A 113671-nucleotide genomic window follows, 5' to 3' on the forward strand; every position below is an offset into this window, starting at 1 on the left:
GCCGGTGTGGGCCTGGCCCGTCTGGAGTTCATCATCAACCGCATGATCGGTGTGCATCCTAAAGCACTGCTGAACTACGACGGTCTGCCGTCGGAAATCAAGGAAAGCGTCGACAAGCGCATCGCCGGTTACAACGATCCGGTTGGTTTCTACGTCGAAAAACTGGTCGAGGGCATCAGCACCCTGGCCGCCGCGTTCTGGCCGAAAAAGGTCATCGTGCGTCTTTCGGACTTCAAGTCCAACGAATACGCCAACCTGATCGGCGGCAAGCTCTACGAGCCGGAAGAAGAAAACCCGATGCTGGGCTTCCGTGGCGCTTCGCGTTATATCAGCGAGACGTTCCGTGACTGCTTCGAACTCGAATGCCGCGCGCTGAAACGCGTACGCAACGAGATGGGCCTGACCAACGTCGAAATCATGGTGCCGTTCGTCCGTACCCTGGGCGAAGCCAGTCAGGTCGTGGACCTGTTGGCCGAGAACGGCCTGGCGCGTGGCGAAAACGGTCTGCGCGTCATCATGATGTGTGAACTGCCGTCCAACGCGATCCTCGCTGAAGAGTTCCTCGAGTTCTTCGATGGTTTCTCCATCGGCTCCAACGACCTGACCCAGCTGACTCTGGGCCTGGACCGTGACTCGGGGATCATCGCGCACCTGTTCGACGAGCGTAATCCGGCGGTCAAGAAATTGCTGTCCAACGCGATTCAGGCCTGTAACAAGGCTGGCAAATACATCGGTATTTGCGGTCAGGGGCCTTCCGATCACCCGGACCTGGCCAAGTGGCTGATGGAACAGGGTATCGAAAGCGTTTCGTTGAACCCGGATTCCGTACTGGAAACCTGGTTCTTCCTGGCTGAAGGTCAGGCTGCGGTCTGATGTGTTGAGTGAAGGGGCTGATCGATGATCGGCTCCTTTAGGATTCAAGTAGGGCGGCATCCAGATGGACCCCGCCCTTTTTTGTGCAAGAGCATTATGCAAAGCAGCAGCAACCTGTTTCCTGTCGCCTTGATCAGCGCCGAGCGTCGCGGCGATCTGAGCGAGGACGTCTATCGCTTGAAACCCGGCAACAGCCCGGATGGCACCGTCGAGCTGGCGGTTACCCGCCTGGGCATGGCCGATGAACCCACCGTGCGTGGCGTTCCGGTGATTTTGCTGCACGGCAGTTTTTCCAACCGGCGTTTCTGGTTTTCCCCCAAAGGCCTTGGTCTGGGCGCCTACCTGGCGCGCGCTGGTTTTGATGTGTGGATCCCGGAAATGCGCGGTCACGGCTTGTCTCAGCGCAATCAGAACTATCGAAAGAACCGCGTTGCCGACTACGCCCGTTACGATCTGCCGGCGATTGCCGCGTTCGTTCGCGAGCAAAGCGGACAGGTTCCGCACTGGATTGGTCATTCACTGGGCGGTATCACCCTCGCGGCAGCGCTGGGTGGTCAGTACCTGGGTGAGCCAGCCGTGGCTTCCGCTGCGTTCTTTGGTACACAGGTCAGTCGCACCTATTGGCCGCTGAAATTTCCGCCGGTGGAGTGGAGCGGGCGGTTCATCCTGAAGCGTTTCGCGCAGATTTCGGGCTCTCGCCTCAAGCGTGGTCCAGAGGACGAGCCGATAGGCCTGGCCCTGGAAGGCATGCGCTGGTACGGCTTGTTCGGACGCTTTGGCGATGCCGAAAAAGACTGGTGGGCGGGGCTGGCCGAGGTTCAGGTGCCGGTCTTGGGTGTCAGTGCGACCAGCGATCATCAGGACCCTGATTGGGCGTGTCGCAAGCTGTTCGATCAGATCGGTTCCGAGCACAAACAGTTCATCTGTCTGGGGCGCGAGCAGGGCTTTTCGGACAATTTTGGGCATGTTGAAATGCTGGTCAGCAAAGCCGCACAGGCCGAAGTCTGGCCGTTGGTGCAGCGCTGGCTGACTGATCAGCAGACGCCATTACTGGCTGACAAGCCGGATTTGGCTACAGCAGTCTGAGTACGAATGCTCTGACAAGAGCGTTTCGTTCCGATCAGCTAACGGCTAAGATATGACGCATTGAGCTGTTCTGGTCACAATCGGTTGCTGAGTCAGCCTTATGTTCGTGCCACTTGAGCGTCTGGTCAATCTGGATGAAGGTTATCGGCGGACGTTCCAGGTCGAAGGGCGTAGCCTGCTGTTGTTGGTGCTGGATAATCAGCCGTTGTTGCTGATAGACAGCTGCCCACATAAAGGTGCGTCGTTGAGCGTCGCGACACTCTCGGGAAATATCCTGCGTTGTCAGCGCCATGGCATTGAGTTTCAGTTGCCCAGCGGCATTCCGGTACAGGCACCATGCCCTGGCTTGAGCCTGTTGAAGGTGGCTTACGAGGGTGATTGCATCGGGATCGATGTTTAAATCTCTTTGCGACTACTCGTTTCAGTACTACAACCCCGGCGATTTTCGACAGCCCACAATCGTGTTCTTTCTCTTACAGGAGTTTCTCGATGAACCATTACCTCACTCCCGACCTGTGTGATGCCTACCCGGAACTGGTGCAGGTGCTGGAACCGATGTTCAGCAATTTTGGCGGCCGTGATTCCTTCGGCGGCGAAATCGTTACCATCAAGTGCTTCGAAGACAACTCGCGGGTCAAGGAGCAGGTCGAGCTCAAAGGGAATGGCAAGGTGCTGGTGGTCGATGGCGGTGGTTCGCTGCGCCGCGCCCTGCTGGGCGACATGATCGCCGAGAAAGCCGCGAAAAACGGTTGGGAAGGGCTGGTGATCTACGGCTGCATCCGTGACGTCGACGTTATTGCGCAAACCGATCTGGGCGTGCAGGCGCTGGCCAGCCATCCGATGAAAACCGACAGGCGTGGCCTCGGTGACCTGAACGTTGCGGTAACCTTCGCTGGCGTGACTTTCCGTCCGGGTGAATACATCTATGCGGACAACAATGGCGTGATCATTTCGCCAAGTCCGTTGAAAATGCCAGAATAAATAACTGATTCAAGCCAGGGGTGAGGATGTTCGAGGAAGAAAACGCGCAGTGGGGGCTGGTGCATGCCCTGGTGCTGGATGGTAAAGGCGGTGCGCGTTGGCTTGCCCGGACTGAACTTGATGACCTGCAACTGCAATCCCATGAAAGCCTCTGGCTGCACTGGGACCGTAGTCACCCGCAAACTCAGACCTGGTTGCGTAAATCCAGCGGTTTGAATGAGTTCAGCTGCGATCTGTTGCTCGAAGAAAACACCCGGCCGCGCCTGTTGGCGCTACCGGACTCCGAGCTGTTGCTGTTTTTGCGTGGAATCAACCTCAATCCGGGTGCCGAGCCTGAAGACATGGTCTCGGTGCGGATCTTCGCCTCTGCTCAGCGGGTCATTTCCCTGCGTTTGCGACCGTTGCGCGCCACCGATGAGTTGCTGGTGCAACTGAGCGAGGGCAAGGGGCCGAAAACCACCTCCGAACTGATCCTGTATATGGCTCAGTACCTCACCCATAAAGTGCAGGATCTGGTCAGCGATCTCTCCGAAATCGTCGATGACGAAGAAGAAAAGCTGGATGCCGACGAACGGTATACTCCGGAACATGGCGCTGTTTTGCAGATCCGTCGGCGAGCGGCAGGACTGAAGCGTTTCCTTGCTCCGCAGCGGGATATCTTCGGTCAATTGACCAAGATAAAACTGCCCTGGTTTGTCGACGATGATGGCGACTACTGGAACGAATTGAACAACAGCCTGACGCGCTATCTGGAAGAGCTGGAATTGACCCGGGAGCGCGTGGGGCTGGTGCTGGAGAGCGAAGACCGGCGTTTGAACGTACGCATGAATCGCATCATGTACCGTTTCGGGATCATCACCGGGATCTTCTTGCCGATGAGTTTTCTGACCGGTTTACTCGGTATAAACGTCGGCGGAGTTCCATTTTCCGGAAACCCTTATGGCTTCGTGATTGCCTGCCTGATGATGGTGACAGTAGGGGTGGGGCAGTGGTGGTTATTCCGGCGTTTGCGCTGGGTATGAGGGAGAGCCATGTGACCCGGAGAATGTTGATCGCGTCTTTCACAGATATCACGAGAGGTGCGTATGCACGATCCGTTTGAACAGTCCTTGCGCGACATGCTCAAGGCATCACCGTCCACCCGTGACGACGATGCCTGTCTGGGGCGTGTACTGAAAACCGCCAACCGCCAGGTCGGCGCCGGTGACCTGTTCAGCCTGCTGGGCCGCTGGCTGCCCGCGCTGATGATCGCCCTGAATAACGGATCGGCCCATGTCTCGCCGGTTTCCCGTCGTAAACCTACTGCTCGCACTGCTGATAAGGCTGATTGAATATGGAACTTGATCTCTGGACTCAGAGCCTCGTCACGGCAATGACAGCGTTGTGGACCAAGGTAGCGAACTTCATTCCGAACCTGTTCGGCGCACTGGTAGTGCTTTTGCTGGGTTTTGTCGTGGCCAAGCTGCTCGACACCCTGCTCTCCAAATTACTCGCAAAACTGGGCCTGGATCGCTTGATGGGCGGTACCGGTTTGACCAAGCTGCTGGCTCGCGCAGGCCTGCAGGTGCCGATTTCGACCCTGATCGGCAAGATCGTTTATTGGTTCGTTTTGCTGATTTTTCTGGTTTCTGCTGCAGAATCCCTTGGCTTGGAGCGAGTTTCGGCTACGCTCGATATGTTGGCGTTGTATGTGCCGAAAGTATTCGGCGCCGCGCTGGTGTTGCTGGTGGGCGTGCTGCTCGCGCAATTGGCCAATGGGCTGGTGCGCGGCGCCGCAGAAGGTGTAGGGCTGGATTACGCATCGGGCCTGGGGCGTATCGCTCAAGGCTTGGTGATCATCATCAGTATTTCGGTCGCGATCAGTCAGTTGGAGGTCAAAACCGACCTGCTGAACCATGTGATCGTGATTGTTTTGATTACCGTTGGTCTGGCAGTTGCCTTGGCCATGGGGTTGGGAAGCCGGGAAATTGCCGGCCAGATTCTTGCGGGAATCTATGTGCGTGAGTTGTATCAGGTTGGGCAACAAGTGCGTGTTGGTGAGGTCGAAGGCCAGATCGAAGAGATCGGCACGGTTAAAACTACATTGCTGACCGACGAGGGTGAGCTAGTCTCACTTTCCAATCGGATCCTCCTGGAACAGCATGTTAGTAGCCGCTAACCCGGCAAACCCTGCTAATGTATGCCGCCGCTAAATACCCGATACCCTGGGTTGCGGCGGACATTGACCTGACTGTCGGCCCGACTTGTTTTGAATAAAGCCCAATCGCTATCCATGCGCTACGACCCCCGCGAGCTCTCTGATGAGGAGTTGGTCGCGCGCTCGCACACGGAGCTGTTTCACGTGACGCGCGCCTACGAAGAGCTGATGCGGCGTTATCAGAGAACATTATTTAACGTTTGTGCACGGTATCTTGGGAACGATCGTGACGCAGATGATGTCTGTCAGGAAGTGATGTTGAAGGTGTTGTACGGTTTGAAGAACTTCGAGGGCAAATCGAAGTTCAAAACCTGGCTCTACAGCATCACGTACAACGAATGCATCACACAGTATCGGAAGGAACGGCGTAAGCGTCGCTTGATGGACGCTTTGAGTCTGGACCCCCTTGAGGAAGCGTCTGAAGAGAAGACGCCGAAACCTGAGGAAAAGGGTGGACTTGATCGCTGGTTAGTGTATGTGAACCCGATTGACCGAGAAATTCTAGTGCTACGATTTGTCGCAGAGTTGGAGTTTCAGGAGATCGCAGACATCATGCACATGGGTTTGAGTGCAACGAAAATGCGGTACAAACGCGCTCTTGACAAATTGCGTGAGAAATTTGCAGGCATCGCTGAAACTTAGTTCGGCGCAAATATCTCTTACGTGTAGGCAAGTTCTGATAGACTTGCCGCCGAGTTGTCCCCCGGTTTGCGGGACTGCTTTACAATCACCAGATGGGGATTTAACGGATGAAACTGAAAAACACCTTGGGCTTGGCCATTGGTTCTCTTATTGCCGCTACTTCGTTCGGCGCTCTGGCACAAGGCCAAGGCGCGGTCGAAGGTGAGGCGTTCTGGGGTAAAACCTGGAACCACAGCGTCGATTCCTACCAGAACGGCCGCACTCCTGGCGTCTCGATCGGCTACTTCCTGACCGACGACGTTTCGATCAATGCGACCTACCGCAAAGACGAATACACCCGTTCGGACGAAGACACTGGCAACCAGCGGATCAAAGGCGATCACTTCGGCCTGAAATCCCAGTACCACTTCGGTACCGTTGGCGACGCTATCCGTCCTTACGTTGAAGGCGGTGTATCTCACGGCAGCATGACCAACGTCGCTGCTGACGGTCACACTGGTCGTGACAAGTCCACCTACCTGACCACTGGTGCTGGCGCCAAGTGGTACATCACCGACAACTTGTACGCTCGTGCCGGCCTTGAAGCCGACTACAAGCTGGACAACGGTCGTTGGGACTACCAGGCTCTAGTTGGCTTGGGCGTTAACTTCGGCGGCACTGGCGGCAAAGTTGCTCCAGCTCCAGTAGCTGCAGCACCGGCTCCAGAGCCAGAGCCAGAAGCTCCAGTTGCTGAAGTTGTTCGCGTTCAACTGGACGTGAAATTCGACTTCAACAAGGCTGTTGTCAAGCCAAACAGCTACGGCGACGTGAAGAACCTGGCTGACTTCATGAAGCAGTACCCGAACACCACCACCGTTGTGGAAGGTCACACCGATAGCGTCGGTCCTGACGCTTACAACCAGAGGCTGTCCCAGAAACGTGCTGACGCTGTGAAACAAGTTCTGGTCAAGGATGGTGTTGAAGCTAACCGCATTCACTCGGTTGGTTACGGCAAGTCCCGCCCAATTGCTGACAACGCAACTGAAGCTGGCCGCACTGCAAACCGTCGCGTAGAAGCGCAGGTTGAAGCTACTGCTAAGTAATTAGCGTGTAGTTTGGAAAAGCCCGGCTTAGGCCGGGCTTTTCTTTGCCTGCGATTTGGTCTTGAGCGAAAAGTTGTAATGGCGTTTACGCCAGATTGACGTTCCAGCGTTCCTCCGTAGGAGCTGCCGCAGGCTGCGATCTTTTAGCATTGTCACAGGCAGCCACCGCACCGATCACCAGGATAGCCGGGCTTTTCAACTGGAAGCTGTGGGCGTCTTCCTGCATCGCTGTGAGGTTGCTCCGACATTCCCTCTGGTGCGGCAATGAAGCATTTTCAATCATCGCCACCGGCGTATCAGTCGCCATCCCGCCGGCCAGCAACTGCTCGCCAATTGAGCTCAATTTCGCCACGCCCATGTAAATCACCAGCGTCGTACCGCTTTGGGCCAAGGCTCGCCAATTGAGCTCGCTGTCGTCCTGCGTATGCGCTGTCACCAGGGTTACGCCGCGGGCGATGCCGCGCAGGGTCAGGGAAATATCGCATTGCGTTGCGCCGGCCAGGCCTGCGGTGATGCCATTGACCAGCTCGACCTTAATTTCACGTTCGCGCAACCACTGTGCCTCTTCACCGCCGCGTCCGAAAATGCACGGATCGCCACCTTTGAGCCGCACCACACACTTGCCTTGGCGGGCATAACGCAGCATCAAGCGATGAATGAACGCCTGCGGAGTAGAGCGGCAGCCCCCGCGTTTGCCGACCGCAATGATTCGCGCCTGCGGGCAATGCACCAGCACTGCTTCGTTGACCAGGTCGTCGATCAGCACCACATCGGCTTCGTTCAGCGCTCGTACGGCTTTGAGGGTCAGCAATTCAGGGTCGCCGGGACCTGCACCCACCAACCAGACTTTTGCGCTCATGTTCTATTCCTCACGACGTGATTGCGATGGGCTGCACGTTGGCCGCCAACAGACGCTTGATTTCCGGGACACAGGAGCCGCATTGCGTGCCGCAACCGAGTTGTTGTTTCAGGCCCTGCAAGTCCAGCCCGCTGCGAATACCGGCGCACACCGCGCCTTCGCTGACGTTCTTGCAGTTGCACAGGGTTTTGTTGGCGCTGACGGATGCACCTGCACTGCCGGGTGGCGTGCTCAACGGCGCCAAGAGCCAGCGCCGCAGTTGTTCGTCGGCACGACCTTCCAGCCAGAGGTTTTGCAGCCAGTGCTGTGCAAGGGTTTCACCTGCCAGGCGAATGGCGGTAATCCGGCCCTGCTCGATGCGCACTCGTTTGCCAATGGCGCGCCGTGGATCGTCGTAAGCCAAAACTGGGCCGTCGTTGAGCCCCAGTTGTTGATCGATGTCATGCAGCCGTTGTGGGTCGGGCGCCTGGGCGCTGGCTGCGCGTATCAGCAGCGCTGGGCGTTCACGGCCGGCCAGGCTGAGGCTTACGTAGGAAAAGTCCTCGCATAGCGGTCGCAAGGTCTCGAAATGCTGCTGAACATCGCCCTCAACCAGTGCGAACAAATGCCATGGCAGCTTTACCGGTTCGATACGCACGCCGCTGTGCTTGAGTTCGGGTTGTTTCGACAGGGGATCGAACGCCGGCTGGGTGACGGCATTCACGCCGCCCTTGAGGAAACGGTCCCCCCAGTGCATCGGCAGAAATGCCTGACCCGGGCGCACGCTGTCATCACTGCCGACGGCGACGATCAGGCTGCCTCGACGGCTTTTGAGGCTGACCAGATCAGCGTTTTTCAGCCGATACCGACGCAGTTCATCAGGGTGCAGGCTCAACAGGGCTTCGCTGACGTGGCCGAACAATTGCGCTGAAGTGCCGGTGCGGCTCATGCCATGCCATTGATCGCGCAGACGTCCGGTGATCAGGGTCAGCGGGAAGCGTGCATCGCGTTGCTCCTTGGCGGCGCGATAAGGGTCGGCGACAAACTGTGCACGGCCACTCTCGGTAGGGAAAATCCCGTCTACATAAAGTCGTGGCGTTCCGCTCAAGGCGCCGTCCGGGAACGGCCATTGCTGTGGGCCGAGGCGGTCGAGCAGCGCATGGCTGATCCCGCAGAGGTCCAGATCCCGTCCGCGCGTCAGTTGTTTGTATTCATCAAAGACCTGCGCCGGTTGTTCGAAGGCAAACAGGCTGGGCTGTCCTGGACGCAGACGTCGTTCCAGGCGCTGTGCGAAATCCACGGTGATCGCCCAGTCCGGGCGTGCTTCAGCCGGTGCGCTGATGGCGCGGCGAACGTGGGAAATCCGCCGTTCAGAGTTAGTCACCGTGCCTTCCTTCTCGCCCCAACTGGCGGCAGGCAGCAGCAGGTCGGCGAAGGGCGCGGTTTCGGTGGTACGAAAGGCTTCTTGCAGCACCACGAACGGGCAAGCCTGCAACGCCGCACGCACGGTTTGCTGATCTGGCAGCGACTGCGCCGGGTTGGTACAGGCGATCCACAATGCCTTGATCTTGCCGCTTTGTACTTGTTCGAACAATTCGATGGCCGTTAACCCGGTCGTGTCAGGTAGTTTTTCGACACCCCAGTAAGCCGCCACTTCAGCGCGATGTTCCGCTTTGGCCGCTTCGCGATGACCTGGCAGCAAGTTCGACAAGCTGCCGGTTTCGCGTCCTCCCATGGCATTCGGCTGACCGGTGAGGGAGAAGGGGCCTGCACCTGGGCGGCCGATTTGCCCGGTGGCCAGGTGCAGATTGATCAGTGCGCTGTTTTTTGCGCTGCCGGCGGTGGACTGATTCAGCCCCATGCACCACAGCGAAAGAAAACTCGGCGAGGTGCCGACCCACTCGGCGCATTGCTGCAGTTGTTCAGCGCTGATCCCGCAGAGTTGCGCGACCATTTGCGGGGTGTAGTCGCGGACCAGGTTTTTCAGCTCGGCCAAGCCTTCGGTGTGAGCGTTGATGAACTCCCGGTCGACCCAGTCTTCCCACAGCAGCAGATGCAATATCCCATGGAACAGCGCGACATCGGTGCCGGGCAGAATGGCCAGATGCAGGTCGGCGAGATCGCAGGTGTCCGTGCGTCGAGGGTCGATGACGATGACTTTCATCTGTGGTCGGCGGGATTTGGCTTCTTCCAGTCGACGAAACAGCACGGGATGGGCGTAGGCCATGTTACTGCCGACAATCATCACGCAATCGCTCAGCTCAAGGTCTTCATAGCTGCACGGCGGGGCGTCGGCGCCGAGGCTGCGCTTGTAGCCGACCACCGCCGAGGACATGCAAAGTCGCGAATTACTGTCGATGTTGTTGGTGCCGACCAGCGCTCGGGCCAACTTGTTGAAGGCGTAGTAGTCCTCGGTCAGCAGTTGCCCGGAGATATAGAACGCCACGCTGTCCGGGCCGTGCTCGGCGATGGTGTCGGCGAAAACGCTGGCGGCGTGATCGAGGGCGGTGTCCCAATCGGTACGGCTGCGGGCCATACCTTTGCCGAGGCGCAGTTCCGGGTACAGCGCCCGAGCCGCGAGGTCGCCGGTGAGGTGCAGCGTCGAGCCTTTGCTACACAGTTTGCCGAAGTTGGCCGGGTGCGTCGGGTCGCCGCTGACGCCGAGGATCTGCTCGCCGTCATGCTCGATCAGCACGCCGCAACCCACCCCGCAGTAACAGCAGGTCGAGGCGGTCGTCTGGCGGCTCATCAGCCTGCGTCCCGCAGAGCCAGCATGACCCGACCGTTCTCCACCCGCGCCGAATGGTGATGGGCGCAGCCAATGTCCGGCGCCAGGGCCTGACCGGACTCCAGTTCGATCTGCCAGTTGTGCAGCGGACAGGCAACCCGTTTGCCATAAATCAGACCTTGGGACAGCGGCCCACCCTTGTGCGGGCAGCGGTCGTCGAGGGCGAAAACCTCGTCGTCGCTGGTGCGAAAAATCGCGATGTCACCTTTTGGTCCGCTGACGATGCGCGAACCCAAGGCGTTGATTTCTTCCAGTGCGCAGATATCCAGCCAGTTCATGCCGGCACCTCCAGGTTTTTCACGGGGATGACATCGAACTCCTTCTTCAGCAGCGGCTGCTCAAGGCGTTCTTTCCACGGGTCCTGCTCGAACGACAGGGAGAATTGCAGGCGCTCATTGAGCGCTTTGCGGCGCTCCGGGTCTTCCAGCACGGCTTTCTTGATGTGTTCCATGCCGACCCGCTGCAGGTAGTGCACGGTGCGTTCGAGGTAGAAGGCCTCTTCGCGGTACAGCTGCAGGAAGGCGCCGTTGTACTCACGCACTTCTTCGGCGGTTTTCAGTTTGACGAAGAACTCCGCGACCTCGGTTTTGATCCCGCCGTTGCCGCCGATGTACATCTCCCAGCCAGAGTCGACGCCGATGATTCCTACGTCCTTGATCCCGGCTTCCGAGCAGTTGCGCGGGCAACCGGAGACCGCCAGCTTGACCTTGTGCGGCGACCACATGTTGAACAGGTCATGCTCCAGCTCGATGCCCAGTTGGGTGGAGTTTTGCGTGCCGAAGCGGCAGAACTCGCTACCGACGCAGGTTTTGACTGTGCGAATCGATTTGCCGTAGGCATGCCCGGAAGGCATGTCCAGGTCCTTCCAGACACCGGGCAGATCCTGCTTCTTGATCCCCAGCAAGTCGATACGCTGGCCGCCCGTGACCTTGACCATGGGCACGTTGTACTTGTCGGCCACATCGGCAATGCGCCGCAGCTCTGAAGGATTGGTCACACCGCCCCACATCCGAGGGACTACCGAGTACGTGCCGTCTTTCTGAATGTTGGCGTGGGCCCGTTCGTTGATCAGTCGCGATTGCGGATCGTCCTTGGCCTCGCCCGGCCAAGTGGAAATCAGGTAGTAGTTGAGCGCCGGACGGCAGGTGGCGCAGCCATTCGGGGTGCGCCAGTTCAGGTAGCTCATGGTCCCGGTGATGGTCAGCAGATGCTCTTCGCGGATCGCTTGGCGGATCTGTCCGTGGTTCAGGTCGCTGCAACCGCAAATGGCTTTTTCGCTTTTCGGTTTGACGTCCGCCGCACCGCCGACGGTATTGATCAGGATCTGCTCGACCAAACCGGCACACGAGCCGCAGGAGCTGGCCGCTTTGGTGTGCTTCTTGACCTCGTCGACGCTGAACAGCCCGTGTTCCTGAATCGCCTTGACGATAGTGCCCTTGCAGACGCCATTGCAACCGCAGACTTCGGCGTTGTCAGCCATGCTCATGGCTTTGTCCTGGCCTTGGTGGCCTACATCGCCTAATGCCTGCTCCATAGACGAAGAGCCGCCGAACATCAGGTGATCGCGGATTTCGCCGATGGCGTGATTCTCACGAATCTGCCGGAAATACCAGCCGCCATCCGCTGTGTCGCCGTACAGACAGGCGCCGACCAGCACGTCATCCTTGATCACCAGTTTTTTGTAGACCCCGCCGATAGGGTCGGAAAGGGTGATGGTCTCGGTGCCTTCGCCGCCCATGAAGTCGCCGGCGGAGAACAGGTCGATGCCGGTGACTTTCAATTTGGTCGAGGTCACCGAGCCCGAATAGCGGGCAAACCCCAGTTGCGCCAGGTGGTTGGCGCAGACCTTGGCTTGCTCGAACAGCGGCGCCACCAGGCCGTAGGCGATGCCGCGGTGGCTGGCGCATTCGCCGATCGCATAGATGCGCGGGTCATAGGTTTGCAGGGTGTCGTTGACCAGAATCCCGCGGTTGCACGGGATGCCGGATTTTTCCGCGAGTTCGGTGTTGGGGCGAATGCCGGCCGCCATCACCACCAGGTCGGCAGGAATAATGTCGCCGTTCTTGAACTGCACCGAGCCGACCCGGCCATTACCGGCGTTGTGCAGGGCTTGGGTCTGTTCGCACAGGCGAAAGTGCAGGCCGCGACCTTCCAGGGCGGTTTGCAGCAACTGGCCGCTGGTTTTGTCCAGTTGCCGTTCCAGCAGCCACTCGCCGAGGTGCACCACGGTCACGTGCATGCCGCGCAGCATCAGCCCATTGGCCGCTTCAAGGCCCAGCAGGCCGCCGCCGATGACCACCGCGTGCTTGTGGGTTTTGGCGGTGTCGATCATGGCCTGGGTGTCGGCAATGTCGCGGTAACCGATGACGCCTTCCAGGGTATTGCCAGGAATCGGCAGGATGAATGGCGTCGAACCGGTGGCGATCAGCAGACGGTCGTATTCGGCTTCGCTGCCGTCTTCGGCGATGACCCGGCGTTTGACCCGGTCGATCTCCACCACTTTGCGGTTGAGCAACAGTTTGATGTTGTTGTCCAGGTACCAATCAAGATCGTTGAGCACGATTTCGTCGAAGGTCTGCTCACCCGCCAGCACCGGTGAAAGAAGAATGCGGTTGTAGTTGGTATGGGGCTCGGCGCCGAAGACGGTGATGTCGTACAGCTCGCTGCTCAGCTTGAGCAATTCTTCCAGGGTGCGAACCCCGGCCATGCCGTTGCCGATCATCACCAGTTTTAGTTTTTTCATCAGGTTCTCCGGGGAGCTCAGACTTGCCTCATCAGGGCGCTCAGGCTGGCTCGAGGTATTTTGCGCAAACAAAAAAAGGCGTCCCGCTAGTTACCTAGCGAGGACGCCTTTGTCCTGGTCCCGTTCTCTCGGGAAGCACACCCTTCGTCGTTGAAGGCCGGGCTTTATGTATGGTGAAAAAGGTAATGCAGTGGTCGTGCCAAATCGGGGGAGGGTGCGGTTTTGTTGGGCGCGAGCGCTGTTAGTCAGTGGATGTCTTGAGTTCTGTGCACCGATTCAAGGCGTGCTGCCCACAATTGGCGCGACCCAATCTCTGTAGCAGCTGGCGAAGCCTGCGTTCGGCGGCGCAGCCGTCGTAAAATCTCAACACGCGGTTCGACAGGTGGACCGAGCGAACCGGATTACGACGGCTTCGCCGCCGAACGCAGGCTGCGCCAGCTGCTACGTAAAGCGTGTCGTCAGCTGTGAAGTAGTAAAAACACCAGCACCACATTGATCAGCAACGACACCAGCGCCAAGGTCCGCCAGACCTTCAACGGTTCACGCTCCAGCAACGGCCTGGGTCGCACACTCAAACTGCGCCGTTCACCTTGCTCCAGCACCAGCAACCATTCTTCTGCCGTCTCATAACGTTGCGCCGGGTCGGCGCATACCGCACGTTCCAGGCTTTGCCCGAGCCAGTCCGGCAAATCCGGCCGATAACGATTGGCGTTGATTGGCAGGCCAAAGCGCGGCCGTTGAAAGGCTTCGATTTCCCCGTAGGGATAATGCCCGGTAGCCAGGTAATAGAGCGTTACGCCGACCGCGTACAGATCCTGTTGCGGTGTCGGTGAAATCCCGTTGAACGCTTCCGGGGCAATGTAGCTCGGGGTGCCCGGCAGCGCGTTTGATTGGTCTTCGGATAAACCGGTGCAGTACGCCAGACCGAAATCCAGCAGCCGTAACTCACCGTCTTCAGCCAACAGCAGATTTTCCGGTTTGATGTCGCGATGGAAGATCTGCCGCCGATGCAGCATGCCCACGGCTCGCAGCAAACGCTCGGCCAGTTGTTGCCATTGGGGCAGCGGCAACGGGCCGTTTTGCGCGAACAGTTCGGCCAAGGTCACCCCCGGATACTCGCGCATCACGTAATACAGGTGCTGACGTTGCGCCGCCGGGTGAATTTCCGGAAAGCTGCGACCGGCGACACGCTTGAGAAACCACTCCTCGGAGAGCAGTGCCTGTGCGGCCGCGGTATCGTTGTTCAACGGCAAAGGGAGTGTTTTCAGAAGCCAGGGCTGTTGCTGCCCATCACATACACGGTAAATCAGCGATTGCTGGCTCTGCCCAAGCAGCCTCTCGACATGCCAGCCCTCGAAGATTTGGCCGGGTCTGAGCGGCGGCGGCAATGGCCATTGCTGCAATTGGATCAGCGCATCGCCGATGCTCGTTTCGCCGAGGGTGTCGACCCGCACCAGTAGCGCGCTGGCGTTGTCCTGGCTGCCGGCAAGGTGGGCCGCGTTGACCAGGGTTTGTGCGGCGCTGTCGAGGTCGGGCTGATCGCGCAGAATGGCCGCGATGGCCGTGTCGCCCAGCGTCGCCCAAACGCCATCGCTCAGCAGGACGAAACTCTCGCCGGTGCGAAGCTCGCCGTCGAGAAAGTCCAGCACCAGATGCTGATCCAGTCCCAATGCGCGCTTGAGCACATGCTGCATGCCCGGTTGTTCCCAGACGTGGTCCTCGCTGATGCGCTGCAACTGGTCGGCGTGCCAGCGATACACCCGACAATCGCCGACATGCGCCAAGGTGAAGCGTCGACCGCGCAGCACCAGCGCGCTGACGGTGGTGAGCAACGGCTGACCACCGCCATTGGCCTGCAGCCAGCGATTCTGCGCCAGCAGCAGGCGGTCCAGCGCTTGCGCCACCGCCCAGGTCTGCGGCGTGGCGTAGTAGTCGAGCGCCAAGGCCTGCAAGGTAGTCCGGGCTGCGAGCCCTCCATCGGCGCATTGACTGACGCCGTCGGCGATGGCGAACAGAAACCCCTTGCTCGCCGCCAGTTCGGCGGCGGGCGTGACCAGGCGCAGGGCGTCCTGATTCTCGTCTCGTGGGCCGATGGCGCTGGCCTCGGCGAAGCTCAATTGCAGGCTCATTGACGCATCATACCCGCGCGGCGGTCACGGCGGCCGAACCCCATGTGGTTCTCCAGCGGCGCTTGACCCCGTGCAAGCCGAACCAGGCCAGAACACCGAGGCTGGCGAACAACCACAAGGCCAGCTGATAGCTGCCGGTGCTCTGCTTGATCGCCCCCATGCCTGCCGCGAGGGCGAAGCCGCCGATGCCGCCCGCCATGCCGATCAGCCCGGTCATCACGCCGATTTCGCGCCGAAAGCGCTGCGGTACCAACTGGAACACCGCGCCATTGCCCGCGCCAAGGCCGAGCATGGTGCAGACGAACAGCACCAGAGCAGCGTAGGAACTCGGCAGGTTGAAACCCACGGCAGAAATGCAGATCGCCGCGACGGTATACATGATCAACAAGGTGCGAATACCACCGAAGCGATCTGCCAGTGCGCCGCCGAGAGGTCGCATCAAACTGCCGCCGAACACGCAGGCCGCAGTGTAGTAACCGGCGGTGACCGGGCTCAGGCCGTATTGGTCGTTGAAGTAGCCGGGCAGGGCGCTGGCCAGGCCGATGAAACCACCGAAGGTCACGCTGTAGAAAAACATGAACCACCAACTGTCGCGGTCACCGAGAGCCTTGAAGTAGTCGCTCATGGACTTGGCTTTCGGCCGTTCCGGTGCATTTTTCGCCAGCCAGGCGAAGATGATCAGCGTCAGGATCAGCGGGATCAGCGCGAAGCCGAAGACGTTGCTCCAGCCAAATGAGGCAGCCAATATCGGGGCGATCAGCGCGGCGAACACGGTGCCTGAGTTGCCCGCGCCGGCGATGCCCATGGCTTTACCTTGATGCTGCGGCGGATACCACTGCGAAGCCAGGGGCAGGGCTACGGCGAACGAAGCACCGGCCATGCCGAGGAACAGGCCCAGCAGCAGCGCTTGTTCGTAGCTGTGGATGCCGAGTTTCCAGGCGCCGAACAGCGCGCAGATCACAATCACTTGGCCGATCAACCCTGCAGTTTTCGGCGACAGGCGATCCGCCAGCAAGCCCATCACGAAGCGCAAGAAGGCCCCGGCCAGAATCGGCGTGGCTACCACGAGTCCGCGTTGCTGGGTCGTCAGGTGCAGGTCAGCGGCGATTTGCACCGCCAGCGGGCCGAGCAGGTACCAGACCATGAAGCTCAGGTCGAAATACAGAAAGGCCGAGAAGAGTGTCGGGGTATGGCCGGATTTCCAGAAGCTTGAATTCATCGCGCACCTCAGCTGTGAAGAGTCTCGAAGGGAGTCATGAGCTTTGCGGTGGGGCGCCGCGACGGCCGCACCACCGGCCCCGGGCTGTGGGGCCAAAACGAAAAAACGCCGCAACCCGCTGCGCTTGCGCGAAAGGGGTGTGCGACGTCTTTGTCGTAGGTGGGGCAACCGCCGTTGGTTACCTGTGTGGTTTACGTAGCGAGATCTGTGCCAACAGCGCAGACCGTGGTGCGGCCAATCGCGAGCAAGCTCGCTCCCACAGTTGATTTGTGTACGACGCAATTCCCCTGTGGGAGCGAGCTTGCTCGCGATGGCGTCTTCGCAGGCACCGCAAGGGCTTCAGCCCAACAACTCACTCATGGCAATGATCTGCTCGGCCACCTGGATCAGCTTCTGCTGGCGGCTCATGGCCTGGCGGCGCATCAGGGTGTAGGCCTGCTCTTCATTGCAGTCCTTCATTTTCATCAGCAAGCCCTTGGCCAGCTCGATCCGCTTGCGCTCGGCCAGTTGCTGGTCGCGGGCCTGAAGTTGGGCGCGCAGGGCCTGATCGCTTTCGAAGCGCGCCATGGCCACGTCGAGGATCGGTTGCAGGCGTGCGGCATGAATGCCTTCGACGATGTAGGCGCTGACGCCGGACTTGATCGCCTGACGCATCACGCCGGGGTCGTGCTCGTCGGTAAACATCACGATCGGCCGAGGCTGGTCGCGGCTGACCAGTACGACTTGCTCCAGTACATCGCGGCTCGGTGACTCGGTATCGATCAGGATCACGTCCGGACGCACCGTTTCGACGCGCGCAGGCAGGTCGATGGTCAAGCCCGACTCGTCGATCACCTCAAACCCGGCCTCAGTCAGTGCCGCTTTGAGTCGCCCGACCTTTTTCGCCGTGTCGTTGATCAGCAGGATACGCAGCATGTTTGCAGGCTCCTGTCAGCGGCGGGCGAGAAGGGTGGAGGTGTCGGCCATCGCGTGCAGCCTGAAACTGCGGGCATACGCCGCCGGGTCCGAACCATTCCATATTTTACCGTCGATCAACTGGCTGCTACGCATTTCGTGACCCTGGGCCGCGACGCCCAGCGCACTGGCTGCGTCGCGGTAGACGTCGAGTTGCTGAACCTGACGCGCCACTTGCAGGTAGTCCGGGTCTTCGCGCAGCAAGCCCCAGCGGCGGAATTGGGTCATGAACCACATACCGTCGGAAAGGTACGGCAAGTTGACGTCGCCGCCAGCGTGAAAGCGCAGCGCGTGAGGATCCTGCCAGCGATTGCCGAGGCCGTCGGCATAGTCGCCCAGCAAGCGCGGTTCGATGCAGTCCAGCGGCGCGTCGAGGTATTCGGCAGCGCTCAACAGCTGCGCAGTGCTGCGGCGATTTTCCACGCTTTGTTCGATGAAGCGGCTGGCCTCCAGAATTGCCATGACCAGCGCCCGAGCGGTGTTCGGGTATTGCTCGACGAAGGCGCGGGTGCAGCCGAGGACTTTTTCCGGGTGGTCGGGCCAGATGGTTTGGGTCGTCGCCAGCGTGAAACCGAGGTTCTGCTTCACCGCACTGGCGCTCCAGGGTTCGCCGACGCAGAAACCGTCGATCCGTCCGGCCTGCAAGTGCGCGACCATTTGTGGCGGTGGCACCACGACGCTGTCGACATCCAGCAACGGATGGATGCCCTGGCTCGCCAGCCAGTAATACAACCACATGGCGTGGGTGCCGGTGGGGAAGGTCTGGGCGAAGGTAAGTTTTGGGCGACTTTGGTGCACGTGGCGGTCCAACGCTTCAGGACTGGTCACGCCCAGCCCTTGCAGGCCATGAGAGAGGTTGATGCTCTGGCCATTCTGGTTCAGCCCCATGAGCACGGCCATGTCCGTTGCCGCAACGCCGCCGATACCCAGGTGCACCGCATAGATCAAGCCATACAAGCTGTGGGCGGCATCGAGTTCACCGCTGACCAGTTTGTCCCGCAGGTTGGCCCAGGACGATTGGCGCTTGAGGTTCAGGGTCAACCCGTAGGGTTGGGCGAAGCCCTGAGTCGCGGCAACCACCACTGACGCACAGTCGCTCAGGGCCATGAAGCCAAGGTTGATCGCGGTTTTTTCCGGGGCATCGCTGCCGTTGACCCAGGCCAGCGGTCCTGCTTCAGGTTCAGTCATCAAATAAGCACCTTGCATGAAAAAGCGCCGTACCCAGGCCCGTGTGCACACCAGGCCAAGTGACGACGCCGTTGTCCTTTCCAATCGCAACCTGGCACTCATCCCGCCATTGGCATGGGTGCTGGTAAGAAGGTTGGTGCAAGGCATATGCCACTGACAGCTGATTTAATCGTGCGCCTCGCTTGCGCCCCCGATGCACGGCTATAATCGCCGCCTTATTTCGCCGCCAACCGAGTCAAACCCGCCCATGTATACCCTGGCCCGCCAACTGCTGTTCAAACTCTCCCCGGAAACCTCCCACGATCTGTCCCTGGACCTGATCGGCGCAGGTGGGCGTTTGGGTCTCAATGGCTTGCTGTGCAAGGCGCCAGCGCAGATGCCGGTGAATGTCATGGGCCTGGACTTCCCGAACCCGGTGGGTCTGGCGGCCGGCCTGGACAAGAACGGTGCGGCCATCGACGGGTTTGCCCAATTGGGTTTCGGCTTCGTCGAAATCGGCACCATTACCCCGCGTCCGCAACCGGGCAATCCAAAGCCACGGATTTTCCGCTTGCCGCAGGCCGAAGCGATCATCAACCGCATGGGGTTCAACAACCTCGGCGTCGATCATTTGCTGGCGCGTGTGGCGGCCGCCAAATACAAGGGCGTGCTGGGGATCAACATCGGCAAGAACTTCGACACGCCGGTAGAACGTGCGGTCGACGACTACCTGATCTGCCTGGACAAGGTCTATGCCCACGCCAGTTACGTGACGGTCAACGTCAGCTCGCCGAACACCCCGGGCCTGCGCAGCCTGCAATTTGGTGATTCGCTCAAGCAATTGCTCGCGGACCTGGCTCAGCGCCGGGAAGAACTGGCGCTACGCCACGGCAAGCGTGTACCGCTGGCGATCAAGATCGCTCCGGACATGACCGACGAAGAAACCGCTCAGGTGGCGCAGGCACTGATCGAAACCGGCATGGACGCGGTGATCGCGACCAACACCACCCTGAGCCGCGTAGGCGTCGAAGGCATGGAGCACGGTGACGAGGCGGGTGGTTTGTCTGGTGCACCGGTGCGCGACAAGAGCACTCACACAGTCAAGGTGCTGGCGGCCGAGCTGGCCGGGCGTTTGCCGATCATCGCGGTCGGCGGCATTACCGAAGGCAAGCACGCGGCTGAGAAAATCGCTGCGGGCGCCAGTCTGGTGCAGTTGTATTCGGGCTTCATCTATAAGGGCCCGGCGCTCATCCGCGAATCGGTGGATGCTATCGCGGCCTTGCGCTGATCCCTGTGGGAGTGAGCTTGCTCGCGATAGCGGTTTAACATTCAACAATGATGTTGGCTGAAAGTCCGTCATCGCGAGCAAGCTCGCTCCCACAGGTATGTTTGCAGCTCAAGTTTGGGGTTTTGAAGGCATAAAAAAGGGCTCCTCGAAGGAGCCCCTGGGCCGAAGCCCGCCGTCCGGAGAGGACGTGCGTGGTTAAGTCGTTACATAATCAGATTGTCGTGTCGGAGTGTGTGCCCTGTTTAGCCGACGGCGTGAAGTTCGTTGAGTCTATGGATTCCCGCAGTGCCGGTCATACCGTCCCAGTTGTCGCCGCGTCCTTCTCGCCAGCCGTTGATCCAGGCTTGACGTACCGACGGTAGAGTAAAGGGGCAAAGCTCACGGGATTTTCCACCAACGCCATATTGATATCCGCGCAAAAATGCTCTTTCCAACGGATCACGCTTAAGTCTTCTCATAGGGTGTTTCCCTCACTTGTTGACTGTATTTGTCGCGTCGACCTCTATCGAGGTCAGGCAGAAAAATTTCTGCCGTTGGTGGCTCGCTGCCGGCGTCACGAGCCAAGGTGTTGACGTCGTTGCGGCGTCAACCTGTATTGAGTTCTAACCAATGCGTCACATCGAGGGAATGATCGTTTTGTCATAAGGACGTAACGATAATGATGCTAAGGCCATAAGTAACACGATGTAATTCCCGTGTTCATTGACCAAAGCTCGCTATGATCAGCCTTTCACTGGATGATGAGGCTAATCCTTTAGTGAGAATGTCCACCCGTTGCACTCGGGTACTATTCGACGAAGGGTCGAGTTATGACATTTTGTTGCATAGAATTTCTTATCTGCCCGGGCATCTAAGCTCATTCAACCGGTTGGTTGGCTGTGCGGCCAGGGTGGGACGGCACACTTTCGTGCCACGCGAGCGCTCTTCAAGAAAAGCGCTTGATTGAAAAACGAGCGGTCAATGCGTTGCCCGTTCACTTATTGCTAAAGGCCCTGGAACTCCCATGTCGGATCGTTACGAACTCTTCCTCACTTGCCCAAAAGGCCTCGAAGGTCTGCTTATCGAGGAAGCCGTCGGGCTTGGCCTTGAGGAAGCGCGCGAGCACACTTCTGCCGTGCGCGGCATGGCCGACATGGAAACGGCTTATCGCCTGTGCCTGTGGTCACGTCTGGCTAACCGGGTGTTGCTGGTGCTCAAGCGTTTCCCGATGAAGGATGCCGAAGACCTGTACCACGGCGTACTGGATATCGAGTGGCAGGACCACATGCTCAATGACGGCACCCTGGCCGTTGAATTCAGCGGTCACGGCTCGGGCATCGACAACACCCACTTCGGCGCCCTGAAAGTGAAGGACGCCATCGTCGACAAGCTGCGCACCCCGTCGGGCGAGCGTCCGTCCATCGACAAGCTCAACCCGGACCTGCGCATTCACCTGCGTCTGGACCGTGGCGAAGCAATCCTCTCCCTCGACTTGTCTGGCCACAGCCTGCACCAGCGCGGCTATCGCCTGCAGCAAGGTGCGGCGCCGCTGAAGGAAAACCTCGCGGCGGCGATTCTGATTCGTTCCGGCTGGCCACGGATTGCGGCTGAAGGCGGCGCTCTGGCTGACCCGATGTGCGGTGTCGGTACGTTCCTCGTCGAAGCGGCGATGATCGCCGCCGACATGGCGCCGAACCTGCGCCGTGAGCAGTGGGGCTTCACCGCCTGGCTCGGTCACGTGCCGGCGTTGTGGAAAAAACTTCACGAAGAAGCCACCGCCCGCGCCGCTGCCGGCCTGGCCAAGCCGCCGCTGTGGATTCGCGGTTACGAAGCTGACCCACGGCTGATTCAACCGGGCCGCAACAACGTCGAGCGCGCAGGCCTGAGCGAGTGGATCAAGATCTACCAGGGCGAAGTCGCAACCTTCGAGCCGCGTCCGGACCAGAACCAGAAAGGCCTGGTGATCTGCAACCCTCCGTACGGCGAGCGTCTGGGCGACGAGGCAAGCTTGCTCTATCTCTACCAGAACCTCGGCGAGCGTCTGCGTCAGGCTTGCCTGAACTGGGAAGCAGCGGTGTTCACCGGCGCGCCGGATCTGGGCAAGCGCATGGGGATTCGCAGCCACAAACAGTATTCGTTCTGGAACGGCGCCTTGCCGTGCAAATTGCTGCTGATCAAAGTGCTGCCGGATCAGTTCGTCACCGGTGAGCGTCGTACCCCGGAACAGCGTCAGGCTGAGCGTGAACAGGCTGCCTACGATCAGTCTCCGGTCGAGCCGCAAGAGCGTCAGTACAACAAAAACGGCAATCCGATCAAACCTGTACCGGCGCCGGCTCCTGTTGTTGAACAGGCGCGCCTGAGCGAAGGCGGGCAGATGTTTGCCAACCGCCTGCAAAAGAACCTCAAGGCCATGGGCAAGTGGATCAAGCGCGAGGGTATCGACTGCTACCGTGTCTACGATGCCGACATGCCGGAATACTCCATGGCCATCGACCTCTATCACGACTGGGTCCATGTTCAGGAATACGCGGCACCGAAGTCGATCGATCCGGAAAAAGCCTCGGCGCGTATGTTCGACGCGCTGGCAGCCATTCCGCAGGCCTTGAACATCGACAAGAGCCGCGTGGTCGTCAAGCGTCGCGAGCGTCAGAGCGGCACCAAGCAGTACGAACGCCAGAGCGCGCAGGGCAAGTTCACCGAGGTGAACGAAGGTGGCGTGAAGTTGCTGGTCAACCTGACCGACTACCTCGACACCGGCCTGTTTCTGGACCACCGTCCAATGCGTCTGCGGATTCAGAAAGAGGCGGCCGGCAAGCGCTTCCTCAATCTGTATTGCTACACCGCAACCGCCAGCGTCCATGCGGCCAAGGGCGGTGCGCGCAGCACCACCAGCGTCGACCTGTCGAAAACCTATCTGGATTGGGCACGCCGCAACCTGTCGCTGAACGGTTTCTCTGACAAGAACCGCCTGGAGCAGGGCGATGTGATGGCCTGGCTGGAAGCCAATCGTGACGAGTTCGATATGATCTTTATCGATCCACCGACCTTCTCCAACTCCAAGCGCATGGAAGGGATTTTCGACGTCCAGCGTGACCACGTGCAGTTGCTGGACCTGGCCATGGCCCGTCTGGCGCCGGGTGGCGTGTTGTATTTCTCCAACAACTTCCGCAAGTTCCAGCTCGAAGAAAACCTCACGGCGCGCTATGCCGTCGAGGAGATCACCGCACAAACCATCGACCCGGACTTTGCCCGTAACGGCAAGATCCATCGCGCCTGGAAAATCATGGCGCGCTGAGGTCTGATTGGATCCATAGAGCCTTGATTTTTCGAGGCTCTGTGGTCTTTTGGCGCTGGCTAATCTAGTGGCTAATAGCTATAACTTCACTCAAAGCCAAGGTGACACCAAAGCACGCCGGCGTTTTGAGTTTTGCTTATGCCGTTGCACGCCGTACGACCCAAGATCCTGGGCTTCATCAGCGAAGAGGTTTCGGCCTCGCTAGTTGCGCTGCTGGTTCTACTGGCTGGCGGCGTGCTGACGGGGCTGCTCGCCTGGGCCAGCCTCAATGCGCACCATCAACAGATGGCGCAGAACTTTCAATTGCTGGTCAACGAGCGCAAAAGCCGGATTACCGAGCGTTTCGACGATCAGGAACAGCGCCTCGATAGCTTGCGGCGATTCTTCGTCAACTCCGAATCGGTTTCCCGTAAAGAGTTCGACGGTTTTACCAAAGCACTGTTGCAAAGAACTCAGGCCTACGCCTGGGCGCCGTCGGTTGCCCGCAGTGAGCGTGCCGCGTTCGAACTGCGGGTGCGTGAGCAGGGTAAAACAGGGTTTTCCATCCGCGACCTGACGCCTTCCGCAGAGTTGCAACCTGCCACCGAACGGGATGAATACGTTCCGGTGTTGTACAGCCAGACGCAAAGCTCAAAAGGCGCGCCGCTGGGTTTTGATTTGCTCTCGGAACCGCTACGTCGCGCAACCCTGCAAAGGGCCCGCAACCTGAACGCGATGGCGGTGTCCGAGCCCACGCACCTGCTGGGTGTCGATCCTGAATACGCCCGTGGCGTGCTGCTGGTCGAGCCGGTTTTGCGCAATGCCACAGCGTCTGCTCATGATGCCGTGCCCCTTGGTTACGTGTTGGCAGTGATCAGCATGCGTCAGTTGGTGGCCGATGGTTTTCCGATGCCAGGTCAGGACAACCTTGTGGTGCAGATTCGCGGTCAGGCGCAGGGCGGTCAGGCAGAAGCGCTCTACGAATCCACTAACCCAGTGGCGAATCAACCGTTGCATTACAGCTCGATGTTGCGCCTGGGCGATCATGTCTACGATCTCGACATCCGCACCAGCGCGGTGTTTGAGCGTGCCAATCATTCGGCGGTTACCAGCCTGATCGTGATGGGGGCACTGTTGAGCGTGCTGCTTAGTGCCTTGCTCTACATTCTGGTCAGTCAACGGCAACGAGCGCTGGCGCTGGTTGAGCAGCGTACCCGCGAGTTGCGCCTGCGTGAGCAGGAGTTGAACAGCGCTCATGGGCAGTTACGCGGAGTGCTGGACGCTGCGACCCAGGTGGCGGTGATTGCCACTAACCTGCACGGTGTGATCACGACCTTCAATGCCGGTGCCGAGCACATGCTCGGTTATCGCAGCGGCGATGCACTGGGGCATATGACTCTGGAAAGCCTGCACCTGCCCCTTGAACTGGAGGCGCGAGCGGTGGAGCTCAGTCAGCGTTACGGCAAGCCGGTGCCGAACTGTCAGGCGATGCTGGTGGAAGGAGGCGATGCGGGTGGGCACGAAGCGCGTGAATGGACCTTGGTGCGTCAGGACGGCAGCCATCTGACGGTGAACATGCTCGCCACCGCCGTGCTTGATGAACAGGGGCTTTGGGTCGGGCATCTGGCGATCTGCATCGACATCACCGAGCGCAAGCGCGTGCATGAAGCGTTGGCGGCGCGCGATTTGTTGCTCAAGAAACTCAGCGCGCATGTGCCGGGCGGTATTTATCAGTTCAAGATGGCGGCGGACGGGCGCTTCAGTGTGATCTACGCCAGTGACGGCATCCGTGATATTTACGAGATCGATCCAGACGTGCTGCAACAGAATGCCGAGGCTATTTTCGAGCGAATTTATCCGCAGGATGTGGCTCGGGTGCGCGCCTCGATCCGGATCTCTTCGCAAAAGCTCAGCCCGTGGCGCGAAGAATACCGTGTGCAGTTACCCGTACGTGGCCTGCGTTGGGTGCGCGGTGAGGCAACGCCGGAAGAACTGCCCGGCGGTGGAGTACTGTGGCATGGCTATATTTCGGATATCTCCGACCTCAAGCGGGTCGAGGAAGAGCTGCGCGCATTGTCGGTGACCGACGCGCTGACCGGGATTCACAATCGGCGCTATTTCCAGGAGCGGCTGACCACGGAAATGGCTCGGGTCGAGCGCGGTACCGGGGAATTGGCGGTGATCATGCTCGATATCGATCACTTCAAGCGCATCAATGATGTGTACGGCCACGCGGCGGGCGATCGGGTATTGCAGGCAATCTGTCAGCGCATCCGCCACCGCTTGCGGCGTACCGATGTGTTCTGTCGCCTGGGGGGCGAGGAGTTTATGGTGCTGTGTCCTGACACCGACGGGCAGCACGCCCATACGTTGGCCGTCGAGCTATGGCAGAGCTTACGCAATACGCCGATCGACGGGCTGGGGACGGTGACTGCGAGTTTCGGTATCGCCAGCTGGCGCTCCGGAGAAGGTGCCGATGCCTTGCTGTTGCGCGCTGACTCGGGGGTTTATGCGGCGAAGCAGGCCGGGCGGGATCGGGTTGAGATGGAGTTGGCGTAAGCCGTTTGCACACAAGCTTTTGTGGGAGCGAGCCTGCTCGCGATGAACGATGACACGGTCATTCTGATACACCGCGTTGCCCGCATCGCGAGCAAGCTCGCTCCCACACTGGATCTGTGGCGTTTGATGGATCGGCTTAAAGCGCCGACTCGGCTGTCGCCAGTTTCGGCTGGCGGTACAGATCCAGCAGCACCTGATCAAGCACCGTATGCGCGCCAAATGGCGCGGGATCGTTGAGGATCGCGACCACCGCCCAGGTGTTGCCGTTGCTGTCGCGGCTGAACCCGGCAATAGCGCGCACGGTGTTCAGGGTGCCGGTCTTGACGTGTGCTTCACCCCTCATCGCGGTGGTCTTGAGGCGTTTGCGCATGGTGCCGTCCATGCCGCTGATCGGCAGCGAACTGACGAACTCGGCCGAGTACGGGCTTCTCCAGGCGGCTTGCAGCATGCTCGCCATCTCACGAGCGCTGACCCGTTCTGCACGCGACAGACCGGAACCGTTCTCCATCACCAGGTGCGGCGCGGTGATGCCTTTCTTCGCCAGCCACTGCCGGACTACACGTTGTGCGGCTTTTGCATCGTCAGGATCAGCGTCGGTGCGGTATTTCGCGCCCAGGCTGAGGAACAGCTGCTGAGCCATGGTGTTGTTACTGTATTTGTTGATGTCGCGGATGATTTCCGCCAGGTCCGGCGAGAACGCCCGGGCCAGTACCTTGGCATCTTTCGGCACGGCGGCCAGACGATCCTTGCCCTGAATGCTGCCACCCAGTTCCTGCCAGATCGCGCGTACGGCGCCAGCGGTGTAGGTTGCGTGGTCGAGCAGCGAAAGGTACGTCTGCGAGCTGCAACCGTCGGCCAACTGGCCCGCGACCGTCACGGACACGCTGCCGTCGGCCTGAGTCACCGGGTTGTAGCGCACGCCACCCGAGCACTGTTTGCCGCTGAGCGCTTTGACCTGGTTGTCGATGCGAATGCTGGCGATCGGAGGCTCGACTGATACCAATACCTTGCCCGAATCGTTACGAGCTACGAAGCGCAAGGCCTTGAGGTTGACCATCAGCGCGTCGGGCTTGACCAGGAACGGCTTGTTCTCGTCTTTACCATCGTCATTGAATTCAGGAAGTTGCGGCTGGACGAAGAAGCTGCGATCCAGCACCAGGTCACCGGTGACTTGCTGCACGCCATTGGCCCGCAGGTCACGCATCAGCAACCAGAGTTTTTCCATGTTCAGCTTCGGATCGCCGCCGCCCTTGAGGTACAGGTTGCCGTGCAGGATGCCGCCACTGAGGGTGCCATCGGTGTAGAACTCGGTTTTCCACTGGTGATTCGGGCCAAGCATTTCCAGCGCGGCGTAGGTGGTCACAAGCTTCATGGTCGAGGCCGGATTGACCGAAACGTCAGCGTTGAAAACGGTCGCTGTGCCGGGGCCATTGAGTGGAATCATCACCAGCGACAGGGCGCTGTCCTTCAACTTGCTGGCTCTGAGAGCCTTTTCAACATTGGGTGACAGGGCTGTGTTGGTCGGGGCAGCGGAAACCGGGAAGGCCAGAGGCACAAGCAGGCTGGCGAGAAGCAATGGACGCAAAGATTTGATCATCTGAAGTAAAACCCTACAGCCGAGGGGAAAAAAGATGAGGGCATGAAGATAAATTCCCTCAGTGGTCACGAAAGTGTCGGCATTATGCCCCAAGGTATGGCGCCTTGTGCCGTACACAGAGGGCTGAATCCGCTATTTTTTTTACCGGCGGTAGGCACAAGTTCCCAGAGAGTCGGGCAAACAGCGGCTTAAACTGCTAAAGTGCCGCCCGTTATTACTTTTGAGGATTGTTCCAATGGCGACTAACCGTTCCCAGCGTCTGCGCAAAAAACTCTGCGTCGATGAATTTCAAGAGCTGGGTTTCGAACTGAACCTGGATTTCAAAGAAGATCTGGCTGATGAGGCTGTTGACGCTTTCCTCGACGCGTTTCTGAAAGAAGCCATGGAAGCTAACGGCCTCGGCTACGTTGGCGGCGACGACTACGGTCTGGTTTGCCTGCAGAAACGTGGCTCGGTCAGCGCAGAACAACGCGCCGCCGTTGAAGCCTGGCTGAAAGCCCGCACCGAGCTGACCAGCGTAGAAGTCAGCCCGTTGCTGGACGTTTGGTACCCGGAAAAGCCGATCAATCCGGTAGCTTGATGTTCTGAACCAGCGATCCGTTCGGGTCGCTGGTTTGCTGTCCCTGTACAGTGTTTCGATTTTCCCCTTTCATTGAATGATGCCTCGGTGTTGTTGGCCGGGATTTTTTGCGTCTATCAGAATGCTATCGCGAGCAAGCTCGCTCCCACAGTGATTTTGTGAACGACACAAATCAAATGTGGGAGCGAGCTTGCTCGCGATGCTTTTAGGCCTTGCGCCAATTCAGAATCATCAGTGTCACCACCCCCGCCACAATCCCCCAGAATGCCGAACCGATGGAAAACAGCGTCAACCCCGACGCAGTGACCATAAAGGTGATCAATGCCGCTTCACGTTCTTTCACTTCGCTCATGGCGATGCTCAGACCATTGATGATCGAACCAAACAGCGCTAGCGCGGCAATCGACAGCACCAGCTCTTTCGGCAGGGCGGCAAACAATGCGGCCAGGGTTGCACCAAAGACCCCGGCAATCCCGTAGAAAATCCCGCACCAGACGGCCGCGGTGTAACGCTTGTTGCGGTCTTCATGGGCATGCGGCCCGGTGCAGATTGCTGCGCTGATGGCTGCCAGGTTGATCCCGTGGGAGCCAAATGGCGCCAGCAACAGCGAGGCGATGCCGGTGGTGGTGATCAGCGGCGAGGCCGGCACGTTGTAGCCGTCGGCACGCAATACGGCGATGCCGGGCATGTTCTGCGAAGTCATGGCGACCACGAACAGTGGAATGCCGATGCTGATGGTTGCCGCGAGGGAAAAGTGCGGAGTGGTCCAGACCGGGGTCGCCACTTCGAGGTGGAAACCGCTGAAGTCCAGCAGGCCCATGAAGCCGGACAGTACCGTGCCGATCAGCAGCGCTGCCAGCACCGCATAACGCGGCGACAGGCGTTTGACCACCAGATAGGTGAAAAACATCCCCAGCACCAGGCCGGTGCGATGCTGGGCGGCGACGAAGATTTCGCTGCCGATTTTGAACAGGATCCCCGCCAGTAACGCGGCCGCCAGGGATGCCGGAATGCGTTTGACCAGACGTTCGAAGCTGCCTGTCATACCGCAAAGGGTGACGAGCACGGCGCAGGTGATGTAGGCGCCAATCGCCTCGCCGTAGGTCACGCCCGACAGGCTGGTGATCAGCAACGCCGCACCGGGCGTCGACCAGGCGATGGTGATCGGTGTGCGATAGCGCAAGGACAAACCGATCGAGCACACCGCCATGCCAATCGAAATCGCCCAGATCCATGACGAAATCTGCCCGCTGGTCAGGCCCGCCGCCTGGCCAGCCTGGAACATCAGCACCAGCGAGCTGGTGTAGCCGGTCATCATGGCGATGAACCCGGCGACGATGGCCGAAGGTGAAGTGTCGGCCAGTGGGCGAAGTTGCGCGTGAGTGGCGTCGGTCATGGCGCGGTGTTTCCTTGTTCTGTTGAAAATCCCGCCCCCTGCATATGCCACGGGGTTGGTGTTCAAGCCTAAACTCAAACGTGACGGGGCGTTGCAATACAGCCGGGAGCGTATATGGCCGTACAGTCGTGTTGCCACCACCGGTTGTGTACAATGTGCTGTGTTTTTTACGCAATACTTGCCAGCGACCCACTGTGCCGTATTACAGTCACAGTTAATTCGCCGCAGTTCTCCCGACTCGAGTGCCCATGAACGAACAGTTGCAGCCCCTCAAGAAACAACCGCGAGCAGGTAAAGCCGGCCGCAGCGGAACCCAGGACGATATCGTCTATGCGCATATCTTCGAGGCCATCCTCGAACAGCGACTGGCGCCCGGTACAAAATTGAGCGAAGAGGCGCTGGGAGAGATTTTCGGGGTCAGCCGCACCATCATTCGTCGTGCGCTGTCACGTCTGGCCCACGAAGGGGTGGTGCTGTTGCGTCCCAACCGTGGCGCCGTGGTTGCCAGCCCGAGTGTTGAAGAGGCTCGTCAGGTATTCATGGCACGGCGTCTGGTTGAGAAGGCGATCACCGAACTGGCAGTCGTACACGCGACCGCCGAACAAATTGCCGAGCTGCGGCAGATGGTCAACGACGAGCGCGACAGCTTCTCCCGTGGCGACCGCGGTGCCGGTATCCGTCTGTCTGGCGAGTTCCACCTGAAACTGGCCGAGGCGGCGAAGAACGCCCCGCTGATCAGCTTCCAGCGCAGCCTGGTGTCGCAGACTTCCTTGATCATCGCCCAGTACGAAAGCGGTAACCGCTCGCACTGTTCCTACGATGAACACACGCAGTTGATCGATGCCATCGAGGCCCGCGACGCCGAACTGGCGGTGAACCTGATGATGCATCACATGGATCACATCGACAGCAAGCTCAACCTCGACGAAGAAAGCGCCTCGGACGATTTACACGCGGTGTTCTCGCACCTGTTGCAGACCAAGAAGCCAGGGCGGTCGACCGCCAAGCTTTGAGTTGAATCAACGCCACCGAGTCGCGCCTATCGCGAGCAAGCTCGCTCCCACAGGGTTTTGTGCTGAATGCAAATTCTGTAACCACTGAAGATCAACTGTGGGAGCGAGCTTGCTCGCGATAGCGGTCTGACAGGCGATAAAAAAATCCCCCGCAACCAACGATTGCGGGGGATTTTTTATGTCCGCGAAACCTAGCGCTGGTGAACGAGATTCCCCGCCGCATAAGTCTGCAGAACAGTCCGGTCATCCCCCAATGTCATCAGCACAAACAACGTCTCGGCGATGGTATTGGCTTGTTTCAGGCGATAGCTGAGCAGCGGTGTGGCGTTGTAGTCCAGCACCAGGAAGTCGGCGTCGGTGCCCGGGTGCAGGGTGCCGATCTTGTCTTCCAGACGCAGTGCGCGGGCGCCGCCGAGGGTCGCCAGGTACAGCGATTTGAACGGGCTCAGGCGTGCGCCTTGCAACTGCATGACTTTGTAGGCTTCGTTCAGGGTTTGCAGCAGCGAGAAGCTGGTGCCGCCGCCGACGTCAGTGCCCAGGCCCACGTTCAGGTTGTGCTTCTCGGCCATCGGCAGGTTGAACAGACCGCTGCCGAGGAAGAAGTTCGAGGTCGGGCAGAAAGCGATGGCCGAGCCGGTTTCAGCCAGGCGTGCGCACTCGTCGTCGCACAGGTGCACGCCGTGCGCGAATACCGAGCGCTTGCCGAGCAATTTGTAGTGGTCGTAGACGTCCAGGTAACCCTTGCGCTCCGGGAACAGCTCCTTGACCCATTCGACTTCCTGCAGGTTTTCACTGATGTGAGTCTGCATGTACAGGTCGGGGTATTCGCTGAGCAACTGGCCGGCGAGGGTCAACTGTTCCGGGGTGCTGGTCGGTGCAAAACGTGGCGTCACCGCATAGTGCAGGCGGCTCTTGCCGTGCCAGCGTTCGATCAGTGCCTTGCTTTCGACGTAGCTGGATTCAGCGGTGTCGGTCAGGTAGTCCGGCGCGTTGCGGTCCATCATCACCTTGCCGGCGATCATCCGCAGGTCGAGCTTTTCGGCGGCTTCGAAGAACGAGTCCACCGATTGCGGGTGCACGCTGCCAAACACCAGTGCGGTGGTGGTGCCGTTGCGCAGCAGTTCCTTGATGAAAATGCCGGCGACTTCTTCGGCGTGGGCCTTATCGGCGAACTGGCTTTCGCACGGGAACGTGTAGGTGTTGAGCCAGTCCAGCAGTTGTTCGCCGTACGCGCCGACCATGCCGGTTTGCGGCAGGTGAATGTGCGTGTCGATGAAGCCAGGAGTGATCAGAGCGTCCTGATAATGAGTGATTTGAATGTCGGCGGGCAGACTGGCAAGCAGTTCGCTGGCGTGGCCGATGGCACTGATCTGGCCGTTTTCAGTCACCAGCAGGCCATCTTCGAAATACTCGTAAGAGGCTTCGATGCCAACCACGGCTGGGTCGGCGATGCTGTGCAGAATGGCGGCGCGGTAGGCTTTGCGAGTCAAAGGCATTGTTGTTCTCGGTTCGTGGCTTTTTAGTTCGAAGCGTGGCTGCGGCGTGAGGCGGGCAGCAGTTTGGCAATAGGTTCGGCTTTCGCGGTGTGCTGGCCGAAATTCGCGTTATAGGTGGCGATGATTTCACCGGCGATGGAAATGGCGATTTCCACCGGCAATTTACCTTTGACCTCGCCCAGCCCCATCGGGCAGCGCATGCGTTGCAGCACGGCGTTGTCGAAGCCGCGCTCGCGCAGGCGGTGTTCGAACTTCACCCGTTTGGTCTTCGAGCCGATCAGGCCGAAGTAGGCGAAGTCGTTGCGCTTGAGGATCGCCGCGGTCAGTTCCAGGTCGAGCTGGTGATTGTGGGTCATGACGATGCAGTAACTGCCAGCGGGCAGGTCGTCGATTTCGTCCACCGGTTCTTCGGCGACGATTTTACGCACGCCATGGGGGATCTGTTCGGGGAACTCCGCTTCCCGCGAATCGATCCAGCGCACGCGGCAGGGCAGGCTGGCCAGCAACGGCACCAGCGCCCGACCGACGTGGCCGGCGCCGAATACGGCGATCTGCGCTTGCACCTGGCCCATGGGTTCGAACAGCAACACGGTGACGCCGCCGCAGCATTGACCCAGGCTGGCGCCGAGGGTGAAACGCTCCAGATGGGTGTCCTGTTTGCCGCTGGCAAGCATCTCCCGTGCGACCTGCATCGCCTTGTATTCCAGATGCCCGCCACCAATGGTATCGAACGCCTGCGTGGCGCTGATGACCATCTTCGAACCGGCATTGCGCGGCGTTGAGCCGAGCTCTTCGATGATGGTCACCAACACGCAGGGTTCACCCTGGGTTTGCAGGTCGGCGAGGGCGTCGATCCAGTTGTACATGTTTTCACCCCTACAACATTGTTGTCTGTTCGGGCCTCATCGCGAGCAAGCTCGCTCCCACATTAGATCTGCGTCGTGCATAGATCTCCTGTGGGAGCGAGCTTGCTCGCGATGGCCGCGACGCGGTCGTTACAGCGAAGCGAGCTCAGCCTCGGCTGCTACGGCTTTCGAAGCCTTCAACTGGCGCATTTGCTCACACCCCCACAACACCCGCTCCGGTGTGGCGGGTGCGTCGATTTTTGGTTGATGTTTGTAATCGCCCAGGCTGGCCACCGCATCCTTGATCGCACACCAGGCGGCGATGCCGAGCATGAACGGCGGTTCGCCCACGGCCTTGGAATGGAACACCGTGTCTTCCGGGTTCTTGCGGTTTTCCACCAGCTTCACGCGCAAATCCAGCGGCATGTCGGCGACTGCCGGGATCTTGTAGCTGGCCGGGCCGTTGGTCATCAGTTTGCCTTTGGCGTTCCACACCAGCTCTTCCATGGTCAGCCAGCCCATGCCCTGGATGAAGCCTCCCTCGACCTGACCCATGTCGATGGCCGGGTTCAGCGAGGCGCCGACGTCATGCAGGATGTCGGTACGGAGCATTTTGTATTCGCCGGTCAGGGTGTCGACAATCACCTCGGCGCAGGCTGCGCCAAAAGCGAAGTAGTAGAACGGCCGACCGCGTGCCTGGCTACGGTCGTAGTAGATTTTCGGGGTCTTGTAGAAGCCGGTGCTGGACAGCGACACCTGAGCGAAATAGGCCTGCTGGATCAGCTCTTCGAAGGTCAGGATGTGATCGCGAACCCGCACGTGGCCGTTGTGAAATTCCACGTCTTCTTCGCTGACCGCAAACTTGCGCGCGGCAAATTCCACCAGGCGTTGCTTGATGATTTCAGCGGCATTTTGCGCAGCCTTGCCGTTCAGGTCGGCACCGCTGGACGCGGCGGTCGGCGAGGTGTTCGGGACCTTGTCGGTGTTGGTCGCGGTGATCTGAACGCGGTCGATTTCAACCTGGAACACTTCGGCCACGACTTGTGCGACTTTGACGTTCAAACCCTGGCCCATTTCGGTGCCGCCGTGGTTCAGGTGGATGCTGCCGTCGGTGTAGACGTGAATCAGCGCACCGGCCTGGTTGAGGAAGCTGGCGGTGAAGGAAATACCGAATTTCACCGGGGTCAGCGCCAGGCCTTTTTTCAGGATCGGGCTGTTGGCGTTGTAGCGCCGGATTGCTTCGCGGCGTTCGGCGTACTGGCTGCTTTCTTCCAGCTCGGCGGTTATTTCCTCGAGCATGTTGTGCTCGACGGTCTGGTAGTAATGGGTGACGTTGCGCTCGGTCTTGCCGTAGTAGTTGGCCTTGCGCACGGCCAGTGGATCAAGGGCCAGATGACGGGCGATGGCGTCCATCACTTCTTCGATGGCGACCATCCCTTGTGGGCCGCCAAAGCCGCGATAGGCGGTGTTCGACGCGGTGTTGGTCTTGCAGCGGTGACCGTTGATGGTTGCGTCGCCCAGGTAGTACGAGTTGTCCGAGTGGAACATCGCCCGGTCAACGATCGACGCCGACAGGTCGGGTGAACAACCGCAGTTGCCCGCCAGTTCCAGCTGAATGCCGTGCAGGCGCCCGGTGTTGTCGAAGCCCACATCGTATTCAATGTAGAACGGGTGACGTTTGCCGGTCATCAGCATGTCTTCGACCCGTGGCAGACGCATTTTGGTCGGCTGCCCGGTCAGGTGCGCGATCACTGCACAGAGACAGGCGGGGCTCGCGGCCTGGGTTTCCTTGCCGCCGAAACCACCGCCCATGCGACGCATGTCGACGACGATTTTGTTCATCGACACGTCGAGCACTTCCGCCACCAGTTTCTGCACTTCGGTGGGGTTCTGGGTCGAGCAGTAGACGATCATGCCGCCGTCTTCGGTCGGCATCACCGAAGAGATCTGGGTTTCGAGATAGAAGTGTTCCTGGCCGCCGATGTGCAGCGTGCCTTGAATCCGGTGCTCTGCGGTCGCCAGCGCAGTGGCCGAATCGCCGCGTTTGTGGGTGTGGCTATCCAGCACGAAGTGGCGTTTGCGCAGGGCTTCGACCACGTCGAGCACCGGCTCCAGATCTTCGTATTCGATGATCGCCGCCATGGCTGCTTTGCGTGCGGTTTCCAGGTCTTTTGCGGCCACCGCGAGCACCGGTTGACCGACGAATTGCACATCATCGATGGCCAGCAACGGATCGCCCGGCAACAACGGGCCGATGTCTTTCAGGCCCGGCACATCTTCGTGGGTAATGGCGATGCGCACGCCTTCAAAGGCGTAGCAGGGCTGGGTGTCGATGCTGATGATTTTCGCGTGGGCACGGTCCGAAAGCCGCGCGTAAACGTGCAACTGATTGGGGAATTCCAGTCGATCGTCGATGTACTGCGCTTCACCAGACACATGCTTGTCGGCGCTGTCGTGCTTGACGCTGCGACCGACACCGGTGGTCAGGTCTTTGGCAAACAACTCGGCCAGTTCGGCTTGGGTCTTTTCGACTTTGTGATGGTTAGACATAAGCGGTCACCCGAGTTTCGATGTGCGGTGTTTGCAGTTCGATGAAGTATTTACGCAGCAGGTTCTGCGCGCTGAGCAGGCGGTATTCCTTGCTTGCGCGGAAGTCCGAGAGTGGCGTGAAATCTTCTGCCAGGGCTGCGCAGGCGCGTTCCACTGTGGCGTTGCTCCACTGCGCGCCGAGCAGCGCGGCTTCGCAGCTCTTGGCGCGTTTTGGCGTCGCCGCCATGCCGCCGAAGGCAACGCGGGCGTCGGCGATCACGCCGTTTTCGATGCGCAGATTGAACGCCGCGCAGACCGCGGAAATGTCATCGTCCAGACGCTTGGACACCTTGTAGGCGCGGAACAGTTGTTCGGCGCTGGCACGCGGCACGATGATTTTCTCGATGAACTCGCTTTCCTGACGTGCGGTGACCCGGTAATCGATGAAATAGTCTTCCAGCGCCAGGGTGCGACGGGTCTCGCCTTTGCACAGAACGATCTGTGCGCCCAGAGCGATCAGCAGCGGTGGCGAGTCACCAATCGGCGAGGCGTTGCCAATGTTGCCGCCAAGGGTGCCCTGATTACGGATTTGCAAGGAGGCGAAACGTTGCAGCAACTCGCCGAAGTCCGGGTACTCGGCCTCGAGGGCGTCGTAGCAGTCGGAGAGGGCGGTGGCGGCGCCGATTTCCAGGCGGTCGTCAAAGCGCTCGATGCGCTTCATTTCTGCAACGTTGCCAACGTAGATCATCACCGGCAGCGTGCGGTGGAATTGGGTGACTTCCAGTGCCAGGTCGGTGCCGCCGGCCAACAGCCTGGCTTGCGGATAGGCGTCATAGAGATCAGCGAGATCGGCGACGGTCAGCGGCACCAGGCAGCGTTTGTCACCGCTGTTCAGTTCACCGGTGTCGGTCGGCGCGATGGCTTTCAGGCGAGCGATGGTTTCGGCTTCGCGGGCATCGAACTGGTCTGGCTGTTTGGCGCAGCACACTTGTTCGGCGGCGGCGAGGATCGGGCGGTAGCCGGTGCAGCGGCAGAGGTTGCCGGCGAGGGCTTCGTGGGCCTTATGGGAATCGGCGTGATCGCTGTTTTTCTGCAAGGCGAACAGCGACATGACGAAGCCCGGAGTGCAGAAGCCGCACTGCGAGCCGTGGCACTCGACCATGGCTTTTTGCACGCTGTGCAGCTCGCCCTGGTGTTTGAGGTCTTCGACGCTGATCAGCTGTTTGCCGTGCAGCGACGAAACAAACGTCAGGCACGAGTTGAGGCTGCGATAGCGAATGTGTTCGCGTCCGGTGTTGTCGGTCTGCAATTCGCCGACCACCACCGTGCACGCGCCACAGTCACCGCTGGCGCAACCTTCTTTGGTACCGGGTTTGCCCAAATGCTCGCGCAGATAGTTCAGCACGGTCAGATTCGGGTCCAGGACGTGCTCGCTACGGAGTTCCTGGTTAAGTAAAAACTGGATCACGGAAGGCCTCGCAGACTCATTATTGTTGTTAACCGACTTGAACCTGAATTTATCAGGTCTGACTTTTCGGTCAATGATTTTTTGACTTAAGGGTCAGGAAAATCGCTTTTGCCGATCAACAGTAGCTTCTTTCATTATTGACCCTCTCGGGATACCTCGCTTTTTGCTTGAATCGTGCCAAATTCCGCTGGCTGGGCCCTGCGCCATCACCCATCAAGTGCGCTACACTGCGCCGCTTGTGCAGATCGAAGAGTTTGAAGGAAAACCATGACGTTCAAGGCGCCGGATAGCCTCGCCGAGCAAATCGCTCACCACCTCGCCGAACGCATCATTCGCGGCGACCTCAAGCCGGGAGAGCGCATCCAGGAACAGAAGGTCACGCTGGCCCTCAATGTCAGCCGCGGCTCGGTTCGCGAAGCCTTGCTGATCCTTGAACGCCGGCACCTGATCGCCATCCTGCCGCGTCGTGGCGCCCACGTGACCGAACTCACCGCGCACAAGGTGCAGAGCCTGTGTACGCTGATGAGTGAGCTTTACATTCTGCTCGGCAATTCGGTGGCCAATGGCTGGTCGGTTCAGGCCGACATGGCGCCGTTCCTGCAAATCCAGCAGCGCTTGAGCGCCAGTTACGAGCGTCAGGACATCCGCGCCTTTGTCGAGGACAGCTTCAACGTGATGCGGGCGGCGTATCCATTCGCCAATAACCCGTACTTGCAGGAAACCGTCGAGAACCTGCAGCCAGCCATGAGCCGCGCGTATTTTCTTGCTCTGGAACAGCGCAAGGCCGAAATGAGCGAGTTCCTCGAACTGTTCGAGCGCTTGCTCGCGGCCGTGCTGGCCCGTGATCTGCCAGAGATTCGTATCGTGCTCTCGGCCTATGCCCGGCGCAGTTGCGATCTGGTGCTGTCTGCCTTGCCGGCGGCCTGAGCATGCGGCTCAAGTGCATCAAACTGGCGGGGTTCAAATCCTTCGTCGACCCGACCACGGTGAACTTCCCCAGTAACATGGCGGCGGTGGTCGGGCCCAATGGTTGCGGCAAGTCGAATATCATTGACGCCGTACGTTGGGTGATGGGCGAGAGCTCGGCAAAGAACTTGCGCGGCGAGTCGATGACCGACGTCATCTTCAACGGTTCCACCAGCCGCAAGCCGGTGAGCCAGGCGAGCATCGAGCTGGTGTTCGACAACTCCGATGGCACGCTGATTGGTGAGTACGCGGCCTACGCGGAAATCTCCATTCGCCGCAAAGTCACCCGCGACAGCCAGACCACTTATTACCTCAACGGCACCAAATGCCGTCGCCGCGATATCACCGACATTTTTCTCGGTACCGGCCTGGGCCCGCGCAGCTACTCGATCATCGAACAGGGGATGATCTCCAAGCTGATCGAGTCCAAGCCCGAAGACCTGCGCAACTTCATCGAAGAAGCGGCGGGGATCTCCAAGTACAAGGAGCGCCGGCGCGAGACCGAAAACCGCATTCGTCGCACCCATGAAAACCTCGCGCGCCTGACCGACCTGCGTGATGAGCTGGAACGTCAGCTCGAACGCTTGCATCGTCAGGCCCAGGCCGCCGAGAAGTATCAGGAATACAAAGCTGAAGAGCGTCAGCTCAAGGCTCAGCTGTCGGCGTTGCGCTGGCAGGCATTGAACGAACAGGTTGGTCAGCGCGAAGCGATCATCGGCAACCAGGAGATCAGTTTCGAAGCCCTGGTCGCTGAACAGCGTAACGCCGATGCGAGCATCGAACGGCTGCGTGACGGTCATCACGATCTGTCCGAACGCTTCAATCTGGTGCAGGGGCGTTTCTATTCGGTCGGCGGCGACATCGCCCGGGTCGAGCAGAGCATCCAGCACGGCCAGCAGCGTTTGCGTCAGTTGCAGGACGATCTCAAGGAAGCCGAGCGTTCGCGCCTGGAAACCGAGTCGCACCTGGGCCACGACCGCACCTTGTTGGCGACCCTCGGCGAAGAGCTGGACATGCTCACCCCCGAGCAGGAAGTCACCAGCGCCGCCGCTGAAGAAGCCGCCGCCGCGCTGGAAGAATCCGAAACCACCATGCACGGCTGGCAGGAGCAGTGGGACAGTTTCAACCTGCGCTCGGCCGAGCCACGGCGTCAGGCCGAAGTCCAGCAGTCGCGCATCCAGCAGCTGGAAACCAGCATGGAGCGCCTGGCCGAACGTCAACGTCGCTTGGCCGAAGAGCGCGACCTGCTCTCGGCTGACCCGGAAGACGCAGCGATCCTGGATCTCAACGAACAACTCGCCGCCAGTGAAGCGACCCTCGAAGATTTGCAGGCCAGCGAAGAAGCGCAGGTCGAGCGGCTTGAGCAGTTGCGTCAAGAGCTGCAACTGGCCCTGCAAAACCAGCAGCAGGCGCAGGGCGACTTGCAACGACTCAACGGACGCTTGGCCTCGCTGGAGGCGTTGCAGCAAGCGGCGCTCGACCCGGGCACCGGCGCCGCCGAGTGGTTGCGCGAGCAGCATCTGGCCGAGCGTCCACGTCTGGCCGAAGGTTTGAAGGTTGAAGCGGGTTGGGAGCTGGCGGTGGAAACCGTGCTCGGCGCCGACCTGCAAGCGGTGCTGGTCGACGACTTCGCGGGCTTCGATCTGTCCGGGTTTGCCCAGGGCGATTTGCGCTTGCTCAGCCCGGCCAGCGACGGTGTGCGGATCCCTGGCAGTCTGCTCGACAAGGTCGAGGCGCAGATCGATCTGTCGCCGTGGCTGGGGCAGGTCAAACCGGTGGAAAGTCTCGAACAGGCGTTAACGCTGCGTGGCCAGTTGTCGGTCGGCGAAAGCCTGATCAGCCGTGACGGCTACTGGGTCGGGCGGCACTTTTTGCGGGTGCGCCGCGCGAGTGAAGCCGAGAGCGGCATGTTGGCGCGTGGCCAGGAAATCCAGCGTCTGGGGCTGGAGCGTGAAGAGCGTGAAGCGACCGTAGAGACGTTGGAAACCACCTTGCAAAACCTGCGCGCCCAACAGCGTCAGCAAGAGAATGGCCGCGAACACCTGCGCCGTTTGCTGCAAGACGAGGCGCGCCAGCAGGGCGAATTGAAAGCTCAGCTGTCCGCCGGTAAAGCCAAGGCCGAGCAACTGACGTTGCGTCGTACACGTCTCGATGAAGAACTTGGCGAGTTGAGTGAACAGCGCGCGCTGGAACACGAACAGGTTGGCGAGTCGCGCCTGCAATTGCAGGAAGCTCTCGACAGCATGGCGATCGACACCGAGCAGCGCGAGTTACTGCTGGCTCAGCGCGACAGCTTGCGCGAGCGCCTTGATCGAGTGCGGCAGGAAGCCCGTCAGCATAAAGACCACGCGCACCAGTTGGCGGTGCGTCTGGGCTCGCTCAAGGCGCAACACGATTCAACCCGTCAGGCGCTGGAACGGCTGGAATTGCAGTCCGAGCGTCTGACTGAAAAGCGCGAACAGCTCAGCCTCAATCTGGAGGAGGGCGAAGCGCCGCTGGAAGAGTTGCGGCTCAAGCTTGAAGAATTGCTCGACAAGCGCATGAGTGTCGACGAAGAGCTGAGAACCGCGCAGATTGCCCTGGAGGATGCCGACCGCGAACTGCGTGACGCCGAGAAGCGCCGCAGTCAGGCCGAGCAGCAATCACAGTTGATCCGTGGTCAACTGGAACAACAGCGCATGGAATGGCAGGCGCTGACCGTGCGCCGCAAAACCTTGCAGGATCAATTGCTCGAAGACGGCTATGACCTGCACGGGGTGCTCGCCACGCTGGTGGCTGAGGCTAACGAAAAGGAAGCCGAAGAAGAACTCGAACGCATTGCCGCACGAATTCAGCGACTGGGTGCGATCAACCTCGCGGCCATCGACGAGTATCAGCAGCAGTCTGAGCGCAAGCGTTATCTGGATGCTCAGGACGCTGACCTGGTGGAAGCGCTCGATACCCTGGAAAACGTCATTCGCAAGATCGACAAGGAAACCCGCAATCGCTTCAAAGATACCTTTGATCAGATTAACGGTGGATTGCAGGCGCTTTTCCCAAAAGTTTTCGGTGGCGGCAGCGCTTATTTGGAACTGACGGGCGAAGATCTACTCGATACAGGGGTAACGATCATGGCGCGTCCGCCCGGGAAGAAGAACAGCACCATCCATTTGCTGTCGGGCGGTGAAAAAGCCCTGACGGCACTGGCGCTGGTTTTTGCGATCTTCAAGCTCAACCCGGCGCCGTTTTGCATGCTCGACGAAGTTGACGCGCCGCTGGATGACGCTAACGTTGGACGCTACGCCCGATTGGTGAAAGAGATGTCACAAACGGTGCAGTTCATCTATATCACCCACAACAAGATCGCCATGGAAATGGCCGAGCAATTGATGGGGGTTACGATGCACGAGCCCGGTTGTTCACGTCTGGTAGCCGTGGATGTCGAGGAGGCGATGGCAATGGTGGACGCCTGAGTCATGGCGTGCAGGCCATATGTTTGCGGGAATCAGGGATTTTTACCCGCGCAGATTGCTGGCCAATCGACATAATGGCTGAAGCCATCGCGACTGACGGTGTAAAGTTATCTTTGGTCGTGCTAGTTTAATGTCAATTTTTCGTATGCGTGGGCAAAACGCCATTCAGAACAGAGAGTTGGCGCCACGTTTTAAAGCGGTTTGCAGGTTGTAAACCCCTTATTTTTCAGCATTTTTTATAGAGGCACGGGATTACATGGAAATCGGTCTGCGCGAGTGGCTGATCGTCATCGGCATTATTGTCATTGCCGGTATTCTTTTTGATGGCTGGCGGCGTATGCGCGGCGGCAAGGGCAAGCTGAAGTTTCGCCTCGACCGCAGCCTGTCCAACCTGCCGGACGAGGACAGCGGCGCTGAACTGCTGGGCCCGCCGCGTGTGCTGGATACGCATAAAGAGCCGCAACTCGACGAGCATGACTTGCCGTCGGTGAGCATGCCTGCCCGTGAGCCGCGTGAATCGGGTTCCAAGCGCGGCAAGCGTGGCAGCGAGCCGTCCCAGGGCGACCTGAATTTGAATCTGGATCTGGACGGCGGCCCGAGCTTCAGCAGTCGTGACGGTGATTTTCCGGACGAAACCAAATCGTCGAGTGCTGTGGCCGATAAAGAACAGCCGCAGGCAGAAGAAGTACTGGTCATCAGCGTGATCTGCCGTGACCCGGGCGGTTTCAAAGGCCCGGCTCTGTTGCAGAATATTCTGGAAAGTGGTCTGCGCTTTGGCGAGATGGATATCTTCCATCGTCACGAAAGCATGGCCGGCAACGGCGAAGTGCTGTTCTCCATGGCTAACGCGGTCAAGCCTGGCGTGTTCGATCTGGACGATATCGACCTGTTCAGCACCCCGGCCGTCAGCTTCTTCCTCGGCTTGCCAGGCCCGCGTCACCCAAAACAGGCCTTCGACGTGATGGTCGCTGCCGCTCGCAAACTGTCCCAGGAGCTCAACGGCGAACTGAAAGACGACCAGCGCAGCGTGCTGACCGCTCAGACCATCGAGCACTACCGTCAGCGTATCGTCGAGTTCGAGCGCCGCGCCCTGACCCAGAAGCGCTGATATCGACCCGAAGACTGCGAACGCTTGGTGATCTTGAAATTGTTGAGAGCAAGATCAAAAGATCGCAGGCTTCGCCGGCTCCTACAGAGGTCACGGCATCACGTAGGAGCTGCCGCAGGCTGCGATCTTTTAACGTAGCCCACGAATTGCATTCAGATTGAGCAGCCTCGGCTGCTCTTTTGCTTTATGAGAGAACACCCATGACCGCCGCTGAAAATCGCATTCTAGAGCTGCGCGCTGAGCTGGATCAGCACAACTACCGTTACCACGTCCTCGACGAGCCGAGCATTCCGGACGCCGAGTACGATCGACTGTTCCACGAGCTCAAGGCGTTGGAAGCGGCAAACCCCGAGCTGATCACCAGCGACTCGCCGACTCAGCGGGTTGGCAGTGCGGCGCTCTCGGCGTTCACTCAAGTGCGGCACGAAGTGCCGATGCTGAGTCTGGGCAATGCCTTCGAAGAAAACGACATGCGCGAGTTCGATCGGCGGGTCACCGAAGGTCTGGATTTGCCGTCCGGCGATTTGTTCGGCGGTGGCGCCGAGGTTGAATACAGCTGCGAGCCGAAGCTCGATGGTCTGGCCGTCAGTTTGTTGTATCAGGACGGTGTGCTGGTGCGTGGTGCTACTCGCGGAGACGGCACCACCGGTGAAGACATCAGTGTCAACGTGCGCACCGTGCGCAACATTCCGCTCAAGCTGCAAGGCAGTGGCTGGCCGGCGACTCTGGAAGTGCGCGGCGAAGTGTATATGTCCAAGGCCGGTTTCGAGCGCCTTAACGCCACGCAACTGGAAATCGGCGGCAAGACCTTCGCCAACCCGCGCAACGCCGCGGCGGGCAGCCTGCGCCAGCTGGACTCGAAGATCACCGCCAGTCGTCCGCTGGAGTTTTGCTGCTATGGTCTCGGCCAGGTCTCGGCCGAGATTGCCGACACGCACATCGGCAATTTGCAGCAGCTTAAAGATTGGGGCATGCCGGTCAGCCGCGAGCTGAAACTGGCCAAGGGCATCGACGAATGCCTGGATTATTACCGCGACATCGGCGAGCGCCGTAACGCGCTGGCCTATGAAATCGATGGCGTGGTGTTCAAAGTCAACAGCATTACCTCGCAGCGTGAGTTGGGCTTTCGCGCTCGCGAGCCGCGTTGGGCGATTGCCCACAAGTTTCCGGCGATGGAAGAACTCACCGAGCTGCTCGACGTGGAGTTCCAGGTCGGCCGAACCGGTGCGGTCACTCCGGTTGCACGTTTGAAACCGGTGAAAGTGGCCGGCGTGACCGTGTCCAACGCGACGTTGCACAACATGGATGAAGTGGCGCGTCTGGGCTTGATGATCGGCGATACGGTCATCATCCGCCGCGCCGGTGACGTGATCCCGCAAGTGGTGCAAGTGGTCACCGAGCGTCGTCCGGAAAACGCCCGCCCGGTGCAGATTCCCGAGTGCTGCCCGGTCTGTGGTTCGCATGTCGAGCGCACTCAGCTGGTCAAGCGCAGCAAGGGCCGCGAAACCGTCAGCGAAGGTGCGGTGTATCGTTGCGTCGGCCGTCTGGCCTGCGGTGCGCAGCTCAAGCAGGCGATCATCCATTTCGTTTCGCGCCGGGCCATGGACATCGAAGGCCTGGGCGAGAAGAGCGTCGAGCAGTTGGTGGACGAAGGTCTGGTCAGCTCGCCGGCGGATTTGTACGCCTTGAGCTTTGAACAGATCGTCGACCTGGAAGGTTTCGCCGAGCTGTCGAGCAAGAACCTGCTCAGCGCCATTGCCGACAGCAAGAAACCGGGGTTGGCGCGTTTCATCTATGCCCTCGGTATTCCGGATGTCGGCGAAGAGACGGCCAAGGTTCTGGCGCGCTCGCTGGCGTCGCTGGCGCGGGTTCAGCAGGCGTTGCCGCAAGTGCTGACGTACTTGCCGGATGTCGGGCTGGAAGTCGCCTACGAGATTCACAGCTTCTTCGAAGATGCGCACAACCGGAAGGTGATCGAGGAACTGCTCAAGCATGGTCTGGAGATTCAGGATCAGGGCGAGTTGGGTGCCGAATTCGCCGCCAGCACCACGCTGGGCGGGATGATCGACAAGCTCGACATTCCCTCGGTCGGACCGGGCGGGGCGCAGAAGCTGGCCGATAAGTTCGGTTCGCTGGAAGCGATCATCAGCGCCGACTGGCTGGACATGCGTCAAGCGCTGCCGGAGAAGCAGGCCAACGCCGTGCGGGAGTTCTTTGCCATCGAACAGAACCGTCAGCTGGCGCTGGATGCCGAAAAGCAATTGCGCGACTTCGGCATGCACTGGCAAAGTGAGAAGAAAGTCGTCGAAGGCTTGCCGTTGGCAGGCCAGACCTGGGTGCTCACCGGCTCCCTGGAGCTGATCAGCCGCGACGTCGCCAAGGACAAGCTCGAAAGCCTCGGCGCCAAGGTGGCGGGTTCGGTGTCGGCCAAGACCTACTGCGTGGTCGCAGGGCCTGGTGCTGGCTCCAAACTGGTCAAGGCCAATGAGCTGGGGTTGAAGGTGCTGGACGAAGAAGCGTTCGTGGCGTTTTTGGCCGGGCACGGCATTACTGTCTAAAACCGTCAAGATCGCAGCCTGCGGTATACATCGCCCCTCGTAGGAGCTGCCGCAGGCTGCGATCCTTTGATTTTGTCTGCACGGAGCGTGGGAACGATCTCGGCGCAGGAATGATCTAGTCTTGGCAGGCCCCAGGGAGAGATCGCCATGTACCGCTTTTTCGAGCAGCTCAGCTCACGTATCGCCGCACCCTTCATTGGCGAAAGCTCGCGTAACAGCAAGGTCTGGCATTGCCGTTGCGGGCAGTCACTGTTCTTTCGCAACAGTCAGTGCCTGGCCTGCTCGGCAGCCTTGGGTTATCAGCCTGAGCAGAGTCGTTTGTCATCGCTCGCGCCGGGGTTCGACGTCGATACCTGGCAACTCGATGCGGAGCCCGAGGCGGGGCTGTTTCGCCGTTGCGCCAATCTGGATACGCCGGCCGCCTGTAACTGGCTGCTCCCGGCTCATGGTTGGGGCGTGCACTGCATTGCCTGTGCTCTGAACCGAACCATTCCCGACCTGTCGATCCCTGAAAACCATGACCATTGGCGCAAGGTGGAAATCGCCAAGCGTCGTCTGGTCGCGCAACTGGTGAGCCTGGGCTTGCAGGTGATCCCCAAGTCAATCGATGAGGAGTGTGGCCTGGCGTTTGATTTTGTCGGCGTCGACCTTGAGGGCAAGTCGCCGACCACTGGCCATGCCAATGGCCTGATTACCCTCGATATCAAAGAGGCCGACGATGCTCACCGCGAGCGCGTCCGCGTGCAGATGCGCGAGCCGTATCGAACCTTGATCGGGCATTTTCGTCATGAAGTCGGGCATTACTATTGGGATCGCCTGATCGCCAATGGCCCTTGGCTGGAAGCGTTTCGCGGACTATTTGGCGATGAGCGTGTCAGTTACGCCGAGGCGCTGGAACGGCATTACCAGCAGGGCGCTCCACTGGACTGGCAGCAAAGTCATGTCAGCGCTTACGCCACCATGCACCCGTGGGAAGACTGGGCGGAAACCTGGGCGCACTACCTGCACACGCGCGGCATGGGCCAACCGGACTTCTACCCCTTCGTCCTGTCGCCTGCGGTCATCGCCAAGTTGCATTTCGTTCACCTGGTGATCCAGCAGGAGGGCGGCAGGGCGGATGAAGTTTTACGAACCCAGTAAGGTGGATCTCGTAGCAGCTGGCGAAGCCTGCGTTCGGCTGCGCAGCAGTCGTAAAGTCAGGCAACGCGGTTTTTCAGATAAGCCGTGTGCAACGGATTCACGACTGCTGCGCAGCCGAACGCAGCCTCCGGCAGCTGCTACGGGTTGCGATCTTTCCGGGTCTGCGCATGTCCTTGACCTGACTCATATTTTTTAATCCGCACCAACGGTTGTAACTTCGTCTCAGATAGGTACAATGGCGCGGCTCGCCGTCAGGTGAGCGTCGTTATGGTGACCCCATCGGTCCCTCCGCAACGATTACCCGTGAACCTGGTCAGATCCGGAAGGAAGCAGCCACAGCGGGAACATTGTGTGCCGGGGTGTGGCTGGTGGGGTCGCCACCTTAACGCCAGGCCTTCATTCGCAAGGTTTGGATCTTCTCCAAAAAACCAGATTCTTAAGTCATTGATCATTTCCGATCGATGTTTTGCTGCGCCTGAGAAAACACCGCCATTGCGAGCGCGTAAGTCTGTCGGTGCCGATGTCCGTCAGGATTCAGCGCAAATGAAAAGAGCAGGCATGCCTATCAATCCGATACGCATGCCTGCTCTTTTTTTGTTTCTGGCTCTAAGGCTTGGACAAGGCCTGGTCTACCGCCGCGATCAGCTTTCCCAGATCCTTCGGGGTGGCTTTGTGTATGACACCGAACAAATACGCTCGCTGTTCGTCTTCGTCGCCAAGATCGGCAAAAAACGCTTTGAGCTTCACTCCCAGCACATCGGCAAGCATGAACAGGGCTTCCACGCTGGGGGTATAGGTGCCGGTTTCGAAGCGGCTGATGGTTTTGGGGTCAAAACCGGTTTTTTCACCGAGTTCAGCCTGAGTAAGCCCCGCCACCTTGCGATAGCGTCTTATGGCTGGACCCAAACTTGAAATTTGCATCGCTCAATTCCCATTTAGAATCAAGAACTTAACGATAGATTTTTGCATTAGACAACTGCATGATCCATCACCTTGCTTTGCAAAATGTGATGTATTTCGTAGAATCTCCGTTTCGTACGGGCATTTGGTGACCTGGCTTCATAAGTCCAGGCAATGTGAGACAGCCAGCATTGCGTTACCTCACGGGGTGTGCAGAGACGCCGCTGACGACGCGAAATGCCGTTCAATATTACCAGAGTCGGTGTTTTTGACGTGCCTGTACGAGGCCTCTGAGCCTAGTTGATCTTCGTCTGTTCGGGGGCCATCAAATGCTGTCCATGGAGTTTTAACGTGCATCTGAATTTGCCGGCCCGCTCTTTTACAAGGATGTTGCCCCGACAGCATCACGTTCTGCGATCCCCAACGCAGTGCAAGACCTTTCAAAACATCTCTTCCGGGCGTTGTGCGCTGGTCGAGCGGTACAACCGCTAGCCACAGTGGGCCAGACTCATGGATGAGAAGTACCGTAGGGCCGTAGATGCAGCCGCCATTTTCTCCGAGACTGACCTGGCGGGGCGCATTACTTACGTCAACGATTTGTTTTGCGAGGTGTCTGGTTATAGCCGCGAGGAATTGCTGGGGGCCAATCACCGCATCCTCAACTCAGGCCTGCATTCTGACGATTTCTTCGCAACGATGTGGCGCACCATTGCTCTGGGCAAGGTCTGGAAGGGCGAAATTTGCAACCGGGCCAAGGACGGTAGCCTCTACTGGGTCGATAGCACCATGGTGCCGGTGCTGGACGAGTCGACCGGGCGGGTCCATCGCTATCTGTCGATTCGCTTTGATATCAGTGAAAAGCGTCAGTTGCTGCACTCTCTGCAATGGCGGGTCGGCCATGACGTGCTGACCGGACTGCCCAATCGGGCGTATCTCTCCGACTTGCTCGAGCAAGCCCTGGATTATTCCCGTGTCGAGAACGTGCCGTTGGCGGTGTGCATGCTCGACCTCGACGGCTTCAAGGCAGTGAATGACGGCTATGGACATGCCAGCGGCGACTTGTTGCTGGTTGAGGTGGCCAAGCGCCTGCGCACCATCGTTCGTGGCGAAGATGTGGTGGCGCGGCTGGCCGGGGACGAGTTCGTGCTGATTTTGCGTTTTGTGCGCGATATGCCGGAATTGCGCGCGGCGTTGCATCGAGTGCTGGGGGCGATCTCTGCGCCGTATTCGATTCTGGGCAAGGACATCAATGTCTTTGCCAGCATCGGCGTCACGCTGTTCCCGGTCGACAGCGAAGACGCGGAAACCCTGCTGCGTCATGCCGATCAGGCGATGTACGTGGCCAAGCAGAGCGGGCGTAACCGTTTTCACCTGTTCGATGTGGTGCGCGACCAAGAGGTCAAGGCGACTCATCAGACAGTCGCGCGGGTTCGTCAGGCATTGCTCAACGATGAGCTATGTCTGCATTTTCAACCCAAGGTCAATATGCGTTGCGGTGCGGTGGTGGGCTTTGAAGCGCTACTGCGCTGGGAGCACCCACAGAACGGTCTGGTGCCACCCAGAGAGTTTCTGCCGTTTGTGGAGGAGACTGATCTGATCGTCGATATTGGCGAGTGGGTGATGGAGCAGGTTCTGGCGCAGTTGTCCCAATGGCAAAAGGACGGTCAACGGTGGCCGGTCAGCGTCAACATCGCTGCTCGGCATTTTCAACGGGCGGACTTTTTTGATCGACTCAAGAACGTGCTCGAACGGCACGCCTGGGTCGCTCCCCAGTTGCTTGATCTGGAGATTGTCGAGTCGGTGGCGATCGAGAATATTCAGCACGTCAGTACCTGCCTGCAAGCCTGTCAGGCGCTGGGCGTGAGGTTCTCTCTGGGAGATTTTGGCACCGGCTATTCGTCGCTGAGTTACCTCAAGCGCCTGCACACGCAAACCATCAAGATCGATAAGTCATTTGTGCGCGACATACTGCATGATCGCGACGATCTGGCGCTGACTACCGCGGTGATCGGCCTTGCCCGGGCCTTTGGGCGAGAGGTGATCGCCGAGGGCCTGGAGAGCATAGAGCATGGCCAGTTGCTGTTGCGCCTGGGCTGCGAGGTGGCGCAGGGCTATTTCATTGCGCGGCCGATGCCAGCGAGTGAAGTGCCGGGTTGGGTCGAGGCCTTTGTCGCGCCGACCCAGTGGCAGGCGCTGGACCAGGCGGTCTGAGGCTTATTGATCGACCTGGGTCGGTTCGTTGGTTCCGGTGTAGAGCCTGATGATGTCGTCGATTTCCCCGGACATTTTCATCTTGAGCAGCGTTTGCAGAATCCGCTGGACCGGCAGTTTTGGGTCGTTACGTACATAACAACCGACGTTTTGCTCCTGCAACACCGCGACTGCCCGCAATGGTCGGTCGGGCATCAATTGCTGATTGAACCAGTCCAGGGCCCATTGATTGCTGACGGCGTAGCGATTACGGCCGGCCGCCAGTTTTTTCAGCACCTGTTCCTGATTGCGCGCATCGTCGCGTTTGAGCTGGCCGCGATCGAAGAGTGGTTGCAGGGTCGGATAGCTGTAGCCGAGCACGGTGCCGATCGGTTGCACGGCAAGGTTTGCGGGGACGACCGAGGCAGGAGCGCTTTGCGTGCCGATCAGCAGGTCGCGCTGAAACCACAGCGGAACGCTCCAGAGGTAGTCCCCGGATGGGTTCGGCAGCCAGGATTTCGCCGCATAGCAGCGGATGTCGATTTCCCCGTGTTCCATGGCGCTTTGCACGCGTGCGCGGGCCAGCATATGGAATTCGGCCGGCAGACCCACCTGCGTGGCCAGGCTGAGCATCACATCGTACAAAATGCCTTGGGTTGGCCGACCGTGCTCGATTTGCACCATGGGCATCGCCCAGCTGTCGATGATTGAAAAGCGCAAGGGCGCTGGCGCGGCAATAGCGCTGACGCTGATCAACAGCAAAGCCCCCAAGGCTGAACGCATAAACTCTCCAGCAAAAGACCGGCAGGAGCCGATAAAAACGCCTCCAAAGACCAGCTTAGCCAGATTAGCCGAGCGCACCGGATGCAATTTTGCCCTTGCTCCGCTAGCATTACCCGCTTCCGCTTCCCAGTTGCGACGGTTTTCGATGAGTTATCAGGTTCTTGCACGTAAATGGCGTCCGCGCTCGTTCCGCGAAATGGTCGGCCAGACCCATGTGCTCAAGGCTCTGATCAATGCCTTGGACAGCCAGCGGCTGCACCACGCCTATCTTTTTACCGGCACCCGCGGTGTGGGCAAGACCACCATCGCGCGGATCATTGCCAAATGCCTGAACTGTGAAACAGGTATCACTTCGACGCCGTGTGGCGAGTGCTCGGTGTGCCGCGAAATTGATGAGGGGCGCTTTGTCGACCTGATCGAGATCGACGCCGCGAGCCGGACCAAGGTCGAGGACACCCGTGAGCTGCTCGACAACGTGCAGTACGCGCCGAGCCGTGGGCGCTTCAAGGTCTACCTGATCGACGAAGTGCACATGCTCTCCAGCCATTCCTTCAATGCGCTGTTGAAAACCCTCGAAGAGCCACCGCCCTACGTCAAGTTCATCCTGGCGACTACCGATCCGCAGAAACTTCCCGCAACGATTCTGTCGCGGTGCCTGCAGTTCTCGCTGAAAAACATGACGCCGGAGCGTGTGGTCGAGCATTTGACCCATGTGCTCGGCGTCGAGAATGTGCCGTTCGAAGACGACGCACTGTGGCTGTTGGGCCGTGCTGCCGACGGTTCGATGCGCGATGCGATGAGCCTCACCGACCAGGCCATTGCCTTTGGTGAAGGCAAGGTCATGGCGGCTGATGTGCGGGCGATGCTCGGCACACTCGATCACGGCCAGGTCTACGACGTCCTGCACGCGCTGCTCGATGGCGACGCCAGGGCGTTGCTGGAAGCGGTGCGGCATCTGGCCGAGCAGGGTCCGGACTGGAATGGCGTGCTGTCGGAAATTCTTAACGTGCTGCACCGCGTCGCGATTGCCCAGGCCCTGCCTGAAGGCGTCGATAACGGTCATGGCGACCGTGATCGGGTGCTGGCGCTGGCCCAGGCCTTGCCGGCCGAAGACGTGCAGTTCTATTACCAGATGGGCCTGATCGGACGCCGCGATTTGCCGCTGGCACCCGACCCGCGCGGTGGTTTCGAAATGGTCTTGCTGCGAATGCTCGCGTTCCGACCGGCAGACACCGCGGATGCACCGAGGCAGCCGCTAAAGCCAGTGGGGATCAGCCAGGCCACAGTTGATTCCGCAAACTCAGTGGCTGGCGCACCGCGTGTTGCGCCGGTAGTTGCTTCTGCTCCCGTTGCTGCTGCGCCTGTCGCCGCGGCGCCGGTTCAACCGGTTGCCGAGGTGGTTGCACCCGTGTCGGCACCTGAGCCGGTTGTTCCAGTGGTCGTGCCTACGCCTGTGGTCGAGGTAGTGGCTGAGCCTGTGGCCATCGTCGAAGAAGTCGTCGACCTGCCCTGGAACGACCCGGTAGAGCCTGAGATCGTGCAGCAACCGGCCATCGAGCCAGTGCTGGAGACGACCTCTGAGCAGCCTGACCTGACGCCCATGCCGACGCCGACTCCGGACAGCGTTGTACCCGATGCGCCGGAGTGGGCTGCCGCGCCGATTCCCGAGCCGTCGGTGGCTGAAGTCGACGCCGCCACGCCGGGCATGGATCTGGATGACGAACCGCCGCTGGACGAGGACTACATCGAGCCGGACATGGATTCGGCCTATAGTTATCTCGATGAGCTGGCCAGTGAGCACGCCGCAGAACCAGCGCCTGAACCCGAACCTGAACCGGCCGCGATGCCGGCCACAGGGCTGGCATTGCAATGGCTGGAGCTGTTCCCGAAATTGCCGATTTCCGGCATGACCGGCAGCATCGCCGCCAACTGCACGTTGATCGCAGTCGATGGCGATCATTGGCTGCTGCACCTGGACCCGGCCCACAGCGCGCTGTTCAACGCGACTCAACAACGCCGGCTGAACGATGCGCTGAACCAGTATCACCAGCGCACCCTGACGGTGAGCATCGAGCTGATCAAGCCCGAGCAGGAAACCCCGGCGCAGGCGGCTTCGCGTCGACGTGTCGACCGCCAGCGCGAAGCTGAGAATTCGATTCACGGTGATCCGTTCATCCAGCAAATGATGCAACAGTTCGGCGCGGTGATCCGTAACGATACTATTGAACCTGTCGAGGCTCTGGCCAGCCAGGGCTAATAACTGAAGGCGTTCGGCCCACTGGGCCGGGCGCTGTTTTGATCCAAGTACTTTTGAGGTGATTCCCATGATGAAAGGTGGCATGGCCGGCCTGATGAAGCAGGCGCAGCAAATGCAGGAAAAAATGGCCAAGATGCAGGAAGAGCTGGCCAACGCCGAAGTCACCGGTAAAGCCGGTGGCGATATGGTCACCGTGGTGATGACCGGTCGTCACGACGTCAAGCGCGTGACCATCGATCCAAGCCTGGTGGAAGGCCTGAGCGAAGACGACAAGGAAATGCTGGAGGCCGTGTTCGCCGCCGCCGTCAACGACGCCGTGCGCAAGATCGAAGCCAACAGCCAGGACAAAATGTCCGGCATGACCGCAGGCATGCAACTGCCGCCGGGCATGAAACTGCCATTCTGATTCGCTAACGCGTCGGATGGACTACAAAAATGCCAGGCACTCAGCCTGGCATTTTTGTTTTTGACGGGAAAGCATACGGCGTCTGTTGAGCCGCCTTCGCGAGCAAGCTCGCTCCCACATTGGATTGGGGGACATTCGCGATAGATGTCACACTGTAAATCCCTTGTGGGAGCGGGCTTGCCCGCGATGAAGTCGACTCGGTAACGCTGAAGAAGCTTCGAACGTGGCACCGTGATGAGCATTTGACGCTGGCCAGAGGCGCAGGTATAAACCGCGTCTCGTTGTTTTGTCGGACCTTTTCCCCATGAGCTTCAGCCCTTTGATTCGCCAACTGATCGACGCCTTGCGCACTTTGCCGGGTGTCGGTCAGAAAACCGCCCAGCGCATGGCGTTGCAATTGCTCGAGCGTGATCGCAGCGGAGGCTCACGGCTGGCGTTGGCCTTGAGCCAGGCCATGGAAGGGGTCGGCCATTGTCGTCTGTGCCGCACGCTGACCGAAGACGATCTGTGCCCGCAATGCGCGGACCCTCGCCGCGACGACACGCTGTTGTGTGTGGTCGAGGGGCCGATGGATGTCTATGCCGTGGAGCAGACCGGGTTTCGCGGTCGCTACTTCGTGCTCAAGGGGCATTTGTCACCACTCGACGGTCTGGGGCCGGAAGCCATTGGCATTCCGCAGTTGCTGGCGCGGATTGAAGAGGCGGGCACTTTCACTGAAGTCATCCTGGCGACCAACCCGACGGTTGAAGGTGAAGCGACGGCGCACTACATCGCCCAGTTGCTCAGCAATAAAGGCCTGATCGCCTCGCGCATCGCCCATGGCGTGCCGTTGGGTGGCGAGCTGGAGCTGGTGGATGGTGGCACTCTGGCCCATTCGTTTGCCGGGCGTAAGCCGATCGTTCTGTAGCGGGTGAACTGATGTCATCGCGAGCAAGCTCGCTCCCACATTGGACCGCATTCGACAGGACAATTCGGTCAACTGTGGGAGCGAGCTTGCTCGCGATACAGGCGCCGTGGTCTTCCTGGTTCACATAATTCTATTGAAAACCAAGCAAGCGCTCGGTAAGTTCGCTGAACCTTCAGTGGAGCTCGCCGATGCCTGCCTTTCAGGAATACTTCGACCCCGGCCATCAGTTGGTCCGCGACAGCGTGCGACGTTTCGTCGAACGCGAGATTCTTCCGGACATCGATCAGTGGGAGGAGGCCGAGAGTTTTCCTCGTGAGCTCTACTTCAAGGCCGGCGCCGCGGGGATTCTCGGCATTGGTTATCCCGAAGCGCTGGGTGGCAGCCACGAAGGAGACCTGTTCGCCAAGATCGCCGCCAGTGAAGAGCTGATGCGCTGTGGTTCCGGCGGGCTGGTGGCGGGATTGGGCTCGCTGGATATCGGCCTGCCACCGATCCTCAAGTGGGCCAGACCCGAGGTGCGCGACCGGGTGGTGCCGCTGGTTCTTTCTGGTGAAAAAATCAGTGCGTTGGCGATCACCGAGCCCAGCGGCGGCTCAGACGTAGCCAACCTGCAAACCCGCGCCGTGCGTGACGGGGATTACTACCGGGTCAGTGGCAGCAAAACCTTTATCACCAGCGGTGTTCGTGCGGATTTCCATACCGTCGCGGTGCGTACCGGTGAGCCGGGTTTTGGCGGTATCAGCCTGCTGTTGATCGAGAAGGGCACGCCGGGATTCACCGTCGGTCGTCAGCTGAAAAAAATGGGCTGGTGGGCATCGGACACCGCCGAGCTGTTTTTCGATGATTGCCGCGTACCGGTGGGCAACCTGATAGGCGTCGAGAACATGGGCTTTGCCTGCATCATGGGCAACTTTCAAAGCGAGCGTCTGGCGCTGGCGCTGATGGCCAATATGACCGCGCAACTGGCACTGGAAGAAAGCCTGAAATGGGCCCGGCAGCGCGAAGCGTTCGGCAAGCCGATTGGCAAGTTTCAGGTGCTCAAGCATCGCTTGGCGGAAATGGCCACGGCGCTGGAAGTCTCCCGAGAGTTCACCTATCGCCAGGCAGCGAAAATGGCCGCCGGGCAGAGCGTGATCAAGGAAATTTCCATGGCCAAGAATTTTGCCACCGACACGGCCGACCGCATCACCACCGATGCGGTGCAGATCCTCGGCGGGCTAGGTTACATGCGTGAAAGTCTGGTGGAGCGGCTGTACCGCGACAACCGGATCCTGTCCATTGGCGGCGGTACGCGTGAAGTGATGAATGAAATCATAAGCAAGCAGATGGGGCTTTGAATCAGGCGGTGCTGCGGCTGACGCTATCGCGAGCAAGCTCGCTCCCATATTGGATCTTCGGTGTTTACAAAACCCCTGTGGGAGCGAGCTTGCTCGCGATGACGTCGGTGAAGACGCCGACTTATCTTTCGGTCAACGCAAACTGTGTCAGGCAGAACGTCGGAATGCCCATATCTTCCAGGCGCTGGGAGCCGCCCAGTTCCGGCAGGTCGATAATGGCTGCTGCTTCGAAAATCCGTGCGCCCATGCGTCGAACCAGATTGGCCGCAGCGATCAGCGTGCCGCCGGTGGCGATCAGGTCATCGAACATCAGCACCGAGTCGCCTTCACAGAGGCTGTCGGCGTGGACTTCAAGGTAGGCTTCGCCGTACTCGGTCTGGTAACCCTCGGACAGTACGTCAGCCGGCAGCTTGCCTTGCTTGCGGAACAACACCAGCGGTTTGTTCAGTTGATAAGCGAGGATTGAGCCGATCAGGAAACCGCGAGCGTCCATGGCGCCGATGTGCGTGAAGTCGGCCTCGACATAGCGGTGCGCAAAGCTGTCCATCACCAGGCGCAAGGCCTTGGGGGACTGGAACAGTGGAGTGATATCGCGAAAGATCACGCCCGGCTTTGGAAAATCGATCACGGGGCGGATCAGGGATTTGATGTCGAAGGAGTCGATGACCATCGTCGAAGTGTCCTGGCGGGCTACAAACGCCGAAGTATAACGGCGGCCGAGCAGGTTCGCTCAGCCGCATGTGCAACATCAGCCTTCGATCGAGCCGCCGGCCAGCGCGCAGAGTTGAATCGGGTCGAGGATGTGTACTTCCTTGCCTTCGGCGGCGATCAGCTCGTTCTGCTGGAAGCGCGTGAACACCCGGGACACGGTTTCCACTGCGAGGCCCAGGTAGTTGCCGATTTCATTGCGCGACATGCTCAGGCGGAACTGGTTGGCCGAGAATCCGCGTGCGCGGAAACGTGCCGACAGGTTGACCAGGAACGTGGCGATACGCTCGTCAGCGGTTTTTTTCGAGAGCAACAGCATCATCTGCTGATCGTCACGAATCTCGCGGCTCATCACCCGCATCAATTGACGGCGCAACTGCGGCAGTTGCAAGGCCAGTTCATCGAGGCGTTCGAAAGGGATTTCGCATACCGAGGTGGTTTCCAGCGCTTGGGCTGAAACCGGGTGGCGTTCGGTGTCCATGCCGGACAGGCCGACCAGCTCGCTCGGCAGATGAAAGCCGGTGATCTGCTCTTCGCCGCCATCGCTCAGGCTGAAGGTTTTCAACGCGCCGGAGCGTACTGCATAAACGGAATCGAACTGGTCGCTCTGGCGGAACAGGAACTCGCCTTTTTTCAGCGGGCGACCACGTTTGACGATCTCGTCCAGCGCTTCCATGTCTTCCAGATTCAGAGAAAGTGGCAGGCAGAGAGGGGCCAGGCTGCAATCCTTGCAATGTGCCTGGCTATGAGCGCGCAGTTTAACTGGCTCGGACATTTCTTAGATCCTTGTGGGAAAACACACATAAGATGTAAGGGTAACTCACGCAATGACCTCGAGGCCAGCTTGTGGTGTCTTAAATCACCCGAGAGAAACGCTGGCGATTCTGTTGTTCCAGGTAGGTATCGAAGACCATGCACACCGAACGGACCAGCAGCCGTCCGGCTGGCAGGACGACGATTTTTTCGCTGTCGAGTTCGATCAGGCCATCCTCGGCCATGGCGTGCAACTGTGGCCAGAGCTCGCTGAAGTAGCCGCGAAAATCGATATTGAAGGCCTGTTCTATCTGCGCGAATGCCAGGCTGAACGTGCAGATCAACTGCTGAATCACTGCCCGCCGCAGGCGGTCGTCCTGGTTACACAGCAAACCACGGCTGGTACCCAGTTGTGCGCTGGCCAGAGCATTTTGGTACTGATTCAAATCGCTGCTGTTCTGACAATACAGATCACCGATCTGGCTGATGGCCGACACGCCAAGACCGATCAGGTCGCAATGACCGTGGGTGGTGTAACCCTGGAAGTTGCGTTGCAGTGTCGACTCTTCCTGGGCGATGGCCAGCTCGTCATCCGGCAAGGCAAAATGGTCCATGCCGATGTAGCGATAACCGGCGGCGGTCAGTTGCTCGATGGTGCCTTGGAGCATGTTCAGTTTTTCGGCGGGGGCCGGCAGGTCGCTGCTATTGATTCGCCGCTGCGGCATGAAGCGCTCGGGCAGGTGCGCGTAGTTGAACACCGAGAGCCGATCCGGTTGCAGGTTGATGACTTCGTCCACGGTGCGGGCGAAGCTCTCGGCGGTTTGCTTGGGCAGGCCGTAGATCAAATCGATGTTGATCGAGCGGAACTGCAAGGTGCGCGCCGCCTCGATCACCGCTCGGGTTTCCTCCAGGCTTTGCAGGCGATTGACCGCGCGTTGCACCGCAGGGTCGAGGTCTTGCACGCCAATGCTGACCCGGTTGAAACCCAGCTCGCGCAGCAGGCCCATGGTTGACCAGTCGGCTTCTCGTGGGTCGATCTCGATGCCGTAATCGCCGGAGTCATCGTCCAGCAGGTTGAAATGCTTGCGCAGTTGCGCCATCAACTGGCGCAGTTCGTCGTGACTGAGATAGGTCGGGGTGCCGCCGCCGAAGTGCAATTGTTCGACTTTCTGGTTCGGGTCCAGATGACAGGCAATCAGCTGGATCTCCTGTTCCAGCCGTTGCAAGTAAGGCTGGGCGCGGCCGCGGTCCTTGGTGATGACTTTGTTGCAGGCGCAGTAGTAGCAGATGTTCGCGCAGAACGGCACGTGCACATACAGCGACAATGGCCGCTGGGCCTTGCGGCTATCGCGCAGGGCGTGCAGCAGGTCGAAGGTGCCGACCTGGCTGTTGAATTGCACCGCGGTCGGGTACGAGGTGTAGCGAGGTCCCGCCAGGTCATAACGGCGGATCAGATCTGTGTCCCAACGAATGGCGTCGAGCATGCGGGCATTCCCCCGGATAGGCTGGCAGTGTTGGCGAGTCTAGGGGGTGCGGCGTTGGGGCATCTTGATTTGCATCAAGGGGGCATTCGGTCGGGATCTGTGTTGTCGGTGATGGCCTCATCGCGAGCAAGCTCGCTCCCACAGGGATTTTGTGAACACCGAAGATCCAATGTGGGAGCGAGCTTGCTCGCGATGGGCGCGCCGCCGATCTAATGCCCCATCAACCAATGCTGATGCGGTCCGGGCAAGGTCCAGAGACCAAACAGGATCACCAACAAACCACCGGTCATGCGCACGCTGCGTTTACGCAGCAACGCGGTGACTCGCTCGGCGGCAAGCCCGGTGGCCAACAAAACCGGCCAGGTGCCAAGGCCGAAGGCGAGCATCAACAATGCACTATCGATGGCGTTGCCCTGGCTGGCGGACCACAGCAGCGTGCTGTAGACCAAACCGCACGGCAACCAGCCCCAAAGCGCGCCGAGCAGCAACGCGCGCGGCAGGCTCGACACCGGCAGCAAACGGTTGGCAACCGGCTGTATGTAGCGCCACAGGCCGCGCCCCAGGCTTTCGATGCGGGTCAGGCCGCTCCACCAGCCGGCCAGGTACAGGCCCATGGCGATCAGCAGCAAGCCGGCGAGGATCCGCATGAACATCGCCGCCGGGCTGTTGGCCACGGCCCATCCCGCCAGGCCGATCAGCAGGCCGGCGGTGGCGTAGCTGAGAATCCGCCCGAGGTTGTACGCCAACAGCAGACGAAAACGCCGGCTGCGTTGCTCCTTGGGAATCGCCAGGGTCAGCGCGCCCATCAGCCCGCCGCACATGCCCAGGCAATGCCCACCACCGAGCAGGCCGAGGATCACCGCAGAAACCAGCAGAGGCGCCAACTCAAGCATGAGGCGGGGCCTTGTTGGTCGGCTTGGCCGGATCAGTCGGTGGTTGACCGCTGGCTTCGTCGACTGCCGCCTGATGGTTCGGGTCCTGATCGTCGAACAGGATGCTGTGAGCCGGGCCGTCGAGGTCGTCGTACTGACCGCTGTCGACGGCCCAGAAGAAGATGTAAATGGCGATGGCGACGATCAGCAGCGCCGCCGGGATCATCACGTAAAGAGCTGGCATCTGGACTCCATGCTCGTGCGGCTCAGGCCGGCAACGGGCGGGTTTCTGGCGTGGTGCGCAATGGCGGCGTGCTCGGCATGCGAGTCAGGCGGAGCGCATTCAGTACCACAGTCAACGAGCTGATGGACATGCCGACCGCGGCCCACACCGGAGTGATCCAGCCGAGGGCGGCGAACGGCAACATGAGGCCATTGTACAGCCCGGCCCACAGCAGGTTCTCGATGATTACCCGGCGGGTGCGTCGGGCCAGGCTGAAGGCTTGCACCAGCGCGTCGAGACGATTGGACAACAGCACCGCGTCGGCGCTGGTTTTCGCCAGGTCGGTGGCCGAACCCATGGCCACGCTGATGTCGGCGGCGGCCAGCACTGGCACGTCATTGACCCCATCGCCGAGCATCAATACCTTGCGACCTTCCTGGTGCAGTTGCTTGAGCACCTGCAACTTGTCATCCGGGCGTAAACTGCCTCGGGCTTCGTCGATACCCAATTGCGCGGCGACACTCGCGACCATCGGCGAGCTGTCGCCGGACAGCAGCAACGTGCGCCAACCGCGAGCCTTACACGCCGCGAGCAGCGCGGGCGCGTCGCTGCGCAGACGATCATCAAGGACGAACCAGGCCAGCGCGCCGAGGCTATCGCCGAGCAACAGCCATTGGCCGGCTTCATCCGGGATTGCCGGCACAGCACAGCCGCTGAGTTCGCAGACAAACGCCGGTTGACCGATGCGCAAGCGCTGTTCGCCGACCAATCCTTCGAGTCCCAGTCCTGGCGTGCTCAGGACTTCTTCGGCGGCCAGCGGCGCCCGCCCAAAGGCGCGGGCGATCGGGTGCTCGGAGCGGTTTTCCAGAGCGGCAGCGAGGCCCAGGCACTGGTCGCTGTCGAGTGCGCCCAGTGGTCGAATCGAACGCAAGGCCAGGCGACCTTCGGTGAGGGTGCCGGTCTTGTCGAAAATCACCGTGTCGATCTGATTCAGGCCTTCCAGCACGTGGCCACGGGTCAGCAGCAGGCCGAGTTTGTGCAAGGTGCCGGTGGCGGCGGTGAGCGCGGTCGGCGTGGCCAGCGACAAGGCGCACGGGCAGGTCGCGACCAGCATCGCCAGCACGATCCAGAACGCGCGGGACGCATCCAGTTCCCACCAGAGCAAACCAATGGCAGCGGCGGCAATCAGTGACAGCAGCAGGAACCACTGTGCGGCGCGGTCGGCAATTTCTGCCAGGCGTGGTTTCTCGGCCTGAGCGCGATCCAGCAGGCGGACGATGGCCGAGAGGCGAGTGTCCTGACCCAGCGCGAGCACTTCGACGGTCAGCGCACCCTCGACGTTCAAGGTGCCGGCGGTGACTGCATCGCCCAGCGTGCGAGGTTGCGGCAGGTACTCGCCGGTCAGCAGCGACTCATCGATGCTCGACTGGCCGTCGAGGATTTTCCCGTCGGCCGGGAGGATGGCGCCGGGATGCACCAATACCTGGTCACCGAGACGCAACTCGCTGAGCAGGATGCGCTCGCTCTGGCCATCCGCGCTCAGGCGCAGGCACGAGGCGGGCAACAGGTTCACCAACTGCGCGGTGGCGGCGGCGGTGCGTTCGCGGGCACGGCGTTCCAGATAGCGACCAGCCAGTAGAAACAGCGCGAACATCCCGACCGCGTCGAAATACAGCTCGCCGACTCCAGTGATCGAGGTCCAGATTCCGGCGAGGTAGGCGCCGCCGATGGCCAGCGAAACGGAAACATCCATGGTCAGGTGACGGGTGCGCAGGTCGCGCATCGCACCTTTGAAAAACGGCGCGCAGCTGTAGAACACAATCGGCGTGGTCAGGAACAGTGCGACCCAGCGCAGGATGGTGTGCAGCTCGGGGCTGAGGTCGATGTTGAATTCCGGCCAGGTGGCCATGGTCGCCATCATTGCCTGAAACCACAGCAAACCGGCGACGCCCAGTTGGCGCAAGGCCAGGCGGTTTTCGCTGGCCAGTTGTTCGCTGGCGCGGTCGGCCTGATACGGGTGGGCGGCGTAACCGATGTGGCGTAATTCGCTGAGCACCTGGCTCAACGGCAACTGGCTGTCGGCCCAGCGCACGTGCAGGCGATGGTTGGACAGGTTCAGCCGCGCCTCGGCCACGGCCGGCAGGCTGCGCAGGTGTTTCTCGATCAACCAGCCGCACGCCGCGCAGCTGATACCTTCCATCAGTAAGGTGGTTTCAGCCAGATCGCCTTCGTGGCGAACAAAAGGTTGTTGCACGTCGGCGCGGTCATACAGCGCCAGTTCGTCCACCAGTTGCACCGGCAAGGCTTGCGGGTTGGCCGAAGCCTCGCTGCGGTGGCTGTAATAATGTTCCAGCCCGCCTGCGACAATCGCCTCGGCCACGGCCTGGCAGCCCGGACAGCAGAGCTCGCGGGTTTCGCCGAGGATGACGGCGGTAAACCGGCTGCCAGATGGGACGGGCAGGGCGCAGTGGTAGCAGGGGGTTGGGGTGGTCATCAGGTATTCACTGGTACCGCTGAATCTGTGTCGTCTGATAGGGCCTCATCGCGAGCAAGCTCGCTCCCACATTTGATCGGTGTCGTGCACAAAGTTTGTGTACGCCGAGATCCAGTGTGGGAGCGAGCTTGCTCGCGATGCGCGAAGCGCAGGGTTTTGCGTCTACTGATCTTCCGCGCCTTGCAGCGGTTCGTCTCCCAGCAGCAAATCCTTGTCATGGCTGATCTGTTCTTCTTCGAACATGCGCCACACATGCTCGTCCTGGCTGCCCAGCAATTCGACGAAGCGTCGGCCGTCGATCTTGTCGGTCAGCTGGCCGATATAACGCCCCTGTTCGGTCTCGCTGCGGGTCAGGATGATCTTGCGATCCTTTTCCGGTTGGGTCGGCGAGATCAGGTTCAGTTCCAGGGTTGCAGGCGTGCTGTTACCGGTCAGGCGCAAGTCGACCTCACCGGTCACGTCATCCAGGCGCACGCGGGCATGCATCAGCAGGCTCTGGGCCAGTAACTCGCGGTCCAGCGAGCGGTTGATGCCTTTACCGGCTTCGTAGTAATTGTCGTTGACCAGGTTGTCCGGGTTGTTCACCGCGATGGTCACCATGGACAGGGTCAGCGTCACCGAGCAGGCCAGGATACCGATGATGATCCATGGCCAGAGATGTTTGTACCAAGGGCTGGTGGCAGTTGCTGCGGGCATGATGACTTCTCTCAACGAATTTGTGGGCCGATGAACCGGCTCTTGGCTTCAACGTGGACGCTGTTGTCGTCGGCATCCTTGAGGGTGAATTTCACCTCGTTGGTGCTCGACGGCAGTTGTTCCGGCGCGCTCGACAACTCGACCGGCATGCTGAAAATTTCCCCGGCGGCGACCTTGATCTCGCGCTTGCCTTGCAGCTTGAGATCCGGCAGGCCGGAGGCTTCCAGCACATAAGTGTGGTCGCGCTGGTCCTTGTTCATGACTTTGAGGCTGTAGACGTTCTCGATCCGGCCTTCGGCGTTCTCGCGATACAGCACACGGTCCTTGCTGACATCGAAACCGACCAGCGAACGCATGAAGAACGCGGTGATCAGCAAGCTGATCATGGCCAGCAACACCAGTGCGTAGCCGATCAGGCGCGGACGCAGTTTATGGGTTTTTTGCCCGGACAGGTTGTGCTCGGTGGTGTAGCTGATCAGCCCGCGCGGGTACTCCATCTTGTCCATGATGCTGTCGCAGGCGTCGATGCAGGCGGCGCAACCGATGCATTCGATCTGCAAGCCGTCACGGATGTCGATTCCGGTCGGGCACACCTGAACGCACATGGTGCAGTCGATGCAGTCACCCAGGCCCTGGGCTTTGTAGTCGATGCCTTTCTTGCGTGGACCACGGGTTTCGCCACGACGTGGGTCGTAGGAAACGATCAGTGTGTCCTTGTCGAACATCACACTCTGGAAGCGCGCGTAAGGGCACATGTAGATGCACACTTGCTCGCGCAGCCAGCCGGCGTTGCCGTAGGTGGCGAGGGTGAAGAAGCCGACCCAGAAATACGACCAGCCATCGGCCTGACCCAAGAAGAAGTCGATGGTCAGTTCACGAATCGGCGAAAAGTAGCCGACGAAGGTCATGCCGGTGATGAAACCGATCAACAGCCACATCGTGTGTTTGCTGAGTTTGCGCAGGAACTTGTTGGCGCTCATTGGCGCCTTGTCGAGCTTGATGCGCTGGTTGCGGTCGCCTTCGGTGACCTTCTCGCACCACATGAAAATCCAGGTCCAGACGCTCTGCGGGCAGGTATAGCCGCACCAGACACGCCCGGCGTACACGGTAATGAAGAACAGGCCGAAGGCGCTGATGATCAACAAGCCGGACAGCAGAATGAAGTCCTGCGGCCAGAAGGTTGCACCGAAGATGAAGAATTTACGCTCCGGCAGGTTCCACCAGACGGCTTGGTGGCCACCCCAGTTGAGCCAGACCGTGCCGAAATACAGCAGAAACAACGCGGCACCGCCGGTCATTCGCAGATTACGGAACAGGCCGGTGAAGGCGCGGGTGTAGATTTTTTCCCGAGAGGCGTAGAGGTCGACGCTGTTGTTTGCGTTCTTGGCAGGCGGGGTAACGTCGTGTACCGGAATCTGGTTGCTCATCTATTGCATCCCACGGCAGTGGAAAAATGCCCCGGTCAGTACGTGCCGACCGTGGTCAAAAAGAGGTGTTGCAGTGGCGCAATGATACGCCTGTAGCTCTAGCGCAAGGGTGCGACCTTTGGTCGCGTTGGGTAAAAATCGTGGATGGTGTAACAGATGTAACAAAACGTGATGCAGATCAATTGACTTGCTGAGTATAGCTGTCTGGTTGTTGGTCATTGATGCCAGCGGGATCGCCCGCTGGCGTCGCTCTGCTCTCTACTTGACCGGGGTGGTGTGTGTGGCGACGGGATTACGCCAGTCGTTGCCGGCGATGACGTTGACCGTCAGTTGCTTTCTGTCGGGAGAGACACTGGCATACAACCAGGTTTGCTGGGTCGCTGAGCCACTCATAAACAAGGGTATGTCGCCGTAGATGTAATTGCTGGACTCGTACTTCCCGCTTTGCTTGTATGCATTGGCGGAAAACACGGCGGTCACGCCGTAATCATCAATAAGTTTTTTGAATCGCATGATTTCGGTTTCCTTGGCCGGCCAGTGAAATGGCTGATGCAAGTTCAGCAGAATGATTTTGCCTTGAGCGCGTGCTCGCTGTAGATCTCGCTCCAGCCAGTTAAGCGATGAGGTGATTTCATAGGCTGTCGTATTGATAAAGGAATGAGTGGAAAAATTGACTGCATAGGTAGGCTCGTTATGCAGTTGCACAAGGTGAACATCACCAAAGTCTTTGGAGTAGGCCAGGCTTCCGTACCAGGTTTTCGTCAGGCCGGACGCTCTGGCGGCGAGGTCCATGTTCTCGACTTTCCCCCAATAACGATCCTTGAGGTCGTTGATGCTTCCAGCTGCGCAACGGGTGCAGCTGGCGACGTTGAAATCATAGTCATGATTGCCCAGGCCATAGTCATAGAGGTTGCTCAGTTTGTTCTGCAAAACCGCCTTGATGTAAGAACGTTCGCTGTCTTGCCCTGACGCTGTCATGTTGCCATTGATCATGACGGGTACTGAGGATGCTCCACCTGATTGTTTCCGGAAGTCAGCGATGCTGCTGTACTGCGCATCGATCAGCCACCTTGAGCGGTCTTCTTTGTCAGCGGCGGATTCAACTTCTCGATTGACGGATTTTTCACTTGAGGGGAACTTCGGGTCCGAAGCAAACACGATATGACTCGGGGAGAGATCAGCGGCAACCGAGTACATCGCGGTCACGCCGCTGGTCAGTATCAGTAAGGTCAGAAACTTAAAATAACTTGAAGGTTTCATAGAAATCCATTTCCAGTTGTGAAGTGCATTTGTTTGACGGTTCGGCGGATGCCCTTGTGGTCGAATGTATTTTAGTGTTTTTGTCAGTGCAAAGAATTGTTTGAAAGTATTGATAAGGAATATTTCGAGCGGTGGACATGTTTTCTGTTGGTTTGCTTGCGTTAATTGTTTGTCGTTTTTCAGATGCCCCTATACTTTGCGAGGGAGGGTTTTCGCTGTTGCGGAGTGGTTATTAATATTAAAGAAATGGATTTCTATGAAGTTATATAAAAAAAGTAAGCTGTTGGCGTGTCTTGCATTACTGCTGGTTATTCCCGTGGTCAACGGGGCTTCGTCAATTGATACACCGCGCCACATGGTGTTTGTTTCGGATCCACAGTATCCCTGGACAGACAAGACTGATGCCAGGGAGCCTGAGTCAAATTCGCAAGCGCAGAAACGTTCTCAATGGCTGATAGAAACACAATATGACAGCATTGCAGAGTTCAGGCGTAATTCTGGCGGAGCCTCTGCGGTGCCGGTGATGATCAACGGCGATTTGACGGCTTTCGGCCATGGTGATCAGCGTTCGTATATCAAGTCGACGCTCGATGCAAAACTCAACGGGCTCTATGACTATGGCTTGGGCAATCATGACTATCAGAACAATGTTGATGATTGTTATCTGAATAGTTGTGCGGCAGGAAGTATCGACGACCTGAAGAACCGTTATTGGGGGAAAGTCGGGAATATGGATCTGGCGGCGAGGTCTTCCTGGCCGAGCACAATCTATTACGGAAGTCTGGCCTACTCAAAGGACTTCGGCGATGTGCATCTTGTTCAGTTACATAACGAGCCTACCTACGAGGTGACATTTTCCTCCGGGGTATTTCTTAGTCCTACAGTCTATGAAATCACTCCGGCTCTCGATTGGCTGGAGCGTGATCTGAAACGGGCGCGTGCTCAAGGAAAGATTATTCTCTTGAATCTGCATAAGCCCGCGGAATGGCAAGGTAGTAACGAGCAGATTTCAAGGTTCAGGACAATGATCGAAGAGTATGGGGTGACTGCAGTGTTCGCAGGGCATGAGCATGGGCATGCCGGGTGGCGCGGGTGGTGGGGCAGGGAGGAAATCTACGGCGACGTCCCGGTATTTCTGAGTGGTGCTGCTTCTCAACAAACCTGGTTGTTTGCCAGCTTGTCTGAAGATAGTAAGGAACTGGCGATCAGTGTGGTCGCTGATAATGACTGGCGTAATCCCCGGGAGGTAGAGGTTATCCCCGTTAAGTAACCGATTGATCGAGACTCAATAAAAAACGGCCCCGCCAGTATTATTGGCGGGGCCGTTTGGTGTTGCGCTCAGGCGTTTGCCTTACTGGGCGTCAGCCGCTTTCTCACCGTGAGACAGGCTGTAAACATAAGCGGCCAGCAGGTGAACCTTGTCGTTACCTTGCAGTTGCGCTTGCGCAGGCATCTGGCCCTGACGGCCGTAACGGATGGTCTGCTGCAGTTGAGCGAAGCTCGAGCCGTAGATGAACGCTGCCGGGTGAGTCAGGTTAGGTGCGCCCATGGCTGGGGTACCTTTACCTTCCGGACCGTGGCAAGCCACGCAGTTGGCGGCGAAAATCTTCTGGCCGGCAACCGGGTCAGCCTTGCTGCCTTCCGGCAGCTTGCGGCCATCGAGGTTGGTCAGCACGAACGAGGCGACGTCGCTGACGCCTTGCTCGCCGATAACTTCACCCCAGGCCGGCATCACCGCGTGACGGCCGCCCATGATGGTGGTCTTGATGGTTTCCGGCTCGCCGCCCCAACGCCAGTCTTCGTCGGTCAGGTTAGGGAAGCCGTAAGCGCCTTTGGCGTCGGAACCGTGGCAAACCGAGCAGTTGGAGGCGAACAGACGGCCACCCATCTTCAGGGCTTGCGGGTCCTTGGCAACTTCTTCAATCGGCATGGCCGCGAATTTGGCAAAGATCGGACCAAACTTGGCGTCCGATTTGGCCATTTCCTTTTCCCACTCGTGAACACCGGTCCAGCCGGACTGGCCGTTGGCGAACGGGGTTTGCTTCTCGTTGTCGAGGTAGCCGTAACCTGGCAGCAGGCCTTTCCAGTTGCCCAGGCCCGGGTACAGCGCCAGGTAGCCCAGTGCGAAGATGATGGTGCCGACAAACAGCATGAACCACCATTTCGGCAGCGGGTTGTCGTACTCTTCGATCCCGTCGAAGGCGTGGCCAACCGTCTCGTCTGTCTGTTCGGCGCGCTGGCCCTTGCGGGTCGACAGCAGCAGCCAGGTCAGGGCGAAGATGGTACCCAGACTGAGGACTGTGACGTACAGACTCCAGAACGTAGTCATTCTTTGTTACTCCTAGAAGCTTGCTCGACGTGCTTGATGGCTTCGGGATCATCCGCGAAAGGCAGCAAGGTCGCGTCTTCAAACTCCGACTTGCGTTTGGGGCTGAATACCCACAACGCCAGACCGATAAAGGCAACCATCACGACGACGGTGCCCAGGCCACGAATCATCCCGATATCCATCCAGATCACCGTTTGCTTTTGATGATGGTGCCCAGGCCTTGCAGATAGGCCACCAGCGCGTCCATTTCGGTTTTGCCCTTCACGGCATCTTTTGCACCGGCGATGTCTTCGTCGGTGTAAGGAACGCCGAGCGTGCGCAAGACTTCCATTTTCTTCGCGGTGTCTTTGCCGTCGAGCTTGTTTTCCACGAGGAACGGGTAAGCCGGCATTTTCGACTCAGGCACCACGTTGCGCGGGTTGTACAAGTGCGCACGCTGCCAGTCATCGGAGTAACGACCACCGACACGGGCCAGGTCCGGACCGGTACGCTTGGAACCCCACAGGAACGGGTGGTCCCAAACGCTTTCACCGGCTACCGAGTAGTGGCCATAACGTTCGGTTTCAGCACGGAACGGACGGATCATCTGCGAGTGGCAGCCGACACAACCGTTGGCGATGAAAATGTCACGGCCTTCAAGTTCCAGCGCCGGGCGTGGCTTCATGCCTTCAACCGGTTTGTTGGTCACGTCCTGAAAAAACAGGGGGACGATCTGGGTCAAGCCGCCGACGCTGACGGCGATAACCATGAAGAAGGCCAGCAGGCCAATATTCTTCTCGACTGCTTCATGCTTCATCAGTGAGCTCCAACTACAGCGATCTGAGCGGCGGCTTCGGCTTCAGCCGGGTTCGAGGCGCGTACGGTACGGAATACGTTGTAGGCCATGAACAGCATGCCGCTGGCAAAGAACGCACCACCCAGGGCGCGAACGATGAAACCAGGGTGGCTGGCTTGCAGCGCTTCGACGAAGGAGTAGGTGAGGGTGCCGTCATCGTTGATAGCACGCCACATCAGACCCTGGGTGATGCCGTTGACCCACATCGAGGCGATGTAGAGCACGGTACCGATGGTCGCGAGCCAGAAGTGCGTGTTGATCAGGCCGATGCTGTGCATCTGCGGACGACCGAAGATTTTCGGGATCATGTGGTACAGCGCACCGATCGAAATCATCGCCACCCAGCCCAAGGCACCGGCGTGTACGTGGCCGATGGTCCAGTCCGTGTAGTGCGATAGCGAGTTGACGGTCTTGATGGCCATCATCGGGCCTTCGAAGGTCGACATGCCGTAGAACGCCAGGGACACGACCAGGAAACGCAGGATCGGGTCGGTCCGCAGCTTATGCCAGGCACCCGACAGGGTCATCATGCCGTTGATCATGCCGCCCCAGCTTGGCGCCAGCAGAATGATCGACATCGCCATGCCCAGCGACTGAGCCCAGTCCGGCAGTGCGGTGTAGTGCAGGTGGTGCGGGCCAGCCCAGATGTACAGGGTGATCAGTGCCCAGAAGTGCACGATCGACAGGCGATACGAGTAGATCGGACGCTCGGCCTGTTTCGGCACGAAGTAGTACATCATCCCCAGGAACCCGGTGGTCAGGAAGAAACCTACCGCGTTGTGGCCGTACCACCACTGGATCATGGCGTCAGTCGCACCGGCGTACGCCGAGTAGGACTTGAAGAAGCTGACCGGCAAGGAGGCGTGGTTGACGATGTGCAGCATCGCCGTCACGACGATGAAGGCACCGTAGAACCAGTTACCGACATAGATGTGCTTGGTCTTGCGCTTGACGATGGTGCCGAAGAACACCAGACCGTAGGTGACCCAGACGATAGCCAGCAGGATAGCCAGAGGCCATTCCAGTTCCGCGTATTCCTTGGTGGTGGTGTAACCCAGCGGCAAGGTAACGATCGCGCCAACGATTACAGCCTGCCATCCCCAGAAGTGGAAGGCAGCGAGGCTGTCGGAAATCAGTCGCGTTTGGCAGGTTCGCTGCACGACGTAATAAGAAGTGGCAAACAGTGCACAACCACCGAAGGCGAAAATCACCAGGTTGGTGTGCAGCGGGCGTAGGCGTCCAAAAGTCGTCCACGGCAGGCCAAAGTTAAGTTCTGGCCATACGAGCTGTGAGGCGATGAAGACACCGAGCCCCATGCCAAGGATCCCCCAGACCACCGTCATGATGGCGAACTGGCGGACTACCTTATAGTTATAAGCAGTCGGACTGATTGCTGTGCTCATTCTAAGGTTCCACGGTTTGGGTGTTTTATTAGGAGTAAAAATCGGTCGCAAGTATGGAGAAAACAGGGGGTCATTGCAACGCGCCATGACCTGCGTCAATGCTTCCAAAAGCTGATTCTGCGGCCTTTCCATGTGCCGCGTAGGGACAAAATTGCCCATGGGCAAAATGTCCCGGCGGACGAAAAAGGCGAGGGGGTCTGGTCAGTTGTAACTGGGTGTGTTCAAACGAGGCGGGCAGGTGACAGACGGCAACTTGCGCGACAGCCGGTATCTACCAGCCTTTGCGGCCTGTCATCGAACAGATTCGTCGAACGCATCGTGTACGGTTGACCCTTGACCGGCTGTTGCCAGTCCGCTTCGGAGCAAGCTTAGACGTGAATTCGCCGAACCGAAAGGCGGACCTTTGGAGGGTGCGACAATGCGTCGCAAAGGGGCAGGGAACTGCCGCATCCGGGTGAATGCGGCAGTAGAGCTGTCAATATTTACTGGCTTTTGCTTGCAGCCTGCAAACCCTCGGCGCGGGTGGCGTGAGACAAGCTGTACACATACGCGGCCAGCAGTTGCACCTTGTCGTTGCCGAGCAGTTCGTTCTGCGCCGGCATGTGACCCTGGCGACCATGGCGGATGGTCTGTTGCAGCTGCGTCAGGCTGGTGCCGTAAATGAAACCTGCCGGTTGCGTCAGGTTTGGCGCCCCCATCAGTTCCGTACCCTGACCGTTTACGCCGTGACAGGCTACGCAGGTGGTGCTGAATGTTTGCTGTCCGGCGTGCAGGTCAGCGCCGCTGTCGGCCGGCAGTGGCAGGCCGGCGAGTTCGTGACGCACATAGGCCGCGACGTTTTTCACCCCGGTCTCACCCAGTACTTCGCCCCAGGCCGGCATGGCCGCCATGCGTCCACCCATGATGGTGGTCTTGATGGTGTCGGGACTGCCACCCCAACGCCAGATACTGTCGGCGAGGTTAGGGAAGCCGAAGGCGCCCTTGGCATCCGAGCCGTGGCAGACCGCGCAGTTGGAGGCAAACAGGCGTCCGCCCATTTTCAGCGCTTGCGGGTCTTTGGCGACTTCTTCCACGGGCATGGCTGCGAATTTGGCGAAGATCGGTCCGAATTTGCTGTCGGCCTTGGCCATTTCCTTTTCCCATTCCTTGGTCTGGGTCCAGCCGTCTTCATAGCCTGGCAATACGCCTTTCCAGTTGCCCAGGCCCGGATAAAGGATCAGGTAACCGACGGCAAACACCAGGGTCCCGGCGAACAGCATGAACCACCACTGCGGCAGCGGATTGTCGTACTCCTCGATGCCGTCGAAGCTGTGGCCCATGGTCTGGTCGACGCTGCCCTTGGTTTCGCCCTTGCGGGTGCCGATCAGCAGCCAGGTCAGGCCGATCAGGCTGCCAATGGTCAGTACGCAGATCCACGTACTCCAGAAGGTGGTCATGGCCGGGTACTCCTTGTTGCGGATTCTTTGATGTCGGTGTCGTCGGGTTGCGGTTCATCGGCAAAGGGCAGCAGGCGCGCTTCGGCGAATCCCGGGCTGCGTTTGCTGTTGAAAACCCACAATGTCAGGCCGACGAAGGCTACGAAGACGACGACGGTGCCCAGGCCGCGGATCATTCCAGTACTTATTTCAAAGGGCATGGCTCACCTCTTGCTCTTGATCGCAGTGCCGAGCACTTGCAGGTAGGCGACGAGCGCGTCCATTTCGGTCTTGCCCTTGAGCGTTTCGACGCTGCCTGCAATGTCTTCGTCGGTGTACGGAACGCCGAGGGTGCGCATGACTCGCAACTTGGTTTCGGTGTGGCTGCTGTCGAGCGGGTTGGCCACCAGCCATGGGTAGGCGGGCATCTTCGACTCCGGCACGACGTTGCGCGGGTTGTACAAGTGCGCGCGGTGCCAGTCTTCCGAGTAGCGGCCGCCGACCCGGGCCAGGTCCGGCCCGGTGCGTTTGGAGCCCCAAAGAAACGGGTGATCCCAGACGCTTTCACCGGCCACCGAATAGTGGCCGTAGCGCTCGGTCTCGGCGCGGAACGGACGAATCATCTGCGAGTGACATTGCACACAGCCTTCACGGATGTAGATGTCGCGCCCTTCGAGTTGCAGCGCGGTGTAAGGCTTCATGCCTTCGACCGGCTTGTTGGTGACGTCCTGGAAGAACAGCGGGACGATCTGGGTCAGACCACCGATGCTCACCGCGAAGACCATCAGCAGCAACAGCAGGCCGACGTTTTTCTCAATCGTTTCGTGTTTCATGGCGGACTCCTCAGGCCATCTGCGCCGCGGCGGCGACTTCGGCTGGCTGTGCGGCACGCACGGTGCGCCAGGTGTTGTAAGCCATCAGCAACATGCCGCTGAAGAAGATCGCGCCGCCCACCAGTCGCACGACGTAGCCCGGGTGACTGGCCACCAGGGTTTCGACGAAGGAGTAGGTCAGCGTGCCGTCTTCGTTGACGGCGCGCCACATCAGGCCCTGGGCGATGCCGTTGACCCACATCGAGGCGATGTAGAGCACGGTGCCGATGGTCGCGAGCCAGAAATGCGCGTTGATCAGGCCGAGGCTGTGCATCTGCGTGCGGCCGAAGATTTTCGGGATCATGTGGTACAGCGCGCCGATCGAGATCATCGCCACCCAGCCGAGTGCGCCGGCGTGTACGTGGCCGATGGTCCAGTCGGTGTAGTGAGACAGCGCGTTGACGGTTTTGATGGCCATCATCGGCCCTTCGAAGGTCGACATGCCGTAGAACGCCAGGGACACCACGAGGAAGCGCAGGATCGGGTCGCTGCGCAACTTATGCCAGGCGCCCGAGAGGGTCATCATGCCGTTGATCATGCCGCCCCAACTTGGTGCCAGCAGCACCAGCGACATCACCATGCCCAGCGACTGCGCCCAGTCCGGCAGCGCGGTGTAGTGCAAGTGGTGCGGGCCGGCCCAGATGTACAGGGTGATCAGTGCCCAGAAGTGCACGATGGACAGGCGATAGGAGTACACCGGACGCTCGGCCTGTTTCGGCACGAAGTAATACATCATCCCGAGGAAGCCGGCGGTGAGGAAGAAACCTACCGCGTTATGCCCGTACCACCACTGCACCATGGCATCGGTCGCACCACCGTATGCCGAGTAGGACTTGACGAAGCTCACCGGCAGGGACGCGTGGTTGACGATGTGCAGGATGGCTACGGTGATGATGAACGCACCGAAAAACCAGTTACCGACGTAGATGTGCTTGGTTTTGCGCTTCATCACCGTGCCGAAGAACACGACGCCGTAGGCCACCCAGACAATGGCGATGAGAATGGCGATCGGCCATTCCAGCTCGGCGTATTCCTTGGAGGTGGTGTAGCCCAGCGGCAAACTGATTGCGGCCAGCACGATCACCAACTGCCAGCCCCAGAAGCAGAACTGCGCGAGTTTCGGCGCGAACAGCTGGGTCTGGCAGGTGCGCTGCACCGAGTAGAAAGAGCTGGCAAACAGTGCGCAACCGCCAAAGGCGAAGATCACCGCGTTGGTGTGCAGTGGGCGCAAGCGGCCGAAGCTGGTCCAGGGCAAATTGAAGTTGAGTTCGGGCCAGACCAATTGAGCCGCGAGAAAAACCCCGAGCCCCATGCCGACGATGCCCCACACCACCGTCATAATGGCGAATTGGCGGACCACCTTGTAGTTATAGGCGGTACTTAAAGAAGTGTTCATGGTTCCCCATCCACGGTTCAGCCGAAGTGAAGACGTCTGCGCAAGGCGATGACGCTCCCTTCGCCTGGAGTTATAGGCAGATTAAAAGCGAGGCAAGCATGGACAAACAGCACAAAGCCAGTATTGACGGGGATCAATGGGCGCAGTGCGTGCAGGATCATGGATGGTTGTGGGATGCCGCTTCAGTGCCGGCATCGGCAACGCTGATTCTCGCGCATGGCGCCGGCGCACCGATGGACAGTGACTGGATGAACGACATCGCCGCACGCCTTGCCGCGCAGGGCGTCAACGTGTTGCGCTTCGAGTTTCCCTATATGGCGCAACGACGTCTTGATGGCGGCAAGCGCCCGCCGAATCCGGCGCCGAAATTGCTCGAATGCTGGCGTGAGGTCTATGCGCTGGTGCGACGCCATGTCGCTGGGCGTCTGGCCATTGGCGGCAAGTCCATGGGCGGACGCATGGCCAGTTTGCTGGCCGATGAGTTGGGGGCGGATAGGTTGGTGTGTCTGGGGTATCCGTTTTATGCGGTGGGTAAACCGGAAAAGCCTCGGGTCGAGCATTTGGCCGGGCTCAAGACGCCGACGCTGATTGTGCAGGGGGAGAGGGATGCGCTGGGGAATCGTGAGGCGGTCGAGGGTTATACGTTAGCGCCGAGCATCGAGGTGTTTTGGCTGGTGGCTGGCGATCATGATTTGAAGCCGTTGAAGGCCTCGGGGTTTACTCACGACCAGCATCTGGCAGCTGCGGCCAGCAAGGTAGCTGAATTTATCCGGTGAGATTTTCTGTGACAGTCAGGGCCTCATCGCGAGCAAGCTCGCTCCCACAGGGATCAGTGCATCAACCACAATCCATTGTGGGAGCGAGCTTGCTCGCGATGGCTGCCTCACAGGCGACAACGCTTTCACGCCAGCCATAAAAAACCCGGAAGTATCACCTCCCGGGTTTTTGTATTTGCCAGCAACGATCAGCGGTTAAACCGCTCCACCAACGAATACTGGGTATTCGCCGTTCGCGTCAGCTCTTCACTCAGCAACGCCGAGTTCTGTGCCTGTTCCGAGGTCTGGTCGGCCAGTTGCGCGATGGTGCTGATGTTGCGGCTGATCTCTTCAGCCACTGCGCTTTGCTCTTCGGTAGCGGCAGCGATTTGCGTGGTCATGTCGGTGATGTTGGCCACCGCTTCGCTGATGCCCACCAGTGCCTGGTCAGCTTCCAGAACCCGCGCCACGCCTTCTTCGGCCTGGCGATGTCCCGCTTCCATGGTTTGCACCGCCGTGCTGGCGGTCTGTTGGAGCTTGGCGATCAGGCTGTGGATCTGCCCGGTCGATTCGCTGGTGCGTTGCGCCAGTTGCCGTACTTCGTCAGCCACCACCGCAAAACCACGACCCATCTCACCGGCGCGAGCCGCTTCGATGGCGGCGTTCAAGGCCAGCAGGTTGGTCTGGTCGGCGATGCCTTTGATCACGTCGACCACGCCACCGATTTCGTCGCTGTCCTTGGCCAGTTGGGTCACCGTCAGACCGGTTTCACCGACCACCACTGACAGGCGCTGGATAGCTTCACGGGTTTCGCCAGCGATATCCCGACCACGACCGGTCAGGCGATTGGCTTCCTGGGTGGCGTCAGCGGTGCGTTGCACGTGGCTGGCGACTTCCTGGGTAGTGGCGGCCATCTGGTTGACGGCCGTTGCCACTTGCTCGGTCTCGACGCGCTGACGTTCCAGACCGGTCGAGCTTTTGTGCGCCAGGGTGTCGGACTGTCGAGCCTGTTCGGTCAGGTGCTCGGCGGTGTCTTGCAGGCGAGTCAGGCAGGTCTTCAGACGGGCTTCCTGGCTGAGGATCGACATTTCCAGACGCGCTTGAGCGCCGCGGCTGTCGGTGTACATCTGCGCAATCAGCGGGTCGGAAGTGGTCTGCTCGGCCAGGCGCAGCAAGCGCTTGAGGCCACGCTGTTGCCAGCTCAAACCGAGCAGGCCGAGCGGCACCGAAAGTCCGGCAGCCAAGGCAAAACCCCACTGCGAGTTGAGCGTGGCGCCAATCATGAAGCTCAGCTGGCTGACCAGAATGAACGGCAACCAGTCCTGTAGCACCGGCAGCCATTTGTCTGTTTGAGGAATCGCCGACTTGCCCTGATTGATGCGTTGGTAGAGCGCTTCGGCGCGGCGGATCTGTTCGGCGGTGGGCTTGACCCGCACCGACTCGTAACCGACCACCTGCTTGCCGTCGAATACCGGTGTGACATAGGCGTTAACCCAGTAGTGGTCACCGGTCTTGCAGCGATTCTTGACAATGCCCATCCATGGCAAGCCTTGTTTCAGTGTGTCCCACATGTGCGCGAAGACCGCAGCCGGGACGTCGGGGTGACGAACCAGGTTGTGCGGTGCACGGATCAGCTCTTCACGAGAAAACCCGCTGATTTCGACGAAAGCGTCGTTGCAGTAGGTGATCACGCCTTTGGCATCGGTCGTGGAAATCAACCGTTGCTGAGCCGGGAAGGTCCGTTCGCGTTGTGTAATGGGCTGGTTATTACGCATGGCTTTTTCAATCCGCAAGGCTTTGACAGGGTGTCGGCAGCGCCAGGAATAAATTGAAATTATTTTTCAATATTCAGCGGTGCCGCACATTGTTTGATTTCAACCGGCCAGCATCGGGTAGGTGAAGAGGCCAAAGTGCAACAGATTCAAACCAAAGTGCGTGGCGATGGCGGCCCCCAGTCCACCGAAACGGTACGCCAGACCGTAACCAACCCCGGCAAGGCTCGCCAGCAGCACCCATTGCCAGCCGGCGCCCAGGTGCGCCAGGCCGAACAACAGCGCGGTGCCGAGCAAGGCGAGGTGTTCGCCGTAGCGCAGGTGTTGCAGGCAGCGACTCAAACCACCCTGAATGTAACCGCGAAACAGCGCCTCCTCGACCAGCGTCACCAGCAGCAGGTTGTTCAGCACCCAGAGCCAGGATTGATCGGGCCACTTCGGCGCCCAACTGATCATGCCCAGCAACAGCGCGCCACCAAGAGCAGTCAGCACGCTAAGGGTCAGTGCCGCGGCGGTGGCATACAGTGAAAGGCGCAGGGAGCGGCGACCGACAATCCACGGGCAAACCAGCAACAGCCAGAAGCCAATCAGTGGTTTATCCAGATTCAGGTACATGGAATACGGCACCGCATCGGCGGTGAAGCGTTCCGGGCCGATACCACGACCGTTGTAGAAACCGGGAAGCCAGTGCATTGCCAGCGCGAGCGCCAGGAAAACGAACAAGCCGTGACCCAGGACGCGGCCGACCTGGATCTGTGGTTGGCGAACGGCAAAACCGGCAAACAGTAACAACCCGACGGTAATTGCCGCCAGCCAGCCGAGTTGACTGTAGATCAGGGCCAGTGCGTAGCCGATGGAGAGGAGTGCCAGATAGAGCCATGGCAGAGCAATCATGTGAAATCCTTGTGTCTAAGATTCTGCGGGCCACCTCGGTCCACTGTGGGAGCGAGCTTGCTCGCGATAGCGTACTGACAGTCGACATTGATATCGAATGTTATGGCCCCTTCGCGAGCAAGCTCGCTCCCACAGGAGGTGTGCGATTAAAGGGACGTTCGCGACACAAACAAAAACACCGCCCGAAGGCGGTGTTTTTGTCAGTGCGACATTATGAAGCGATCAACTGTCGCAACACGTAATGCAGAATCCCTCCCGATTTGAAGTATTCCACTTCGTTCAGCGTGTCGATCCGGCACAGCACGTCCACCTTCTCGCTGCTGCCGTCCTCGCGGGTGATCACCAGCGTCAGGTTCATTCGTGGCGTCAACTCGACGCCTGTCAGTCCCTGAATGCTGAGTGTCTCCTTGCCGGTCAGGTTCAGGCTCTTGCGGTTCTGATCGAGCTTGAACTGCAGTGGCAGCACCCCCATGCCCACCAGATTGGAACGGTGAATCCGTTCGAAACTCTCGGCGATCACCGCTTTGACGCCCAGCAGGTTGGTGCCCTTGGCCGCCCAGTCACGGCTTGAGCCGGTGCCGTATTCCTGGCCGGCGATCACCACCAGCGGAGTGCCCGCCGCTTGATAGCGCATGGCGGCATCGTAGATCGGCAGTTTTTCACCGGTCGGAATGTAGAGCGTGTTGCCGCCTTCTTCGCCGCCGAGCATTTCGTTGCGAATGCGGATGTTGGCGAAGGTGCCGCGCATCATCACTTGATGGTTACCGCGACGTGAGCCGTAGGAGTTGAAGTCGCGCGGTTCCACACCCTGTTCACGCAGGTAGCGCCCGGCCGGGCTGTCGGCCTTGATGTTGCCGGCGGGAGAGATGTGGTCGGTGGTCACCGAATCGCCCAGCAGGGCCAGCACGCGTGCACCGCTGATGTCCTGAATCACCGGCAGGGGGCCGGAAATGTCATCGAAGAACGGCGGATGCTGGATGTAGGTGGAGTCCTTCTGCCAGACGTACGTCGCCGCTTTCGGGACTTCGATGGCTTGCCACTGCGCGTCACCGGCGAACACTTCGGCGTATTCCTTGTGGAACATCGCGGTGTCGACCTGCGCCACGGCGTCGGCAATTTCCTTGCTGCTCGGCCAGATGTCCCGCAGGTACACCGGCTTGCCATCCTTGCCATCGCCCAGTGAGTCGCTGCTGATGTCCATGCGCACGCTGCCGGCCAAGGCATAAGCGACGACCAGCGGCGGGGAGGCCAGCCAGTTGGTTTTCACCAGTGGATGCACGCGACCTTCGAAGTTGCGGTTGCCGGACAGCACTGAAGCGACGGCCAGGTCGGAACTCTGAATGGCTTTTTCAATCGGTTCCAGCAACGGTCCAGAGTTGCCGATACAGGTAGTGCAGCCATAGCCGACCAGAGAAAAGCCCAATTCATCGAGGTATTGGGTCAGGCCCGCGGCCTTGTAGTAGTCAGTGACCACTTTGGAACCGGGCGCCAGCGAGCTTTTCACCCACGGTTTGCGTTTGAGGCCTTTCTCCACGGCTTTTTTCGCCACCAGCCCGGCAGCCATCATCACGCTCGGGTTGGAGGTGTTGGTGCAAGAGGTGATGGCGGCAATCACCACGGCGCCGTTTTTCAGGCGATAGGTCTGGCCTTCATACTCGTAGTCCGTTTCGCCGATGAGGTCGGCATTGCCGACGGCAACACCGCCACCACCTTCGCTTTCGAGGCGACCTTCTTCCTTGCTGGTGGGGCGGGTGGGTTTGACTTGCAGGCCGAGGAAGTCAGTGAACGCCTGGGCGACATTTGGCAGCGACACCCGGTCCTGTGGGCGTTTGGGGCCGGCGAGGCTGGCTTCGACGCTGCTCATGTCCAGCGCCAGGCTGTCAGTGAACACCGGTTCTTTACCGGGCAGGCGCCACAGGCCCTGGGCTTTGCAGTAGGCCTCGACCAGTTTCACCACGGCGACGGGCCGACCGGACAGGCGCAGGTACTCCAGTGTCACCTCGTCCACCGGGAAAAAGCCGCAGGTGGCGCCATATTCCGGGGCCATGTTGGCGATGGTCGCGCGATCCGCCAGTGGCAATTCAGCGAGACCGTCGCCATAGAACTCAACGAACTTGCCGACCACGCCTTTCTTGCGCAGCATCTGGGTGACGGTCAACACCAGGTCGGTGGCGGTAATGCCTTCCTTGAGTTTGCCGGTGAGTTTGAAACCGATCACTTCCGGGATCAGCATCGACACCGGTTGGCCGAGCATCGCCGCTTCCGCTTCGATGCCGCCAACCCCCCAGCCGAGCACGCCGAGGCCGTTGATCATGGTGGTGTGGGAATCGGTGCCGACCAGCGTATCCGGGAAGGCATAGGTGCGGCCGTCCTCATCTTTGGTCCACACGGTGCGGCCGAGGTATTCGAGGTTGACCTGGTGACAGATGCCGGTGCCCGGCGGCACGACGCTGAAGTTATCGAAGGCGCTCTGGCCCCAGCGCAGGAAGGCGTAACGCTCGCCATTACGCTGCATCTCGATGTCGACGTTTTGACCGAAGGCAGCACTCGTTGCAAATTTGTCGACCATCACCGAGTGGTCGATCACCAGGTCCACTGGCGACAGCGGATTGATTCGCTGCGGATCGCCACCGGCCTTGGCCATGGCGGCGCGCATGGCGGCGAGGTCGACCACCGCCGGCACGCCGGTGAAGTCCTGCATTAATACGCGCGCGGGGCGGTACTGGATCTCCCGGTCGCTGCGCCGCTCTTTGAGCCAGGCGGCGAGGGCCTTGAGGTCGGCGCCGGTGACGGTTTTTTCGTCTTCCCAGCGCAGCAGGTTTTCCAGCAGGACTTTCAGCGACATCGGCAGCTTGTCGAGATCGCCCAAGGACTTTGCGGCTTCCGGCAGGCTGAAATAATGGTAGGTCTTGTCGTCTATTTGTAAGGTTTTAAGGGTTTTCAGGCTATCGAGGGACGGCATTGAAATGACTCCTTTGGGTCCGCACGGCTACGGACTGGCGGGACAGACAGAGCTCTTAACCTAGCCCTGTTTAGACGTTAAGGCTAATAACCGGACTCTATGGACAAGTCCGGGCTGGTGAACTCGGCTATCATGCGCCGGTTTTCGTGACAGGCTTTGCTTCAACGCAAGTCTGGGCATCGCGCAGTGGTTGAATTTCTCGCCATCTGCCCAGGAGTAAGAATGAACACCCTCTTTATGCATTGCCGGCCAGGCTTCGAAGGCGAAGTCTGTTCCGAGATTTCCGAACACGCCGCACGGTTGAACGTGGCCGGTTATGCCAAGGCCAAAACCGCCAGCGCCTGCGCCGAGTTTGTCTGCACCGAAGAAGACGGCGCCGAGCGCCTGATGCGCGGCCAGCGTTTTTCCCAGCTGATCTTCCCGCGCCAATGGGCTCGCGGCATCTTCATTGATCTGCCGGAAACCGACCGCATCAGCGTGATCCTCGCCCATCTGGCGAGCTTCCCGACGTGCGGCAGTCTGTGGTTGGAAGTGGTCGATACCAACGACGGTAAAGAACTGTCGAACTTCTGCAAGAAATTCGAAGGCCCGCTGCGCAAGGCGCTGACCGGTGCCGGCAAATTGGTGGAAGACCCCAACAAGCCACGTTTGCTGTTGACCTTCAAAAGCGGCCGTGAAGTGTTCGTCGGCCTGGCCGAGGCCAATAACTCGGCGATGTGGCCGATGGGCATTCCGCGCTTGAAGTTCCCGCGTGAAGCGCCAAGCCGTTCGACCTTGAAGCTGGAAGAGGCGTGGCACCATTTCATCCCGCGTGATCAGTGGGATGAGCGCCTGCACAGCGACATGACCGGCGTCGACCTGGGCGCCGCGCCTGGCGGCTGGACCTGGCAACTGGTCAACCGTGGCATGTTGGTGACCGCTATCGATAACGGCCCAATGGCTGAAAGCCTGATGGACACCGGGCTGGTGCAGCATTTGATGGCCGACGGTTTCACCTTCAAGCCCAAGCAACCGGTGGACTGGATGGTCTGCGACATCGTCGAGAAACCGGCGCGCAACGCCGCGATGCTGGAAGAGTGGATTGGCGAGGGGCATTGCCGCGAGGCGGTGGTCAACCTGAAGCTACCGATGAAGCAGCGTTATGCCGAAGTGAAGCGCTTGCTTGAACGCATCGAAGAGGGCTTCAAGGCGCGGGGTATTCGGGTCGATATCGGCTGCAAGCAGCTGTATCACGACCGTGAAGAGGTGACCTGCCATTTGCGCCGGCATGATATGAAAAAACCGAAAGCTCGCTGATTCACACGGACCAATGTGGGAGCGAGCTTGCTCGCGATTTCGGTGTGTCATTCAACATTGAAGTCGGCTGATGTACCGCTATCGCGAGCAAGCTCGCTCCCACAGGTACATCGAAATGCCACAGATGACGATATACCCCGCATTGCGCGACAATAGCGGCCAGTTTCAGGAGTGAATCATGAGTGAAATGATCAATACGCCGGTAGACGGCACCCTCGACGCCACCGGCCTCAATTGCCCGGAGCCGGTGATGATGCTGCACCAGCATATTCGTGATCTGGTGCCTGGCGGCCTGCTCAAGGTGATTGCCACCGACCCGTCGACCCGTCGCGACATTCCCAAGTTCTGCGTGTTTCTGGACCATGAACTGGTTGGACAGCATGAAGAGGCAGGCACCTACCTCTATTGGATCCGCAAGAAACTCGCTTAACCCGCTGACCGACTGATGCGGATTCGCTTGCGTGCACTGCGCGTCAGGCGGATCGACAGCATCAGCGCCGCGCAGCTCAAGCCCACGATCAAGCCCTGCCACAGCCCGCTCGGGCCACTCGGCGCGCCGAGCCAGTTGGTCAAGCCAAGGGCGTAACCCACCGGCAAACCAATCCCCCAGTAAGCGAACAAGGTCAGGATCATCGTCACGCGAGTGTCCTGATAACCGCGCAGCGCACCTGCAGCAGTCACCTGGATCGCATCCGAGAACTGAAACAGCGCCGAATAGACGATCAGCATCGACGCCACCTGAATCACGATCGGGTCGGCGGTGTAAATCGCCGCGATGTGTTCACGCAGCAACAGCATCATGCTCGCCGACAGGCAGGCGTAAGCCAGCGCAGTGCCCATGCCGACACCGGCGGCGAAGCGTGCTTCGCGGGGTTCCTCGCGTCCAAGTGCCTGGCCGACCCGCACGGTCACGGCCATGCCCAGGGAGTAGGGGATCATGAACACCAGCGAACTGAAGTTCAGGGCAATCTGGTGCCCGGCCACCACCGTGGCGCCGAGGCTGCCGATCAACAGGGCGATTACCGCGAAAATGCTCGACTCGGCGAACACTGCGATGCCGATCGGCAGGCCGATGCCCAGCAGACGCTTGATCACCGCCCATTGCGGCCAATCGAAACGGCTGAACAGCTGACTCGATTGATAGGCCGGTGCCCAACGCTCCCAGCCGGCCATGCCCAGCGCCATCACCCACATCACGATTGCCGTGGCCCAGCCGCAGCCGACGCCGCCCATGGCCGGTACACCGAGGTGGCCATATATGAAGATGTAGTTCAGCGGGATATTCAGCGCCAGTCCACACAGACCCAGAACCATCGCCGGCCGGGTGCGTCCCAGGCCGTCACTGAAGCAGCGCAGCACGTGATACAGCGCCACCGCCGGCAGACCGCTGGCGATGCCGTGCAGGTATTGCATGCACGGGCCGATCAGCTCGGGATCGACCTTCATAATGTGCAGGATCGGTTCGGCGCTGAACAGCATGCCAGTCGCCATCAGGCCCACCACCAGCGCCAGCCACAATGCCTGACGGACGATAGGGCCGATCTCGGCGTGGGTGCCGGCGCCGAAGCGCTGAGCCACTTTTGGCGTGGTCGCCAGCAGCGTGCCGGTCATCAGCAGGAACACCGGCACCCAGATCGAGTTGCCGAGAGCCACCGCCGCCAGATCGCGTGGCCCGACGCGGCCGGCCATCACCGCATCGACGAAGCCCATGGCGGTGGTCGCCAACTGCGCGATCATGATCGGCAGCGCCAGGCCAAGCAGGTTTTTAAGCTCCAGGCGAACCCGGGCCGGGCGGTTGAGGGAAATAGCGGCGGGGCTGTCAGTTACGGAATTCACAGGCGAAGCGTCCAGAGAGGTTTGATGCGCGGGGCGGCGCATTCTACGCGTTGACGCCGCAGTCAGGAAAATTCCTGTGTTGCGGATTTGTAATCGCGCACCTTTGCATCGATCCACCGTAGGAGCTGCCGCAGGCTGCGATCTCTTGATGTTGCTTTCCAATAAGCAATGCTCAATGAAATCGAAGATCAAGAGATCGCAGCCTGCGGCAGCTCCTACGAAGATGTGCGCTACACTGCCGATCCGCCAAAGGAGCCTGCCATGCTGATTGTTGCCGACGAAAATATCCCGCTGCTCGATGCGTTCTTTGAAGGTTTCGGCGAAATCCGCCGTGTACCGGGACGCTCCATCGACCGCGCCACGGTCGAGGCGGCCGATGTGCTGCTGGTGCGCTCGGTGACCAAGGTCGACCGCGACTTGCTGGAAGGCAGCAAGGTGCGGTTTGTCGGTACCTGCACCATTGGCACCGATCACCTGGATCTGGACTACTTTCAGCAGGCCGGCATCACCTGGTCCAGCGCGCCGGGCTGTAATGCCCGAGGCGTGGTCGACTACGTGCTGGGCAGCCTGCTGACCCTGGCTGAAATCGAAGGCGTCGATCTGGCCGAGCGCACATACGGGGTCGTCGGCGCCGGTGAAGTTGGCGGTCGGCTGGTCAAGGTTCTGCAAGGTTTGGGCTGGAAGGTACTGGTGTGTGATCCACCGCGTCAGGCGGCCGAAGGCGGCGAATTTGTCAGCCTGGAGCAGATCATCGGGCAATGCGACGTCATCAGCTTGCACACTCCGTTGAGCCAGAACGCTGAGCAATCGACCTGGCACCTGTTTGACGAAAACCGCTTGAACCAACTCAAGCCCGGTGCCTGGCTGATCAACGCCAGCCGTGGCCCGGTGGTGGATAACAGCGCATTGCGCGAAGTGCTGCTGGCGCGCGAAGACCTGCAAGCGGTGCTGGACGTGTGGGAAGGCGAGCCGAGCGTCGATATCGCTTTGGCTGAACTGTGCGTGATTGCCACCCCGCATATCGCCGGTTACAGCCTCGACGGCAAGCAGCGCGGGACCGCGCAGATCTATCAAGCGTTTTGCCAGTTCCTCGGGCAGCCAGCTCAGGTCTCCCTTGATGAGTTGTTGCCGGCACCGTGGCTGGCGCAAGTCCACTTGAACGCCAGTTGTGATCCAGCCTGGGCCTTGGCGATGGTCTGCCGTGGGGTGTACGACCCGCGTCGCGATGACGCGGATTTCCGCCGCAGCCTGGTGGTCAGCGGTGCCGAACAGCGCACGGCGTTTGACCTGCTGCGCAAGCATTACCCGGAACGTCGAGAGATTGATGGGCTGAAGGTACGCATTGACGGCGAATCACCGGCCTTGCGGCAAATGGTGGCAGCGTTGGGGGCAACGGCTGTCTAGCGACCTGCAGGCCAGCGTTGCTGGCCTCAAACCCCTTTCGGCAACTCCATCAAAAACCGCGTCCAGCCCTGGCCCGATTCGCAATGAATCGTTCCACCATGGGCGCGGATGATCGATTGAGTGATCGCCAACCCCAATCCTGCATGTTCGCTGCTGCCTTCATGGCGCGCCGGATCTGCACGGTAGAAGCGGTCGAACAAGCGCGGCAGCAACGCTTCGGCAATGCCTTCCCCGGAGTTCTCGATACTCAGGCTCAACCCTTTTGGCGCATCGACAATCCGCACTTGAACCTCGCCGTGTGGCGGGGTAAAGCGCAGCGCGTTGTCCAGCAGATTGGAGAGGGCGCGGCGCAACATGCTGCGGTCACCACTGATGCCGGCGCTGCCGAGTCGGGTCAGTTTGACCTGGGCGTCTTCAGCCAACGGTGCGAAGAATTCCAGTAGCAGATCCGCTTCCTCAGCCAGTTGCAGTGGCTCGCATTTTGGAATCAGCAAACCGTGATCGGCCTTGGCCAGATAGAGCATGTCGTTGACCAGTTGCGCCATCCATTGCAGCTCTTCGAGGTTGCTGTGCAGGGCCTCGCGGTAATCTTCGAGGTCACGCGGGCGGGTGAGGGTGACTTGAGTGTGGGTCAGCAGATTCGACAGCGGCGTGCGCAGTTCGTGGGCGATGTCGGCAGAGAAGGCTGATAGTCGCTGGAACGAGTCGTCGAGACGGCCGAGCATGGCGTTAAACGTGTGGGTCAGCTCGGCGAGCTCCGTGGGCATTTGATCTTCGGGCAGGCGCTGGGTCAGTGAGCTGGCAGAGACCCCGGCGGCCACTTCACTCATGCGCCGCAACGGCCGCAAACCACTGCGCGCCGCCCACGCACCGAGCAGCGCGGTGGCCAGCGCCGACCAGCCGACGGTCAGCCAGATCAAATGCTGCATGCGCTGTAAAAAGTGCTGATGGTGGGTGATGTCGAGCATCAGAATCAGCTGCGCGGAATCGGCTTTGTCCGGCGCAAGTGCAGCGCTGTAGACCCGATACGCCGTGCCGGCGCTGTGAAAATTGTGAAGGCCGGACTGGGCTGGCAAGTCGGCAGGCAGGTTAGTCGCACTGTCGAACCACACACGCCCATCGGCACCGCGGACCCGCAATGCCAGGTCCGGCTGATGGCTCATTTCCTCTTGCAAGCGGGCTTTGCGTTCGGCGAACAACACTGGGTCGTCGGCACCCGCCAAGGCGCTGCGCAGGGCGATCAGCTTGCTGTCGAGCAGTTGCTGGTCGAGTTCAATAAAGTGCGTTTCGCTGGCGCGACTGAACAGCACGCCGGCGAACAACGAAACCACCGCCGTGCAGGCGGCAAACAGCAACGCCAAGCGGCCGCTCAGGGACAGGCGGCGCATCAGGCGGGACGCTCTTCAAGCACGTAACCCATGCCGCGCACGGTATGAATCAACTTGTTCGGGAAGTCGTCGTCGATCTTCAGGCGCAGGCGGCGGATCGCCACTTCAATGACGTTGGTGTCGCTGTCGAAATTCATATCCCAAACCTGCGAAGCGATCAGCGATTTGGGCAGCACTTCGCCCTGACGACGCAGGAGCATTTCCAGCAAGGCGAATTCCTTGGCGGTCAGGTCGATGCGCTGGCCGCTGCGCTCGACCCGGCGCCGGATCAAGTCCAGTCGCAAATCCGCCAGTTGCAGGCTGGTCTCCTGCGGCGTAGCGCTGCCGCGACGCAACAGGCTACGCACGCGGGCAAGGAGTTCGGAGAAGGCGAAGGGCTTGACCAGGTAATCGTCGGCGCCCAGTTCCAAACCGTGAACCCGGTCTTCAACGGCGTCGCGAGCCGTGAGAAACAGCACCGGAATATCCAGGCCGGCGCTGCGCACCGCTTGTAGAATCTGCCAACCGTCACGGCCAGGGAGCATCACATCGAGAATCAGCAAGGCGTAATCGCCGGTCAGCGCCAGGTGTTGGCCGGTGTTGCCGTCGGCCACCAGTTCAGCGTTGAAACCAGCCTCGGTCAGGCCTTGGCGCAAGTAATGGCCGGTTTTCGGTTGGTCTTCGACGATCAGCAGTTTCATGAGGCGCTCGAGGTCAATGGAACAGGGGCGTTATACCGTGGCGGGCGGCCATGCAGCACAACCTTACAAAGTTGTAATCTAACCGTCAGCTGGCTGGCAGCGGCGCAGCCATAGAGTTTCCCACAGGCTGAACCTCATCTTGTTGGAGTGTGATCATGTTTTTGCGTCATCGATTGGTGCTTGCCGGCTGTTTGCTGGTGTTGAGTTTTCCCGTATGGGCCTCGCCGGCACAGAGCTACGACTTCGGTGCGCCAGCCCCGGCGGCCAAGGCTACACGCAGTGTCGAAATCGTGATGGGCGATATGTCGTTCACGCCCAAGGCGCTGGAAATCAAAGCCGGCGAGACAGTGCGTTTTGTGCTGATCAATAAAGGCCAGTTACTGCACGAGTTCAACCTGGGCCATGCGGCGATGCATGCAGCGCATCAACAGGAAATGCTGAAAATGCAGCAGAGCGGCATGCTGACCCCGACCGCGATGAAAAGCGCTTCCATGGACCATGGCTCGATGCCGGGTATGGATCATGGCGCAAGCATGAAGCACGATGATCCGAACAGTGTGCTGGTGGAGCCGGGCAAAACCGCCGAGCTGACCTGGACCTTCAACAAAGCCGGCAACCTGGAATTCGCCTGCAACATCCCCGGCCACTATCAGGCGGGCATGGTCGGCAAATTGACTGTCAGTCAGTAAGCACTCAAAGGCGGGAGCAAAGGCTGTTAGAATCCGATGATTCTTCAGTCAGGTTTCCGCCATGCATCCCGCAGCCGAACATTCGCCGCTGGGCAAATCCAGCGAATACATCGCCACGTACACGCCGTCCTTGCTGTTCCCGATCCCGCGCACCGCGAAATGGGCCGAGCTGGGCCTGACGGCTGAAACCCTGCCGTACAAGGGCGTGGACTTCTGGAACTGCTTCGAACTGTCCTGGCTGTTGCCGTCGGGCAAGCCAGTGGTGGCCATCGGCGAATTCAGCATCCCGGCGGACTCGCCGAACATCATCGAATCGAAGTCGTTCAAGCTGTACCTGAACTCGCTGAACCAGACGCCGTTCGCCGATACCCAAAGCCTTGAAGCTACTTTGGTGACCGATTTATCGGCGGCGGCTGGCAAACCGGTGGGCGTGCGCATTCGCAGCTTGAACGAGGTTCAGGCCGAAGGCGTCGTGGCGCTGCCGGGTGTGTGCATCGATGATCTGGACATCAGCGTCAGCAACTACGAGCATCCGCGTCCGGAACTGCTGCGTTGCGACGATTCGCGCATCGTTGAAGAAAGCGTGCACAGTCATTTGCTCAAATCCAATTGCCCGGTCACCAGTCAACCGGACTGGGGCAGCGTAGCGGTCGAGTACCGTGGCGCGGCGCTGGATCACGCCAGCCTGTTGGCCTATCTGGTGAGCTTCCGTCAGCACTCGGACTTCCACGAGCAATGCGTAGAGCGGATCTTTCTCGATCTGCAACGCTTGCTGAAGCCGGAAAAACTGACCGTGTATGCGCGTTACGTGCGCCGCGGCGGGCTGGACATCAACCCGTATCGCAGCACTGAAGCGGTACAACTGCCGAACCACCGGTTGGTCCGTCAGTAGAGATCCAGTGTGGGAGCGAGCTTGCTCGCGATGGCGGAGGAACAGCCAACATTAATGTTGGATGTGCTGGCCTCATCGCGAGCAAGCTCGCTCCCACAGGGGATTGCATTTCAGGCCGTATAAAACGAAAAAGCCCCGCTATCACTAGCGGGGCTTTTTTGCATCTGAAGGGTCAGATCCCGATGTTGCCCAGGGTCTGCACGATGTTGCGCAAAATGGTGGCCAGCGCCGGGTGGTCCACTTCGAAACGCTCTACGGCAAGGTTTACGCCGTCTGACAGGCTGCTGTCCTGCGTCGCGGTTTCCAGTTTGATCTGCGCCTCGATCTTCTGCATCAGTTCTTGCAGGTGTTCGCGTTCTTCCAGCGTGAGCGGTGGGTTCTGCTCCAGTTGCTCGCGCAGGGCGTTGAGCTGTTCTTGCAGTTCGCGGGCAGGCATGGCGTTCTTCCTTTTATCGATAGGCACTGGCATAGACCGCAGCGATGGGCCAAAGGTCTGCATCTGACCTTTAGATTAATCCACTGGCGAGCGAAGTGCATGATCTTGATCAAGAACGGCCCATCAGGGCTTTTCACCCTTGTGTCGGCGCAGGCCGATGTCTGACAGGCAAGTGCCGAGTTCGCCCAGATGATCGATCACCGAATGCACGCCGAGGCTGAACAGTTGCAGGGTCGCCTTGCCGCGTTTGAGCTCGCGCTCTTGCTGGCTCAAGGCTTGCCACTCACTGGGCGCCAGCCCGCAGAGCGAGCCACAGGACGCCAGGCCAATGGTCCAGAGCCCGGCATTGAGGCCCGATTGCAGCAAGCGCGGTTCGCCGCTGACCAGTATGCAGCCGTCCAGGCGATCGATGTTCAGCGCCATCAATGCTTGCCAGCACGCATCGGGGGAAGGCCATTGTCCGACGTTCAGCGTGTGTGGGCTGGCGGTGATCCAGTCCGGCAGCGAAGTGGCCAGGGCGTGGCTTTGCGCGTGCGGCAACTCGTCGAGCCAGGCGCACGGAATGCCTTGAAGTTGCAGGCTGTGCAGCGCTTCCAGAGCGCCCGGTGTCAGGTGCGCCCGTTCGGTCGCGTCGTTGTTGTTCTGACGGCTACAGGCGCCGAAATCCACCAGGCAGCCGCTGAGACCGAAAAGCACTGCGGTCGGGTTGGGGATGCTGTGGGGGAGGGCTTGGGCGTGAGGCATTTCGACGTCCCTGAAATAACCTGAGAGGTTATGGACGGACCATGACAGTTGAGTGACATCGGGATGAATCGGCCGCACAAAGGCCGGTTCGCCGTAGAGCGTTTCCCGGGTGGCTGCCTAAAAATACTTATCCGTCTTATACTAGCGCGCTAATTGCCCGGGTATTGAGGCCCGCGCCAGTACGATCCAAGGAGTTTTTGCTATGCGCTGGAGCAATCGTCTAGCTCGACTATGTGTGTGTGCCGGCGTGTTGCTGGTTCCGTTCGCTGCCCAGGCCGCGTCGGAAGATGACCCTTGGGAAAGCGTTAACCGTCCGATCTACAAGTTCAACGACGTGCTGGACACCTACGCCTTGAAACCTCTGGCGCAGGGCTATCAGTTCATCACGCCGCAGTTTCTTGAAGACGGTATCCACAACTTCTTCCGCAACATCGGTGACGTCGGCAACCTGGCCAACGACATCTTGCAGGCCAAGCCTCACGCTGCCGGCGTTGATACGGCTCGTCTGCTGATGAACACCACCTTCGGCCTGGCCGGTTTCTTCGATGTGGGCACCAAAATGGGCCTGCAACGTAACGACGAAGACTTCGGTCAGACCCTCGGTCACTGGGGTGTGCCGAGCGGTCCTTACGTGATGCTGCCGTTCTTCGGCCCAAGCACATTGCGTGATGCACCGTCCAAGTACGTCGACACGTACACCCAACCCTACCGCTACATGAACGACATTCCGGCGCGCAACATGGCGTACGGCATGAGCGTAATCGACACCCGTGCCAGCCTGTTGTCGAGCGAGAAGCTGATCACGGGCGACAAATACATCTTCATTCGCAACGCTTACCTGCAGAACCGCGAATTCAAGGTCAAAGACGGCAAGGTTGAAGACGATTTTTAATCGTCACCTGCACAACAAGAAGGCGGCCATTTGGCCGCCTTCTTTGTTTCTATTCGTGCTCAATTCATTTTCAGGATTGTAAGCCCAAGTTTCTGGCCACCAGCGTCCTGTTGAGTGACCCAGACCACTTCGGTCTCGGCTTCCAGGCCTTTGAGCGCGGCGTGCTCGGAATCGATGCGCACGTTCAGCGTGTCACCCACCTGGAACGAACGGTTCGCCCGAACCTGCATGCCACTGCTGGAAAGGTCGATACAGACGGCTGGAATCAAATCGCCGGCGTGGATCAATGTGACGTCCGCATCGACCCGCATGCGGATGTAATCACGCTTTTCACTGTAGTCACGATCGGTTTGGCTCATGGGCTCGATCCTTCCATTGTGTTGCGGTTTTGGCTGTTCTTATAACTCCCGGTGATTTGCGATGTAAAGACGCCTGATGACCATCGGCGTGAGCTTGAAACGCCTCGCGGATGGGAGTACCGTCTGCGCCTTAGAAGGGCACCTCTGATGAACACGCTTGTAGGGCAAATGCTCGAAAGCGGTGCGACAGAGAGGCTAGAAAGCGAATCCAGTAGTGTGTGCCGGGCCGAATGCCCCGCCAGCTACGCCAACCTAATTCTGGCGCCGTTTGCCCACATGCAAAAAACCAGTGCCACGCTGCTGATAATCGATGACGACGAAGTAGTACGCGCGAGTCTCGCGGCCTATTTGGAAGACAGTGGGTTCAGCGTCCTTCAGGCCAGCAATGGCCAGCAGGGGCTTCAGGTATTCCAGCAAAACCAACCCGACCTGGTGATCTGCGATCTGCGCATGCCGCAGATGGGCGGGCTCGAACTCATTCGTCAGGTCACTGACCTTTCGCCGCAAACCCCGGTGATCGTGGTCTCGGGTGCCGGCGTAATGAACGACGCCGTCGAGGCCCTGCGCCTGGGCGCGGCGGACTACCTGATCAAACCGCTGGAAGATCTGGCCGTGCTCGAGCACTCCGTGCGCCGGGCCCTGGATCGTGCGCGTCTGCTGCTGGAAAACCAGCGTTATCGGGTAAAACTCGAGACCGCCAACCGCGAGCTCGAAGCCAGCCTGAACCTGTTGCAGGAAGACCAGAACGCCGGGCGTCAGGTGCAGATGAACATGCTGCCGGTCAGTCCCTGGACGATCGACGAGTTCAAGTTTGCGCACCAGATCATCCCGTCGCTGTACCTGTCGGGCGACTTCGTTGACTACTTTCGGGTCGACGAGCGTCGGGTAGCGTTCTACCTGGCGGACGTTTCAGGGCATGGCGCTTCATCGGCATTCGTGACCGTGCTGCTGAAATTCATGACCACGCGTTTGCTGTTCGAATCCAAGCGCAATGGCACCTTGCCAGAATTCACCCCTTCAGAGGTCCTTGGTCATATCAACCGAGGCCTGATCAGCTGTAAGCTGGGCAAACATGTCACGATGGTCGGTGGAGTCATCGACGAGGAGACGGGTTTGTTGACCTATAGCATCGGCGGGCACCTGCCGTTGCCAGTGTTATACACGCCAGAGAGTGTGGGTTATCTCGAAGGGCGCGGTCTGCCGGTGGGCTTGTTCAATGAAGCCACCTACGAAGACCACGTCATCGAGCTGCCGCCGGTATTCAGCCTGACGCTGATGTCCGATGGCATTCTGGACCTTTTGCCAGAACCGACACTCAAAGAGAAAGAGGCCGCCTTACCTGAACGGGTAAGAACGGCGGGCGGCAGCCTGGATGGCTTGCGGCAGGTTTTTGGATTGGCCACGCTAGGGGAGATGCCGGATGATATCGCCCTGTTGGTGTTGAGCAGGAATCTTTAATGAGTACCGGTAGAATCCAGTTCGCCGAGCAGGACGGCACCTTCGTCCTGAAGTTCGTCGGTGAAGTTCGCCTGACCCTGTGTTCGGCGTTGGATGCGACTATTGAGCGGATCTTCACGGCGTTGAACTTCAATGCAATCGTGATCGATCTGACCGAAACCCGCAGCATCGACAGCACCACGCTGGGCCTGTTGGCCAAGCTGTCGATCATGTCGCGGCAAAAGGTCGGCCTGCTGCCGACCGTCGTCACCACCCACGAAGACATCACGCGGCTGTTGGAGTCCATGGGCTTCGAGCAGGTGTTCAACATCGTTGACCGCCCGATTCCGTGCCCGGAATGCCTGACCGACCTGCCAGACCAGGATCAGTCCGAAGAAGTGGTGCGGATCAAGGTGCTGGAAGCGCACAAGATCCTCATGGGTCTGAACGACTCCAACCGCGAAGCTTTCCATGACTTGGTGAACGCCCTGGAGCGTCACTGATCCGCTAAGTCGGTGTGGGCCTCACTGGCCCCATCGCGAGCAAGCTCGCTCCCACACTTGTCTTGCGTCGATCACACTTACGTGGTCTGACACAGATCCCCTGTGGGAGCGAGCTTGCTCGCGATGGCGTCAGACCTGCCACCCGTTGCCTTGGCGCGAAGCTCACTCAATCCCGCCGCTAGCGCACAAAAAAGGGCGAACCTGTGAAGGTTCGCCCTTTTTGCGCTTGCCTGGAATCGATCAGAGCTTGGCTTGCAGCAGTGCCTCCAGCTTTTCCTGGTCGCGAGCGAACTGACGAATACCTTCAGCCAGTTTCTCGGTGGCCATGGCGTCCTCGTTGGACGCCCAGCGGAACTGCGCTTCCGTCAGGCTCTGACGCGCTTCGCCAGCGTGGCCTGGCGCCAGCTTGCGTTCCAGCTTGCCAGTGTCGGCGGCCAGTTTCTCGATCAGCTCCGGGCTGATGGTCAGGCGATCACAGCCGGCCAGTTGCTCGATCTGATTGAGGTTGCGGAAGCTCGCACCCATGACCACGGTTTTGTAGTCATTGGCCTTGTAGTAGTTGTAAATGCGCGTCACCGACTGCACGCCCGGATCATCGGCACCGGTGTAGTCGTTGCCGTTGGTCTTCTTGTACCAGTCGTAGATACGGCCCACGAACGGCGAAATCAGGAACACCCCGGCCTCGGCACAGGCAACCGCCTGAGCGAAAGAGAACAGCAGCGTCAGGTTGGTCTGAATGCCTTCGCGTTCCAGCTTCTCGGCAGCGCGGATGCCTTCCCAAGTGGAGGCGATTTTGATCAGCACGCGGTCGCGGCCAATGCCGGCCTTTTCGTACAGCTCGATCAGACGGTGCGCGCGCTTCAATACGGCGTCAGTGTCGAACGACAGGCGCGCATCCACTTCAGTGGAAATACGCCCCGGAATCACTTTCAGAATCTCTTGACCGACCGCGACACCAAAACGGTCGCTGGCCAGTCCCACGTCGCCCTTGCAGTCGCTGACACAGGCGTTCAGCAAGTCGGCGTAGGCAGGAATGGCCGCCGCTTTAAGCAGCAGGGAAGGGTTGGTGGTGGCATCCACCGGTTTAACGCGAGCGATTGCCTCGAAGTCGCCAGTATCGGCCACCACGGTGGTGATTTGTTTGAGTTGTTCCAGCTTGGAAGTCATGAGCGTGCTCTATCCTGTGGGTCTGTTGACATTACCCGAGCGTTGACGACCACTCAAGGGCGCAAATGCGTAACAACGGCCAGGGCGGTAACAACCTGAGAACAGGCGTTCGAAAGGTCTGGCGCTATTCGGTAAATACGATGCTGAAACAGACCACAGGTTCAACCTGAGTGACGGTTAACGCCCCTCCAACAACTCCGCCGCCTGATCCAGCAACGCCAACGGCTCTTTAGCCTTGTGAATATCCACCGACAACAACTGCCGAAACTTGCGCGCCCCCGGAAAACCGGTGCCCAGGCCCAACACATGCCGAGTGATATGGTGCATCGCACCGCCCGCATCCAGGTGCGCGGCGATATAAGGCCGCAACTGCGCCAACGCCTCGGCCCGCGAAATCACCGGCGCCGTGCTGCCGAACAGCTGCTGATCCACCTCAGCCATCACATAAGGATTGTGATACGCCTCACGGCCCAGCATCACGCCGTCAAAGATCTGCAAATGCTCGTGACAGGCCTCCAGCGTCTTTATCCCGCCGTTGAGAATAATCTCCAGCTCCGGAAAATCCGCCTTCAACTGCGCCGCCACGTCATAGCGTAGCGGCGGAATGTCCCGATTCTCCTTCGGCGACAACCCCTCCAGAATCGCAATCCGCGCATGCACCGTAAAACTCGTGCACCCGGCATCCCGAACCGTCCCGACGAAATCACACAGCTCAGCGTAACTGTCCCGCCCATTGATCCCGATCCGATGCTTCACCGTCACCGGAATCGACACCGCATCGCGCATCGCCTTCACACACTCCGCCACCAACACCGGATGCGCCATCAGGCACGCACCAATCATATTGTTCTGCACCCGATCACTCGGACAGCCAACATTGAGGTTCACCTCGTCGTAACCGTGCTCCTGCGCCATGCGCGCGCAGGCGGCCAGGTCGGCTGGGACGCTACCGCCTAATTGCAAGGCGAGCGGGTGCTCGGCTTCGTTGTGACGCAGGAAACGGTCGTGGTCGCCGTTGAGGAGCGCGCCGGTGGTGACCATTTCTGTGTAAAGCAAGGCGTGCTTGGAGAGCAGGCGCAGGAAGAAACGGCAATGGCGGTCAGTCCAATCCATCATCGGCGCGACGGAGAAGCGGCGGGAGAGGGCTTGGGCGGTGGTTGGCGTGGTTGATTGGGGCATTGGGTATCTGAATAAAGGAAGGTGAGGCAGGGGAGGGAGTTTATCAGGAATGAGAGGCGGGGGTGCGTGACCGTCATCAAGGTCGGTCTAATCGGCGCCTGAGTATTGAATAAGGGAGGTCCTATAACAAGTTAGTTATAGGGTCAAAATCCGTTTAACGGCAGGATCTGCGAAAAAAGTGCTCGCGAAGAAAAAGTCATCTGAAAAAGCACTTTTCCCCCTCCCGCCGACGGGCCTTGCAGACTTTTTTTTGCGAAAAGATTTGTGTGATGAAAACACCCCGCCAGCCCAGGCTGGCTACGGGCCTTGGCGGTTTAAGGCGTTTTTCATTTGGTGAAAGGTTTTTCAGTTTTTTGAAAGGAAATTGCACACGACACACCGGACAGCGTGCATGCAGCGAAATGCGAAAAGGCACGGAATAGAGCGGTAGAAAATAGTAAAATGTGGATTTTGGTGGATTTTCAAAAAATGCACGGGACAAAACAAGGCGCGAGTCGCGCAGCCCAAGCGGCCCCCACGAACCGTGCTAGAGCCCTTACAGGGTAAGGGGAGAGGTGTTCCGGCAGCGCGCGAACGATTTCAATTTCTTTCGCGAAAAAAATCCGTGCCGCGCAGGTGTCAGGCATGCGCCTCACGGTCAAGAACGTCAGCTACCCACTGATTGATACTCTTGTGAGCTAGCTGTGCTTTGACGGCCACAGTGGCGTGAAGTGCCGGCTCCAACCGCAGACTGAGATTGCCGGAGTAGGGCTTCTGTGGCGCGCGCCCGAGCTTGGCGCACGTATCCAGGTAATCAGTGACTGCCTCTTCAAATGCCGCTCGAAGCTCCTGCACTGACTCGCCGTGGAACCCCACGACATCTTTAATACCAGCGATATGGCCGACAAATAGGCCATCTTCCTCGCTGTACTCAATTCGGGCGGCATAGCCTTGGTAATTCATCACGTTCATGGGGTGACTCCTGCTTGTTCAAGGAAAGCCCGAGCATCACGAACCTGGTAGGGCTTGGCTTCTTTGTCGGGATGCGGTCGGTGAAAGGTGCCGACCACACCGTTCAGTTCAAACCGTACTCGTGACCCGTTGCCTTCAATGGTCTTAGCGCCGACTGCGCCGAACAACGATTCAATACGTGCCCACTCCAGCGTGGCGGGGGTGGGTCTTGAGAAAACGGCTTTGAGAGTGCTGAGCTGTTTGTTATTCATGGTATTACAATATGGTATCAAAATAGGATTGGCAACCTATTCAGTTAGGCGAGGGTACGAAGCGGTTTTCAGGTTGGTCGCGGGGAAAGGGTAATTTGGCGATTTTTACGGACGGCGGTCTGCAGCCCTTATGAAACGGGGCTTTGAGCAATTACCTGCGACGGTAATTAGGGGTAATCAGCAAGGTAATTTATTCTCAAGCAATTGATTTATAATGGTTTTATTTGGTTGAATTATTACCATGACTAAAGGTAATAATCTAACCATTCAATTACTCTAAAATTACCCTTGCAAAATCCACTCAAGCCGTTGATTTTAAAGGCTTTCATAGGTGTTTTTAAATTCATTTACCCAAATTACCTTTTTCCCATGGGTCAACATGAAAATCGACCGAGCATGGCGGGGGAGGGGAATGGTGTGTCTTCAACTCTAGACTATTATGATCGGTTAGACAGGCAGTCTTAGTAGGCCAATGCCTGCGTGCTCAATATCCCGACCTCGTTCAAACTGCTCTGAGGAGAACACGATGAACAGCAATCTCGCGGCGTTATCCGTTGTCTTTGCGATTGGTTGCCTTGGGTCATCAACGGGGTGGGCTGAGCCTGGCGATTACATCATGGTTACCCCAAAAGACATCAAGTGGGCCGATAACCCTGCTTTACCAAAGGGGGCAAAAACCGCCGTCATCCAGGGCGACCCCAAAGTTGGCCCATATATCGTGCGAGTAAAACTCCCGCCGAATTATATTATTCCTGCACATACTCATCCCGACGAGCGCACAGTCACCGTGATCTCGGGTACGTGGTATCACGGCGATGGGGATAAATTCGATGCGGCAAAATTGCATGAGTTTCCGGCCGGAAGTATTTTTGGCGAGGGTCACGTGAGGCACTTTGGGGCAAGTAAGGGCACAGAGGTAATCCTTCAGGTGGAGGGCCCAGGCCCAAACGGGATTGACTACGTCAACCCTGCAGACGATCCAAGAAAAAAATAGCGTTCACTCTGACACTCAGTTTGAGCGTTGAGTTAGTTAAATAAGGTCTCGTTGGAACAATTCAGGGACAGACCACGATTTCTGGTTTGAGTGATTAAGCCTGTGCCAAATTAATCGTGGTCTGTCCTCGAATTTGTCCCTTGATTTTCCAGAAGGAATTTCTCCATAGGTTCCTCACGGGGCGAAAGTGTAATTTTTCGTACGATCCTATTGGTGTCATTAGATAGTTTGTAGACTTCATTTTTTACTAATATTATCGTGTAGGATTTTGTTGAGAACAATACTGCGCCGGATATGTCGCCGTTATTGGTTTTAATGGTGTGTGTTTTCTGTAGGCCTAATTTTGGCCAAGCCCCATTTTGACTGCTATAATCCTCGGCTGCTAGTTTCATACCATATTTTGCCCCAAGGAATGGTATTGTTGGGCTCAGGAGAAATAAAGTTCCTAAAAACATAGATATTGCGAATTTTTTGTCGGGGCTATGCTTGGGTAACAATTTAAATACTATCGCTCCCGCAATCAAAACAAACACAAAGCACAGGGCGGCAGGGCCAAATAACGGGTACTTGTTTGCTTCTCCATAAACTCCGTTGACTAAGGTTAGATAGCCTTGAAACATTAAGGTTGGTATATCTATATCTAGCTCACTTAGAGTTATGCCGAAACGCTCTAGGTATCCGGCCAGGTTCATGTAGCCGAACACGGTCAAGGAGCCGTTGAGAGCCACAGCGAATAAAGCTAATGATTTAAAGACTGCTTCAGTACTGAGCTTTGGAGATATTGATTCTGGGGCGACTGGCAATATATCCGATCTTTGATCGGGTTGTGTTGTATTGCCCAGTATCGACCTTGAATTTGCCAGCTCGACCATTGTTGATTTTTCCTTGTTCCACCACATATTTCTATCCTTGGGCTATGGTTCGGTTTTAGAGTCTTGGTTTTGGGAGGGCAGCTATTTCTGGTTTGAATAATAAGTCGGCGCTGCATTAATCGTGGTCTGTCCCCGAATTATCCGGTGGTCTGTCTTTGAGGGCTTTTGTTTAGTGTGTCGAGGAAGTTGGTCTTACCTTTTTTTGCATTCTTCAAGCTCGTTCTGGCTTTTCAATGTCGTAGTTACGCCTAATCGATACTTGCAGTACTGGATGACCAGTTGCCGCTCTGTGCCGCTTAGCTCACTTAAATTTTTGTCGTCTGATTCGTATGCGAAAATATTTTCAAACTTCATCTGAAATGTCGGGCTTTTCTTGATGAAGAATACTTTTTCCGGGTAGGCGTCTTCCATCTTTTCGTAAAAACCGATGTAGAGGAAGGCGACGAGTGTGATCGGGAGAATGATAAATAGCGATTTCATGATGAAGGTGGTCGCAATAGTTTGGTTTTGATTCGAAGGTTTCTCACCAGTTCCATCCCAATGTTGCCAGGGCAAATTTTTCCTTCGCCGGCTTGCATGGGGAATTCACGGTGTCCGCCTAAAGTTGTCACCCTGAAAACGCTGGTCAGGGCTTGAATTAAGGTCAGTAGGGTGTCGATTTGTATGGCAGGGATTTTCTGGTCCATATTGCCATTGATGGTTTCAAGAGCCTGACGGGCAAGAGCAACCATATCGCCACCTTCTTCGGCAGTTGTCAGGTTTTCTAGCAAAACTATGCCAATTACGCCTGTGTTGTAGTTATGTACGCTAGAACCTTTGAACCGGATGTCGCGTCCTTCGAAGACTTTACCCATACAGTCGATGCCGTAGTGATAACCGATATCATCGAACTTGACCTGATGCTCGCTCTGAATCGCACGCATTTGTCCCGCGCCAGCACCACAGCCTACACTTCGACCTGCATGGTGAAGTGCGATCATCGAGTAGTCCCAGTCATCGACCATTTCGCCTTTTGCTTTATGCGCTCCCCATGATGACCGTTCTGCAAATTCACACCCCTTTTTGTGAAGGAGTCTGATGATTGCTTCTCTGGTAGCAGCTCTATCGTTGACAGTGATGGTCGTGGGAGCTACTGGCTCACCGGGTTTGACTTCGGTAGCTTTTGCTTCAGTAATAAATTGTTCAGCCATTTTTGATCAATCCGTGAGTTCGCTAAGCGTCCGAGCTGGAGAGGCAAAGTCAATGCTCACAGAAATAGTGGCATCTTTGATGGGGGTTTTGACATGCGCTATTCCTGCGCTATCGGTAGTACCAATGATCTTTTCACCATTAACGGTGGCAGTGAAACTTCTTCCAGCTAAAGGTTGACCGGTTTCGCTATCAACGATGCTGAAGGTGTGTCCGTAGGTTTTTTGCAGTAAAAGCGGGAGTGGGGGCGTGAACGGTGCCGGAGTATGGGAGTCACCGATGATCACCGTACCCGATCCGCCAATCACGACGTCGCCATGGGTGCCGACAGTGCCGACCAGTGCGGCATTTTTGCCATTGATGAATACCGTTGCTGACACGCCCGAGTCTAAAGCGCTGCCGCAGGTGCAGGTATCGCCTTTAGTCGCGGCTGCAAGTCCGTCGAAGAACACGTCGGGAGACCCGGAGGCGATGGCTTTGGGGCCGTGCCCAGGCATGGGACAACTGGTGGGATCGGTGATACGTGCGGCTGGCTTTGCCATGCTTGACTCCCTGTCAATGAATTTACCAAGGGTGACTGTATCAGACTTGCTTTAAAAGGTGACTTACGGCTTTGCGCTGGGTTGGCATTTCCGGCAGAGCGCTTGCTTAGAAAAATTGCTACATCTATCTTGCGAAAACCGGCAAAGGTCAAGCAGGACGGTGCCTAAATCAGACTATCCGCATAATCCATCATAGGTGCCACGCTGAAACGGTGGTTGAGAGCTTGTGTTGACGCTTTGTGTAGATGCATTAGATCTTAGGGAGGATAATACGAAAGAGAGGCAGTTTATCGGGAATGGGGTGGTGAGGTTGGTTGGATGAGTCAATGATTCTAGCAGCGTATTGTGGTCTGATCTAAATATCGACTTTGTGATCTCTAAATAACCTAAATTAATTATACTGGTTGGTTTAAATGTCATTATTTTCAAAAAACTTAACAGATTTTATTCCGCAAGAAAAATTGCATTGGGTTAATGATGTAAATGCTGGAGGGCCTAGTACAATTTTTTTAAAAGAGGTTGTTAGTGTGTGTGAGGCGGTAGATCATTGTATAAATAATTTTCCCAGGGGGGAGAGTGGAGAATTTACTTCTATAAGTGAGGATTCATATCAAAGATTAGCTATGTCTTCGTTTGCACTTATTCTCAGTCATTTTGAGAAATATCAAAGATCTTTATTTTTTGAAATATTTGAGGTCGTGGGATTTATGGAGGGCTTTAATGATGTTGACTTATCCAAACGCCTTGAAAAGGTAGGTTGTGTGCTAAGTCTTCAACGAATAATTTCTGGGCGTGGTGATCCTCGTGAGGTCGGCCATATAATTGCCGATGCCCTACCCGGTTGGCATAATCCTGAGCGTGTAAACTCTTATTTTAAGATTTTTTTCTCTGATTTGAACTTTTACTCAAAAGCAATGGTGACTGAGCTTGAAATGATGTGGCAGCTGCGCCATTCAATTGTCCATACTGCTGGTGTGGTTAGTAGGGAGGACGCAATGAAAGCCCCAGAGTTAAGGGGGCTTAGGGATAAAGGGCTGGTATTTTCCGAAGGGTTTATCAATGAGGTGGGTAGACGTTTTCATATGATTGTACAGCTTTCATTGCAGCAATTGGAGCAAGCCGTTCGTAAAGCAATTACTCCATCTCTGGAAGATCCTGAAGACCTTATTGAACCTCTAATTAGGTTCGAATCTCCGCGTAGTACTTGGTTTGAGGCGGGAAATTAATCAGTTATGTATAAGCTTTGTTTTCGGCTTTTGAGGGCTTTTCCAATCTCTCACGGTGATTCGGGGACAGACCACGTTTTTTGGCTTGGGTACCTGAGAAGTTGCCAAATTAATCGTGGTCTATCCCTGATTTTCCGCTGATTTTCCCATGATAGTGGCTTTGCTTAACGCTTGCTTAAGGGGGGCGCCCGCAAAAAAGTATTAGCTAAATTTCCCTCCTGAACCACTAGGTCCGCCTCGTTTATTATTTTTAGAATTATTCATAGATGGTGTTTTTTTATTATTCACAACCCACTTTTGCATGTTCTCTATGCTTGTAAACGCTAGGCCGGTTGCTCGCCTATCCAGCGGGTTTGAGATTAATAGTTCTAAATAACCATTGGTGTTGGTTTGGTCCCCGAGATTTAATAGCCATTTCATGTACTGATTAAAATCTGCAAAGCTCCCGCCTTCTTCTCCATCAATAAATGAATCAATAAAATCGTTTTGTTCCTTTCTGGTTGTCTTGTCTGGAAACGCGACATGTTTAAAGGCATCCCCCCAGAAAGATTCATTGCACACCTCATTGAAGTAAATGTTAGTCTCAATTGTTATTTTGTTTGAGGCGTCGCTCCAAGCTGCAAAGTGACATTTGTCATGCAGAGGGCGTATATTTTTTTGTTGATATAAAGCATTGCAAAGTTCGAGCCTTTTCTTTTTTTTAACTTCGGATGGAAGATCCCCTTCTCGATACTTAAACTCAATAATTGCGTATTGAGTATGATCGGTGAATAAGTAGTCGGCTCCAACCAGCCTGTCTTGGCTGTCTAGTGATGCCGATGTGTAAATGTAATCTTTGTTGCGTGCGGCCTGCTCAAAACTATCTTTGAATAGGTTTTCTACGGATTTTTCATGCTTGAATTTTATATTCAATACTTTAACTCCTTTTTAGGTGCTGGACGATCCGGCAGTACAACTAAAAATAGACACTGGTTTCTGCCCCAAAAATGGTTTGTTGGATAGGCTTCTGAGGAGCACACTCCAATGCTTTGGGTATGGATGTGAAAAAAGCAGATATGACGCAAATTTCTATGTGCTTCATGTTATGCAGGTGTTGAGAGTGACGTGACGTACAAAGGAATAACAATTGTAACAGCGGACGATGAGTAGTGCTTGGGAGAAGTTGCAAAGCCCGATCTTAGCCGTTTCAGTATTATGCAGAAAGGAGGTTGACCTCCGCACAGAGGCCGGTCGGGAGCGCAGGAATTACCAGTTTCACAGATCTCAGTGGTGCATAAGTGGTACAGATTAAACCGATACCTACTGTAAGCCTTGGTTTTCGAGAGGTTGGAGATTAGTAGGTCCCATCCATCATCGGGGGCGACTGCGAACCAGCAGAGCAAATTTTTACGATTGAATCTAGCTTCAAAAACACCACACCAGCATCGGACGTTTCCTTCAACCTGCATCGGTTCCAGCCGCTTTACCCCCAGTCACCTCACCAGATAACCTTCCCCCGTCGCTGAAAAATCAGCGGCCGGATGTGGAAGTCCGTTTTGTAGCTAAAGGAGCCCAAGCACCCATAAATGCTAAAGGAGCTTCACTCATGAAAAAGAACGCCCCCAATCCCCCCGAAACCCCAGCCGTTTCCGACCCCACCACCCACGTCTTCACCATCGCCCCAAACATCGACACCGAAACCCTGCTAATCCACACCTCCGAAACCCTAGCGTCCCTAAACGCCATGACCACCGACCTGGCCTTCGAGCTCGAAGGTTCGCGGCGCAATGTAGCGTTAGCGATGCAGCAGTTGGTTGTTCTCAGCGAGTTGCTGGTGAACCGAGCCCTAGAGCACTTCGACACGCCGGACTCGGCGTCCGGGGTTTCGTCCGCTGCTCGTCACTGAGTGCTCACGCTGGTTCATTCTCTGGAGGTTCTGCCATGGCTCGATACATGCCGATCACCGGCATTGACTGCACAATCCCGTCGCTGTTGATCGATACCGAAGCGCCGGTCGATGTGCTGCACGACACGGCGGCGTACCGTATTCGCTGCGTGACGCAATTGCTGGAAACGCTTTCCCTGGGCGAGGGGCTTGGCCGTGATGCGTTGCTGTTGCAGGACTTCGCGCGGGTGTTGGCGATTCCGCTGCGCGATGGGTGTGATGTGATGGATGTGATCGGGCGACGATTGCAGCGGTAAACGAAAAGGGGCGACCGTTGAGGTCGCCCCTTGTTGGTCGGGTGTGTCCCTTCCTGTAGCAGCTGTCGAGCCTGCGAGGCTGCGTAAGACCCGGGCCGTGTTCGGATGAAGCGCTTGTAAATCAGGCAGTGCGTTCCTTCACGCAAACCGCGTTCGCAGGATTTGCGAGGACTTCGTCCTCGAACGCAGCCTCGCGGGCTCGGCAGCTGCTACGGACGCTACGGGCATAGTCCTTTACCGTATTTCAATGTTGCGTAAGGAGATACGGGTATCGGCGCAGTCAGCGGGGTAGATTGGCTTTTTGAAGTGATCAAATATATCTGTTCACTTATCTCGGAAAATAACTGGCAGTCAGTCGGCGCTCTCGTTAGCGTCTTTCATGGTCTGCTCTTTTTTCCGATTTTTTAAATCTCTCCTGGCAGCCCAAACAAGGCCAATGATTGTAACGGCAACAAAGATGATGATTTGTTCAGTAGGCATTTGCTTTCCTTCATAAGGCATCCGTTGGAATAGCGACGTCCCTGAATTCGCATAAGGTTTGTCCATGCTAATCAACGAAAGGAATGCAATTGTTAGAAATATGTACCTGAGATGTAAAAGAATGTGATCGGAGGCGGGGTGTGAATAATTAAAGTGTTACAGAAGTTGTAGGTAATGTGTAGGGACGACCATTGCGGCCGCCGCTTGTTTATATCGAGCATTTTTTCGGGATTGGCAGGGAAGGGTGACACACCAGGCTTCTTCCCTGCGTTGCTCTCGGCTTTAGAGCTCCAAGCCTTCCTGTATCACCGAGAGGAAGTTGTCCTCATTGAGCTCCACCGGATTCGGCTGTGGTTGTCCATTACGCGAAATGCTCTGGATCTGCCAATGCGCTTCACCGTGTTCGGTCTCGGTCCGGCGCAAATACAGCTCTTTGCCTTTGGCGAGGACATCGACGCGGCCCATGCCACCAATGATGAAGCGAGCAATGGGGTCAAGGGTGATGCTGTGGTGGTTGCCCTCGATCAGCAGTTTGTCGATGGCGTAGTTGAAGGTCTCGCCGGAAGGGAGGTTTTCGATAACGTGTGTGGGGACTCGGCGAATGTTCAAGCCGGCTTCGGTCAGCGGCTCCAGCCATGCTTCAAGCTGGCGGTACATTTCATAGACCTGTGTAGGCCAATGCTCAATTGCCGTATCTGCGCAGGCTTCAGCGTCAGCGCGGGTTTGCTGTTTTTGCTTCAGTTTTGCGGCGAGCTCATCTGCCTTACTCATTTCGATGTCCTATCGTGACGTCAGTGTAAGCGTAGCCACTTCAAGGTACTTCACCCGGTTGAGTGACGGCCAGCTAGAATCCGCTGCAATGACAGGTTCACCACGCTGAGAAAGATCAACCGATCTGTCCCAAAGGAGAGGGTTAATGAAAAAACTGTATGCACTGGTCGCGCTGTTTGCGCTGACGATTGGCAGCGTCGGCATGAGCGACGCTCGGTCCCATCGCGATAAACAGCAGACCGAATCGGTGGCGGGGGTGTTTGATTACTACTTGCTGACGCTGTCCTGGTCGCCGACGTTTTGCCTGACTCATCAGAACAACCCGCAATGCTCGGGCAAAGGCTACGGCTTTGTGCTCCACGGTCTCTGGCCGCAGTACGCCAAGGGTGGTTGGCCGGAGTCGTGTCCGCCGATGGTGCCTTTGTCGCCAGCGGAGCAGAAACAAGGGCTGACGCTGTTTGTGACGCCAAAACTGCTTCAGCATGAATGGTCCAAGCACGGTACTTGCAGCGGCCTCGGCGCCTCGGGTTATCTGGATGTGGCGGACAAGGCGGTTGGCGCGGTGAAGATCCCGGACAAGCTGAAACCCTTGAGCACCGAAATTTACTTCCCGGCGCAGGAAATTGCGCAGATGTTCCGTCAGAGCAATCCCGGGATTCCGGAGGATGGTATTGCGATTGTCTGCAACGGACCTGAGCTGTCGGAAGTGCGAGTGTGCCTGGGCAAGGACTTGTCGTTCGGGTCTTGTGGCAAGGGCGTGAAGAGTCAGTGTCGGGCGGGGGATATTCGGGTTCCGCCAATGCGTTGATGGGGATCGTTGTAGGTTTATTGGCATAAAAATGGGCGACCTCGGTCGCCCATTTTTGTGTGTTTGTTGCGTTGAATTTGTGTTGCCTGTCGGTTCGTTATGCCGGCTCACTCAGGGCCTGCACAGGCAACCCCAACGCCGCCAGATCTTTGCGCAGCTGTGCCGCACTGGTGAACTGCAGCGCATTGAAACCCTCCCGGCGTGCACCTACGATATTCGGCGCGTGATCATCGATAAACACCGCATGGTGGCCTTCGAACCGGTAGCGAGATTTCAGCAGTTGGAAGATCGCCGGGTCTGGCTTGATGATACCTTCTTCGCCGGAGACGACGATGCCCTCGAACGTGTGCAAAAAGGGAAAGCGCTCAAGGGCAATCGGGAAGGTTTCGGCGGACCAGTTGGTCAGGGCCAGCAAGCGGACACCCTTGGCGTGCAGTTCATCGAGGATCAGCACGGTTTCTTCCAGCACGCCGCCGAGTGTCTCCTCCCAGCGCTCGTGGTACGCACGAATCAGCGCCTCTTGTGACGGATGCCGCGCAATGGCTTCCTCAATCCCTTCCTGCCACGACCGGCCTGCATCCTGGCGCTCGTTCCACTCGGGAGGGCAAACCTCTGAAAGAAATGTCTCCATGGCCTGTACGTCATTACCGAAGATTTTTCGGTAAAGGTTTCTTGGGTTCCAGCGAATCAGGACGTTACCGAGGTCGAACACAACGGTGTCGATGGTTGTCGGGTGGTTCAGAGTTTTCATGCGTTTCCTCCTTGGATTGGCTTGTGTGGGCGGTTTAGGGTGCCCCTGTTTTACCGCATCCCAAACCGAATAACACCCTCTGTAAACAAACTGATCATCCACCTGAACGGCCCATACAGCAGCGCGCTGCCGCCTTCGATTCGGCCGGTATCGCGGTGGTTTTCCTCATCTTCCAGGATCGACTGGACCGTTTCCCAGGCCGCCGAATCGTTCCGGCTTTCAAGGTAGGAGAGCTGGTTTTTCAGATGGCCCACCACCACCGACTCCACGGCCCAGGTACAGGCCATGACGCCACTTTTTCCCAGTAACGCCGAGATAAAACCCATGAACCAGCCCCCGGCGCCGCAGAGCCAATAGCTCTTGCACTTGATGCCGTTGCGATGTTGGATCTCTTCCCAGAACCGGTTCATATGACGTTTTTCGTCTTCCATGAAGCTTTCCAGAAGGGGCACGTAGTCCCTGCGTAGCAGTCGGGAGACAAAGATCTGCGATCGGTAAATGTTGATGGCGCCAAATTCTCCGGCGTGATTCACCTTGAGAATCTTTCTGGCGGTGTCCAGCGATGCGGTGCTGTCTTTGTATTTCATTGGGTGCGGACGTTCACAGGGCTGTATCGGTGGGGAGCATTGATGTTTCAAATGAGCATCGACGAATCCATTGAACAATACAGGAGAAAGGGCAGCGCATTTATGACTCGCGCCGCTATTTGCCCCTCATCACCCCCGTAAGCTAAGCTCCCCGACACTAAGGGAATTGGGCTATTGCTCATGCCTTACCCTTCAAGGATGACGCTTTTGCCTACCCCCATTCACGATCCTCATTACGCCCCCGGCGGCCCTCTTAAACGCTTGCCTCTGCGCAAAGCCGCGGTGATGTTTGTTGCGGCGGTTTGCCTGTGTTTGTGTGGCTTGCTTTACCTGCAACTGGAGCAGTCCCGGCGCCACGATTTGTCGCTGGCCGAGGTGGCATCGGCGAACCTGACACGGGCGATGGCGCAGCAGGCTCAGGACACGTTTTTGAGTGCGGACCTGGTGATGACCAGCCTGGTCGACTGGATTCAGGCGGACGGTTTTGGCGTGGTGCAGAACCCGCGGTTGCAGCGGACCTTTGCGCGGCGGGTGCAGGCGCTTGAGCAGTTACACGGGTTGTTCCTGTTCGATAAAAACGGCCAGTGGGTGGTGACGTCGTTTGATGATTTGCCGCGTGGTGGGGGTGTGGCTGATCGCGACTACTTCACGTTCCATCAGCAAAATCCTTCGTTGCTCGCGCACATCGGGCCGGCGATTCGGAGCCGGCAGAACGGCGAGTGGATTATTCCGCTTTCCCGGCGGGTGAACGACCGGAACGGCGAGTTCCAGGGCGTATTGATGGCCGGGATCAAGCTGGCGTACTTCGATCAGTTCTTCAAAAGCTTCAGCCTCGATGACAATGGCGCGATGTCTCTGGTGTTGGCGGACGGGACGTTGCTGGCCAGGCGACCGTTTGAGGAGGCGCGAATAGGCGAGTCCCTGATGCACGGAGATATTTTCCAGAAGTACCTGCCCCATGCCAGTTCCGGGAATGTGATGATCCGTTCGGTGGTGGACGGCGTGGTTCGGCTGTATGGCTATCGTCAATTGGACGCTTATCCGCTGGTGGTTGCGGCGGCGACACCCGAGGAGGTGATTCTTCGGGGCTGGTACGCCAGCGCCTATCAATCCAGTGTCATTGTTGCCCTGGTGGTGCTCGGCGTTGGCTTGTTCGGCTGGGTGTTTGTACTGCAGGTTCGCAACGGTGAACTCATCGAGGCGGACTTGCGTACCGCGCAAGAGCGCCTGGAAGTCATCGCGACTCACGACAGTCTGACCGGGTTGGCGAATCGTCGGCTGTTTGAACGGGCGCTCGACATCGAGTTTGCACGGGGTGCCCGTCAACAGCGTTCGTTGAGCCTGATCATGCTCGATATCGATTTCTTCAAGCGTTACAACGACACCTACGGTCACGTGGCGGGGGATCAGTGCCTGGCGGAAGTGGCGCGTGTGGTGAAAGGTTGTTGTCAGCGCAAGTCCGATCTGGCGGTGCGTTACGGCGGTGAAGAGTTCGCGGTGCTGCTGCCCGACACTGACATTCACGGCGCCTTTGCGATCGCCGAGCAGATCCGTCACAGCGTCAAGGACAGTCACATCATCCATTCCGCCGCGCCGTCGGGGAACCTGACGGTGAGTCTGGGCTGTTATGCGTTTGTACCCAGCGACGGGGACAGCATCGAAGTGTTCATTGAGCGGGCGGACGCAGCGATGTATCAGGCCAAAAATTTTGGTCGAAACCGCACGATGGTGTTGTCTATGGACGGCAGTCCCGACACGGCTGTGTATTCAGAAGTTTGCTGAGGGGCAGGGCATCGGTTGTAGATTGAGTCCGCCTGACATTTTTATTTTTTACGAGGTACGGCATGAAGTATTCACCCACGCGACGTTCATTGTTGAAGGCAGGACTTACGCTGCCGTTGATCACTCTGGTGGGCCCGGCCTGGGCAAGCGCTTCATCCCCGGATAAATCGCTGGCCGAGCTTTACAAGCAACTCGCCGAGTTGGAGAGCAGCGCAAAAGGTCGGCTGGGCGTTGCATTGATCAACACTGCCAATGGCCACGACATTCAGTATCGGGGCGGGGAGCGTTTTCCGTTCTGCAGTACTTTCAAGTTGATGCTGGCCGCAGCGGTGTTGCACAAAAGCATGGCGGAGCCTGGGGTGCTCGACAAACATATCGCCTATGGCGAAGCCGACTTGCTGTCTTACGCGCCCATTGCCAAACAGAACTTGAAACAGGGCATGAGCGTTGCGCAGTTGTGCGCCGCCACGTTGCAATACAGTGATAACACCGCCGCCAACTTGTTGATCAAGGAGCTAGGTGGAGTGGCAGCGGTTAACCAGTTCGCCAAGAGCCTGGGTGATCCGGCGTTCCGACTTGATCGCAAGGAACCAGAGTTGAACACGGCCATTCCTGATGATCCGCGTGACACCACCACACCCGCCGCGATGGCCGCCAGTGTGCAGAAAGTCGTGCTGGGTGACGCGTTGGCAACAGCGCAGCGCGAGCAGTTGGCGATCTGGCTCAAGGGCAATACCACCGGCGATGCGAGCATTCGGGCCGGGACACCGACGGGTTGGGTCGTCGGCGATAAAACCGGTAGCGGCGACTATGGCACCACAAACGATGTGGCGGTGCTTTGGCCACAGACGGGCGCGCCCGTAGTACTCGCGGTTTACTTCACCCAACTTCAAAAGGACGCCGAAGCGCGGCGTGATGTCCTGGCTTCCGCCACCCGTTTGGTGATGGCGCACTTGTCCTGATTGGCTAAATCAATTGTCGGGCTCCTGGGGTTTTGACGTATACCTTGCGGCCATTGGCCGGGCGCTGTTCATTGCACAGCGCCCGGCGCGCTTTGCCTGCACAAGGAGTCAGTCATGAATCAACCCGTTCTCAGCGAAGTCGATCTCTACCTGCAACGCCTGGGCTACGACACACCGCCGCCTCCCACCCTCGATACCCTGCGCGACCTGCAACTGCGCCACACCAGCACCTTCGCTTTTGAAAATCTCTCGCCGCTGTCCGGTGTTCCGGTGTCCATCGACCTCGATTCGATTCAGCGCAAGCTGCTGCATGATGGCCGGGGCGGGTACTGTTACGAACTCAACAACCTGTACATGACGTTGCTACAGCACTTGGGCTTTGAGGTGCGCGGCATTACCGGTCGCGTGGTGATAAACGCTCCGGAGGGCGCCTGGGCGGCACGTACCCATCGCTTGACCCTGCTGACCCTGAACGGTGTCCGCTACATTACCGACGTGGGCTTCGGCGGCATGGTGCCGACCGCGCCGCTCAGGCTCGACACCGAAGAAGAACAGGCGACGCCCCACGAACACTATCGCATCACCCTCGGCGACGGCGGCTACACCCTGAGCGCCCAGGTCGCCGGTGAGTGGCGGGCGATGTATGTATTCGACTTGCAGCGCCAGGAAGACGTCGATTACCAGATCGGCAACTGGTACGTCTCAACCCATCCCGAGTCGCCGTTTCTCCAGCGGCTGATGGTGGCACGTACTGGGCCAGAGACACGCTACACGCTCAACAACGGCAGCTATGCCATTCACCGGATGGGCGGAGCCAGTGAGCGACGGGAGATTACCGATCCTGAGGCGTTGATCGAACTGCTCCGGGAGGCGTTCGGGATTCAAGTGCCTGAGCATCCGACGCTGAGAGCGGCCATCGCGCGGTTGATCGAACCAAAGTAGGGAGCGGCTGGAGTCAGACAAGAAGAGCAGATCAAACGATCTGCTGTTTTTTTTGGATGGGCTGTAGAGGCGTTGGGGTGCGTAATAGCTAGCTTCAAAGGGGGCGAGGTGGATGCTTGTCCATTATGTGACTGATAAGTTGTATACAACTCTATAGACATTTGTCCTGACTGTTGCATACAGTGTGCGCATAACAAAAAACCAGGGAACCCCCCAAGATGAAAACGCCCTCTGTTTCACACCAACGGCCTGAGGATGAAAACCTCGGGGTCGGCGCGAATATGGCTTACGGCCTGCAACACGTTCTGACCATGTATGGCGGTATCGTTGCGGTACCACTGATCATCGGCCAGGCGGCCGGGCTTTCTCCGGCCGACATCGGTCTGTTGATTGCGGCGTCACTGTTTGCGGGGGGGCTGGCGACATTGCTGCAAACCCTCGGTTTACCGTTTTTCGGTTGTCAGTTGCCGCTGGTGCAGGGCGTTTCGTTCTCGGGCGTCGCAACCATGGTGGCGATCGTCAGTAGCGGCGGCGAGGGTGGTTTCCAGTCGATTCTGGGGGCGGTGATTGCAGCCTCGTTGATCGGGCTGCTGATCACGCCGGTGTTCTCTCGAATTACCAAGTTCTTCCCGCCGTTGGTCACCGGCATCGTCATCACCACCATCGGCCTGACGCTGATGCCGGTGGCGGCACGCTGGGCCATGGGCGGTAACAGCCATGCCGAGAGCTTCGGCAGCATGGCGAATATCGGTCTGGCGGGATTGACGTTGGTACTGGTGCTGATGCTGAGCAAGATCGGCAGCGCCACGATCTCCCGTTTGTCGATCCTGTTGGCCATGGTGATCGGTACAGTGATCGCGGTATTCCTCGGCATGGCAGACTTTTCGACGGTCACTCAAGGGCCGATGTTCGGTTTCCCGACACCGTTCCACTTCGGCATGCCGACCTTTCACTTCGCCGCGATCCTGTCGATGTGCATCGTGATCATGGTGACGCTGGTGGAAACCTCTGCGGATATCCTGGCGGTCGGTGAAATCATCGGCACCAAGGTTGACTCCAAGCGTCTGGGCAACGGGCTGCGAGCTGACATGCTGTCGAGCATGATCGCGCCGATCTTCGGTTCCTTCACTCAAAGTGCCTTCGCGCAGAACGTCGGGCTGGTGGCGGTGACCGGGATCAAGAGCCGTTACGTGGTGGCCACGGGCGGGGTGTTCCTGGTGGTGCTCGGCCTATTGCCGGTGATGGGGCGAGTGATCGCCGCTGTACCGACTTCCGTCCTCGGCGGTGCCGGTATCGTGCTGTTCGGCACCGTGGCGGCGAGTGGTATTCGTACCCTGTCCAAAGTCGATTACCGCAACAACGTGAACCTGATCATCGTCGCCACTTCCATCGGCTTCGGCATGATCCCCATCGCCGCACCCAACTTCTACGATCACTTCCCGAGCTGGTTCGCAACCATCTTTCATTCCGGCATCAGCTCGTCGGCGATCATGGCGATCGTGCTCAACCTGACCTTCAACCACTTCACCGCCGGTAACTCGGACCAGCAATCGGTCTTCGCCGCCGGCACCGAACGGACCCTGCGCTTCCAGGATCTGGCGGCGTTGCGTGAAGGAGATTACTTCAGTCACGGCAAACTGCATGACTGTGACGGGAATGAGGTTCCGGTGGTGGTGGATTCGTCTCACGGCCCGTCGGAGCATCATGCGGGGCATGCCAAAAGCAGTGAGCATGTCTGACTGCTGCACTCACTGATAAAGCTTTAAGATCAAAAGATCGCAGCCTTCGGCGGCTCCTACTGGCGGACACAAAACTGCGTAGGCGCTGCCGCAGGCTGCGATCTTTTGATTTTCCATCAGCCACAAAAAAGCCCCTGAATCTTTCGATTCAGGGGCTTTCGGTATTGCTGTATGGCTCCACGACCTGGACTCGAACCAGGGACCCAGTGATTAACAGTCACTTGCTCTACCAACTGAGCTATCGCGGAATGCGCTGTATGTTACTGATTAAAAAGGACAAGTCAAGCCTGGATTGCTCAAGTGGCACACTTTCCGTTGGGCGGTGATGATTTCGGGGCGAGAAGGGCGTTGTCAGCCATTGGCGGTTACCAGAATCGTGGCAGGGGTCTACCATGGCCCCCCGGAAGTGGTTTCACGCGCTACCGGCCCTCAGCCGAAAAGGTACGCGTCATGACTCACCAACCACTGTTCACTGCTTCCCTGCTGCGCGAGGTGTTCGTATGAGCATCGCTCAGATCAGCTTGCCCAAAGGCGTGGGCCCGCATGCCGAGAAGCTCTTCGATGCAATCACTCAGGCAAGCACCGCTGATGAGCTGAATCGCGCTGGTGGCAAGGCCGAAGGGTTTGTGCTGGGGCTGGAAAGCACCAAGGCGATCAAAAGTCAGGTCGCCGAATCGCTGTATGTGGCGTATGACGACGCCGCCAGTCAGCGTTCAACTGAGCTGGCGGGCTGATCGACCTTACCCGCCGAAGGTAAAGGTGCCGAGCATGAATTTGGCATACAGCGACGTGGCGGCCAGTTGCACCAGCCATAGGGCCAGGCCACCGAGAAACACGCCCAGGGCAACCTGCCAGACCAGCCCGCTGCTGCGTTTGGTCTGGTTGCGTGGCACGAAGTGGTCCAGGTCTTCATCGCGATCAGCGCGTAAATCATCGTTTTTCATGTCGGTTCTCTGAAGTATCGGAAATACGCAGTACGTGTGGGAGCGAGCTTGCTCGCGATAGCTTCATCCCAGGCAGCCTATTCATTGCGGCATCTGGCGCATCGCGAGCAAGCTCGCTCCCACATTTGGTATGTGTGCAGTCTAGAGTGCTCGTTCTCAGTGCTGATAATTATCTGTTCATCAACGAAAAGGGGAAGCCAAACGGCTTCCCCTTTTCTGTCGCGCGTGTGGCTTAGATCACCTGAGCGATGGCCTTGGTCACCACGTCGATGTTGCTCTGGTTCAGCGTGGCAACGCAGATGCGGCCGGTGTCCAGGGCGTAGATGCCGAACTCGTTGCGCAAACGGGTGACTTGCTCAACCGTCAGGCCGGAGTACGAGAACATGCCGCGTTGACGACCGACAAAGCTGAAGTCACGGTCAGGCGCGTTTTTTGCCAGCAGATCGACCATCTGCGTGCGCATGCCGCGAATGCGCAGACGCATTTCGGCCAGTTCCTGTTCCCACTGCGCGCGCAGCTCAGGGCTGTTGAGCACGGCGGCAACGATAGCTGCACCGTGGGTCGGCGGGTTAGAGTAGTTGGTGCGGATCACACGTTTGACTTGCGAGAGTACGCGAGCGCTTTCTTCTTTCGATTCGCTGACGATCGACAGCGCGCCAACACGTTCACCGTACAGCGAGAACGATTTGGAGAACGAGCTGGAAACGAAGAAGTTCAGGCCCGACTCGGCGAACAGGCGCACGGCAGCGGCGTCTTCGTCGATACCGTCGCCAAAGCCCTGGTAGGCCATGTCGAGGAACGGCACGTGGTTTTTCGCCTTGATCACGTCCAGCACGTTGTTCCAGTCCGCCGGGCTCAGGTCGACGCCGGTCGGGTTGTGGCAGCACGCGTGCAGCACAACGATCGAGCCAGTCGGCAGGGCGTTCAGGTCTTCCAGCATGCCGGCGCGGTTCACGTCGTGAGTCGCGGCGTCGTAGTAGCGGTAGTTCTCAACCGGGAATCCAGCGGTTTCGAACAGCGCGCGGTGGTTTTCCCAGCTAGGGTCGCTGATGGCGACGACGGCGTTCGGCAGCAGTTGCTTGAGGAAGTCAGCGCCGATTTTCAGAGCACCGGTACCGCCGACCGACTGAGTGGTAACAACCCGGCCAGCCGCAAGCAGTGGCGAGTCTTTACCGAACAGCAGCTTTTGCACTGCCTGGTCGTACGCGGCGATGCCGTCGATCGGCAGGTAGCCACGGGAAGCATGTTGAGCGGCGCGAATCGTCTCGGCTTCGATAACGGCTCGCAGGAGTGGAATTCGCCCCTCCTCGTTGCAGTAAACACCGACGCCCAGGTTGACCTTGTTGGTACGGGTGTCAGCGTTGAATGCTTCGTTGAGGCCCAGGATTGGATCGCGTGGTGCCATTTCGACAGCGGAGAAGAGGCTCATTATTGCGGCGGCTCTGAATGGAATGTGGAGGGAGGTGTGGCGCTCCAGCCGAATGCACTAGAGCGGTGCACAAACGGGGAGCTAGTATAGAG

At 58.5% G+C, this 113671-nt stretch carries 102 protein-coding genes, 1 tRNA gene and 1 other RNA gene (1 of these 104 cut by a window edge); 45 read left to right on the forward strand and 59 right to left on the reverse strand.

Annotated features, from left to right (window positions below; all coding sequences use genetic code 11):
- From ppsA to BK659_RS13860, 9 genes are all read left to right on the forward strand, one after another.
- Positions 1–873 carry the 3' portion of a phosphoenolpyruvate synthase gene (gene ppsA, locus BK659_RS13820; RefSeq protein WP_123425623.1) on the forward strand. The gene continues 1503 nt to the left of window position 1, outside the view, so 873 of the gene's 2376 nt are visible here — the last part of the coding sequence; its start codon lies off the left edge, out of view; the stop codon is at positions 871–873.
- A 96-nt stretch (positions 874–969) separates the two neighbouring features.
- The gene (locus BK659_RS13825; RefSeq protein ID WP_123425624.1) at positions 970–1959 is read left to right on the forward strand and encodes an alpha/beta fold hydrolase; all 990 of its coding nucleotides are present in this window, start codon (positions 970–972) and stop codon (positions 1957–1959) included.
- Between the two features lie 100 nt (positions 1960–2059).
- Entirely contained in the window at positions 2060–2359 is a 300-nt protein-coding gene (locus BK659_RS13830) for a Rieske (2Fe-2S) protein (RefSeq protein ID WP_123425625.1), read from the forward strand.
- An 89-nt stretch (positions 2360–2448) separates the two neighbouring features.
- Positions 2449–2940 (forward strand): ribonuclease E activity regulator RraA, encoded by a 492-nt coding sequence (rraA, locus tag BK659_RS13835; RefSeq protein ID WP_123425626.1) that lies wholly within the window; start codon positions 2449–2451, stop codon positions 2938–2940.
- A 26-nt stretch (positions 2941–2966) separates the two neighbouring features.
- Complete coding sequence (locus tag BK659_RS13840) at positions 2967–3962, forward strand: zinc transporter ZntB (protein WP_123425627.1); 996 nt, start codon at positions 2967–2969, stop codon at positions 3960–3962.
- 63 nt (positions 3963–4025) lie between these two features.
- Complete coding sequence (locus tag BK659_RS13845; RefSeq protein ID WP_123425628.1) at positions 4026–4271, forward strand: CrfX protein; 246 nt, start codon at positions 4026–4028, stop codon at positions 4269–4271.
- A 2-nt stretch (positions 4272–4273) separates the two neighbouring features.
- The gene (locus BK659_RS13850) at positions 4274–5098 is read left to right on the forward strand and encodes a mechanosensitive ion channel family protein (protein ID WP_123425629.1); all 825 of its coding nucleotides are present in this window, start codon (positions 4274–4276) and stop codon (positions 5096–5098) included.
- Positions 5099–5188: 90 nt separating this feature from the next.
- Positions 5189–5779: an RNA polymerase sigma factor SigX gene (gene sigX, locus BK659_RS13855; protein WP_015096065.1), complete on the forward strand. Its 591-nt coding sequence runs from the start codon at positions 5189–5191 to the stop codon at positions 5777–5779.
- A gap of 107 nt (positions 5780–5886) precedes the next feature.
- A complete protein-coding gene (locus BK659_RS13860; RefSeq protein ID WP_123425630.1) occupies positions 5887–6861 on the forward strand; it encodes an OmpA family protein in 975 nt (324 codons plus the stop codon).
- An 85-nt stretch (positions 6862–6946) separates the two neighbouring features.
- Here the strand turns inward: BK659_RS13860 and cobA are convergent, their stop codons facing one another.
- The 8 genes from cobA to BK659_RS13900 all read right to left on the reverse strand — a co-directional run bounded on the left by cobA (position 6947) and on the right by BK659_RS13900 (position 18720).
- Positions 6947–7720 carry a uroporphyrinogen-III C-methyltransferase gene (cobA, locus tag BK659_RS13865; protein WP_123425631.1) on the reverse strand — a complete coding sequence of 258 codons (774 nt, stop codon included), beginning with the start codon at positions 7718–7720 and terminating at the stop codon, positions 6947–6949.
- A gap of 10 nt (positions 7721–7730) precedes the next feature.
- Positions 7731–10448: a nitrate reductase gene (locus tag BK659_RS13870; protein WP_123425632.1), complete on the reverse strand. Its 2718-nt coding sequence runs from the start codon at positions 10446–10448 to the stop codon at positions 7731–7733.
- Positions 10448–10765: a nitrite reductase small subunit NirD gene (gene nirD, locus BK659_RS13875; RefSeq protein WP_123425633.1), complete on the reverse strand. Its 318-nt coding sequence runs from the start codon at positions 10763–10765 to the stop codon at positions 10448–10450. The genes BK659_RS13870 and nirD overlap by 1 nt, the downstream gene beginning before the upstream one ends.
- The gene (gene nirB / locus BK659_RS13880; protein ID WP_123425634.1) at positions 10762–13230 is read right to left on the reverse strand and encodes a nitrite reductase large subunit NirB; all 2469 of its coding nucleotides are present in this window, start codon (positions 13228–13230) and stop codon (positions 10762–10764) included. Before nirB ends, nirD begins: the two co-directional genes overlap by 4 nt.
- Positions 13231–13688: 458 nt before the next feature.
- On the reverse strand, positions 13689–15359 hold the full coding sequence (locus BK659_RS13885; protein ID WP_123425635.1) for a bifunctional protein-serine/threonine kinase/phosphatase: 1671 nt from the start codon (positions 15357–15359) through the stop codon (positions 13689–13691).
- Positions 15360–15366: 7 nt separating this feature from the next.
- Positions 15367–16578, reverse strand: a complete 1212-nt coding sequence (locus BK659_RS13890; RefSeq protein ID WP_123425636.1) for a nitrate/nitrite transporter — start codon at positions 16576–16578, stop codon at positions 15367–15369.
- A gap of 339 nt (positions 16579–16917) precedes the next feature.
- Entirely contained in the window at positions 16918–17493 is a 576-nt protein-coding gene (locus tag BK659_RS13895) for an ANTAR domain-containing response regulator (protein ID WP_123425637.1), read from the reverse strand.
- A 15-nt stretch (positions 17494–17508) separates the two neighbouring features.
- Positions 17509–18720: a CmpA/NrtA family ABC transporter substrate-binding protein gene (locus BK659_RS13900; RefSeq protein WP_123426080.1), complete on the reverse strand. Its 1212-nt coding sequence runs from the start codon at positions 18718–18720 to the stop codon at positions 17509–17511.
- 247 nt (positions 18721–18967) lie between these two features.
- Here BK659_RS13900 and BK659_RS13905 point away from each other — a divergent pair, with 247 nt between their 5' ends.
- Positions 18968–19987 carry a quinone-dependent dihydroorotate dehydrogenase gene (locus tag BK659_RS13905; protein WP_123425638.1) on the forward strand — a complete coding sequence of 340 codons (1020 nt, stop codon included), beginning with the start codon at positions 18968–18970 and terminating at the stop codon, positions 19985–19987.
- A gap of 242 nt (positions 19988–20229) precedes the next feature.
- Here BK659_RS13905 and rmf read toward each other — a convergent pair whose 3' ends face one another.
- Positions 20230–20445 carry a ribosome modulation factor gene (gene rmf / locus BK659_RS13915; RefSeq protein WP_003223300.1) on the reverse strand — a complete coding sequence of 72 codons (216 nt, stop codon included), beginning with the start codon at positions 20443–20445 and terminating at the stop codon, positions 20230–20232.
- Between the two features lie 545 nt (positions 20446–20990).
- Here rmf and rlmKL point away from each other — a divergent pair.
- Together rlmKL and BK659_RS13925 are read left to right on the forward strand one after the other, a co-directional pair.
- Positions 20991–23261 carry a bifunctional 23S rRNA (guanine(2069)-N(7))-methyltransferase RlmK/23S rRNA (guanine(2445)-N(2))-methyltransferase RlmL gene (gene rlmKL / locus BK659_RS13920; RefSeq protein WP_123425639.1) on the forward strand — a complete coding sequence of 757 codons (2271 nt, stop codon included), beginning with the start codon at positions 20991–20993 and terminating at the stop codon, positions 23259–23261.
- A 138-nt stretch (positions 23262–23399) separates the two neighbouring features.
- Positions 23400–25799 carry a sensor domain-containing diguanylate cyclase gene (locus tag BK659_RS13925; protein WP_123425640.1) on the forward strand — a complete coding sequence of 800 codons (2400 nt, stop codon included), beginning with the start codon at positions 23400–23402 and terminating at the stop codon, positions 25797–25799.
- Positions 25800–25935: 136 nt separating this feature from the next.
- Here BK659_RS13925 and dacB read toward each other — a convergent pair whose 3' ends face one another.
- Positions 25936–27396 (reverse strand): D-alanyl-D-alanine carboxypeptidase/D-alanyl-D-alanine endopeptidase, encoded by a 1461-nt coding sequence (gene dacB / locus BK659_RS13930; protein ID WP_123425641.1) that lies wholly within the window; start codon positions 27394–27396, stop codon positions 25936–25938.
- Between the two features lie 235 nt (positions 27397–27631).
- On the opposite strand from dacB, the gene BK659_RS13935 reads away from it, so the two are divergent.
- The gene (locus tag BK659_RS13935; RefSeq protein ID WP_054593237.1) at positions 27632–27976 is read left to right on the forward strand and encodes a YggL family protein; all 345 of its coding nucleotides are present in this window, start codon (positions 27632–27634) and stop codon (positions 27974–27976) included.
- A gap of 205 nt (positions 27977–28181) precedes the next feature.
- Here the strand turns inward: BK659_RS13935 and BK659_RS13940 are convergent, their stop codons facing one another.
- Positions 28182–29372: a benzoate/H(+) symporter BenE family transporter gene (locus tag BK659_RS13940; protein WP_123425642.1), complete on the reverse strand. Its 1191-nt coding sequence runs from the start codon at positions 29370–29372 to the stop codon at positions 28182–28184.
- A 248-nt stretch (positions 29373–29620) separates the two neighbouring features.
- Here BK659_RS13940 and BK659_RS13945 point away from each other — a divergent pair, with 248 nt between their 5' ends.
- A complete protein-coding gene (locus BK659_RS13945; protein ID WP_123425643.1) occupies positions 29621–30385 on the forward strand; it encodes a GntR family transcriptional regulator in 765 nt (254 codons plus the stop codon).
- 191 nt (positions 30386–30576) lie between these two features.
- Here the strand turns inward: BK659_RS13945 and guaD are convergent, their stop codons facing one another.
- The 4 genes from guaD to xdhA all read right to left on the reverse strand — a co-directional run bounded on the left by guaD (position 30577) and on the right by xdhA (position 36723).
- Positions 30577–31881, reverse strand: coding sequence for a guanine deaminase (gene guaD / locus BK659_RS13950; RefSeq protein WP_123425644.1), 1305 nt, complete (start codon positions 31879–31881; stop codon positions 30577–30579).
- Positions 31882–31904: 23 nt separating this feature from the next.
- On the reverse strand, positions 31905–32747 hold the full coding sequence (xdhC, locus tag BK659_RS13955; protein ID WP_123425645.1) for a xanthine dehydrogenase accessory protein XdhC: 843 nt from the start codon (positions 32745–32747) through the stop codon (positions 31905–31907).
- A gap of 129 nt (positions 32748–32876) precedes the next feature.
- Complete coding sequence (gene xdhB / locus BK659_RS13960) at positions 32877–35276, reverse strand: xanthine dehydrogenase molybdopterin binding subunit (protein WP_123425646.1); 2400 nt, start codon at positions 35274–35276, stop codon at positions 32877–32879.
- Positions 35269–36723, reverse strand: a complete 1455-nt coding sequence (gene xdhA / locus BK659_RS13965) for a xanthine dehydrogenase small subunit (protein WP_123425647.1) — start codon at positions 36721–36723, stop codon at positions 35269–35271. The genes xdhB and xdhA overlap by 8 nt, the downstream gene beginning before the upstream one ends.
- A 267-nt stretch (positions 36724–36990) precedes the next feature.
- Between xdhA and BK659_RS13970 the strand changes: the two genes are divergently transcribed.
- The 6 genes from BK659_RS13970 (at position 36991) to ffs (ending at position 46321) form a co-directional block, all read left to right on the forward strand.
- Positions 36991–37650 carry a GntR family transcriptional regulator gene (locus BK659_RS13970; protein ID WP_123425648.1) on the forward strand — a complete coding sequence of 220 codons (660 nt, stop codon included), beginning with the start codon at positions 36991–36993 and terminating at the stop codon, positions 37648–37650.
- A 2-nt stretch (positions 37651–37652) separates the two neighbouring features.
- The gene (smc, locus tag BK659_RS13975; protein ID WP_123425649.1) at positions 37653–41141 is read left to right on the forward strand and encodes a chromosome segregation protein SMC; all 3489 of its coding nucleotides are present in this window, start codon (positions 37653–37655) and stop codon (positions 41139–41141) included.
- A 256-nt stretch (positions 41142–41397) separates the two neighbouring features.
- Positions 41398–42249, forward strand: coding sequence for a cell division protein ZipA (gene zipA, locus BK659_RS13980; protein ID WP_123425650.1), 852 nt, complete (start codon positions 41398–41400; stop codon positions 42247–42249).
- A 200-nt stretch (positions 42250–42449) separates the two neighbouring features.
- Complete coding sequence (gene ligA, locus BK659_RS13985) at positions 42450–44807, forward strand: NAD-dependent DNA ligase LigA (protein ID WP_123425651.1); 2358 nt, start codon at positions 42450–42452, stop codon at positions 44805–44807.
- Between the two features lie 147 nt (positions 44808–44954).
- Entirely contained in the window at positions 44955–45947 is a 993-nt protein-coding gene (locus tag BK659_RS13990; protein WP_123425652.1) for a zinc-binding metallopeptidase family protein, read from the forward strand.
- Between the two features lie 277 nt (positions 45948–46224).
- Positions 46225–46321: signal recognition particle sRNA small type (gene ffs, locus BK659_RS13995), an RNA gene on the forward strand.
- Between the two features lie 232 nt (positions 46322–46553).
- Here the strand turns inward: ffs and BK659_RS14000 are convergent.
- A complete protein-coding gene (locus tag BK659_RS14000; protein WP_054593225.1) occupies positions 46554–46868 on the reverse strand; it encodes a helix-turn-helix domain-containing protein in 315 nt (104 codons plus the stop codon).
- Positions 46869–47357: 489 nt separating this feature from the next.
- Between BK659_RS14000 and BK659_RS14010 the strand changes: the two genes are divergently transcribed.
- Positions 47358–49058 (forward strand): putative bifunctional diguanylate cyclase/phosphodiesterase, encoded by a 1701-nt coding sequence (locus tag BK659_RS14010; protein WP_123425654.1) that lies wholly within the window; start codon positions 47358–47360, stop codon positions 49056–49058.
- Between the two features lie 3 nt (positions 49059–49061).
- On the opposite strand, the gene BK659_RS14015 is transcribed toward BK659_RS14010, so the two are convergent.
- On the reverse strand, positions 49062–49820 hold the full coding sequence (locus BK659_RS14015; protein WP_123425655.1) for a substrate-binding periplasmic protein: 759 nt from the start codon (positions 49818–49820) through the stop codon (positions 49062–49064).
- Between the two features lie 145 nt (positions 49821–49965).
- Here BK659_RS14015 and dnaX point away from each other — a divergent pair, with 145 nt between their 5' ends.
- The 4 genes from dnaX to BK659_RS14035 all read left to right on the forward strand — a co-directional run bounded on the left by dnaX (position 49966) and on the right by BK659_RS14035 (position 54727).
- Positions 49966–52077, forward strand: a complete 2112-nt coding sequence (dnaX, locus tag BK659_RS14020; RefSeq protein ID WP_123425656.1) for a DNA polymerase III subunit gamma/tau — start codon at positions 49966–49968, stop codon at positions 52075–52077.
- Positions 52078–52144: 67 nt separating this feature from the next.
- Entirely contained in the window at positions 52145–52483 is a 339-nt protein-coding gene (locus BK659_RS14025) for a YbaB/EbfC family nucleoid-associated protein (RefSeq protein ID WP_008028561.1), read from the forward strand.
- Positions 52484–52787: 304 nt separating this feature from the next.
- Positions 52788–53390 (forward strand): recombination mediator RecR, encoded by a 603-nt coding sequence (gene recR / locus BK659_RS14030; RefSeq protein WP_054593221.1) that lies wholly within the window; start codon positions 52788–52790, stop codon positions 53388–53390.
- Positions 53391–53578: 188 nt separating this feature from the next.
- Complete coding sequence (locus BK659_RS14035) at positions 53579–54727, forward strand: acyl-CoA dehydrogenase family protein (protein WP_123425657.1); 1149 nt, start codon at positions 53579–53581, stop codon at positions 54725–54727.
- 121 nt (positions 54728–54848) lie between these two features.
- Here BK659_RS14035 and BK659_RS14040 read toward each other — a convergent pair whose 3' ends face one another.
- From BK659_RS14040 to BK659_RS14080, 9 genes are all read right to left on the reverse strand, one after another.
- Positions 54849–55397: an adenine phosphoribosyltransferase gene (locus BK659_RS14040; protein WP_123425658.1), complete on the reverse strand. Its 549-nt coding sequence runs from the start codon at positions 55395–55397 to the stop codon at positions 54849–54851.
- Positions 55398–55475: 78 nt separating this feature from the next.
- Entirely contained in the window at positions 55476–56210 is a 735-nt protein-coding gene (gene fnr / locus BK659_RS14045) for a fumarate/nitrate reduction transcriptional regulator Fnr (RefSeq protein ID WP_123425659.1), read from the reverse strand.
- 79 nt (positions 56211–56289) lie between these two features.
- Positions 56290–57672, reverse strand: a complete 1383-nt coding sequence (gene hemN, locus BK659_RS14050) for an oxygen-independent coproporphyrinogen III oxidase (protein ID WP_123425660.1) — start codon at positions 57670–57672, stop codon at positions 56290–56292.
- Between the two features lie 209 nt (positions 57673–57881).
- The gene (locus BK659_RS14055) at positions 57882–58565 is read right to left on the reverse strand and encodes a sulfite exporter TauE/SafE family protein (RefSeq protein WP_019689546.1); all 684 of its coding nucleotides are present in this window, start codon (positions 58563–58565) and stop codon (positions 57882–57884) included.
- Positions 58558–58788: a cbb3-type cytochrome oxidase assembly protein CcoS gene (ccoS, locus tag BK659_RS14060; RefSeq protein WP_123425661.1), complete on the reverse strand. Its 231-nt coding sequence runs from the start codon at positions 58786–58788 to the stop codon at positions 58558–58560. The genes BK659_RS14055 and ccoS overlap by 8 nt, the downstream gene beginning before the upstream one ends.
- A gap of 22 nt (positions 58789–58810) precedes the next feature.
- Complete coding sequence (locus BK659_RS14065) at positions 58811–61261, reverse strand: heavy metal translocating P-type ATPase (RefSeq protein ID WP_123425662.1); 2451 nt, start codon at positions 61259–61261, stop codon at positions 58811–58813.
- A 162-nt stretch (positions 61262–61423) separates the two neighbouring features.
- The gene (locus BK659_RS14070) at positions 61424–61957 is read right to left on the reverse strand and encodes a FixH family protein (RefSeq protein WP_123425663.1); all 534 of its coding nucleotides are present in this window, start codon (positions 61955–61957) and stop codon (positions 61424–61426) included.
- An 11-nt stretch (positions 61958–61968) separates the two neighbouring features.
- Entirely contained in the window at positions 61969–63384 is a 1416-nt protein-coding gene (gene ccoG, locus BK659_RS14075) for a cytochrome c oxidase accessory protein CcoG (RefSeq protein WP_123425664.1), read from the reverse strand.
- Positions 63385–63642: 258 nt separating this feature from the next.
- Positions 63643–64644, reverse strand: a complete 1002-nt coding sequence (locus BK659_RS14080) for a metallophosphoesterase family protein (RefSeq protein WP_123425665.1) — start codon at positions 64642–64644, stop codon at positions 63643–63645.
- Positions 64645–64900: 256 nt separating this feature from the next.
- On the opposite strand from BK659_RS14080, the gene BK659_RS14085 reads away from it, so the two are divergent.
- A complete protein-coding gene (locus tag BK659_RS14085) occupies positions 64901–65914 on the forward strand; it encodes a metallophosphoesterase family protein (protein WP_123425666.1) in 1014 nt (337 codons plus the stop codon).
- 81 nt (positions 65915–65995) lie between these two features.
- On the opposite strand, the gene ccoP (BK659_RS14090) is transcribed toward BK659_RS14085, so the two are convergent.
- The 8 genes from ccoP (BK659_RS14090) to ccoN (BK659_RS14125) all read right to left on the reverse strand — a co-directional run bounded on the left by ccoP (BK659_RS14090) (position 65996) and on the right by ccoN (BK659_RS14125) (position 72894).
- Positions 65996–66973 (reverse strand): cytochrome-c oxidase, cbb3-type subunit III, encoded by a 978-nt coding sequence (gene ccoP / locus BK659_RS14090; RefSeq protein ID WP_123425667.1) that lies wholly within the window; start codon positions 66971–66973, stop codon positions 65996–65998.
- Positions 66970–67155, reverse strand: a complete 186-nt coding sequence (locus BK659_RS14095; protein WP_003175465.1) for a CcoQ/FixQ family Cbb3-type cytochrome c oxidase assembly chaperone — start codon at positions 67153–67155, stop codon at positions 66970–66972. Before BK659_RS14095 ends, ccoP (BK659_RS14090) begins: the two co-directional genes overlap by 4 nt.
- A gap of 5 nt (positions 67156–67160) precedes the next feature.
- Entirely contained in the window at positions 67161–67769 is a 609-nt protein-coding gene (gene ccoO / locus BK659_RS14100; RefSeq protein WP_123425668.1) for a cytochrome-c oxidase, cbb3-type subunit II, read from the reverse strand.
- Positions 67769–69211, reverse strand: a complete 1443-nt coding sequence (gene ccoN, locus BK659_RS14105; protein WP_123425669.1) for a cytochrome-c oxidase, cbb3-type subunit I — start codon at positions 69209–69211, stop codon at positions 67769–67771. The genes ccoO (BK659_RS14100) and ccoN (BK659_RS14105) overlap by 1 nt, the downstream gene beginning before the upstream one ends.
- Before the next feature lie 482 nt (positions 69212–69693).
- The gene (gene ccoP, locus BK659_RS14110) at positions 69694–70647 is read right to left on the reverse strand and encodes a cytochrome-c oxidase, cbb3-type subunit III (RefSeq protein ID WP_123425670.1); all 954 of its coding nucleotides are present in this window, start codon (positions 70645–70647) and stop codon (positions 69694–69696) included.
- Entirely contained in the window at positions 70644–70847 is a 204-nt protein-coding gene (locus tag BK659_RS14115) for a cbb3-type cytochrome oxidase subunit 3 (protein ID WP_123425671.1), read from the reverse strand. The genes ccoP (BK659_RS14110) and BK659_RS14115 overlap by 4 nt, the downstream gene beginning before the upstream one ends.
- Positions 70848–70850: 3 nt before the next feature.
- A complete protein-coding gene (ccoO, locus tag BK659_RS14120; RefSeq protein ID WP_123425672.1) occupies positions 70851–71459 on the reverse strand; it encodes a cytochrome-c oxidase, cbb3-type subunit II in 609 nt (202 codons plus the stop codon).
- 10 nt (positions 71460–71469) lie between these two features.
- Entirely contained in the window at positions 71470–72894 is a 1425-nt protein-coding gene (gene ccoN, locus BK659_RS14125) for a cytochrome-c oxidase, cbb3-type subunit I (protein WP_123425673.1), read from the reverse strand.
- Between the two features lie 98 nt (positions 72895–72992).
- Here ccoN (BK659_RS14125) and BK659_RS14130 point away from each other — a divergent pair, with 98 nt between their 5' ends.
- Positions 72993–73670, forward strand: a complete 678-nt coding sequence (locus BK659_RS14130; protein ID WP_123425674.1) for an alpha/beta family hydrolase — start codon at positions 72993–72995, stop codon at positions 73668–73670.
- A gap of 188 nt (positions 73671–73858) precedes the next feature.
- Here BK659_RS14130 and BK659_RS14135 read toward each other — a convergent pair whose 3' ends face one another.
- The 3 genes from BK659_RS14135 to acnA form a co-directional block, all read right to left on the reverse strand.
- Positions 73859–75424: a methyl-accepting chemotaxis protein gene (locus BK659_RS14135; protein WP_123425675.1), complete on the reverse strand. Its 1566-nt coding sequence runs from the start codon at positions 75422–75424 to the stop codon at positions 73859–73861.
- Positions 75425–75523: 99 nt separating this feature from the next.
- The gene (locus BK659_RS14140) at positions 75524–76315 is read right to left on the reverse strand and encodes a CPBP family intramembrane glutamic endopeptidase (RefSeq protein WP_123425676.1); all 792 of its coding nucleotides are present in this window, start codon (positions 76313–76315) and stop codon (positions 75524–75526) included.
- A gap of 211 nt (positions 76316–76526) precedes the next feature.
- Entirely contained in the window at positions 76527–79277 is a 2751-nt protein-coding gene (gene acnA / locus BK659_RS14145) for an aconitate hydratase AcnA (protein WP_123425677.1), read from the reverse strand.
- Between the two features lie 222 nt (positions 79278–79499).
- Here acnA and rlmM point away from each other — a divergent pair, with 222 nt between their 5' ends.
- Positions 79500–80573: a 23S rRNA (cytidine(2498)-2'-O)-methyltransferase RlmM gene (gene rlmM, locus BK659_RS14150; protein ID WP_123425678.1), complete on the forward strand. Its 1074-nt coding sequence runs from the start codon at positions 79500–79502 to the stop codon at positions 80571–80573.
- 178 nt (positions 80574–80751) lie between these two features.
- The gene (tusA, locus tag BK659_RS14160; RefSeq protein WP_071550969.1) at positions 80752–81003 is read left to right on the forward strand and encodes a sulfurtransferase TusA; all 252 of its coding nucleotides are present in this window, start codon (positions 80752–80754) and stop codon (positions 81001–81003) included.
- Here the strand turns inward: tusA and BK659_RS14165 are convergent.
- Positions 81000–82409, reverse strand: coding sequence for an MATE family efflux transporter (locus tag BK659_RS14165; RefSeq protein ID WP_123426081.1), 1410 nt, complete (start codon positions 82407–82409; stop codon positions 81000–81002). The genes tusA and BK659_RS14165 overlap by 4 nt on opposite strands.
- 261 nt (positions 82410–82670) lie before the next feature.
- Between BK659_RS14165 and pdxB the strand changes: the two genes are divergently transcribed.
- Complete coding sequence (pdxB, locus tag BK659_RS14170) at positions 82671–83813, forward strand: 4-phosphoerythronate dehydrogenase PdxB (protein ID WP_123426082.1); 1143 nt, start codon at positions 82671–82673, stop codon at positions 83811–83813.
- A 26-nt stretch (positions 83814–83839) separates the two neighbouring features.
- On the opposite strand, the gene BK659_RS14175 is transcribed toward pdxB, so the two are convergent.
- Together BK659_RS14175 and BK659_RS14180 are read right to left on the reverse strand one after the other, a co-directional pair.
- Entirely contained in the window at positions 83840–85201 is a 1362-nt protein-coding gene (locus BK659_RS14175) for a heavy metal sensor histidine kinase (protein WP_123425680.1), read from the reverse strand.
- On the reverse strand, positions 85201–85881 hold the full coding sequence (locus tag BK659_RS14180; protein ID WP_123425681.1) for a heavy metal response regulator transcription factor: 681 nt from the start codon (positions 85879–85881) through the stop codon (positions 85201–85203). The genes BK659_RS14175 and BK659_RS14180 overlap by 1 nt, the downstream gene beginning before the upstream one ends.
- Before the next feature lie 155 nt (positions 85882–86036).
- Here BK659_RS14180 and copI point away from each other — a divergent pair, with 155 nt between their 5' ends.
- A complete protein-coding gene (gene copI / locus BK659_RS14185; protein WP_123425682.1) occupies positions 86037–86570 on the forward strand; it encodes a copper-resistant cuproprotein CopI in 534 nt (177 codons plus the stop codon).
- A 61-nt stretch (positions 86571–86631) separates the two neighbouring features.
- Complete coding sequence (queF, locus tag BK659_RS14190; protein WP_123425683.1) at positions 86632–87462, forward strand: NADPH-dependent 7-cyano-7-deazaguanine reductase QueF; 831 nt, start codon at positions 86632–86634, stop codon at positions 87460–87462.
- Between the two features lie 172 nt (positions 87463–87634).
- Here the strand turns inward: queF and BK659_RS14195 are convergent, their stop codons facing one another.
- Positions 87635–87898 carry a DUF4404 family protein gene (locus BK659_RS14195; RefSeq protein ID WP_123425684.1) on the reverse strand — a complete coding sequence of 88 codons (264 nt, stop codon included), beginning with the start codon at positions 87896–87898 and terminating at the stop codon, positions 87635–87637.
- Between the two features lie 123 nt (positions 87899–88021).
- Positions 88022–88642 carry an HAD superfamily inactivated hydrolase PcrP gene (locus BK659_RS14200; RefSeq protein ID WP_123425685.1) on the reverse strand — a complete coding sequence of 207 codons (621 nt, stop codon included), beginning with the start codon at positions 88640–88642 and terminating at the stop codon, positions 88022–88024.
- Between the two features lie 202 nt (positions 88643–88844).
- Here BK659_RS14200 and BK659_RS14205 point away from each other — a divergent pair, with 202 nt between their 5' ends.
- Positions 88845–89534, forward strand: coding sequence for an MlaA family lipoprotein (locus tag BK659_RS14205; RefSeq protein ID WP_123425686.1), 690 nt, complete (start codon positions 88845–88847; stop codon positions 89532–89534).
- 59 nt (positions 89535–89593) lie between these two features.
- Here the strand turns inward: BK659_RS14205 and BK659_RS14210 are convergent, their stop codons facing one another.
- Entirely contained in the window at positions 89594–89893 is a 300-nt protein-coding gene (locus BK659_RS14210; protein WP_123425687.1) for a PilZ domain-containing protein, read from the reverse strand.
- Positions 89894–90169: 276 nt separating this feature from the next.
- On the opposite strand from BK659_RS14210, the gene rssB reads away from it, so the two are divergent.
- Positions 90170–91351, forward strand: coding sequence for a two-component system response regulator RssB (gene rssB, locus BK659_RS14220; RefSeq protein WP_123425688.1), 1182 nt, complete (start codon positions 90170–90172; stop codon positions 91349–91351).
- Positions 91351–91833 carry an anti-sigma factor antagonist RssC gene (gene rssC, locus BK659_RS14225; protein WP_123425689.1) on the forward strand — a complete coding sequence of 161 codons (483 nt, stop codon included), beginning with the start codon at positions 91351–91353 and terminating at the stop codon, positions 91831–91833. The genes rssB and rssC overlap by 1 nt, the downstream gene beginning before the upstream one ends.
- A 240-nt stretch (positions 91834–92073) precedes the next feature.
- Here the strand turns inward: rssC and tal are convergent, their stop codons facing one another.
- The 4 genes from tal to BK659_RS14245 all read right to left on the reverse strand — a co-directional run bounded on the left by tal (position 92074) and on the right by BK659_RS14245 (position 95381).
- Complete coding sequence (gene tal, locus BK659_RS14230) at positions 92074–93000, reverse strand: transaldolase (RefSeq protein ID WP_123425690.1); 927 nt, start codon at positions 92998–93000, stop codon at positions 92074–92076.
- Between the two features lie 177 nt (positions 93001–93177).
- A complete protein-coding gene (dusA, locus tag BK659_RS14235) occupies positions 93178–94179 on the reverse strand; it encodes a tRNA dihydrouridine(20/20a) synthase DusA (RefSeq protein ID WP_123425691.1) in 1002 nt (333 codons plus the stop codon).
- Between the two features lie 618 nt (positions 94180–94797).
- Positions 94798–95130, reverse strand: a complete 333-nt coding sequence (locus BK659_RS14240; protein ID WP_123425692.1) for a type II toxin-antitoxin system HicB family antitoxin — start codon at positions 95128–95130, stop codon at positions 94798–94800.
- Positions 95127–95381, reverse strand: coding sequence for a type II toxin-antitoxin system HicA family toxin (locus BK659_RS14245; protein WP_123425693.1), 255 nt, complete (start codon positions 95379–95381; stop codon positions 95127–95129). Before BK659_RS14245 ends, BK659_RS14240 begins: the two co-directional genes overlap by 4 nt.
- Positions 95382–95907: 526 nt before the next feature.
- Here BK659_RS14245 and BK659_RS14250 point away from each other — a divergent pair.
- Positions 95908–96375 (forward strand): cupin domain-containing protein, encoded by a 468-nt coding sequence (locus tag BK659_RS14250; protein WP_123425694.1) that lies wholly within the window; start codon positions 95908–95910, stop codon positions 96373–96375.
- Positions 96376–96485: 110 nt separating this feature from the next.
- Here the strand turns inward: BK659_RS14250 and BK659_RS14255 are convergent, their stop codons facing one another.
- The 4 genes from BK659_RS14255 to BK659_RS14270 all read right to left on the reverse strand — a co-directional run bounded on the left by BK659_RS14255 (position 96486) and on the right by BK659_RS14270 (position 98977).
- The gene (locus BK659_RS14255) at positions 96486–97274 is read right to left on the reverse strand and encodes a hypothetical protein (RefSeq protein WP_123425695.1); all 789 of its coding nucleotides are present in this window, start codon (positions 97272–97274) and stop codon (positions 96486–96488) included.
- A gap of 165 nt (positions 97275–97439) precedes the next feature.
- Positions 97440–97727 carry a hypothetical protein gene (locus BK659_RS14260; protein WP_123425696.1) on the reverse strand — a complete coding sequence of 96 codons (288 nt, stop codon included), beginning with the start codon at positions 97725–97727 and terminating at the stop codon, positions 97440–97442.
- Positions 97724–98437, reverse strand: coding sequence for a peptidoglycan recognition protein family protein (locus BK659_RS14265; RefSeq protein WP_123425697.1), 714 nt, complete (start codon positions 98435–98437; stop codon positions 97724–97726). Before BK659_RS14265 ends, BK659_RS14260 begins: the two co-directional genes overlap by 4 nt.
- 6 nt (positions 98438–98443) lie before the next feature.
- Complete coding sequence (locus BK659_RS14270) at positions 98444–98977, reverse strand: PAAR domain-containing protein (protein WP_123425698.1); 534 nt, start codon at positions 98975–98977, stop codon at positions 98444–98446.
- Positions 98978–99390: 413 nt separating this feature from the next.
- On the opposite strand from BK659_RS14270, the gene BK659_RS14275 reads away from it, so the two are divergent.
- Positions 99391–100203, forward strand: coding sequence for a hypothetical protein (locus BK659_RS14275; RefSeq protein ID WP_148050437.1), 813 nt, complete (start codon positions 99391–99393; stop codon positions 100201–100203).
- A 201-nt stretch (positions 100204–100404) separates the two neighbouring features.
- On the opposite strand, the gene BK659_RS14280 is transcribed toward BK659_RS14275, so the two are convergent.
- Positions 100405–101115 carry a hypothetical protein gene (locus BK659_RS14280; RefSeq protein ID WP_123425700.1) on the reverse strand — a complete coding sequence of 237 codons (711 nt, stop codon included), beginning with the start codon at positions 101113–101115 and terminating at the stop codon, positions 100405–100407.
- 673 nt (positions 101116–101788) lie between these two features.
- On the opposite strand from BK659_RS14280, the gene BK659_RS14285 reads away from it, so the two are divergent.
- Positions 101789–102088 (forward strand): DUF6124 family protein, encoded by a 300-nt coding sequence (locus tag BK659_RS14285; protein ID WP_123425701.1) that lies wholly within the window; start codon positions 101789–101791, stop codon positions 102086–102088.
- 35 nt (positions 102089–102123) lie between these two features.
- Complete coding sequence (locus BK659_RS14290; RefSeq protein WP_123425702.1) at positions 102124–102384, forward strand: hypothetical protein; 261 nt, start codon at positions 102124–102126, stop codon at positions 102382–102384.
- A gap of 351 nt (positions 102385–102735) precedes the next feature.
- Here BK659_RS14290 and BK659_RS28005 read toward each other — a convergent pair whose 3' ends face one another.
- Positions 102736–102864, reverse strand: coding sequence for a hypothetical protein (locus BK659_RS28005; protein ID WP_259740262.1), 129 nt, complete (start codon positions 102862–102864; stop codon positions 102736–102738).
- 282 nt (positions 102865–103146) lie between these two features.
- Positions 103147–103635 carry a hypothetical protein gene (locus BK659_RS14295; protein ID WP_123425703.1) on the reverse strand — a complete coding sequence of 163 codons (489 nt, stop codon included), beginning with the start codon at positions 103633–103635 and terminating at the stop codon, positions 103147–103149.
- 145 nt (positions 103636–103780) lie between these two features.
- Between BK659_RS14295 and BK659_RS14300 the strand changes: the two genes are divergently transcribed.
- On the forward strand, positions 103781–104443 hold the full coding sequence (locus BK659_RS14300) for a ribonuclease T2 family protein (protein ID WP_123425704.1): 663 nt from the start codon (positions 103781–103783) through the stop codon (positions 104441–104443).
- 97 nt (positions 104444–104540) lie between these two features.
- On the opposite strand, the gene BK659_RS14305 is transcribed toward BK659_RS14300, so the two are convergent.
- Together BK659_RS14305 and BK659_RS14310 are read right to left on the reverse strand one after the other, a co-directional pair.
- Positions 104541–105194, reverse strand: coding sequence for an HAD family hydrolase (locus BK659_RS14305; RefSeq protein ID WP_123425705.1), 654 nt, complete (start codon positions 105192–105194; stop codon positions 104541–104543).
- A gap of 50 nt (positions 105195–105244) precedes the next feature.
- The gene (locus BK659_RS14310; RefSeq protein ID WP_123425706.1) at positions 105245–105781 is read right to left on the reverse strand and encodes a demethoxyubiquinone hydroxylase family protein; all 537 of its coding nucleotides are present in this window, start codon (positions 105779–105781) and stop codon (positions 105245–105247) included.
- Positions 105782–105988: 207 nt separating this feature from the next.
- Between BK659_RS14310 and BK659_RS14315 the strand changes: the two genes are divergently transcribed.
- The 4 genes from BK659_RS14315 to BK659_RS14330 all read left to right on the forward strand — a co-directional run bounded on the left by BK659_RS14315 (position 105989) and on the right by BK659_RS14330 (position 111206).
- Entirely contained in the window at positions 105989–107563 is a 1575-nt protein-coding gene (locus BK659_RS14315) for a sensor domain-containing diguanylate cyclase (protein ID WP_123425707.1), read from the forward strand.
- A gap of 62 nt (positions 107564–107625) precedes the next feature.
- Complete coding sequence (bla, locus tag BK659_RS14320) at positions 107626–108525, forward strand: class A beta-lactamase (RefSeq protein ID WP_123425708.1); 900 nt, start codon at positions 107626–107628, stop codon at positions 108523–108525.
- Between the two features lie 114 nt (positions 108526–108639).
- The gene (locus BK659_RS14325) at positions 108640–109467 is read left to right on the forward strand and encodes an arylamine N-acetyltransferase family protein (RefSeq protein ID WP_123425709.1); all 828 of its coding nucleotides are present in this window, start codon (positions 108640–108642) and stop codon (positions 109465–109467) included.
- A gap of 218 nt (positions 109468–109685) precedes the next feature.
- The gene (locus BK659_RS14330) at positions 109686–111206 is read left to right on the forward strand and encodes a nucleobase:cation symporter-2 family protein (protein WP_123425710.1); all 1521 of its coding nucleotides are present in this window, start codon (positions 109686–109688) and stop codon (positions 111204–111206) included.
- 172 nt (positions 111207–111378) lie between these two features.
- Here BK659_RS14330 and BK659_RS14335 read toward each other — a convergent pair.
- A tRNA-Asn gene (locus tag BK659_RS14335) sits at positions 111379–111454 on the reverse strand.
- Between the two features lie 252 nt (positions 111455–111706).
- On the opposite strand from BK659_RS14335, the gene BK659_RS14340 reads away from it, so the two are divergent.
- Positions 111707–111940: a hypothetical protein gene (locus BK659_RS14340; RefSeq protein WP_019692692.1), complete on the forward strand. Its 234-nt coding sequence runs from the start codon at positions 111707–111709 to the stop codon at positions 111938–111940.
- A gap of 6 nt (positions 111941–111946) precedes the next feature.
- On the opposite strand, the gene BK659_RS14345 is transcribed toward BK659_RS14340, so the two are convergent.
- Positions 111947–112150, reverse strand: a complete 204-nt coding sequence (locus BK659_RS14345; protein ID WP_123425711.1) for a hypothetical protein — start codon at positions 112148–112150, stop codon at positions 111947–111949.
- Between the two features lie 232 nt (positions 112151–112382).
- A complete protein-coding gene (locus tag BK659_RS14350; protein ID WP_123425712.1) occupies positions 112383–113579 on the reverse strand; it encodes an amino acid aminotransferase in 1197 nt (398 codons plus the stop codon).
- Positions 113580–113671: the final 92 nt, after the last annotated feature.

Source organism: Pseudomonas brassicacearum, from assembly GCF_003732225.1.
Taxonomy (GTDB): Bacteria; Pseudomonadota; Gammaproteobacteria; order Pseudomonadales; family Pseudomonadaceae; genus Aquipseudomonas; species Aquipseudomonas brassicacearum_E.

Excerpts from the sequence above, each read along its gene's own strand:
- rraA (WP_123425626.1), top strand. The coding sequence starts at position 2,449 with ATGAACCATTACCTCACTCCCGACCTGTGTGATGCCTACCCGGAACTG.
- BK659_RS13840 (WP_123425627.1), top strand. The coding sequence starts at position 2,967 with ATGTTCGAGGAAGAAAACGCGCAGTGGGGGCTGGTGCATGCCCTGGTG.
- xdhB (WP_123425646.1), bottom strand. The coding sequence starts at position 35,276 with ATGTCTAACCATCACAAAGTCGAAAAGACCCAAGCCGAACTGGCCGAG.
- BK659_RS14305 (WP_123425705.1), bottom strand. The coding sequence starts at position 105,194 with ATGAAAACTCTGAACCACCCGACAACCATCGACACCGTTGTGTTCGAC.
- BK659_RS14290 (WP_123425702.1), top strand. The coding sequence starts at position 102,124 with ATGGCTCGATACATGCCGATCACCGGCATTGACTGCACAATCCCGTCG.
- BK659_RS13870 (WP_123425632.1), bottom strand. The coding sequence starts at position 10,448 with ATGAGCCGCCAGACGACCGCCTCGACCTGCTGTTACTGCGGGGTGGGT.
- BK659_RS13895 (WP_123425637.1), bottom strand. The coding sequence starts at position 17,493 with ATGCTGCGTATCCTGCTGATCAACGACACGGCGAAAAAGGTCGGGCGA.
- BK659_RS14180 (WP_123425681.1), bottom strand. The coding sequence starts at position 85,881 with ATGAAACTGCTGATCGTCGAAGACCAACCGAAAACCGGCCATTACTTG.
- BK659_RS14350 (WP_123425712.1), bottom strand. The coding sequence starts at position 113,579 with ATGAGCCTCTTCTCCGCTGTCGAAATGGCACCACGCGATCCAATCCTG.
- rssB (WP_123425688.1), top strand. The coding sequence starts at position 90,170 with ATGCAAAAAACCAGTGCCACGCTGCTGATAATCGATGACGACGAAGTA.
- pdxB (WP_123426082.1), top strand. The coding sequence starts at position 82,671 with ATGCTGATTGTTGCCGACGAAAATATCCCGCTGCTCGATGCGTTCTTT.
- BK659_RS13945 (WP_123425643.1), top strand. The coding sequence starts at position 29,621 with ATGAACGAACAGTTGCAGCCCCTCAAGAAACAACCGCGAGCAGGTAAA.
- BK659_RS14065 (WP_123425662.1), bottom strand. The coding sequence starts at position 61,261 with ATGACCACCCCAACCCCCTGCTACCACTGCGCCCTGCCCGTCCCATCT.
- BK659_RS14115 (WP_123425671.1), bottom strand. The coding sequence starts at position 70,847 with ATGCCCTTTGAAATAAGTACTGGAATGATCCGCGGCCTGGGCACCGTC.
- BK659_RS14310 (WP_123425706.1), bottom strand. The coding sequence starts at position 105,781 with ATGAAATACAAAGACAGCACCGCATCGCTGGACACCGCCAGAAAGATT.
- dnaX (WP_123425656.1), top strand. The coding sequence starts at position 49,966 with ATGAGTTATCAGGTTCTTGCACGTAAATGGCGTCCGCGCTCGTTCCGC.
- BK659_RS14095 (WP_003175465.1), bottom strand. The coding sequence starts at position 67,155 with ATGGATATCGGGATGATTCGTGGCCTGGGCACCGTCGTCGTGATGGTT.
- nirB (WP_123425634.1), bottom strand. The coding sequence starts at position 13,230 with ATGAAAAAACTAAAACTGGTGATGATCGGCAACGGCATGGCCGGGGTT.
- BK659_RS13860 (WP_123425630.1), top strand. The coding sequence starts at position 5,887 with ATGAAACTGAAAAACACCTTGGGCTTGGCCATTGGTTCTCTTATTGCC.
- BK659_RS14070 (WP_123425663.1), bottom strand. The coding sequence starts at position 61,957 with ATGCCCGCAGCAACTGCCACCAGCCCTTGGTACAAACATCTCTGGCCA.
- BK659_RS13925 (WP_123425640.1), top strand. The coding sequence starts at position 23,400 with ATGCCGTTGCACGCCGTACGACCCAAGATCCTGGGCTTCATCAGCGAA.
- ccoN (WP_123425673.1), bottom strand. The coding sequence starts at position 72,894 with ATGAACACTTCTTTAAGTACCGCCTATAACTACAAGGTGGTCCGCCAA.
- BK659_RS14250 (WP_123425694.1), top strand. The coding sequence starts at position 95,908 with ATGAACAGCAATCTCGCGGCGTTATCCGTTGTCTTTGCGATTGGTTGC.
- guaD (WP_123425644.1), bottom strand. The coding sequence starts at position 31,881 with ATGCCTTTGACTCGCAAAGCCTACCGCGCCGCCATTCTGCACAGCATC.
- BK659_RS13970 (WP_123425648.1), top strand. The coding sequence starts at position 36,991 with ATGACGTTCAAGGCGCCGGATAGCCTCGCCGAGCAAATCGCTCACCAC.
- rmf (WP_003223300.1), bottom strand. The coding sequence starts at position 20,445 with ATGAGAAGACTTAAGCGTGATCCGTTGGAAAGAGCATTTTTGCGCGGA.
- ligA (WP_123425651.1), top strand. The coding sequence starts at position 42,450 with ATGACCGCCGCTGAAAATCGCATTCTAGAGCTGCGCGCTGAGCTGGAT.
- ccoG (WP_123425664.1), bottom strand. The coding sequence starts at position 63,384 with ATGAGCAACCAGATTCCGGTACACGACGTTACCCCGCCTGCCAAGAAC.
- fnr (WP_123425659.1), bottom strand. The coding sequence starts at position 56,210 with ATGTCCGAGCCAGTTAAACTGCGCGCTCATAGCCAGGCACATTGCAAG.
- BK659_RS14275 (WP_148050437.1), top strand. The coding sequence starts at position 99,391 with ATGTCATTATTTTCAAAAAACTTAACAGATTTTATTCCGCAAGAAAAA.
- cobA (WP_123425631.1), bottom strand. The coding sequence starts at position 7,720 with ATGAGCGCAAAAGTCTGGTTGGTGGGTGCAGGTCCCGGCGACCCTGAA.
- BK659_RS14055 (WP_019689546.1), bottom strand. The coding sequence starts at position 58,565 with ATGCTTGAGTTGGCGCCTCTGCTGGTTTCTGCGGTGATCCTCGGCCTG.
- BK659_RS14000 (WP_054593225.1), bottom strand. The coding sequence starts at position 46,868 with ATGCAAATTTCAAGTTTGGGTCCAGCCATAAGACGCTATCGCAAGGTG.
- BK659_RS14195 (WP_123425684.1), bottom strand. The coding sequence starts at position 87,898 with ATGCCTGCCCGCGAACTGCAAGAACAGCTCAACGCCCTGCGCGAGCAA.
- BK659_RS14325 (WP_123425709.1), top strand. The coding sequence starts at position 108,640 with ATGAATCAACCCGTTCTCAGCGAAGTCGATCTCTACCTGCAACGCCTG.
- BK659_RS14140 (WP_123425676.1), bottom strand. The coding sequence starts at position 76,315 with ATGATTGCTCTGCCATGGCTCTATCTGGCACTCCTCTCCATCGGCTAC.
- BK659_RS14285 (WP_123425701.1), top strand. The coding sequence starts at position 101,789 with ATGAAAAAGAACGCCCCCAATCCCCCCGAAACCCCAGCCGTTTCCGAC.
- BK659_RS13940 (WP_123425642.1), bottom strand. The coding sequence starts at position 29,372 with ATGACCGACGCCACTCACGCGCAACTTCGCCCACTGGCCGACACTTCA.
- BK659_RS14240 (WP_123425692.1), bottom strand. The coding sequence starts at position 95,130 with ATGAACGTGATGAATTACCAAGGCTATGCCGCCCGAATTGAGTACAGC.
- BK659_RS14330 (WP_123425710.1), top strand. The coding sequence starts at position 109,686 with ATGAAAACGCCCTCTGTTTCACACCAACGGCCTGAGGATGAAAACCTC.
- BK659_RS28005 (WP_259740262.1), bottom strand. The coding sequence starts at position 102,864 with ATGCCTACTGAACAAATCATCATCTTTGTTGCCGTTACAATCATTGGC.
- smc (WP_123425649.1), top strand. The coding sequence starts at position 37,653 with ATGCGGCTCAAGTGCATCAAACTGGCGGGGTTCAAATCCTTCGTCGAC.
- BK659_RS14300 (WP_123425704.1), top strand. The coding sequence starts at position 103,781 with ATGAAAAAACTGTATGCACTGGTCGCGCTGTTTGCGCTGACGATTGGC.
- BK659_RS14200 (WP_123425685.1), bottom strand. The coding sequence starts at position 88,642 with ATGCCTCACGCCCAAGCCCTCCCCCACAGCATCCCCAACCCGACCGCA.
- tal (WP_123425690.1), bottom strand. The coding sequence starts at position 93,000 with ATGACTTCCAAGCTGGAACAACTCAAACAAATCACCACCGTGGTGGCC.
- zipA (WP_123425650.1), top strand. The coding sequence starts at position 41,398 with ATGGAAATCGGTCTGCGCGAGTGGCTGATCGTCATCGGCATTATTGTC.
- BK659_RS13830 (WP_123425625.1), top strand. The coding sequence starts at position 2,060 with ATGTTCGTGCCACTTGAGCGTCTGGTCAATCTGGATGAAGGTTATCGG.
- BK659_RS13935 (WP_054593237.1), top strand. The coding sequence starts at position 27,632 with ATGGCGACTAACCGTTCCCAGCGTCTGCGCAAAAAACTCTGCGTCGAT.
- BK659_RS13990 (WP_123425652.1), top strand. The coding sequence starts at position 44,955 with ATGTACCGCTTTTTCGAGCAGCTCAGCTCACGTATCGCCGCACCCTTC.
- BK659_RS14135 (WP_123425675.1), bottom strand. The coding sequence starts at position 75,424 with ATGCGTAATAACCAGCCCATTACACAACGCGAACGGACCTTCCCGGCT.
- BK659_RS13900 (WP_123426080.1), bottom strand. The coding sequence starts at position 18,720 with ATGACTGAACCTGAAGCAGGACCGCTGGCCTGGGTCAACGGCAGCGAT.
- xdhC (WP_123425645.1), bottom strand. The coding sequence starts at position 32,747 with ATGTACAACTGGATCGACGCCCTCGCCGACCTGCAAACCCAGGGTGAA.
- BK659_RS14015 (WP_123425655.1), bottom strand. The coding sequence starts at position 49,820 with ATGCGTTCAGCCTTGGGGGCTTTGCTGTTGATCAGCGTCAGCGCTATT.
- BK659_RS14245 (WP_123425693.1), bottom strand. The coding sequence starts at position 95,381 with ATGAATAACAAACAGCTCAGCACTCTCAAAGCCGTTTTCTCAAGACCC.
- BK659_RS14175 (WP_123425680.1), bottom strand. The coding sequence starts at position 85,201 with ATGCGCCGCCTGTCCCTGAGCGGCCGCTTGGCGTTGCTGTTTGCCGCC.
- rssC (WP_123425689.1), top strand. The coding sequence starts at position 91,351 with ATGAGTACCGGTAGAATCCAGTTCGCCGAGCAGGACGGCACCTTCGTC.
- BK659_RS13885 (WP_123425635.1), bottom strand. The coding sequence starts at position 15,359 with ATGAGCCTGCAATTGAGCTTCGCCGAGGCCAGCGCCATCGGCCCACGA.
- BK659_RS14085 (WP_123425666.1), top strand. The coding sequence starts at position 64,901 with ATGAAGTTATATAAAAAAAGTAAGCTGTTGGCGTGTCTTGCATTACTG.
- BK659_RS14345 (WP_123425711.1), bottom strand. The coding sequence starts at position 112,150 with ATGAAAAACGATGATTTACGCGCTGATCGCGATGAAGACCTGGACCAC.
- tusA (WP_071550969.1), top strand. The coding sequence starts at position 80,752 with ATGAGTGAAATGATCAATACGCCGGTAGACGGCACCCTCGACGCCACC.
- rlmKL (WP_123425639.1), top strand. The coding sequence starts at position 20,991 with ATGTCGGATCGTTACGAACTCTTCCTCACTTGCCCAAAAGGCCTCGAA.
- ccoN (WP_123425669.1), bottom strand. The coding sequence starts at position 69,211 with ATGAGCACAGCAATCAGTCCGACTGCTTATAACTATAAGGTAGTCCGC.
- BK659_RS14040 (WP_123425658.1), bottom strand. The coding sequence starts at position 55,397 with ATGGTCATCGACTCCTTCGACATCAAATCCCTGATCCGCCCCGTGATC.
- BK659_RS14025 (WP_008028561.1), top strand. The coding sequence starts at position 52,145 with ATGATGAAAGGTGGCATGGCCGGCCTGATGAAGCAGGCGCAGCAAATG.
- ccoO (WP_123425668.1), bottom strand. The coding sequence starts at position 67,769 with ATGAAGCATGAAGCAGTCGAGAAGAATATTGGCCTGCTGGCCTTCTTC.
- queF (WP_123425683.1), top strand. The coding sequence starts at position 86,632 with ATGCATCCCGCAGCCGAACATTCGCCGCTGGGCAAATCCAGCGAATAC.
- BK659_RS14035 (WP_123425657.1), top strand. The coding sequence starts at position 53,579 with ATGCCTGCCTTTCAGGAATACTTCGACCCCGGCCATCAGTTGGTCCGC.
- BK659_RS14080 (WP_123425665.1), bottom strand. The coding sequence starts at position 64,644 with ATGAAACCTTCAAGTTATTTTAAGTTTCTGACCTTACTGATACTGACC.
- BK659_RS14255 (WP_123425695.1), bottom strand. The coding sequence starts at position 97,274 with ATGTGGTGGAACAAGGAAAAATCAACAATGGTCGAGCTGGCAAATTCA.
- rlmM (WP_123425678.1), top strand. The coding sequence starts at position 79,500 with ATGAACACCCTCTTTATGCATTGCCGGCCAGGCTTCGAAGGCGAAGTC.
- copI (WP_123425682.1), top strand. The coding sequence starts at position 86,037 with ATGTTTTTGCGTCATCGATTGGTGCTTGCCGGCTGTTTGCTGGTGTTG.
- BK659_RS14340 (WP_019692692.1), top strand. The coding sequence starts at position 111,707 with ATGAGCATCGCTCAGATCAGCTTGCCCAAAGGCGTGGGCCCGCATGCC.
- ccoP (WP_123425667.1), bottom strand. The coding sequence starts at position 66,973 with ATGACTACGTTCTGGAGTCTGTACGTCACAGTCCTCAGTCTGGGTACC.
- BK659_RS14205 (WP_123425686.1), top strand. The coding sequence starts at position 88,845 with ATGCGCTGGAGCAATCGTCTAGCTCGACTATGTGTGTGTGCCGGCGTG.
- BK659_RS13850 (WP_123425629.1), top strand. The coding sequence starts at position 4,274 with ATGGAACTTGATCTCTGGACTCAGAGCCTCGTCACGGCAATGACAGCG.
- BK659_RS14295 (WP_123425703.1), bottom strand. The coding sequence starts at position 103,635 with ATGAGTAAGGCAGATGAGCTCGCCGCAAAACTGAAGCAAAAACAGCAA.
- BK659_RS14210 (WP_123425687.1), bottom strand. The coding sequence starts at position 89,893 with ATGAGCCAAACCGATCGTGACTACAGTGAAAAGCGTGATTACATCCGC.
- hemN (WP_123425660.1), bottom strand. The coding sequence starts at position 57,672 with ATGCTCGACGCCATTCGTTGGGACACAGATCTGATCCGCCGTTATGAC.
- bla (WP_123425708.1), top strand. The coding sequence starts at position 107,626 with ATGAAGTATTCACCCACGCGACGTTCATTGTTGAAGGCAGGACTTACG.
- dacB (WP_123425641.1), bottom strand. The coding sequence starts at position 27,396 with ATGATCAAATCTTTGCGTCCATTGCTTCTCGCCAGCCTGCTTGTGCCT.
- BK659_RS13845 (WP_123425628.1), top strand. The coding sequence starts at position 4,026 with ATGCACGATCCGTTTGAACAGTCCTTGCGCGACATGCTCAAGGCATCA.
- nirD (WP_123425633.1), bottom strand. The coding sequence starts at position 10,765 with ATGAACTGGCTGGATATCTGCGCACTGGAAGAAATCAACGCCTTGGGT.
- acnA (WP_123425677.1), bottom strand. The coding sequence starts at position 79,277 with ATGCCGTCCCTCGATAGCCTGAAAACCCTTAAAACCTTACAAATAGAC.
- recR (WP_054593221.1), top strand. The coding sequence starts at position 52,788 with ATGAGCTTCAGCCCTTTGATTCGCCAACTGATCGACGCCTTGCGCACT.
- ccoO (WP_123425672.1), bottom strand. The coding sequence starts at position 71,459 with ATGAAACACGAAACGATTGAGAAAAACGTCGGCCTGCTGTTGCTGCTG.
- BK659_RS14270 (WP_123425698.1), bottom strand. The coding sequence starts at position 98,977 with ATGGCAAAGCCAGCCGCACGTATCACCGATCCCACCAGTTGTCCCATG.
- BK659_RS14265 (WP_123425697.1), bottom strand. The coding sequence starts at position 98,437 with ATGGCTGAACAATTTATTACTGAAGCAAAAGCTACCGAAGTCAAACCC.
- BK659_RS14130 (WP_123425674.1), top strand. The coding sequence starts at position 72,993 with ATGGACAAACAGCACAAAGCCAGTATTGACGGGGATCAATGGGCGCAG.
- ccoS (WP_123425661.1), bottom strand. The coding sequence starts at position 58,788 with ATGCCAGCTCTTTACGTGATGATCCCGGCGGCGCTGCTGATCGTCGCC.
- dusA (WP_123425691.1), bottom strand. The coding sequence starts at position 94,179 with ATGCCCCAATCAACCACGCCAACCACCGCCCAAGCCCTCTCCCGCCGC.
- ccoP (WP_123425670.1), bottom strand. The coding sequence starts at position 70,647 with ATGACCACCTTCTGGAGTACGTGGATCTGCGTACTGACCATTGGCAGC.
- BK659_RS13890 (WP_123425636.1), bottom strand. The coding sequence starts at position 16,578 with ATGAATTCAAGCTTCTGGAAATCCGGCCATACCCCGACACTCTTCTCG.
- BK659_RS14260 (WP_123425696.1), bottom strand. The coding sequence starts at position 97,727 with ATGAAATCGCTATTTATCATTCTCCCGATCACACTCGTCGCCTTCCTC.
- BK659_RS13905 (WP_123425638.1), top strand. The coding sequence starts at position 18,968 with ATGTATACCCTGGCCCGCCAACTGCTGTTCAAACTCTCCCCGGAAACC.
- BK659_RS14010 (WP_123425654.1), top strand. The coding sequence starts at position 47,358 with ATGGATGAGAAGTACCGTAGGGCCGTAGATGCAGCCGCCATTTTCTCC.
- BK659_RS13825 (WP_123425624.1), top strand. The coding sequence starts at position 970 with ATGCAAAGCAGCAGCAACCTGTTTCCTGTCGCCTTGATCAGCGCCGAG.